The 115,343-nt window shown below is 45.9% G+C and carries 111 protein-coding genes and 3 pseudogenes (2 of these 114 cut by a window edge); 54 read left to right on the forward strand and 60 right to left on the reverse strand.

All coding sequences use genetic code 11. The features are described from left to right. Together bshA and BST85_RS05245 are read left to right on the forward strand one after the other, a co-directional pair. Window positions 1–194, forward strand: partial view of an N-acetyl-alpha-D-glucosaminyl L-malate synthase BshA gene (bshA, locus tag BST85_RS05240; protein WP_104812289.1) — the 3' end only. 937 nt of this gene lie to the left of the window's left edge; the window shows 194 of its 1,131 coding nt (coding positions 938–1,131); its start codon lies off the left edge, out of view; its stop codon occupies window positions 192–194. Then, window positions 184–651, forward strand: coding sequence for a protease complex subunit PrcB family protein (locus BST85_RS05245; RefSeq protein WP_181039962.1), 468 nt, complete (start codon window positions 184–186; stop codon window positions 649–651). The genes bshA and BST85_RS05245 overlap by 11 nt, the downstream gene beginning before the upstream one ends. A 92-nt stretch (window positions 652–743) precedes the next feature. Here the strand turns inward: BST85_RS05245 and BST85_RS05250 are convergent, their stop codons facing one another. Both BST85_RS05250 and BST85_RS05255 read right to left on the reverse strand, forming a co-directional pair. Next, entirely contained in the window at window positions 744–2,093 is a 1,350-nt protein-coding gene (locus tag BST85_RS05250) for a membrane dipeptidase (protein ID WP_104812291.1), read from the reverse strand. Window positions 2,094–2,097: 4 nt separating this feature from the next. Continuing rightward, entirely contained in the window at window positions 2,098–2,580 is a 483-nt protein-coding gene (locus BST85_RS05255) for a hypothetical protein (RefSeq protein WP_104812292.1), read from the reverse strand. Window positions 2,581–2,677: 97 nt separating this feature from the next. Between BST85_RS05255 and BST85_RS05260 the strand changes: the two genes are divergently transcribed. Next, window positions 2,678–5,584, forward strand: coding sequence for an FAD-binding and (Fe-S)-binding domain-containing protein (locus tag BST85_RS05260; RefSeq protein ID WP_104812293.1), 2,907 nt, complete (start codon window positions 2,678–2,680; stop codon window positions 5,582–5,584). Between the two features lie 7 nt (window positions 5,585–5,591). Here the strand turns inward: BST85_RS05260 and BST85_RS05265 are convergent, their stop codons facing one another. Next, entirely contained in the window at window positions 5,592–6,419 is an 828-nt protein-coding gene (locus BST85_RS05265; RefSeq protein ID WP_104813912.1) for a UDP-2,3-diacylglucosamine diphosphatase, read from the reverse strand. Between the two features lie 170 nt (window positions 6,420–6,589). Here BST85_RS05265 and aroC point away from each other — a divergent pair, with 170 nt between their 5' ends. From aroC to BST85_RS05280, 3 genes are all read left to right on the forward strand, one after another. Continuing rightward, entirely contained in the window at window positions 6,590–7,654 is a 1,065-nt protein-coding gene (gene aroC / locus BST85_RS05270) for a chorismate synthase (protein WP_104812294.1), read from the forward strand. Between the two features lie 11 nt (window positions 7,655–7,665). Beyond that, window positions 7,666–8,991: a dicarboxylate/amino acid:cation symporter gene (locus BST85_RS05275; protein WP_104812295.1), complete on the forward strand. Its 1,326-nt coding sequence runs from the start codon at window positions 7,666–7,668 to the stop codon at window positions 8,989–8,991. Between the two features lie 121 nt (window positions 8,992–9,112). Next, window positions 9,113–9,910 (forward strand): hypothetical protein, encoded by a 798-nt coding sequence (locus BST85_RS05280; protein WP_146090659.1) that lies wholly within the window; start codon window positions 9,113–9,115, stop codon window positions 9,908–9,910. Window positions 9,911–9,912: 2 nt separating this feature from the next. Here the strand turns inward: BST85_RS05280 and BST85_RS05285 are convergent, their stop codons facing one another. Further along, window positions 9,913–10,764 carry a mechanosensitive ion channel family protein gene (locus BST85_RS05285; RefSeq protein ID WP_104812297.1) on the reverse strand — a complete coding sequence of 284 codons (852 nt, stop codon included), beginning with the start codon at window positions 10,762–10,764 and terminating at the stop codon, window positions 9,913–9,915. Between the two features lie 162 nt (window positions 10,765–10,926). Here BST85_RS05285 and gshB point away from each other — a divergent pair, with 162 nt between their 5' ends. The 3 genes from gshB to BST85_RS05300 are packed head-to-tail and all read left to right on the forward strand — an operon-like array spanning window position 10,927 to window position 13,948. After that, entirely contained in the window at window positions 10,927–11,955 is a 1,029-nt protein-coding gene (gene gshB, locus BST85_RS05290; protein ID WP_104812298.1) for a glutathione synthase, read from the forward strand. Continuing rightward, the gene (locus BST85_RS05295; protein ID WP_104812299.1) at window positions 11,955–12,788 is read left to right on the forward strand and encodes an N-formylglutamate amidohydrolase; all 834 of its coding nucleotides are present in this window, start codon (window positions 11,955–11,957) and stop codon (window positions 12,786–12,788) included. The genes gshB and BST85_RS05295 overlap by 1 nt, the downstream gene beginning before the upstream one ends. Further along, the gene (locus BST85_RS05300) at window positions 12,785–13,948 is read left to right on the forward strand and encodes a peptidase MATCAP family protein (RefSeq protein WP_104812300.1); all 1,164 of its coding nucleotides are present in this window, start codon (window positions 12,785–12,787) and stop codon (window positions 13,946–13,948) included. Before BST85_RS05295 ends, BST85_RS05300 begins: the two co-directional genes overlap by 4 nt. Here BST85_RS05300 and BST85_RS05305 read toward each other — a convergent pair whose 3' ends face one another. Further along, window positions 13,949–14,350: a thiol-disulfide oxidoreductase DCC family protein gene (locus tag BST85_RS05305; protein WP_104812301.1), complete on the reverse strand. Its 402-nt coding sequence runs from the start codon at window positions 14,348–14,350 to the stop codon at window positions 13,949–13,951. Between the two features lie 88 nt (window positions 14,351–14,438). Further along, window positions 14,439–16,598, reverse strand: coding sequence for an endonuclease MutS2 (locus BST85_RS05310; protein ID WP_104812302.1), 2,160 nt, complete (start codon window positions 16,596–16,598; stop codon window positions 14,439–14,441). 50 nt (window positions 16,599–16,648) lie between these two features. On the opposite strand from BST85_RS05310, the gene ung reads away from it, so the two are divergent. After that, entirely contained in the window at window positions 16,649–17,314 is a 666-nt protein-coding gene (gene ung, locus BST85_RS05315) for a uracil-DNA glycosylase (RefSeq protein WP_104812303.1), read from the forward strand. Window positions 17,315–17,489: 175 nt separating this feature from the next. Here the strand turns inward: ung and BST85_RS05320 are convergent, their stop codons facing one another. From BST85_RS05320 to BST85_RS05335, 4 genes are read right to left on the reverse strand one after another with little or no spacing between them, the layout of a single operon-like run. Next, the gene (locus BST85_RS05320) at window positions 17,490–18,341 is read right to left on the reverse strand and encodes a substrate-binding domain-containing protein (protein WP_104813913.1); all 852 of its coding nucleotides are present in this window, start codon (window positions 18,339–18,341) and stop codon (window positions 17,490–17,492) included. A gap of 4 nt (window positions 18,342–18,345) precedes the next feature. Next, window positions 18,346–19,227 carry a nucleoside phosphorylase gene (locus tag BST85_RS05325; protein WP_104813914.1) on the reverse strand — a complete coding sequence of 294 codons (882 nt, stop codon included), beginning with the start codon at window positions 19,225–19,227 and terminating at the stop codon, window positions 18,346–18,348. A 10-nt stretch (window positions 19,228–19,237) separates the two neighbouring features. Next, window positions 19,238–19,567 carry a translation initiation factor gene (locus BST85_RS05330; RefSeq protein WP_104812304.1) on the reverse strand — a complete coding sequence of 110 codons (330 nt, stop codon included), beginning with the start codon at window positions 19,565–19,567 and terminating at the stop codon, window positions 19,238–19,240. A 4-nt stretch (window positions 19,568–19,571) separates the two neighbouring features. After that, window positions 19,572–20,519 (reverse strand): isopenicillin N synthase family dioxygenase, encoded by a 948-nt coding sequence (locus BST85_RS05335; RefSeq protein ID WP_104812305.1) that lies wholly within the window; start codon window positions 20,517–20,519, stop codon window positions 19,572–19,574. Window positions 20,520–20,639: 120 nt separating this feature from the next. Between BST85_RS05335 and BST85_RS05340 the strand changes: the two genes are divergently transcribed. The 9 genes and pseudogenes from BST85_RS05340 (at window position 20,640) to BST85_RS05380 (ending at window position 29,551) form a co-directional block, all read left to right on the forward strand. Next, window positions 20,640–22,646: an alpha-ketoacid dehydrogenase subunit alpha/beta gene (locus tag BST85_RS05340; protein WP_104812306.1), complete on the forward strand. Its 2,007-nt coding sequence runs from the start codon at window positions 20,640–20,642 to the stop codon at window positions 22,644–22,646. 54 nt (window positions 22,647–22,700) lie between these two features. Further along, window positions 22,701–23,816: an NAD(P)/FAD-dependent oxidoreductase gene (locus BST85_RS05345; protein ID WP_104812307.1), complete on the forward strand. Its 1,116-nt coding sequence runs from the start codon at window positions 22,701–22,703 to the stop codon at window positions 23,814–23,816. Further along, window positions 23,813–24,541 (forward strand): methyltransferase domain-containing protein, encoded by a 729-nt coding sequence (locus BST85_RS05350; RefSeq protein WP_104812308.1) that lies wholly within the window; start codon window positions 23,813–23,815, stop codon window positions 24,539–24,541. Before BST85_RS05345 ends, BST85_RS05350 begins: the two co-directional genes overlap by 4 nt. After that, entirely contained in the window at window positions 24,541–25,593 is a 1,053-nt protein-coding gene (locus BST85_RS05355; RefSeq protein WP_104812309.1) for a type III polyketide synthase, read from the forward strand. The genes BST85_RS05350 and BST85_RS05355 overlap by 1 nt, the downstream gene beginning before the upstream one ends. Continuing rightward, the gene (locus tag BST85_RS05360; RefSeq protein ID WP_104812310.1) at window positions 25,593–26,369 is read left to right on the forward strand and encodes an SDR family oxidoreductase; all 777 of its coding nucleotides are present in this window, start codon (window positions 25,593–25,595) and stop codon (window positions 26,367–26,369) included. The genes BST85_RS05355 and BST85_RS05360 overlap by 1 nt, the downstream gene beginning before the upstream one ends. Beyond that, window positions 26,369–26,818 carry a 3-hydroxyacyl-ACP dehydratase FabZ family protein gene (locus BST85_RS05365; protein ID WP_104812311.1) on the forward strand — a complete coding sequence of 150 codons (450 nt, stop codon included), beginning with the start codon at window positions 26,369–26,371 and terminating at the stop codon, window positions 26,816–26,818. The genes BST85_RS05360 and BST85_RS05365 overlap by 1 nt, the downstream gene beginning before the upstream one ends. After that, a pseudogene (locus tag BST85_RS05370) lies at window positions 26,811–28,090 on the forward strand (beta-ketoacyl-[acyl-carrier-protein] synthase family protein). Before BST85_RS05365 ends, BST85_RS05370 begins: the two are co-directional and overlap by 8 nt. Further along, window positions 28,087–28,335, forward strand: a complete 249-nt coding sequence (locus BST85_RS05375) for an acyl carrier protein (RefSeq protein ID WP_104812312.1) — start codon at window positions 28,087–28,089, stop codon at window positions 28,333–28,335. Before BST85_RS05370 ends, BST85_RS05375 begins: the two are co-directional and overlap by 4 nt. Before the next feature lie 4 nt (window positions 28,336–28,339). Further along, window positions 28,340–29,551 carry a class I SAM-dependent rRNA methyltransferase gene (locus tag BST85_RS05380; protein ID WP_104812313.1) on the forward strand — a complete coding sequence of 404 codons (1,212 nt, stop codon included), beginning with the start codon at window positions 28,340–28,342 and terminating at the stop codon, window positions 29,549–29,551. Here the strand turns inward: BST85_RS05380 and BST85_RS05385 are convergent. The 3 genes and pseudogenes from BST85_RS05385 to BST85_RS05395 all read right to left on the reverse strand — a co-directional run bounded on the left by BST85_RS05385 (window position 29,548) and on the right by BST85_RS05395 (window position 33,729). Next, window positions 29,548–30,950: pseudogene (locus tag BST85_RS05385) on the reverse strand (GntP family permease). The gene BST85_RS05380 and the pseudogene BST85_RS05385 sit on opposite strands and share 4 nt — an antisense overlap. Next, entirely contained in the window at window positions 30,880–32,757 is a 1,878-nt protein-coding gene (gndA, locus tag BST85_RS05390; RefSeq protein WP_104812314.1) for an NADP-dependent phosphogluconate dehydrogenase, read from the reverse strand. Before gndA ends, BST85_RS05385 begins: the two are co-directional and overlap by 71 nt. Window positions 32,758–32,796: 39 nt before the next feature. After that, window positions 32,797–33,729 carry an SMP-30/gluconolactonase/LRE family protein gene (locus tag BST85_RS05395; RefSeq protein WP_104812315.1) on the reverse strand — a complete coding sequence of 311 codons (933 nt, stop codon included), beginning with the start codon at window positions 33,727–33,729 and terminating at the stop codon, window positions 32,797–32,799. A gap of 253 nt (window positions 33,730–33,982) precedes the next feature. On the opposite strand from BST85_RS05395, the gene BST85_RS14305 reads away from it, so the two are divergent. Further along, window positions 33,983–34,150: a hypothetical protein gene (locus BST85_RS14305; RefSeq protein WP_181039963.1), complete on the forward strand. Its 168-nt coding sequence runs from the start codon at window positions 33,983–33,985 to the stop codon at window positions 34,148–34,150. A gap of 3 nt (window positions 34,151–34,153) precedes the next feature. Next, window positions 34,154–34,402: a hypothetical protein gene (locus BST85_RS05400; RefSeq protein WP_146090661.1), complete on the forward strand. Its 249-nt coding sequence runs from the start codon at window positions 34,154–34,156 to the stop codon at window positions 34,400–34,402. A 2-nt stretch (window positions 34,403–34,404) separates the two neighbouring features. Here the strand turns inward: BST85_RS05400 and BST85_RS05405 are convergent, their stop codons facing one another. Next, the gene (locus BST85_RS05405) at window positions 34,405–34,920 is read right to left on the reverse strand and encodes a YceI family protein (RefSeq protein WP_104812317.1); all 516 of its coding nucleotides are present in this window, start codon (window positions 34,918–34,920) and stop codon (window positions 34,405–34,407) included. Between the two features lie 580 nt (window positions 34,921–35,500). Between BST85_RS05405 and BST85_RS05415 the strand changes: the two genes are divergently transcribed. From BST85_RS05415 to BST85_RS05430, 4 genes are all read left to right on the forward strand, one after another. Further along, window positions 35,501–37,621, forward strand: a complete 2,121-nt coding sequence (locus BST85_RS05415; protein WP_104812319.1) for an elongation factor G — start codon at window positions 35,501–35,503, stop codon at window positions 37,619–37,621. A gap of 11 nt (window positions 37,622–37,632) precedes the next feature. After that, window positions 37,633–38,019, forward strand: a complete 387-nt coding sequence (locus tag BST85_RS05420) for a hypothetical protein (RefSeq protein WP_104812320.1) — start codon at window positions 37,633–37,635, stop codon at window positions 38,017–38,019. 72 nt (window positions 38,020–38,091) lie between these two features. Continuing rightward, window positions 38,092–38,625: a toll/interleukin-1 receptor domain-containing protein gene (locus BST85_RS05425; protein ID WP_104812321.1), complete on the forward strand. Its 534-nt coding sequence runs from the start codon at window positions 38,092–38,094 to the stop codon at window positions 38,623–38,625. 6 nt (window positions 38,626–38,631) lie between these two features. Then, entirely contained in the window at window positions 38,632–39,063 is a 432-nt protein-coding gene (locus BST85_RS05430; RefSeq protein ID WP_104812322.1) for a hypothetical protein, read from the forward strand. A 434-nt stretch (window positions 39,064–39,497) separates the two neighbouring features. Here the strand turns inward: BST85_RS05430 and BST85_RS05435 are convergent, their stop codons facing one another. Beyond that, window positions 39,498–40,562 carry an alpha/beta hydrolase gene (locus tag BST85_RS05435; protein WP_245917641.1) on the reverse strand — a complete coding sequence of 355 codons (1,065 nt, stop codon included), beginning with the start codon at window positions 40,560–40,562 and terminating at the stop codon, window positions 39,498–39,500. Between the two features lie 183 nt (window positions 40,563–40,745). Between BST85_RS05435 and BST85_RS05440 the strand changes: the two genes are divergently transcribed. From BST85_RS05440 to BST85_RS05450, 3 genes are all read left to right on the forward strand, one after another. Beyond that, on the forward strand, window positions 40,746–41,657 hold the full coding sequence (locus BST85_RS05440; protein ID WP_104812323.1) for a LamG-like jellyroll fold domain-containing protein: 912 nt from the start codon (window positions 40,746–40,748) through the stop codon (window positions 41,655–41,657). Between the two features lie 37 nt (window positions 41,658–41,694). Then, window positions 41,695–44,832, forward strand: coding sequence for a WD40/YVTN/BNR-like repeat-containing protein (locus BST85_RS05445; protein ID WP_104812324.1), 3,138 nt, complete (start codon window positions 41,695–41,697; stop codon window positions 44,830–44,832). A 351-nt stretch (window positions 44,833–45,183) separates the two neighbouring features. Further along, entirely contained in the window at window positions 45,184–47,562 is a 2,379-nt protein-coding gene (locus BST85_RS05450; protein ID WP_104812325.1) for a hypothetical protein, read from the forward strand. Here BST85_RS05450 and BST85_RS05455 read toward each other — a convergent pair. After that, entirely contained in the window at window positions 47,559–48,836 is a 1,278-nt protein-coding gene (locus BST85_RS05455; protein WP_104812326.1) for an aminotransferase class V-fold PLP-dependent enzyme, read from the reverse strand. The genes BST85_RS05450 and BST85_RS05455 overlap by 4 nt on opposite strands. Window positions 48,837–49,896: 1,060 nt before the next feature. On the opposite strand from BST85_RS05455, the gene BST85_RS05460 reads away from it, so the two are divergent. From BST85_RS05460 to BST85_RS05470, 3 genes are read left to right on the forward strand one after another with little or no spacing between them, the layout of a single operon-like run. Then, window positions 49,897–50,421, forward strand: a complete 525-nt coding sequence (locus tag BST85_RS05460; RefSeq protein WP_104812327.1) for a 5' nucleotidase, NT5C type — start codon at window positions 49,897–49,899, stop codon at window positions 50,419–50,421. 58 nt (window positions 50,422–50,479) lie between these two features. After that, window positions 50,480–52,672 (forward strand): amino acid permease, encoded by a 2,193-nt coding sequence (locus tag BST85_RS05465; protein WP_104812328.1) that lies wholly within the window; start codon window positions 50,480–50,482, stop codon window positions 52,670–52,672. A gap of 17 nt (window positions 52,673–52,689) precedes the next feature. After that, window positions 52,690–52,872, forward strand: coding sequence for a hypothetical protein (locus BST85_RS05470; protein WP_104812329.1), 183 nt, complete (start codon window positions 52,690–52,692; stop codon window positions 52,870–52,872). Between the two features lie 74 nt (window positions 52,873–52,946). On the opposite strand, the gene BST85_RS05475 is transcribed toward BST85_RS05470, so the two are convergent. The 8 genes from BST85_RS05475 to BST85_RS05500 all read right to left on the reverse strand — a co-directional run bounded on the left by BST85_RS05475 (window position 52,947) and on the right by BST85_RS05500 (window position 58,794). Next, window positions 52,947–53,318, reverse strand: a complete 372-nt coding sequence (locus BST85_RS05475; RefSeq protein ID WP_104812330.1) for a GerW family sporulation protein — start codon at window positions 53,316–53,318, stop codon at window positions 52,947–52,949. 10 nt (window positions 53,319–53,328) lie between these two features. Then, complete coding sequence (locus BST85_RS05480) at window positions 53,329–53,880, reverse strand: hypothetical protein (protein ID WP_146090662.1); 552 nt, start codon at window positions 53,878–53,880, stop codon at window positions 53,329–53,331. A gap of 448 nt (window positions 53,881–54,328) precedes the next feature. Beyond that, complete coding sequence (locus BST85_RS14310) at window positions 54,329–54,478, reverse strand: hypothetical protein (RefSeq protein WP_181039964.1); 150 nt, start codon at window positions 54,476–54,478, stop codon at window positions 54,329–54,331. Between the two features lie 10 nt (window positions 54,479–54,488). Then, window positions 54,489–55,376: a T9SS type A sorting domain-containing protein gene (locus BST85_RS14685; protein ID WP_342750438.1), complete on the reverse strand. Its 888-nt coding sequence runs from the start codon at window positions 55,374–55,376 to the stop codon at window positions 54,489–54,491. A gap of 20 nt (window positions 55,377–55,396) precedes the next feature. Then, window positions 55,397–56,146 carry a hypothetical protein gene (locus BST85_RS14465; RefSeq protein WP_245917642.1) on the reverse strand — a complete coding sequence of 250 codons (750 nt, stop codon included), beginning with the start codon at window positions 56,144–56,146 and terminating at the stop codon, window positions 55,397–55,399. 77 nt (window positions 56,147–56,223) lie between these two features. Further along, window positions 56,224–56,991, reverse strand: a complete 768-nt coding sequence (locus BST85_RS05490; RefSeq protein ID WP_104812333.1) for an SDR family NAD(P)-dependent oxidoreductase — start codon at window positions 56,989–56,991, stop codon at window positions 56,224–56,226. Then, window positions 56,988–58,097 (reverse strand): D-TA family PLP-dependent enzyme, encoded by a 1,110-nt coding sequence (locus BST85_RS05495; RefSeq protein WP_104812334.1) that lies wholly within the window; start codon window positions 58,095–58,097, stop codon window positions 56,988–56,990. The genes BST85_RS05490 and BST85_RS05495 overlap by 4 nt, the downstream gene beginning before the upstream one ends. Before the next feature lie 55 nt (window positions 58,098–58,152). Continuing rightward, window positions 58,153–58,794, reverse strand: coding sequence for a class I SAM-dependent methyltransferase (locus tag BST85_RS05500; RefSeq protein WP_104812335.1), 642 nt, complete (start codon window positions 58,792–58,794; stop codon window positions 58,153–58,155). Window positions 58,795–59,219: 425 nt separating this feature from the next. Between BST85_RS05500 and BST85_RS14570 the strand changes: the two genes are divergently transcribed. Then, window positions 59,220–59,354 (forward strand): hypothetical protein, encoded by a 135-nt coding sequence (locus BST85_RS14570; RefSeq protein ID WP_281259688.1) that lies wholly within the window; start codon window positions 59,220–59,222, stop codon window positions 59,352–59,354. A gap of 179 nt (window positions 59,355–59,533) precedes the next feature. After that, window positions 59,534–59,809, forward strand: coding sequence for a SemiSWEET transporter (locus BST85_RS05505; RefSeq protein WP_104812336.1), 276 nt, complete (start codon window positions 59,534–59,536; stop codon window positions 59,807–59,809). A gap of 6 nt (window positions 59,810–59,815) precedes the next feature. Here the strand turns inward: BST85_RS05505 and BST85_RS05510 are convergent, their stop codons facing one another. Then, a complete protein-coding gene (locus BST85_RS05510; protein WP_104812337.1) occupies window positions 59,816–61,465 on the reverse strand; it encodes a tetratricopeptide repeat protein in 1,650 nt (549 codons plus the stop codon). A 150-nt stretch (window positions 61,466–61,615) separates the two neighbouring features. On the opposite strand from BST85_RS05510, the gene BST85_RS05515 reads away from it, so the two are divergent. Beyond that, window positions 61,616–63,010: a DUF1800 family protein gene (locus BST85_RS05515; protein ID WP_104812338.1), complete on the forward strand. Its 1,395-nt coding sequence runs from the start codon at window positions 61,616–61,618 to the stop codon at window positions 63,008–63,010. Window positions 63,011–63,012: 2 nt separating this feature from the next. Next, window positions 63,013–64,179: a DUF1501 domain-containing protein gene (locus tag BST85_RS05520; protein ID WP_104812339.1), complete on the forward strand. Its 1,167-nt coding sequence runs from the start codon at window positions 63,013–63,015 to the stop codon at window positions 64,177–64,179. Here the strand turns inward: BST85_RS05520 and BST85_RS05525 are convergent. After that, window positions 64,176–64,715: a DUF4251 domain-containing protein gene (locus BST85_RS05525; RefSeq protein WP_104812340.1), complete on the reverse strand. Its 540-nt coding sequence runs from the start codon at window positions 64,713–64,715 to the stop codon at window positions 64,176–64,178. The genes BST85_RS05520 and BST85_RS05525 overlap by 4 nt on opposite strands. Window positions 64,716–64,926: 211 nt before the next feature. Between BST85_RS05525 and BST85_RS05530 the strand changes: the two genes are divergently transcribed. Then, on the forward strand, window positions 64,927–65,292 hold the full coding sequence (locus BST85_RS05530) for a nuclear transport factor 2 family protein (protein ID WP_181039966.1): 366 nt from the start codon (window positions 64,927–64,929) through the stop codon (window positions 65,290–65,292). A 103-nt stretch (window positions 65,293–65,395) separates the two neighbouring features. Next, window positions 65,396–66,706: a dipeptidase gene (locus tag BST85_RS05535; RefSeq protein ID WP_104812342.1), complete on the forward strand. Its 1,311-nt coding sequence runs from the start codon at window positions 65,396–65,398 to the stop codon at window positions 66,704–66,706. Between the two features lie 169 nt (window positions 66,707–66,875). Here the strand turns inward: BST85_RS05535 and BST85_RS05540 are convergent, their stop codons facing one another. The 6 genes from BST85_RS05540 to BST85_RS05565 all read right to left on the reverse strand — a co-directional run bounded on the left by BST85_RS05540 (window position 66,876) and on the right by BST85_RS05565 (window position 69,769). Next, a complete protein-coding gene (locus tag BST85_RS05540) occupies window positions 66,876–67,235 on the reverse strand; it encodes a hypothetical protein (protein WP_181039967.1) in 360 nt (119 codons plus the stop codon). A 54-nt stretch (window positions 67,236–67,289) separates the two neighbouring features. Next, window positions 67,290–67,550, reverse strand: coding sequence for a hypothetical protein (locus BST85_RS05545; RefSeq protein WP_104812344.1), 261 nt, complete (start codon window positions 67,548–67,550; stop codon window positions 67,290–67,292). 82 nt (window positions 67,551–67,632) lie between these two features. Continuing rightward, the gene (locus BST85_RS05550; RefSeq protein WP_104812345.1) at window positions 67,633–67,839 is read right to left on the reverse strand and encodes a helix-turn-helix transcriptional regulator; all 207 of its coding nucleotides are present in this window, start codon (window positions 67,837–67,839) and stop codon (window positions 67,633–67,635) included. Continuing rightward, window positions 67,836–68,273, reverse strand: a complete 438-nt coding sequence (locus BST85_RS05555; RefSeq protein WP_104812346.1) for a hypothetical protein — start codon at window positions 68,271–68,273, stop codon at window positions 67,836–67,838. Before BST85_RS05555 ends, BST85_RS05550 begins: the two co-directional genes overlap by 4 nt. A gap of 85 nt (window positions 68,274–68,358) precedes the next feature. After that, the gene (locus BST85_RS05560) at window positions 68,359–69,009 is read right to left on the reverse strand and encodes a hypothetical protein (protein ID WP_146090664.1); all 651 of its coding nucleotides are present in this window, start codon (window positions 69,007–69,009) and stop codon (window positions 68,359–68,361) included. A gap of 31 nt (window positions 69,010–69,040) precedes the next feature. Next, window positions 69,041–69,769, reverse strand: coding sequence for an SDR family oxidoreductase (locus tag BST85_RS05565; protein ID WP_181039968.1), 729 nt, complete (start codon window positions 69,767–69,769; stop codon window positions 69,041–69,043). 70 nt (window positions 69,770–69,839) lie between these two features. Between BST85_RS05565 and BST85_RS05570 the strand changes: the two genes are divergently transcribed. Beyond that, window positions 69,840–70,454: a M15 family metallopeptidase gene (locus BST85_RS05570; RefSeq protein ID WP_104812348.1), complete on the forward strand. Its 615-nt coding sequence runs from the start codon at window positions 69,840–69,842 to the stop codon at window positions 70,452–70,454. A gap of 7 nt (window positions 70,455–70,461) precedes the next feature. Here BST85_RS05570 and BST85_RS05575 read toward each other — a convergent pair whose 3' ends face one another. Beyond that, window positions 70,462–73,296, reverse strand: coding sequence for a M16 family metallopeptidase (locus tag BST85_RS05575; RefSeq protein WP_104813917.1), 2,835 nt, complete (start codon window positions 73,294–73,296; stop codon window positions 70,462–70,464). 118 nt (window positions 73,297–73,414) lie between these two features. Here BST85_RS05575 and BST85_RS05580 point away from each other — a divergent pair, with 118 nt between their 5' ends. Next, window positions 73,415–73,690: a DUF3817 domain-containing protein gene (locus tag BST85_RS05580; RefSeq protein ID WP_104812349.1), complete on the forward strand. Its 276-nt coding sequence runs from the start codon at window positions 73,415–73,417 to the stop codon at window positions 73,688–73,690. Continuing rightward, window positions 73,687–74,961 carry a mechanosensitive ion channel family protein gene (locus BST85_RS05585; RefSeq protein WP_104812350.1) on the forward strand — a complete coding sequence of 425 codons (1,275 nt, stop codon included), beginning with the start codon at window positions 73,687–73,689 and terminating at the stop codon, window positions 74,959–74,961. Before BST85_RS05580 ends, BST85_RS05585 begins: the two co-directional genes overlap by 4 nt. Here the strand turns inward: BST85_RS05585 and BST85_RS05590 are convergent. Continuing rightward, on the reverse strand, window positions 74,958–75,350 hold the full coding sequence (locus tag BST85_RS05590; RefSeq protein ID WP_104812351.1) for an acyl-CoA thioesterase: 393 nt from the start codon (window positions 75,348–75,350) through the stop codon (window positions 74,958–74,960). The two genes, BST85_RS05585 and BST85_RS05590, sit on opposite strands and share 4 nt — an antisense overlap. A gap of 143 nt (window positions 75,351–75,493) precedes the next feature. Between BST85_RS05590 and BST85_RS05595 the strand changes: the two genes are divergently transcribed. From BST85_RS05595 to BST85_RS05605, 3 genes are all read left to right on the forward strand, one after another. Further along, window positions 75,494–76,252, forward strand: coding sequence for a LolA family protein (locus BST85_RS05595; protein ID WP_104812352.1), 759 nt, complete (start codon window positions 75,494–75,496; stop codon window positions 76,250–76,252). Window positions 76,253–76,374: 122 nt separating this feature from the next. Continuing rightward, complete coding sequence (locus BST85_RS05600; RefSeq protein ID WP_104812353.1) at window positions 76,375–79,470, forward strand: WD40/YVTN/BNR-like repeat-containing protein; 3,096 nt, start codon at window positions 76,375–76,377, stop codon at window positions 79,468–79,470. A gap of 140 nt (window positions 79,471–79,610) precedes the next feature. Beyond that, window positions 79,611–80,018 (forward strand): glyoxalase, encoded by a 408-nt coding sequence (locus BST85_RS05605; protein ID WP_104812354.1) that lies wholly within the window; start codon window positions 79,611–79,613, stop codon window positions 80,016–80,018. Here BST85_RS05605 and BST85_RS05610 read toward each other — a convergent pair. Both BST85_RS05610 and BST85_RS05615 read right to left on the reverse strand, forming a co-directional pair. Then, complete coding sequence (locus BST85_RS05610; protein WP_104812355.1) at window positions 80,015–80,686, reverse strand: DUF2461 domain-containing protein; 672 nt, start codon at window positions 80,684–80,686, stop codon at window positions 80,015–80,017. The two genes, BST85_RS05605 and BST85_RS05610, sit on opposite strands and share 4 nt — an antisense overlap. A gap of 33 nt (window positions 80,687–80,719) precedes the next feature. After that, window positions 80,720–81,505 carry a tRNA pseudouridine synthase A gene (locus BST85_RS05615; protein WP_104812356.1) on the reverse strand — a complete coding sequence of 262 codons (786 nt, stop codon included), beginning with the start codon at window positions 81,503–81,505 and terminating at the stop codon, window positions 80,720–80,722. 51 nt (window positions 81,506–81,556) lie between these two features. On the opposite strand from BST85_RS05615, the gene BST85_RS05620 reads away from it, so the two are divergent. Further along, window positions 81,557–81,991, forward strand: coding sequence for a hypothetical protein (locus tag BST85_RS05620; protein ID WP_104812357.1), 435 nt, complete (start codon window positions 81,557–81,559; stop codon window positions 81,989–81,991). A 43-nt stretch (window positions 81,992–82,034) separates the two neighbouring features. On the opposite strand, the gene hisIE is transcribed toward BST85_RS05620, so the two are convergent. Genes hisIE through hisG form a run of 9 tightly spaced genes read right to left on the reverse strand, consistent with a single transcriptional unit; the run spans window position 82,035 to window position 89,532 of the window. Next, window positions 82,035–82,631 (reverse strand): bifunctional phosphoribosyl-AMP cyclohydrolase/phosphoribosyl-ATP diphosphatase HisIE, encoded by a 597-nt coding sequence (gene hisIE, locus BST85_RS05625; RefSeq protein ID WP_104812358.1) that lies wholly within the window; start codon window positions 82,629–82,631, stop codon window positions 82,035–82,037. After that, a complete protein-coding gene (gene hisF / locus BST85_RS05630) occupies window positions 82,615–83,394 on the reverse strand; it encodes an imidazole glycerol phosphate synthase subunit HisF (protein ID WP_104812359.1) in 780 nt (259 codons plus the stop codon). The genes hisIE and hisF overlap by 17 nt, the downstream gene beginning before the upstream one ends. Further along, window positions 83,384–83,899: a DinB family protein gene (locus BST85_RS05635; protein WP_104812360.1), complete on the reverse strand. Its 516-nt coding sequence runs from the start codon at window positions 83,897–83,899 to the stop codon at window positions 83,384–83,386. The genes hisF and BST85_RS05635 overlap by 11 nt, the downstream gene beginning before the upstream one ends. Beyond that, window positions 83,896–84,627 carry a 1-(5-phosphoribosyl)-5-[(5-phosphoribosylamino)methylideneamino]imidazole-4-carboxamide isomerase gene (hisA, locus tag BST85_RS05640; RefSeq protein ID WP_104812361.1) on the reverse strand — a complete coding sequence of 244 codons (732 nt, stop codon included), beginning with the start codon at window positions 84,625–84,627 and terminating at the stop codon, window positions 83,896–83,898. Before hisA ends, BST85_RS05635 begins: the two co-directional genes overlap by 4 nt. Continuing rightward, window positions 84,618–85,205: an imidazole glycerol phosphate synthase subunit HisH gene (gene hisH, locus BST85_RS05645; protein ID WP_104812362.1), complete on the reverse strand. Its 588-nt coding sequence runs from the start codon at window positions 85,203–85,205 to the stop codon at window positions 84,618–84,620. The genes hisA and hisH overlap by 10 nt, the downstream gene beginning before the upstream one ends. Beyond that, window positions 85,205–86,341 (reverse strand): bifunctional histidinol-phosphatase/imidazoleglycerol-phosphate dehydratase HisB, encoded by a 1,137-nt coding sequence (gene hisB, locus BST85_RS05650; protein ID WP_104812363.1) that lies wholly within the window; start codon window positions 86,339–86,341, stop codon window positions 85,205–85,207. Before hisB ends, hisH begins: the two co-directional genes overlap by 1 nt. After that, on the reverse strand, window positions 86,338–87,369 hold the full coding sequence (gene hisC / locus BST85_RS05655) for a histidinol-phosphate transaminase (protein WP_104812364.1): 1,032 nt from the start codon (window positions 87,367–87,369) through the stop codon (window positions 86,338–86,340). The genes hisB and hisC overlap by 4 nt, the downstream gene beginning before the upstream one ends. Further along, window positions 87,366–88,661 carry a histidinol dehydrogenase gene (gene hisD / locus BST85_RS05660; protein WP_104812365.1) on the reverse strand — a complete coding sequence of 432 codons (1,296 nt, stop codon included), beginning with the start codon at window positions 88,659–88,661 and terminating at the stop codon, window positions 87,366–87,368. Before hisD ends, hisC begins: the two co-directional genes overlap by 4 nt. Window positions 88,662–88,674: 13 nt before the next feature. Then, window positions 88,675–89,532 carry an ATP phosphoribosyltransferase gene (gene hisG, locus BST85_RS05665; RefSeq protein WP_104812366.1) on the reverse strand — a complete coding sequence of 286 codons (858 nt, stop codon included), beginning with the start codon at window positions 89,530–89,532 and terminating at the stop codon, window positions 88,675–88,677. Between the two features lie 286 nt (window positions 89,533–89,818). On the opposite strand from hisG, the gene BST85_RS05670 reads away from it, so the two are divergent. Genes BST85_RS05670 through BST85_RS05680 form a run of 3 tightly spaced genes read left to right on the forward strand, consistent with a single transcriptional unit; the run spans window position 89,819 to window position 93,275 of the window. Then, entirely contained in the window at window positions 89,819–90,781 is a 963-nt protein-coding gene (locus tag BST85_RS05670) for an OmpA family protein (protein WP_104812367.1), read from the forward strand. Window positions 90,782–90,787: 6 nt separating this feature from the next. Continuing rightward, on the forward strand, window positions 90,788–91,522 hold the full coding sequence (locus BST85_RS05675; protein WP_104812368.1) for a hypothetical protein: 735 nt from the start codon (window positions 90,788–90,790) through the stop codon (window positions 91,520–91,522). Between the two features lies 1 nt (window position 91,523). Beyond that, the gene (locus BST85_RS05680) at window positions 91,524–93,275 is read left to right on the forward strand and encodes a sodium:solute symporter family protein (protein WP_104812369.1); all 1,752 of its coding nucleotides are present in this window, start codon (window positions 91,524–91,526) and stop codon (window positions 93,273–93,275) included. Window positions 93,276–93,280: 5 nt separating this feature from the next. On the opposite strand, the gene BST85_RS05685 is transcribed toward BST85_RS05680, so the two are convergent. The 11 genes from BST85_RS05685 to BST85_RS05735 all read right to left on the reverse strand — a co-directional run bounded on the left by BST85_RS05685 (window position 93,281) and on the right by BST85_RS05735 (window position 104,444). Beyond that, entirely contained in the window at window positions 93,281–94,096 is an 816-nt protein-coding gene (locus BST85_RS05685) for a prohibitin family protein (RefSeq protein ID WP_104812370.1), read from the reverse strand. 22 nt (window positions 94,097–94,118) lie between these two features. Then, window positions 94,119–96,152 (reverse strand): hypothetical protein, encoded by a 2,034-nt coding sequence (locus BST85_RS05690; RefSeq protein WP_104812371.1) that lies wholly within the window; start codon window positions 96,150–96,152, stop codon window positions 94,119–94,121. 3 nt (window positions 96,153–96,155) lie between these two features. Further along, window positions 96,156–96,902: a 3-oxoacyl-[acyl-carrier-protein] reductase gene (gene fabG, locus BST85_RS05695; RefSeq protein ID WP_104812372.1), complete on the reverse strand. Its 747-nt coding sequence runs from the start codon at window positions 96,900–96,902 to the stop codon at window positions 96,156–96,158. 103 nt (window positions 96,903–97,005) lie between these two features. Then, on the reverse strand, window positions 97,006–97,878 hold the full coding sequence (gene sucD, locus BST85_RS05700) for a succinate--CoA ligase subunit alpha (RefSeq protein WP_104812373.1): 873 nt from the start codon (window positions 97,876–97,878) through the stop codon (window positions 97,006–97,008). A 95-nt stretch (window positions 97,879–97,973) separates the two neighbouring features. Beyond that, complete coding sequence (locus BST85_RS05705; RefSeq protein ID WP_104812374.1) at window positions 97,974–98,387, reverse strand: nuclear transport factor 2 family protein; 414 nt, start codon at window positions 98,385–98,387, stop codon at window positions 97,974–97,976. Next, window positions 98,380–99,330: a UDP-3-O-(3-hydroxymyristoyl)glucosamine N-acyltransferase gene (locus BST85_RS05710; protein WP_104812375.1), complete on the reverse strand. Its 951-nt coding sequence runs from the start codon at window positions 99,328–99,330 to the stop codon at window positions 98,380–98,382. The genes BST85_RS05705 and BST85_RS05710 overlap by 8 nt, the downstream gene beginning before the upstream one ends. Window positions 99,331–99,336: 6 nt before the next feature. After that, a complete protein-coding gene (gene efp, locus BST85_RS05715) occupies window positions 99,337–99,903 on the reverse strand; it encodes an elongation factor P (RefSeq protein WP_104812376.1) in 567 nt (188 codons plus the stop codon). A gap of 13 nt (window positions 99,904–99,916) precedes the next feature. Next, window positions 99,917–100,702, reverse strand: coding sequence for an acyl-ACP--UDP-N-acetylglucosamine O-acyltransferase (gene lpxA / locus BST85_RS05720; RefSeq protein ID WP_104812377.1), 786 nt, complete (start codon window positions 100,700–100,702; stop codon window positions 99,917–99,919). Beyond that, window positions 100,699–102,108, reverse strand: coding sequence for a bifunctional UDP-3-O-[3-hydroxymyristoyl] N-acetylglucosamine deacetylase/3-hydroxyacyl-ACP dehydratase (locus BST85_RS05725; protein WP_104812378.1), 1,410 nt, complete (start codon window positions 102,106–102,108; stop codon window positions 100,699–100,701). Before BST85_RS05725 ends, lpxA begins: the two co-directional genes overlap by 4 nt. Further along, window positions 102,101–103,126 (reverse strand): UDP-3-O-(3-hydroxymyristoyl)glucosamine N-acyltransferase, encoded by a 1,026-nt coding sequence (gene lpxD, locus BST85_RS05730; RefSeq protein WP_104812379.1) that lies wholly within the window; start codon window positions 103,124–103,126, stop codon window positions 102,101–102,103. The genes BST85_RS05725 and lpxD overlap by 8 nt, the downstream gene beginning before the upstream one ends. A gap of 91 nt (window positions 103,127–103,217) precedes the next feature. Then, window positions 103,218–104,444, reverse strand: a complete 1,227-nt coding sequence (locus tag BST85_RS05735) for an HD domain-containing protein (protein ID WP_104812380.1) — start codon at window positions 104,442–104,444, stop codon at window positions 103,218–103,220. Window positions 104,445–104,542: 98 nt separating this feature from the next. On the opposite strand from BST85_RS05735, the gene porX reads away from it, so the two are divergent. The 4 genes and pseudogenes from porX to BST85_RS05760 all read left to right on the forward strand — a co-directional run bounded on the left by porX (window position 104,543) and on the right by BST85_RS05760 (window position 109,022). Further along, complete coding sequence (gene porX, locus BST85_RS05740) at window positions 104,543–106,093, forward strand: T9SS response regulator signal transducer PorX (RefSeq protein ID WP_104812381.1); 1,551 nt, start codon at window positions 104,543–104,545, stop codon at window positions 106,091–106,093. Between the two features lie 93 nt (window positions 106,094–106,186). After that, window positions 106,187–106,600, forward strand: a complete 414-nt coding sequence (tsaE, locus tag BST85_RS05745) for a tRNA (adenosine(37)-N6)-threonylcarbamoyltransferase complex ATPase subunit type 1 TsaE (protein WP_104812382.1) — start codon at window positions 106,187–106,189, stop codon at window positions 106,598–106,600. Window positions 106,601–107,441: 841 nt separating this feature from the next. Then, a pseudogene (locus BST85_RS05755) lies at window positions 107,442–108,640 on the forward strand (alanine dehydrogenase). Window position 108,641: 1 nt separating this feature from the next. Then, entirely contained in the window at window positions 108,642–109,022 is a 381-nt protein-coding gene (locus BST85_RS05760; RefSeq protein WP_104812383.1) for a hypothetical protein, read from the forward strand. Here the strand turns inward: BST85_RS05760 and BST85_RS05765 are convergent. Then, on the reverse strand, window positions 108,994–110,757 hold the full coding sequence (locus BST85_RS05765; RefSeq protein ID WP_104812384.1) for a helix-turn-helix domain-containing protein: 1,764 nt from the start codon (window positions 110,755–110,757) through the stop codon (window positions 108,994–108,996). The genes BST85_RS05760 and BST85_RS05765 overlap by 29 nt on opposite strands. 306 nt (window positions 110,758–111,063) lie before the next feature. Next, a complete protein-coding gene (locus BST85_RS05770; protein WP_104812385.1) occupies window positions 111,064–112,236 on the reverse strand; it encodes a proline dehydrogenase family protein in 1,173 nt (390 codons plus the stop codon). A 68-nt stretch (window positions 112,237–112,304) separates the two neighbouring features. On the opposite strand from BST85_RS05770, the gene BST85_RS05775 reads away from it, so the two are divergent. The 3 genes from BST85_RS05775 (at window position 112,305) to BST85_RS05780 (ending at window position 113,746) form a co-directional block, all read left to right on the forward strand. Then, window positions 112,305–113,099, forward strand: coding sequence for a 3-dehydroquinate synthase (locus tag BST85_RS05775; protein WP_281259691.1), 795 nt, complete (start codon window positions 112,305–112,307; stop codon window positions 113,097–113,099). A gap of 8 nt (window positions 113,100–113,107) precedes the next feature. Beyond that, window positions 113,108–113,386 carry a dehydroquinate synthase/iron-containing alcohol dehydrogenase family protein gene (locus tag BST85_RS14575; protein WP_281259692.1) on the forward strand — a complete coding sequence of 93 codons (279 nt, stop codon included), beginning with the start codon at window positions 113,108–113,110 and terminating at the stop codon, window positions 113,384–113,386. A gap of 63 nt (window positions 113,387–113,449) precedes the next feature. Further along, entirely contained in the window at window positions 113,450–113,746 is a 297-nt protein-coding gene (locus tag BST85_RS05780; RefSeq protein ID WP_104812386.1) for a hypothetical protein, read from the forward strand. A 6-nt stretch (window positions 113,747–113,752) separates the two neighbouring features. Here BST85_RS05780 and BST85_RS05785 read toward each other — a convergent pair whose 3' ends face one another. Continuing rightward, entirely contained in the window at window positions 113,753–114,232 is a 480-nt protein-coding gene (locus tag BST85_RS05785; protein ID WP_104812387.1) for an Lrp/AsnC family transcriptional regulator, read from the reverse strand. A 45-nt stretch (window positions 114,233–114,277) separates the two neighbouring features. Next, a protein-coding gene (locus BST85_RS05790; protein ID WP_104812388.1) for a M14 family zinc carboxypeptidase crosses the window boundary here: on the reverse strand, window positions 114,278–115,343 show its 3' portion. The gene runs 95 nt beyond the window's last position; the window shows 1,066 of its 1,161 coding nt (coding positions 96–1,161); its start codon lies off the right edge, out of view — the gene reads right to left on this strand; its stop codon occupies window positions 114,278–114,280.

Consider the following 115,343-nt stretch of genomic DNA (forward strand, 5'->3'; position numbering starts at 1 on the left):
GTATAAGCGGATACCTTAGCAATGTGGGCGATATTGAGGATATGGCGTCCAAAGCTGTTCATATTCTTCAGGAAGACGAGACTTTGGCACGATTTAAGCAGCAGGCCAGGGCAATAGCAACAAAATTTGAAACCAAAAACATCGTACCTTTGTACGAAGCTGTTTATGACAAAGCACTTTCTTATGTTTCGTAACCTAACCTTATTATTCCTGGGATTGACCCTGTCTGTTCAGGCCCAGCAAATGTCCAACATGAAAAAAGGTGACCCGGTGGAATTCGAGGTCATTATGCAGGACGCTCAAAGTAACAACAAAAGGCAGGATTTTAGCCTGATCTCTTCCAGCAGTGACCTTTTAAAAGTGGTTGGAATGGCCAATATGGGCCGTGCCAAATCCTATAAACTACCACAGGTCGATTTTGCAAAGTATTCCATGGTTTTCATCAACCTGGGAGAGCAGAATTCCGGTGGTATAGAAGTTCATGTGAAAAAAGTGGTAGACACAGGATCCGAATGGATCGTCTATTACCAGATCGACAAACCGGGCGCTGACGAAATGGCCACCACGGTCATGACCACTCCCTTCACTTTGGTACGTATTCCAAGACCTGGTAGCAAGGTGAGTTTCGAAGAGATTACTGCTCAGCGGTAGTACATCCTGATAAATTCTTCGGCATTTAGATTACATACCCGGGAAACGATCTCCTGGGATGATATCCTATTGTAGTCCTTTAATCCATTGGATTACCGGGCTAGATAATCGTTGGCATGGTTCAGTAACTCCTCTTCCAGGTCCTTGATGTTGGTGGCGGTCCACAATCCGTTGATGGGATCGACTATGCCGTCAAAATCACTGCCAATACACTGTATACCCCAGGCGAATAGGTCGTTATGATCTAGTACCTCAGCCATATGCTCGATCTGCCTCCATACCAAGAGGGCTTTCCGGTTGAGCTGTTTCCGCTTATTGGGCCAAAAACGTTTGGATGCCTTGACCGCCTTTTTATTCCCTATTCTCCGCTCATCTAACTGAATGCCAAGTAATCCATTGGATCGGGCTATACGGACCACTTCCCGGTCAGAAAAGTTGATGCTCACCGGATTGAACCATTGCGTTCTGTTCGGATAGTCTGAACGTTGATCGGTCAGGCTTCGCCAACCATTCACAGCACCATGACTCGCTACAATGGGGATGTCCTCATTGGGATACTCTTGATCCAAAAGTTGATAATAGGTTTGCCTAGAGGCAATACTCATATGCTTGACATCGATCAGGATGCGTGCGCCAGACTGCTCGTTCAACATCTCTTTTAACACCTTCAGGCCAAGTGGGGTGAAATCCGCATCCAGGCCTCGGATCTGATTTTCCTTGATCAGGGAAAGGCTAATACTTGGAGCGTGCCCGCAGAGTTCGTTGTAAAAGTGATGGGCAAAAGTCATGAATAATGGCCGGTGCTCCCAGGACTTGATGGCAGCGAGGTTTTCCATGACCTCATCTGGATCTGCTGTGTCCTGATCCATTTCCAATCCCGTATTCAACACATGAGCTCCCTCAATGCTTGTAACCAGGTTTATGATACGCTTATTGCCAACAGATAATCCTCTGTTGGTTTCTATCTCAGCAAAAGAACTCACCAGTCTGTAGGTATAAAAGATTCCATCGATCTTCACCACCTGGTTGTCCAATTGCTTATAATAATTCAGCTCATCCAGAAGGTCCTGGAAATAATCGCGATGTCTCAGTACATGATCGATCCGCTTTTGACTGATACCTGCTGCCAGGTTGACCAAGAGGTCGGTTAGTCCTTTCCAACCCAATATCCGGCGGCTGAGGAAATGTTTTTCAAAAGGGTAGAGGCTGATCACAACCAGATCCACATCTGCCTTGGCCAGGGTAGTCATATCGGTCTGGGTGAACTTAGTTAGGGTAACTAATCGGTTGACTAGTTTTTGGCCCACATTGGGTTTCTTTTGACGCCAGATGGAATTGCGCTTGGATGGATCCAAGGGGTTTTGCCCGGTTGGAACATACTTAAAGCTTTTACCAAAACCCTTCATCGCAGGATGGCAATGGATATCGACATATCTGCCCATGATCTCAGAACTGATAGCGCAACCCGATTCCCAGATCCAGTTCCAGATCGTCCCGGTACTGTCCAAATCCGATCTCGGGGCGCATACTCAAAGATACGAGTAATGGGAAATCAAAATCGTACTCGATCCCTATGACTCCGGCTAAGAAGAAATAGACCTCATCGTCAAAGCTAACCATGGCTCCTTCGTCAATATCGACCACACCTACACCCAGTCCGGGTCCGGCATACCAATTGAACCGGCCATCAACATGCCATACCCATTGATGAAACCCGCTTAACTTGTAAAGGTCCGCCTGTGAATTCCCTGACCAACCCAAACCGACCTCCAACCGATTAGGTGCTCTCAGTGCGTGCTGATAATTGAGTTCAGTACCAAAGCCGTCACTATCTCCAAGGCGTACACCCAGGGCATTACGGGATTCTGTTTGCGCATAAAGCGGGAAAGTGACAAGGAACATCACTATGAGAACAAGAATACGATGCATAAACGTATTTTAGTTAAAAACGGCCGAGGTCAATAGCCTATTGTTTGAAGTTCAATTTGTACTTGTCTCCGATGGGCATTAGTAATACCTTTAACCAATGCAAGATGCCTTAATTGCACTAAAAGATTCCCTGACCGGCGAACTTCACTGGGACGAATTACATCAAATGATGTATGCCACAGATGCATCGGTCTACAGGAAGATACCCTTGGCGGTAGCCTATCCCAAAAACGCCCTAGACTTAAAGCTTTTGGTTGCTTTTGCATTAGATCACAAAACATCACTGACGCCAAGAACAGCTGGGACATCCCTAGCTGGTCAGTGCGTTGGCGAAGGGATAATTGTGGACACCTCCAGATACATGAATAAGATTCTGGAATTGGACCTCAAAGAACGAAGGGTGCGCGTGCAACCCGGGGTTATCCGAGACGAACTCAATGATTACTTGAGGCCTCATGGCTTGTTCTTCGGTCCGAATACCTCCACCTCGAGTCGCTGTATGATAGGCGGAATGGTGGGGAATAACTCCAGTGGCACCACCTCCATTCGTTACGGGGTTACAAGGGATAAAGTGATTGCCCTGAAGACTGTCCTCAGTGATGGTGGGGAATACGTCTTCCAGGAACTTGGACCGGAGGAAGTGGCAATCAAAATGAATACGGACGGACTTGAAGGTCGATTGTATAGCGGGATTCATCAATTGCTTAGCCCGGTTCAGGTCCGTGAGGAGATTAGACAGGAGTTTCCCAATCCCCAAATTCACCGAAGGAATACAGGCTATGCCATCGATAAACTCATCGATAGTAACCTATTCGAAACACAGGGCCGGAACCTCAATTTATGTGAGCTTTTGTGTGGGAGTGAAGGAACCCTTAGCCTGACCACAGAGATCACTTTGCAACTCGATCCATTAGCACCAGATCGGGTTCGTATGATCGCCGCTCATTACAATTCCTTGGAATTGGCCTTGAAGGACGTCCAATTAGCCATGAACCATCCTTTGCACACCTGTGAGTTAATGGATGATGTGATCCTGGATTGCACCAAGGGAAATACGCTCTACCAAGGGATGCGTGCCTTTGTTCAGGGAAATCCCAAGGCCATCCTTATGTTAGAGCTCAAGGCCGATACGGACAAGGAGGCTGACCGACTAGCTGGGGCTCTTGAAAAAGATCTGATCCAATCTGCCAGTGCCTATCATCTTGCTACTTTGAAGGATGAGACCATAGATCACGCCCTGGAATTGCGAAAAGCTGGTCTGGGTCTCTTGGGTAATTTGATCGGGGATAAAAAGGCAGTGGCCTGTATTGAAGACACCGCTGTTACCTTGGAAGATCTTCCCGCTTTTATCGGTGAATTTACTCAGCTCATGGACCATTACGGCCAAAAGGCGGTTTACTACGCCCATGCCGGCGCGGGCGAACTGCACCTTAGGCCTATACTGAACCTGAAAAAACAAAAGGATGTAGGCTTATTCAGTGAGATCACTTTGGAAGTGGCAAAACTGACCAAGAAATACAGGGGATCCTTCTCTGGTGAACACGGAGACGGGATCGTGAGGAGTTCGATGATCCCGCTCATGATAGGGGACAAGAACTACGAAGTCCTTAGACAGATCAAACAATTATTTGATCCAAATGGCATCTTCAACCCAGGCAAGATCATAGACCCTTGGCCTATGGACCTGGCCCTTCGTTACACACCGGAAAGGAAGGAACCTCAGATCAAAACCCTGATGAACTTTGATCCTGAGGGTGGGCTCTTGCGTCTTGCCGAAAAGTGTAACGGAAGTGGGGATTGCCGAAAGACAGCTCAGGCATCTGGGATGATGTGTCCCAGTTACAGGGCCACCCTGGACGAAAAAGATACCACACGGGCCAGGGCTAACGTGCTGAGGGAAGTTCTTACGGGCCTGGAAGAAGACAAACTACTTGCCTCGAACGAACTCCATGAGGCCATGCAACTTTGCTTGGGTTGTAAGGCCTGTCTTACAGAATGCCCCAGCACGGTCGATGTTGCCAGCGCACGCTCAGAATTCCTCTATCAATACCAGCAGGAGAAGGGCTACCGTCTAAAGGATAGGCTCATTGCGTATAGTAGTCGGGTTAACCGCATCGGTAGCAAGTGGCCCTCGTTAGTCAATTTCCTCTACGGCAATGAACTGTTTTCCGGGATGATCAAACGAGTTGCTGGCATGGCTCCGGAAAGGACTCTTCCATTTCTTTCAAAGCCTTCCTTTGACCAATGGTATAAAAGATCGTCTAATAATCACCAAGGTGAAGGGCAATTGGTCATTTTGATTGTGGATGAGTTTTCCAATTACCTGGATGCTCATGTGGCCAAAGATGCGCTTAAACTGTTGGTTGGATTGGGTTATTGTGTCCAGGTCATGTATATGGATAGCGCCAGGGCTTTGATCTCCAAAGGTTTCCTGGAACAGGCAAAGATCCAGGTAGATATGAACATAGCAGAATTATCACCACACCTTCAGGAAGAAACACCAATTTTGGGCCTGGAACCCTCTGCCATTTTAGGATTTCGGGATGAATATAAACGCCTTGCAACCGACAGAGGACAAGCCTTGAGACTGGCAGACCAGGTTTTTTTAATAGAGGAATTCCTGGTGGATCAATTCCAAAAAGGTAAAATAAAATCGGATCAATTTACCCAAACACCGCAGTTGGTAAAAATCCACGTGCACTGTCATCAGAAATCCTTAAGCAACCAAAAGGTAACCTTCGATCTGTTGAATATCCCGATCAATTATAAGCCAACACTAATTCCCTCCGGATGCTGTGGTATGGCGGGTAGTTTTGGGTTTGAAAAGGAGAACTATGCAATTTCCATGACGATCGCGGAACATAAATTATTACCATCCGTCCGCAAGCTGGAACCTAACACCCTCATTGCTGCCAATGGGACCAGTTGCCGCCATCAGATCAAGGATGGAGCAGGAGTGGAGGCTCTGCATCCAGTAAGCATATTGGTTAACGCCCTTATTTAGTGATGGATTAGATTGGTCTTTGGAAGGCCGAGATCAAATTACCCAGATCATCTGGCAGAACAAGTGGATCTTCTTCTAGATGATTCAAGCGATGTCTTTCTGGGTTAAAGTGATATAAGCGCCATTGTTCGTTATTGTATTCCAGGGCTGTCAGATTCTCCACCCAATCGCCGCTGTTTAAATACAGGCAAGAGCCTTTTTCGTTCGTGACCTTACGGATCACAGGTTGATGGATGTGCCCGCAGATCACATAATCGAACTCATTGTCAATGGCGAGATCGCTAGCGGTCTTCTCGAAATTGCTGATAAATTTCACCGCCGATTTGACACTATTCTTGATCCGTTTTGAAAGCGAATAACGTTCTTTACCCAGTTTGCTCAGTCCTGCGTTGATAAATCGGTTGAATAGGATGAGTAGGTCATAACCCCACCCGCCTAATTTGGCGATCCACTTGGCGTGTTGGATGGATGCATCAAAAACATCTCCATGAAAGAACCAGGCTTTCTTACCGTCCAGGTTCAGGACCAGCTTATCCATGATGCTGATATTCCCCATTTTGGTCCCTCCAAATCGCCTGAGTTTTTCGTCATGGTTACCGGTGATGTAATAAACCTTGGTGCCCTTGGTGGCCAGAGAAATAATCTTTTTGATGACCAAAAGATGAGCCTTTGGAAAATACCGTTTCCGAAACTGCCAGATATCGAAAATATCTCCGTTTAAGACCAATTTCTTGGGCCTAACCGAGTTCAGATAATGCAGTACTTCCTTGGCATGGCACCCATAGGTCCCTAAGTGAATATCTGATAACACGACAAGTTCAACCTTGCGTTTCACAGGCAATGATTTCACGCAAAGAACTTAAAATAAGACTGCTATGATTTTAACCCAGCGTTACGAATTGAACCTTTTAAGGTTACCAATTACTTGGAATATTTCGAAATCTTTAAGCCTGGGTATATTTTTTATATTCGGTCGGAAAAATTACATTTGTTCAAAACCTGTCTATGGCCGGGAATAGCTTTGGCAAAATCTTTAAATTGACCACATTTGGCGAATCCCACGGACCGGCCATCGGAGGCATCATCGAGGGTTGTCCTGCCGGCCTGGACCTGGATATCGAGGCCATAGCGCATGAGATGGCACGCCGGAAACCAGGACAATCGGCCATAGTAACCCAACGAAAAGAAGCGGATGCAGTAGAATTCCTCTCTGGGATATTTGAGGGGAAGACCACAGGGACTCCTATTGGTTTTGTGATCCACAATCAGGATCAAAAATCCAGGGATTATTCGCACATCAAGGATAGCTACAGACCTTCGCACGCGGATTACACCTACGACAAGAAATACGGCATACGGGACTATAGGGGCGGTGGACGTTCCTCAGCACGTGAAACTGCGTCCAGGGTGGTTGCAGGGGCAATAGCCAAGCAGATACTGAAGGATGTTCGGATCACAGCTTATGTCTCGGCTGTTGGTGAGTTAGAACTGGATCAAAACAGCATGCCCTTAGATTTTTCTGAGATCGAGAGGAACCCAGTTCGCACGGCCAATGCGGAAGCAGCCGCCAAAATGGAGGACTATATTAGAAGTATCAGAAAACAAGGTGATACCGTTGGTGGGGTTATCAGTTGCTACATTGACGGGGTTCCCGTAGGACTCGGTGAGCCCGTTTTTGACAAGTTACACGCCCAATTAGGCAAGGCCATGTTATCCATCAATGCCGTCAAAGGATTTGAATACGGCAGTGGTTTTGCAGGAACCCGTTTAAAAGGAAGTCAGCACAATGATCTGTTCAACCCGGATGGCAGTACCCAGACCAATCTCAGTGGAGGGGTTCAAGGTGGTATATCCAACGGAGAACCCATTTACTTTAAGGTGGCCTTTAAACCCGTGGCGACGATCATGCAATCCCAACAAACCATCGATAAAGACGGAAATACTGTGGAGATGAAAGGAAAGGGGAGGCACGATCCCTGTGTGGTGCCCAGAGCTGTCCCCATCGTTGAGGCCATGGCTGCTTTGACCCTTGTCGATTTCTGGTTAGAGGATCGCAGCGCTAAACTATAATTCAACTTCAGATGAGAAAAATAGCATTACACTGGCAAATACTCATAGGCATGCTCCTAGGGCTGATCTTTGGTTTTGTCATGACCAATATTTCCGGAGGTAGAGACTTTGTGGTCAACTGGATAAATCCATTTGGAACCATCTTCGTCAAAATGTTGAAACTGATCGCCATTCCTCTGATCCTGGCTTCCCTGATCAAAGGGATCTCGGATCTGAAGGACATTTCCAAATTCAGGGATATCGGCTTGAGAACCATCGCTATCTATGTGGTGACCACGGTCTGTGCCATTACCATCGGATTACTTTTGGTCAATGTGGTGCAACCTGGAGATGGAATCTCCGAAGAGACCATCGCTAAACTGACGGACACTTATGCCGGAGATACGGGCGTACAGTCCAAGATAGCGGAAGCCGGAAGGCAGAAGGAGAGCGGGCCATTACAGTTCCTGGTAGACATGGTCCCGGATAACGCCTTCAACGCCCTGAGCAACAATAGCCTGATGTTACAAGTGATCTTCTTTACCATCTTATTTGGGATCGCTATGTTGCTGATCGGAGAGAAGAATGCCAAACCGCTGAAAGATTTCTTCGATTCGCTGAACGATGTAGTGCTCAAAATGGTCGACCTTATCATGCTCACCGCTCCTGTGGCGGTATTTGCTCTTTTGGCCAACGTCGTGGTTACCTCAGGTGATCCTGATCTCCTGGTAGCCCTTCTCAAATACTCCCTGACCGTTATAGTTGGTTTGATGCTAATGATCGTGTTCTACCTGATCGTAGTAGGGGTATACACCCGTAAAAACCCATTTTGGTTCCTTACTCAGATTTCCCCGGCCCAGTTATTGGCCTTTTCAACCAGTTCCAGCGCAGCAACGCTCCCCGTGACCATGGAGCGGGTAGAAGAGCATATCGGTGTAGACAAAGAGGTTAGTAGTTTTGTACTTCCGGTTGGAGCCACCATCAATATGGACGGAACAAGCCTTTATCAAGGTGTCGCAGCCGTTTTCATCGCACAGGCCCTGGCTTTTGATTTAACCCTGGCTGATCAGTTGACCATTGTTCTTACCGCTTTATTAGCGTCAATTGGGTCTGCAGCTGTACCTGGAGCAGGTATGGTTATGCTGGTCATTGTCCTGGAGTCTATCGGATTCCCTGCGGACAGACTAGCCATCGGATTGGCGTTGATCTTCGCAGTAGACAGGCCGTTAGACATGTGTAGAACTGTAGTTAATGTGACCGGTGACGCCACGGTATCGATGATCGTTGCCAAATCAGTTGGCAAACTGGGCAAACCGCATGTCAAAGACTGGGACGAGCACTACCAGGAGGTAAAATAGTCATCGATATACTCAAATTGTAAGTCGATATTCCTTTTCGGTCAGTAGGATTTCCCAGAATTGGCCGGATTTGATATAACTTGTAACCACTTTCAATATACTCCCGCTAAATCGAAAAGCTATGCGGAGTATCGTCCTCATTATTTTTCTCGCTGTAAATCTGATTTCAAACCTCGCTTCAGCCCAGGTGGGAATAGGAACAACGACATTGTCCGGTGCTGCTATGTTGGAGATCTCATCGACTACTGGAGGCAATAGGTATCTTGGCTTATTACCACCTCGGGTGGAAAATTACGCACAACGGGATCTGATTCTGGCCAATTCACTGGATATCGGCCTAATTGTGTTCGTTGTGGACACTGGGGAACTCCAGATCTGGAATGGCATTTACTGGGAGAGCATCCATACTCTTGAAGTTCATATCCAAACCCTGGCTCGACAGGACTTTGACAGCGAGGTCAGTTGGAACTATACCATAAATCCCATATTTTATTCCGTGCCTCCGGATCACTGGAACGCCCTTAGCGACTTGGGAAGTGGGACAGAAGAAATTGATAGAGTATATAACAATTTTTTGGGCTGTAGGGACCTAAATAATACCAATGGCGGTGGCAACTTCTTTCATGAGATCGTTTTTGATCCGGTTGATGTCTCTTCCCTGACCAATGTGCGGATTGCTTTCGATTACGACATATTCGAATTTGACAACGGAGATGATGTCCGTTACGAAGTATTCCACGATGAGGTGGGTCAGGGACATATCCTATTGGTCGATGGAAGTGCTAATCTGACTACCGAAGGTACAGCGATCATTTCCATACCACCGGGTGTCACAACAGTTGGTTTAATAATAGGAATCCGGCAAAACGGAGATTCCGATTATGCCGGATTCGATAATTTTCGCGTTTATGGCGAATGAGATTAGCCTTCTTTGTGGATCTCGACCTGGTGTGGAAATGGAATTTCTATACCAGCCTCGTCCAAGGCGATTTTTGATTTTTCAAGTATCGCAAAATAGGTGGGCCAATAGTCATCCAATGGTACCATGGCACGAACGGCAAAATTCACCGAACTGTCTGCAAGCTCAGAAACCTCTACCATCGGCTCCGGATCACTCATGACGGCATCCAAGCTGTTCAATACGCCCATCAGCACCTCTTTGGTCTGCTTGATATCGGAGTCGTAAGAAACTCCAATGGTATGGAAGATCTTCAACATACCTTCAGCGGAATAGTTGGTGATGTTGCCATTGGAAAGTGCACCATTGGGTAAAATTACCAATCGGTTTTGCGGAGTAAGTATTTTAGTAGTGAAGATCTCGATCTCTTTGACACTGCCGAGTTCACCCTGTGCCTCAATCAAATCTCCAATCTTGAAAGGCTTAAAGATCATGATCAAAACACCACCGGCAAAATTGGAAAGTGACCCCTGTAATGCCAGACCCACAGCCAAACCAGCGGCGGCCAAGATGGCCGCAAACGAGGTAGTCTCGATTCCTAAAACCCCAAGGATTACAATAATCAGAAGGATCTTCAGACCCCATTTCACCAAGTTACCGAGGAACTTTCTGAGGCTCGCCTCGTAATGCATTTTGCCCATCATCTTATCGGCCAGTTTGTAAATGCGCTTAAAGATCCATCCTCCAATGACCCAGATGGCCAAGGCGGCTATTATCTTGAGCCCGTATTCCGTGGCCAGTTCGATCCCTTTGTCTATCCAAAGGTCCCAGTCTATTGATTTTACGTCATCTGCGACGTCTTGTACTTCTTCCATTTTAGTTAGTGATTTTAAGACGGTTAAATTAAAGAAACCTCATTCAATATTCAATTATGTCCACATGAATTATTGACATTTTCAGCATAAATTTCATTTTGTCATCTGACTTGGTCAAAACAGTAGAATGCCTATCTTTAAAACCGACTAAATCAAGACGATATGAACGTTTGTTTTATCATGTATCCCTGGGATCAGATGGATGCCGAAAACGATTCCACTTTGGCCATGATCCATGAATTTACCAAGCGAGGACATGGAATGGCCATTACCACACCTGCCAATCTAACTATACGGGACAGTGTGGCTTTCGCCTTTTGCAGTTGTCTGAAGCGTAAAGAGAAGATCTCTAGTTCCCTCAAGAGTTTCCACAAGCATGCCGAGTTCTATGACGAAATGCTGCCCCTTGCGGGTTTTGATGTGATCATTCTAAGGAGTAATCCTCCTTTGGATATGATCATGCTGAACTTCCTGGACTCTGTAAAGGACGATGTATTCATTATGAACGACCTGGATGGTATCCGCAGGGCCAACAATAAGCTTTATACTGCTGTATTTGAAGATGAGCACAACGAGATCATCCCGCGCACTCACGTGACCAAGAATAAAAAATATTTAAGGAAGATCATCAAGGAAGGACCGGACCGTATGATCCTCAAACCGCTCAATGGTTTTGGAGGTAGTGGGGTCATACTGATCGAAAAGACAGCCATGAAGAGTATCAACTCCTTACTGGACTTCTACATAGATAACAAGGACGGAACCACCAACTATGTGATCTTGCAGGATTATATTGAAGGTGCGGATCAGGGTGATGTCCGTATATTATTGCTGAATGGCCAGCCTATAGGTGCCATGAGACGGGTACCCGGAGAGGAAGACCACCGGTCTAACGTAACCGCTGGAGGAAGAGTAACTAAACACTCCCTGACGAAACAAGAAAAAGAGCTCTGCCGCAAGATCGGACCCAAATTGGTCAAGGACGGCTTGTATTTTGTCGGTATTGACGTGATCAATGGTCAACTGGTAGAGGTCAATGTGATGTCTCCAGGAGGTATCACCTATATGAACAAGGTATACAAGACCCGTGTACAGGAGAAAGTTGTCGACTTTGTAGAAGATAAAGTTCTGGAGCGGGTGACCGCCTTCGAACGTCGTCAAAAACTTCGTAAACACGTTAACGAAGCCTGATGGAACGCCTCTCGGTACAGGAAATGATTTCCCGTATAGAGCGGGAGGAGCCATTTGATGCGGTCGCACTGGATTATTCCTTCACTCTAAAAATTGACCGCTACGTACATTATGTCTGTGGTGCGGTCCACGATGGTGGGCAGTTCCGAAAAGAGCTCTGGGACAACTGTTTGCACTCGGCCTATGATCGCTGGTATGAGGAAGATCCATGTACCAAGGCCATGATCCATACACATCCCATTGTTATTGCCGGTTGTGACAGCCGATTCGAATACGATCTGAACCGGGGCCCAGATGATGCAGTTTTTGAAACAGCTTGGGGCAAACAGCTATGGAAACAGCCCCTGCCCAGGGATCAGCATGACCGCAGTATGGCCAAGCACAACTCATTCTACGAAATTGTTCATGTATTGATCAGTAAATTGGAAAGCCTTTTTGGTATGGTGGTGGTCTACGATATCCATTCCTATAACTGGAAAAGATGGGATAGGGAAGTGCCGGTGATAAACATAGGAACAGTGAACCTGGACAATGACCGTTTTGGACGCTCCATCGAGCAATGGAGAAATTCCCTGGAAGGCCTTAACCTTCCTGGTGTTCAATATTGTGATTCCAAGATCAACGATACCTTCTTCGGTAATGGATATTTCCTAAAATATATTACTTCTTCCTTTCAAAATACCTTAGTTTTAGCCACCGAATTCAAAAAGATCTACTGCGACGAACTCCGGCAAGTGATCTACCCGGAGGTAGTGCGGGCCATTAATCATCAATTGGTCCATAAATTACCGCATCACGCCCAGGCGTTTTACGCAGATCACAAAGTTGTATGACATTCCCGGAAACCATAATCACTGAGCATCCCAATCTATTTAAGATCGATGCACGTTTGAACAAACTGGTTAAAAAGATCGAATTGCTCAACTATGTCAATCCGATCAACATAGAGCAGGAAAAACGAACCTTTTTTGCTAATCGGTACAACGAATCTCCCAATTTCAAATACAGGCGCATCGATTTTGATGCGCACAAACTACAGCAGGAGTTGTTCTCTCAGGAGATCGATAAGATCGAAGACCAGCAGAGCAGGGAACTTTACCGAGAGGTCATTTATGATTATTCCGGGCTGATCCAATGTATAGAGAGTATCGGTCAGGGAAAGAAGTTCTATTACAACGTACTGAAATCCTTTGGAACTCCTACCGAACGGGACGTGGAGAACGCTCGTTTCATCTTGCATTTTGAGGACCCTGAATACAACCAGGAAATGTATCCGGTCTTTAATGTAGAGGAGGCTATCAGTTATTTTGAGGAGTTTGCCAAGCAATATGATTTCGAGCTGAAGATCCGTAAGTCTACCAAGCTTTCTGCCGCAGCCATGGTGAAGAACAGCAGCCAGGAAATGCTATTGAAAAAGAATTTCCGCTACAGCGCTAATCAACTAAAGGTCTTGGCTAATCACGAGATCGGCATCCATTTGGTGACTACCTACAACGGTATGGATCAGCCACTAAAGATCTTTCACAACGGTTTTCCCAGGAATGTGGAGACCCAAGAGGGATTGGCTGTTTTTAGCGAATACATGAGCGGCTGTTTAACACTTTATAGACTTAAAGAGCTATCTTACCGAGTATTAGCTACGGACGGGATCCACAAAGGCTTTGACTTCTGCGACACCTTCGATATGCTTTATAGCCAATTCAAGCTGAACCGCGAGGAAGCATTTAATATTGCACTTCGTGCGCACAGAGGTGGCGGATTCACCAAGGACTATAAATATCTTTCCGGCCTAAAAAAGGTCTACGATTATTACCATCAGGGTAAAGAGATGGATCTGCTGCTTGCCGGTAAGGTCTCGTTGGAATATTTGCCCATTATACAGCGGTGGCAGGAATTGGGAATGGCCAAGCCCATTAAATATCCCAACTTCGCCTTCGAAGAGAATGAGAACACCGACCAGACTCTGAATTTTATCCTAAAGAATCTGAAGTAGTCAGAGGAATTTTGCCTTGAGCTCCGGGGTAGGGATCATACACTGATCCTTACGTCCAAACCACTTATAGCGGTTTTTGGCAATCCAATTGTAGATAGGATCCCGCAAGAATCTAGGGAGAATTATAAATCCGTACAGCAGAGGGTATGCACCATTCATACCTCTGGCAATTCGAAGAGCAGCATCAGATCGCACAAAGGCCTTTTTATCCTCGATCAGGACAATGGAGTCTACTTCTTCGGTATCAATACCGTAAGCCCGGGTCAATTCCGCTCCCATCTCACTTTGTAAGGCAGCGAAGCGAAACCGATCATGACGGTCACGACGGATCAGGAAGGTAACCGCTCCATTACAGAGGTTGCACACTCCATCAAACAAGACGACACTCTGATTTTTAGACATATGATGCTCCATCTAATATCATTACAAAGGTACGACTCAGATAATTAGCGATGCTGCAAAGGCTATGTTAAAATGGAGGGATTGATGTTCAGGCCTTCTCTAACTCGGAAAGATTGACAGAGGTCATAAAGACACCGTAATTAACGGCGGCCTTATTCCTTTCTATGGTCTCTATGGTGCCCACTGCACGACCATCGATCATTCTGACCTGATCTCCTACTTTCAATTTGACCTTCGGCTTGGGAGGAGGAGGGGCTTTGGTAGCCTCTTTCTCTTTCTTTTTGCGTTGACGGATCTTCTCGACCTTTTTATCAACTTCCTGTTTGAGCTGCTGCTGTTGTTGCTTTTGGACTTTTTTACGCTTGGGGGAGACCTTTTTTCGTTTTGAGTTCTCTACCATGGTCAATTTGACCAATTCGTCTATGAGTTCCCGCTTCTTTTTGTTGTTGTGGTAGCGCTCTGCCAGCTGATCGAACTTCTTTCCCAATGATATCAGGCGCTGGTTAGCATCAAACAATTCCTGATAGCGTTCCAGTTTGTTTTGTATCCTCTTGTTGGTCTTTTCCATTTGAAGGCTTTCCTCCCTGGCCTTTTCTTCCACATCCTTAAGGGATGCTGAAGTTTTACGCAGGGCAGATCGCTCTTTTTGAAGATTTGCAATGGTACGGTCAAAACGAACCTTGCCACGCTCGATCTTCTTCTTTGCTTTGTTGATCAGGGAATAGGGAATACCGTTCTTTTGAGCTACTTCGAATGTAAATGAACTTCCTGCCTCTCCCAACTGCAACTGGAACATAGGCTCCAGACTGCGGCGATCAAATTGCATATTGGCGTTGGTCGCATGGGGCAATTCTGAGGCAAGCAGTTTTAGATTGGCGTAATGCGTAGTGATCACTCCGTAGGCCTCTTTTTCATAGAAAACCTCCAGGAAGGTTTCTGCTAGGGCTCCTCCTAGTTCCGGATCCGATCCTGTACCAAACTCATCGATCAGCAGCAGGGTCTTACTGTTGCATTTTTTCAGAAACTGATTCATCCGCTTAAGCCGATAACTGTAAGTACTCAGATGATTTTCAATCGATTGGTTGTCGCCTATGTCAGTGAGAACACGCTCAAAGATGCAGAACTCACTCAAGGGGTCGCAGGGAACCGGGATCCCACTCTGCCACATAAGTTGCAAAAGTCCTATGGTTTTTAGGGTAATACTTTTACCTCCTGCATTGGGTCCGGATATAACAATGATCCTGTTCTCAGGATGTAGTTCGATGGATTGTGGCCATGTTTTTTTCCCTTCCAATTTATTTGCCGCATACAACAGTGGATGGAAGGCATCGATCAGCTTTAATCTTCTCTCTTTACCGGCTATGGGAATAATTCCGCCTATCGCTTCTGCATATCGTGCACGACCATATAATGTGTCTAAATGGGTTAAATAGGCCTGATATTGCGTCAGCAATGGCTCATAGGGTCGAATAAATTCCGTCAGTTCTTTCAGTATACGCTTGATCTCTTCTGACTCCTCATACAACAGATTGGCCAGTTCGTCAGCATAGGCTTGGGTTTCCCGAGGCTGCATATAGACGATACTCCCCGTTTTGGAAGTCCCTAGCGGAATACCGGCCACCTTCTTTCTATGCATGGCCTTGACGGCCAATACGCGCCTGTTATCCACCACGGATTCCCGTATCTCATCCAGCAGATCCTTCTGATGATATCGGTTCAACGCCTGGTCAAAAGAAGAGTTGATCCTGGATTTGACCTGGATCAGGGACCTTCTTATCCGCTTTAGCTCATCGCTGGCATCATCGCGGATGAACCCATAACGGTCGATCACCCGGCCTATTTCGTCTGTTATCAGGGAGGTGTAAGTAACTTCTTCGGAATAATCCCATAAAGCGACAAAGAATTCCCTGTTCTTCTTAAAGTATTTGATCAGTTCTCCGGTTGTTAGCCCAACGGCCTGAATTCTGCGGAAGGAGGGAAGCTGCAGCGTACTGTTCTCTATCCCCAAGAGTTCGATCTCTTTTTGGATACTTTCAAAACCGTGATTAGGAATCGGACTGTCAGAGTTAATAGATGCCTGGAATTCCCGTACCTGCTTCAATTGCAGCAGTACGGACTCTAATGCTGTAAAAGGCAGATGATCTATGATCTGAGCCTTCCCGATATCGGTAATGCAGCGCTGAGATATTTGATGAAGAACCTGGTCAAATTCGAGGTCTTGCAGCGATTTTGGGTCCAGTTTCCTCATGGAAGAAATCGGTATAATTTTAATACTTTCACCAGACAAAAATAAGAATAATGGGGGTGAATATCCATCCGAGCTGGCTTGCTCAAATGAGCGATGAATTTGATAAAGCCTACTTCCGAGAGCTCACCGAATTTGTAAGGAGTGAATATCAGAAGTATCGCTGCTTTCCACCGGGAAAAGAGATCTTCTCGGCTTTTGATCATACACCCTTCGACCAGGTGAAGGTGGTCATACTTGGACAGGATCCTTACCACGGCCCCGGTCAGGCACACGGTCTGTGCTTTTCCGTTAGGGAAGGAGTTGTGCCGCCACCGTCCTTGGTCAACATTTACAAAGAGATCAAAGCCGACCTGGGTAAACTTCATTCCGACAATGGAGACCTCACCAATTGGGCGGACCAGGGGGTGTTGCTGCTTAATGCAACTCTTACTGTCAGGGCACATCAGGCGGGCAGTCATCAGAATAGAGGATGGGAACAGTTCACGGACCGGGTCATCTCCGAGCTATCGGCTAAGCGAGAGGGTCTGATCTTCATGCTCTGGGGTGGATATGCCAAAAGAAAAGGAAGGCATATAGATACTAATCGGCACCTGGTCCTTAGCAGTGGACATCCTTCACCGCTCAGTGCCAACAGGGGATACTGGTTCGGAAACCGGCATTTTAGTACGGCCAATAATTATTTGGAAAAAAGAAAAGAAGCACCAATTATCTGGTGATCGGTATTATTCGTCCTCAGGAGCTTCCGGCTCCGAGGTGTCGTTGCAACTAAATTGTAACAAGAGGAAGTTGGTTACAAGTAAAGCCCCAAGTATAATTAAAAAAGTGCTCATTAATTGGTAGTTAACACCTAATAGACTCCATAGTTTGGAAAAGGTTGCGCTCAGGTGGCAATTATTTTGACAAAAAATGCTCGGCAGCTAATCTTCGGTCTATCAATCCAGCTTGCAGGAGAACTTCCTGGACCTTTACTACCATTTCCAAAGAAAGTTGAGAGGACGACCATGCTGTTTCATCCAACCATCTTCGCACATCCTCCACTTGCTGTTGGTACCGTATGGATATCATCTGATCTATTCCCGGCATCGCTTTGAAACCTTCCGTGCAACTATTAATGACCTTAAGTATTCCCTCCACTTCAGAGCGCTGATCCTGCCATACCTCTTTTCGAACGGCTATTACAAAACAGGGCCAGGGTGTTGGGCAAACCCCGATCCGCTTAAAGATTCCCTGATCAACAAATGGTTGAGTAGTATACTTCTCCCACATGAAATAATCAGCGGTTCCTCCGGGCAACGCCTGCAATGCCCCATCCAGACTGTTGATCAGTTCGAATTGAAGGTCGGTGTTTAAGTCCCAATTCAATTCCATGGCGTTCACATAGGCCATAAGGTGCGAACCGGAACCGTAGCGGCTGATAGCCGCCCTGCTGCCTTTTAGCGATATCAGATCGGTGAAAGGAGCGTCTTTGGCTGTGTGTATTCCCCATTGCAGGGAAGAACCGACATATTGTTGTACGATCACACTTGGGTTGCCATGAATGATATCCCGAATGATACCTTCGGTAAGGATCACGGCCATATCGATCTCTTTATTTCTCAGAGCCTCGCACATGGCGCCTGTTCCACCCGGGAAATCCTTCCACCTCAGATTGATCGACAAGGGAGCATAAGCCTTATCGCGAAGGGTAATATACCAGGGTAAGTTGAAATGTTCCGGCACTCCACCTATGTACATGGTCTTCATCTGGTCAATTTTCAATATTGGATAATCGGTCCAGGGTAAATCGGATCATTTTGTCGATTGCCGCGGGTGCATCCTTACTAAAGGCTCCAGAAGAACGGTTGGCCAGAACTACACTTATGGAAACGGCCCTATGACCCAAAAGCCCCGCCATGGCATAAATGGCCGCAGTTTCCATCTCCAGGTTTAGGATCTTCTGTCCATTAAAACTGAAACCCTTAAGTCGATCCAGATACCTATCATCTGTGGGCCTAAGCCTTAGAGATCGACCTTGAGGTGCATAAAATCCGACATTGGTAGCTGTGATCCCCGCCTGTATGGAGGATAGTCCCAGCTGTGTTGCCAATTCGATGTTACTCCCCACGGCATATGGAAGAGGTATGCCGGATTGACCCCAAGCGGTTTGCTGCTCAAAATCCTTTAATAGTTCAGCAAGCATGACCTCCGTCTTATCCCGGTAATAATGCAACAGATTATCGAAGCCCAAGGCGGCAGAACTGTATGCCAGGCTATCTAACTCCAACTCCGGTTGCAAGCCCCCGCAGGTACCAATTCGGATCAGGTCCAACGACATTGGCTTTTCTTTCTCAACACGCTTCTGAAAGTCTATATTCACAAGGGCGTCCAGTTCGTTGATGACAATATCGATATTGTCTGGACCGATCCCGGTAGAGATCACACTAATGCGTTTACCTTTGTATACACCGGTATGGGTACGAAACTCCCTGTTTTCCTTCTTCAACTCGATCCGGTCAAAATGGCGGCTTACCTGATCCACCCGATCCGGATCTCCAACAGTAATAACCGTTTCTGCAAGATCCTGAGGCAATAGACCTAGATGATAAATACTGCCATCCGGATTGAGTATGAGTTCAGATTCCCTGATCATTAGACTGCCATTATCCGCCAACGCGTTTCACTTTAAAACCCAGATCCTTTAAAAAATCCATGATACGATCCCTATAATCACCTTGTATGATGATCTCTTCTTGCTTATGGGATCCCCCAACACCAAGTAATTGTTGGATCTGTCGGGTCAGGTCTTTGAAGTCCTGTTTATTACCATCGTAACCCGAAATAATAGTGATGGGTTTCCCTTTACGCTTCTCGTAACGGCATATCAAAGGTTCGTCAGAGATCCAGAGGCCGGTAGCCTCGGTTGGTTTTTGGTCGGGTTCTTCAGATTGATGATCTGGAAAAAGTTTCTTGAGTTGATCTCCCAGGTCCATATGCTTATTTCTTTAGACCGATCTCGGCCAGTCGTTGGGACAAGAATTCGCCTGCTGTGATATCTTCGTAGGCCTTGGGATGATCGGCATCCACGCATTCCTGCAGGCAGTTGAGCGGCATATCAGACCGAGGATGCATAAAGAATGGGATGGAATAACGCGGCGTACCCCATTGCTCTTTGGGAGGATTGACCACACGATGCACCGTAGAACGCAGCCGGTTATTCGTCAACCGTTCCAACATATCGCCTACATTGATCACCAATTCGTCAGCTTCCGGAATGGCATCGATCCACTCTCCATCATTTCGCAACACCTGGAGTCCCCCGGTAGATGCTCCCATCAGGAGGGTGATCAGGTTAATGTCTCCATGAGCGCCAGCACGCACAGCACCATCAGGTTCGGTAATGATCGGAGGATAATGGATGGGTCGTAGTATGCTATTTCCACCGCTGACCCAGGAATCAAAATAAGTTTCCTCCAGCCCGATGTGCAAGGCCAGGGCGCGCAGCACATAAATAGCTGTTTTTTCCAGCATGCGATAAGCCTGCATTCCGGTATCGTTAAATTGAGGTAGTTCCTTGACCAGCAAATTATTGGGATAAGTCTCAGATAAGCTAGCGTCTTCAGCGGCTTCTTGACCAAAATGCCAGAACTCCTTCAGGTCTCCCTGTGTCTTGCCCTTGGCGTGTTCTTTCCCAAAGGAGACATACCCACGCTGACCGGCAATTTCCGGATCTTCGTATTGCCGCTTTCGGTCTAATGGTAGATCAAAAAATGCCTTCACCTCGCGGTAAAGGTCCTCTACCAGCTCGTCGTCCAAAAAATGATTCTTCAGAGAGACGAAGCCAATGTCTTCGTATGCCCGACCGATATGATTCACAAAGCTTTGCTTTCGTCCTTGGTCCTCACTGAGGAAATCGGAAAGGTCGACGCTGGGAATATTATTCATGAAAATCTGCTTTACAGCAAAGATAAATTATTTCACAGGTCGGTAGTATAGAAAAACTCCGATATACTGATAGTTCGGTCATTTCCTTTTTCCTACTTTTGAATGGACTAATTTGATTGCATGAGAACCGACACCATACCCCATCTTCAATATGATTACGATAGGGGAGATCTGACCGACGAAACCTTGCTGATGCTCTATGAACGGATGCTCAAGCCCCGAATGATCGAGGAAAAGATGCTGATCCTGCTGAGACAAGGAAAGATATCTAAATGGTTTAGTGGAATGGGACAGGAAGCGATTGCTGTAGGCGTTAGTTCGGTGATGCAAGAAGAAGAATATATCCTTCCTATGCACCGTAATTTGGGTGTGTTCACCACGCGCAAGGTTCCGTTGAACCGATTGTTTTCACAATGGCAGGGAAAAGCCAACGGATTTACAAAAGGAAGAGATCGAAGTTTTCATTTCGGTACCCAGGAGTATAAAATCGTTGGAATGATCTCTCACCTGGGTCCACAATTCGGAGTTGCAGACGGAATTGGACTTGGAAATCTTTTAAAAGATAATGGTCAGATTTGTGCAGTCTTTACCGGGGAAGGAGGAACCAGTGAAGGAGATATCCATGAGGCACTGAACGTTGCCTCCGTTTGGAATCTGCCCGTGCTGTTTTGTATTGAGAATAACGGATATGGCCTCTCAACTCCTACATATGAGCAATTCCGTTGTGAGGACCTCGCAGACCGAGGTGCCGGTTATGGTATGGAGGCCCACATCATTGAAGGAAATCATATTCTGCAGGTCTACACTCAACTCAAGGAAATAACAGAAAGCATGCGAGCCAATCCCAGGCCGGTCATGGTCGAGTTTAAAACCTTCCGCATGCGAGGTCACGAGGAAGCCAGTGGGACCAAATACGTTCCTCAGGAACTGATGGACCAATGGGCCCTTAAGGATCCCATTGAAAATTATGCGGGCTATCTGCGAAAAGAAGGGATTTTAACGGAGGAATTAGAGGTTCAACTGAAAGAGGCTATCATTCACGAGATCAGCGAGAACCTGGAAATCGCTTTTAACGAACCCCCCATAGAATCCTCCCCACAGCAAGAGATTTCCGATGTCTATGCACCGGTAGCCGAGATACAGGTCGAACCGGGAAATCAGACGGAAGAGATCAGGCTGATCGACGCTATCTCCCAAGGACTGCGTCAGTCTATGGAGCGTCATGACAAGCTGGTGATCATGGGGCAGGACATTGCCGAATATGGTGGAGTTTTCAAGATAACCCAAGGATTTCTGGAGCAGTTCGGCCGGGAACGGATACGCAATACGCCTATCTGCGAATCGGCCATTGTTGAAGCTGCAATGGGACTGTCCATCAATGGGTTCAAGGCCGTCATGGAAATGCAATTTGCTGATTTTGTGACCTCAGGGTTCAATCCCATTGTGAATTACCTAGCCAAAACCCATTACCGCTGGGGACAAAAGGCCGATGTCGTCATCCGAATGCCATGTGGGGCTGGGGTAGGAGCAGGACCATTCCACAGCCAGACCAACGAGGCCTGGTTTACCCATACTCCGGGGTTGAAAGTAGTTTACCCGGCCTTTCCATACGATGCCACTGGATTGCTGAATGCCGCTATCAACGACCCCAATCCGGTTATGTTCTTTGAGCATAAAGCGCTGTACCGCAGCATCCGTCAGGAGGTACCTTCAGATTATTACACCTTGCCAATTGGCAAGGCTAGCTTGCTAAGGGAAGGAAATGAGATTTCCATTATAACCTATGGAGCCGGCGTGCACTGGGCGCTGGACTACCTGGACAGAAATCTGGAAATATCTGCCGACCTCCTGGATCTTCGCACCTTATCACCTCTGGATGAAGAGGCTGTATTCCAATCTGTCCGTAAAACCGGGAAGGTAGTGCTGTTACAGGAAGATAGTTTGTTTGGGGGTATGGCCTCTGATCTTTCTGCCCTGATCGCCGAGCATTGTTTCGAGTCGCTGGATGGACCCATCAAACGGGTGGCCAGCCTTGAGACACCGGTGCCCTTTGCCGGTAAACTGGAGGAGGACTACCTGCCTCATGCCAGATTTGAGCAGGCAGTAAAGGAATTGCTGGCCTACTGATTTTAATTAGGTCGATTTCCTTTGCAAACCAACATTAAGTTGGTACTTTAAGGGATGCTTTCTTCCCGCCATTACGATATCGTGATCATTGGAGGTGGTCTTGCCGGTCTGACCTGTGCGCTCAATCTGAGTAAAGGAGGGAAGCGGATCGCTCTATTGGAGAAGTATCCTTACCCCAGGCACAAGGTATGTGGCGAATATGTGTCCAATGAGATTTTGCCTTACCTGAGATCACTTGGTACAGATCCTTTTGCCATAGGTGCTGTCCCTATCGATCAATTCAGAATGACATCTCCCGGTTCTCAGGCAATTCAGACCCGATTACCTTTGGGCGGGTTTGGTATCTCTCGATTTCGGTTGGACAATTATCTGTACGAGTTGCTCCAATCCAGGATCGACTTCTTTTTTGGAACCATCAATTCGATAGAAAAGGAAGATACTCGATACCTGATCCGGTCATCTGGTGGTTTAATCTGGGAAACCGAACTATTGATCGGGGCTTATGGTAAGCGCTCCAATCTGGATAAAGAATTAAAGCGAAACTTCATTGGTCAACATTCCCCATGGTTGGGAGTGAAGGGGCACTACCTATTTGATCATCCATCGAACCGTGTGGATCTGCATCATTTTAAAGGTGGTTATTGTGGTATATCCAAAGTGGAAGAGGGGATTGTCAATGCCTGTTATTTGGTCAATTACTCAGTCTTTAAGGCCTTCGGCAGTACTGATCATTTCCAGAATGAGATAATGGGACAAAATGAGGAACTTAAACGGTTCTTAGACGAAGCCAAGCCCGTATTTGATAAACCCATGACCATAGCCCAGATCAGTTTTCAAGCCAAAGAACCTGTGGTGAAGGGAATACCAATGATAGGAGACAGCGCTGGTCTTATTCATCCGCTCTGTGGCAACGGCATGGCCATGGCCATACATAGCAGTAAGATACTGGCAGACCTTGTACATGAAGGTCTGGCTGGTACGGATCTTCATCGGGCCTATGGGGTTTCCTGGAAGAGAGCCTTTGGCAATCGTCTGAGAGCAGGTAGATACCTGCAACGCCTTCTTCTCAATCCTCAAACAAATCAATTAGCGATCAAATTGGCCCGAAAAATTCCGGGTCTTGTGCCTGCCGTGGTCCGAAAAACACATGGGGAGGTGATAGTAGCATGATCGAATTCCACCCAGACAAGCGTTCCAGCCAATCTGAGATCATGGATGATTTTCAGCTACAAGGCAACGAACTCTTCACTCTTTTAGATGACCTGGCCAGGGTGAATCAATACCTAGGCGGAAACAGGACCGTCATCTCCGGAATAAAAGAATTGATAGGAAGCCGGAAACTATCCGATCCGCTCATGGTGGTCGATCTTGGGTGCGGTGATGGCGAATTATTAAGACACTGTAGTAAATGGGCTAAACAACGAAAAATACCTTTTCAGGGTATTGGTCTGGATGCCAATCCCCATATCCTGCAGTTGGCTAAAGAACGCTCAGCTAGCTTCGACAATTTGGAATTCCGTTCATTGGATGTCTTCAATGAAACCCTGGAATGGCCCTCAATGGATATTGCAGTATGCAGCCTCTTCTTGCATCACTTTCCTACTGAAGATATCATTCGTCTACTGGGAATAATAATGCAGCATTGTCAAATGGGAATAGTTATCAGTGACCTGGAGCGAAACAAAATGGCCCTTAATCTCTTCAAACTAATTTCCCCCATCATGCTGCGATCAAAAATTGCCAGACATGACGGACAAGTTTCTGTTGCCAGGGCATTTACCCGAAACGAATTGGATCAAATCTCGACTAAAGTAATCGGTAACCATTCCATCTCCCGTAAATGGGCATACAGATGGCAATGGACCATTCAACCCTCAAATCAAAACAATAGATAATGGCGGTTAAGATCATTTCAGTAGCCAAGCAATTGCCGAAATTCACAAGAAGTACCGCAGAGATACTACCCTGGGTGGAGCTTTGGTTAAAGGATCAGCCGGATCGGTTCAGGCGGAAGATCCTGAAGATATTCGAGGGAGCTGGTGTAGATCGGCGCTATTCCATTATGGATGCCCACCAGGTATTCCATCCTTATACCCTGGAAGAGCGCAACGATTTCTATGTAGCCGGCATGAAGCAATTGGGAGGTGGTGCGGTTAAAAAGGCCTTAGAACAATCCAATTGGCAGGCCACAGATCTGGACTATATCATTACGGTCAGTTGTACTGGGATTATGATCCCTTCCATCGATGCCTACCTGATTAACGAATTTGAGATGAGACAGGACATAGTCCGGCTACCGGTAACAGAAATGGGGTGTGCCGCTGGAATATCCGGAATGATCTACGCCAAAGAGTTCTTGGAGGCCAATCCCGGAAAGCGGGCTATAGTCCTTGCACTGGAGTCGCCCACAGCTACCTTTCAATTGGAGGATTTCTCTATGGTGAATATGGTCAGTGCGGCCATATTTGGTGATGGTGCCGCTGCTGTGCTGATGTCTTCCCGAGAAGAAGATCAGGGTCCACAAATAAAGGACCAGGCCATGTATCATTTTTACAACGCGGCCCATATGATGGGTTTTAAACTGGTCAATACGGGGCTACAAATGATCTTGGACAAGACAGTGCCCGAGCAGATCGCCAGTCATTTCCCCAAGATCATTCATCCGTTTTTGGAGGATAATGGTCTGCAGATGGAGCAGGTGGATCATTTGATCTTCCATCCAGGTGGGCGCAAGATCGTACAGACGGTGGAGGAGCTATTTGGAGCTATGGGAAAAGAGATCAATGATACTCGGGAAGTTCTTAAATTGTATGGTAATATGAGCAGCGTAACTGTACTGTACGTGTTGGAACGATTCCTGAATAAAGATATAGCCGCTGGAGAGTACGGGTTGATGCTGAGTTTCGGACCGGGCTTCTCGGCCCAGCGCATACTAATTGAATTTTAATGAGTCGCGAATTTGAAAATAAATGGGCTGTCATTCTTGGAGGGAGTAGTGGCCTTGGATTAGCATCTGCAATAAAACTGGCCTCCCATGGAATGAACATTTGTGTTGTTCATCGGGACCGGCGTTCAGATCTGGCCCAAATTGAAAAAAATTGGGAGTTAATCCGATCACAACACGTTGAATTTAAAACTATTAATACGGACGCTTTAAAGTTAGACTCGAGGCAAAAGGTGCTCGATGAAATTGGTTCGAACCAAGTGTACTTACTTCTTCACAGCCTGGCTAAAGGTAATCTTAAACCCTTAAAGGGAGATCGGGACCAACGACTTAGTAGCCAGGACCTGTCCTTGACCACTAATGCCATGGGTGGAAGTTTGCTGGATTGGGCCCAGGAGTTGATTTCATCCGACAAATTTTCCAATCCTGCCCGAATTATTGCCTTTACCAGTGAAGGAAATCAACGAACCTGGCCTGCTTATGGCGCGGTTTCTGCCGCTAAAGGCGTATTGGAAGCCCTGATCAGGCAAATGGCCGTAGAATATGCAGGTCTGGGGATATCAACCAATGCCATTCAAGCAGGTGTTACCCTGACACCTTCTTTTCAGATGATCCCGAATAACGAGAAGATGGCCTATATGGCCGAAAAACGGAACCCCTTTGGGAGGCTGACCACTCCTCAGGACATTGCCAAGGTAGTTTACCTCTTGAGCAGGCCAGAGGCCGATTGGATCAATGGAGCCATCATAAAAGCAGATGGAGGTGAATCCTTGAGGTAATGAATCTAGAAGAAAAAATCGTCCGAGAATTGCCCTATGGCCGGGGTTTCTGTTTTGTAGACCAAATTCTGGAGGTCGATGAGCATTCCATCAGGGCTCAATATCATTTCGATCCTCACTTGAGCTTTTACCGGGACCACTTTCCTGATAATCCCGTAACGCCGGGAGTGATACTGACTGAATGTATGGCCCAGGTCACATTGGTCTGCCAAGGCATGTACTTATTGAACAGCTCGGATAATACTGCAGGAACGGCTTTTGCTTTGAGTGAGAGTGACGTACAGTTCCTTTTACCTGTTGCCCCAGGAACGCAAGTCGAAGTGACCGGCGAGGTTGAATATTTCAGGTTCAATAAACTCAAGACCAAAGCCAGGATGTACAATGAATCCGGAGAACTGCTGTGTAAGGCAACCCTGAGTGGAATGATCGTAAATAAGATAGGTGAGTAAACGGGTGGTCATAACAGGAATGGGCATTGTAGCTCCCAATGCCGTGGGAATTGAGGACTTCCTTTTGGCCTTGAAAAAAGGAAAATCTGGTATCGCACATTGGCCCGAGTTGGATGAGCTTAATTTCTCTTGTCAGTTAGGCGGAATACCCCTGTAACCGAAGAAATGAGATCCGAATACCTGAGTAAGGCAGAGCAAAAGCACATGAATAGCAGCGGAATTCTCTACGGGCTAATAGCTGGTTTAGAAGCGGTAGAGGATGCCGGGATCAAACTGCCGGATAATCAATCCTCTCCCAATTACGACTTGGGTATTGTATTTGGAACAGGAACTTCGGGCGTGGAGAAGTTTAGAGAAGCGATCTACAAATTGGACGAAGGAAAGGTGCGAAGATTGGGGAGTAGCACCGTTTCACAAACCATGGCCAGCGGGATCAGTGCCTTCTTAAGTGGACGCACTGCGGCAGCCAACTGGATCACCACCAACAGCTCAGCCTGTGCTACTGGGACCGAAGCGGTCTGGATGGGCTTTGAACGTATCCGGTCGGGAAAAGCAAAACAGATGCTATGTGGAAGTTGCTCAGATCACGGACCCTATGTCTGGGGTGGTTTCGACGCCATGCGAGTAACCACCTATAAACACAATCATGAACCGGAACAAGCATCCAGGCCCATGAGCGAAACGGCCAGCGGTTTTGTGCCATCCAGTGGGGCTGGAGCCCTCTTGTTGGAAAGCCTGGATTCTGCCCTGGAGCGGGGAGCGACTATCTATGCGGAGGTCCTGGGAGGATCAGTAAACAGTGGAGGCCAGCGCCAAGGTGGTAGTATGACTGCTCCCAATTCCGAAGCCATACAACGTTGCATTTCAGAAGCGATCCAGGTAGCTGGTATATCTCCCGATGAGATCGACCTGATCAATGGGCATCTCACCGCGACGATCAAGGATCCGGACGAAATTGCAAATTGGTCCTCCGCCCTTGGAAGAAGAGGTAAAGATTTTCCCTGGATCAATTCCCTGAAAAGTATGGTCGGGCATGGCCTGGCAGCCAGCGGGAGTATGGAAATCGTTGCATCCATTTTACAATTAAAACACGATTTTATCGCCCCAAACCTGAACTGCGAAGATCTCCACCCCCAGATCGCTCAACTAATACATCGGGACCGAGTGCCATTACAAGCAGTGGATGCGCCTATAAATACGGTCATTAAGGCCAGTTTTGGTTTTGGTGATGTCAACGCTGTGGTTATCTTTAGGAAAATTTCCGATCAATGACCCCAGACTCCATCTATAAAACACTCAAGCCCATCATAGAACAATACTTGCCAGAAGATGTCAGCGTTGATGAAATAAGCCCAGAGGCCGACCTAACCGGCGAGCTGAACATCAATTCTGCCCATTTGGTCGACATCGTCCTGGATGTGGAGGATGCCTTTGACATCGAACTGACTAACGATGATATGGAGAACTTGAGAACGGTTCAGGACGCTGTGGATATCATCTGGAAAAAAGCCGATTGAACAGATGGGGAATCTTTCTGAGGGAACTCCTACCAAACGGCTGGCGGTAAAACTGAAACCTGCCGCACAAACACAACTCATTAAAGGGCACCCCTGGATATTCGATCAAGGGATCGCTAAGATCAGCGAAGCGGGAAAAGCAGGAGATCTCTGCGTGATCTTTGATAATCGCACCAATAAACTGATAGGTATCGGTTTATTCGACCCTGATTCGGTGATCAGGATCAAGATCATCCATCGAGGGGGTCCGATACAGATCAACCCAGACTTCTTTCAAGAGAAATTACTCCGTGCAATGGCTGTCAGAAGACCATTGACGGAACTGGATGTGACGGCTTACCGGGTGATCTTTGGAGAGAATGATGGTTTTCCAGCCATCATCCTGGATCGTTACAATGATGTACTGGTTGTGAAAATATATTCCGAGATCTGGGTCCCATACCTGGAAATGCTTATCCAGGTGCTTGCGGAGCAGTTATCACCCAGAGCCATAGTGGGACGTCTTGGTCGCAAGGTAGCAGAAGGCAACGGCTTTAATTTTAAGGATGGGGATCTTCTTTACGGTGAACTAGAAAACCCTGAGGTGCTTTTCAGGGAACACGGCGTAAAATTCCAGGCTAACTTGATCAAAGGACATAAAACAGGCTTCTTCCTAGACCATCGGCAAAATAGGAAGCGAGTTGGGGATTTGAGCCGGGATAAACGTGTTCTGGATGTTTTTAGCTATGCCGGTGGATTTTCCATTCATGCTCTACACGGCGGAGCTGCAGAGGTTCACAGCCTGGATGTGAGTGCACAGGCTCTTCAGTTAGCCCAAGACAATGCTGGATTGAATGATCACAAAGGCACTCATTTTATACATCAGGGAGATGCTTTCCAGTTACTCTCGGACATGGTCCAAAAGGGAGAACAATTTGACCTGGTGGTCATCGATCCACCCAGTTTTGCCGGCCAGGCTTCACAAGTGAAGCTTGCATTAAAGCAATATGGTCGTCTGGCAAGATTAGGCGAGCAATTGACAAAAGATGGTGGTATGCTTGTCCTGGCCAGTTGTTCTTCTCGAGTCACTGCACAGTCTTTTTTTGACCGCTGTGAACATTCGTTTCGCGAAATGGATCGAAAATTTAAGGTTCTGGAAACGACCTATCACGACCAGGACCATCCCATAGGTTTTCCTGAAGGAGCCTATCTCAAATGCCGCTACTACCGCCTCTAAACGAACATGAAAATTAGACCAGCTACGGTAAAACCGGTAAGGGCCAAAAGGGTGGTCATCACCGTCCACGAACGGAAAGTCTGAGTCTCCGACAGCCCCAAATACTTGGAAACCAGCCAGAATCCACTATCGTTAACATGCGACAAAATAGAGGCTCCGGAAGCAATGGAGATCACGGTTAAAGCAAGCTGGATAGGGGAGTAGGAATCGCCAAGCAGTGGTGCGGTCATACCGGCGGCCGTGATCATGGCAACCGTGGCCGAACCTTGTAAGATCCTGACCAGGGCGGCAACAATGAATCCGAATACCAGAGGTCCTAAGCCCATTTCAGTGAAATACTCAGCCAACATGGCACCGGCTCCTGTATTGGTCAGTACTTGTTTAAAAGCACCTCCTGCTCCAGTCAGGAGAATGATCACTCCTGCAGGAGCAAGCGATTTGGTGGTTATATCCAAAAGTTGAACCCGGCTAAATCCCTTCCTGATACCCAGAAAATACCAGGCAACCAGGTTAGCCAGTATTAAAGCTGTGAACGGATGGCCTACTAATTTCATCCACTCTCCCATAAGGGCTAGCCAAGCGGAATCTGGAACCAGGTCACTGTTCAGAACAGTATTTAGCACGATCAATACAATGGGCAAGCCGATGATCAGGAAGATTGAAGTAACAGACGGTGGCGCAACTTGAGACTGATCAGTATCCTCATCCAAGGCAGGTGCCTCTACGAAGATGCGTTTGGCAATATATTTTCCAAAAAGTGGTCCTGCAACCACTGCGGTCGGTATCCCTACCAGGAAACCCATCAGTATGACCCAACCCAGATCGGCATTTATGATATCTGCTACGGCTACTGGACCGGGAGTGGGAGGAATAAAAGCGTGAGTTATGGCCAATCCCGACAATAGCGGTATTCCATAAAGCAACAAGGACTTACCGGTGCTGCGTTGTAGGGAGTATATGATAGGAACCAGGATAATAAAACCCACATCAAAAAAGACCGGTATAGCCACCAGGAATCCAGTGAAAACCAATGCCCAGGACGTTTTACCCTTCCCAGATTTTGCCAGCAAGTGTCTTGCCAGTGCCTGGGCTCCACCGGAGTGTTCCAGGATGGCGCCAAACATGGCACCCAAACCAACAACTACGGCTACAAACCCTAAGGTATTGCCCATTCCTTCTTGAATGGTTTGTATGATTTCGACCGGGGCATTCCCGCGAGTATCCCCACCACTATACATGATATCAGTAATGCGATAAAGGCCTGAAGCCTAAATACAAGTATCAGCGCCAGCAATACCGCGATACCAGCACCTATGGCAAAAAGTAAATTAATGTCCATTAGTTCGTTCCCATTTAAAGCTGACCTTCCGCTGTGGATCATCGGTACGGAAATATCCATGTTGGCCGAAATAATCTCGTTGCGCCTGTATCAATTTAGCCGGGGAATCAGCTTGATTCATAGCCAGCCACCAGTTAAATGCACCGTTGATGACAGAAAGAGGGGTTCGCTGTTGTAGCCCCCATTGACAGCATTGGGCCACATCAGGCTCCCAATTGCTCAGTTCTTGTCTTATTCTCGGGTTGCTCACAAGTTCTGAGGTCTCCGCTAACCAGCCTTGGCATGCTTCCATCAACTTAGACTTAATGATGCAGCCCTCTGTCCATATTCTGGCGATCTCGGATAAGTCCGCCGTCCATTGGAACTGCTCGCAAGCTTCATTAATAAGCTGAAAACCTTGAATATGATTGATCAACCTAACAAAACTATAAGCGCTATGCAGCTGTTCCAGGGTTTCTTCATCCCATTTGACCAGATCTTGCTTGCTGACCTCTGCAGACCTTCTGCTGTCCTGAAAGGTGGAAATAGCCCGGGCATAAACCGCGGAAGATAATAAGGTGGCGGGTATACCTAATTCCAAAGCTGCAGCTGCAGACCAGGTCCCGGTTCCTTTCGAACCTGCAACATCCACTATTCGGTCCAATTCGTAGCCATTTCCAGAGTTAGTCCGGAGTATGTCTGACGTAATACCCAACAAATAGCTTTGACTATCCCCAGAATTCCATTTGGTGAATAAGGCTTCGATCTCCACATAAGACAATGAAGGCCGTAACAGATCGAACACTTCGGCTAAGAGTTGCATTTCGGCATATTCCATCCCATTGTGTACCATCTTTACAAAGTGACCCGCTCCACCTTCGCCCAGAAAGCTGATACAGGGCGCGCCCGCTTTATCTATAGCCGCTATTTGAGCTAATATTTTTAATATACCAGGAGCACTTCCTGCATCCCCTCCCAACATCAAGGAGGGTCCCTTACGGGCTCCCTCACGTCCTCCGGATACGCCACAACCCATCCAGGCAATGGACTTGCCCTGCATTAGTTGAGCTCTTCTGCTGGTTTCTTTATAGTGTGCATTCCCACCATCGATCAAGGCATCTCCTGGCTGGAGCAGAGGGGTGATGGCTTCTAACACAGAATCTATCGCCTTTCCAGCAGGCACCATGATCAATATTTTCCTGGGAGTTCGAAGGGAGCGAACAAAAGATTCAAGCTGATTAAAACCTAAGACTTGGCTCAGGGATTGATCTTTTAAAAAGTTGGGAACCACCATAGCTTCATCGGTACTGAAGCGATTATAAACCGAAAGCTGTATTCCCTGATCGATCAGGTTTAGGGCGAGATTGCTACCCATAACACCCAAGCCAATTAGTCCAAAATCTGAAATTCCCATGTGATTACAAGCTGCTGCAACCTGAGAGGCCAGTATCTTGGGATCTTGGCTCGCATCGAGTTGTAGACCGTAATCTGGGGATTCCAGGGTATCGAATTGAGATTGCAACAAAGACGGATCAAAAAAATGATCCTGACGTATGTTTAGTCGCTCAGCAATGACCTCAAATTCTGTATGAAGTATGATCCAGTTCAAGGTTATTCCCGCTGACAAAATTTGGCGGTAATCCTCTTTGAGTGCGGAACAGGCCAGGACCATTCCACCTTTATTCTTGGCCAGTAGATCAGAAAGATCTTCTAACCAAGGGGCTCGATCCTGGTCATTCAGCGGTGTTCCAGAAGCCATTTTTTGCTTATTGGCTTCTGGATGAAAATCGTCTGCATCGAAAAATGGGATGGAGAGAATTCGTGAAACCAGTTGTCCCACTGTGGTCTTACCACAGCCACTCACACCCATTATGACGATCGGATGCATTGGACTACTGTTCTCCAAAATAACTGCTTTTAACACCTTTTACTCCAGGTTCAGCAACAAAGATGGATCCGGCCAGGGAAAAGCTTCCAACTCTTCGGGGCTCATGTCCACGCGCGCAGTTGTGATATACAATTTATCCAATTCAGGACCTCCAAAAGCGCAGGCAGTAACGTTGTGGGCAGGCACATTGATCTTACCGATCACTTCTCCTGATTCCGGATCAAACCTGAGCACCGCATTGCCATTCCACATCCCGACCCACAATTTGTCTTCAGAATCTATGGTCATACCATCTGGGTAACCCAGGGTCTGCGGTACTTTAACAGCCACCCGTTCGTTGGAAATGCTCGCCGTCTCCAGGTCAAAATCAAAAGCGCGGATGCTCGCAGAAGGAGTATCTATATAGTACATGGTGCCACCATCCGAAGACCAAACAATGCCATTGGAAATAGTCACCGGGGAGAACATAATCTCTGTCTTGCCGCCGGGACTAACTTTGTAGAGCTTTCCAGTTGCCTCGGTTTCGGCCAGGTTCATGGATCCAACCCAGAGATTACCCATGGGGTCACACTTACCGTCATTGAACCTGTTCTCGTCCATTTCAGTTTCCAGGGAAGTGAAAAGTTTTACCTGTTTATTGTAAAGATCGAGCCGATACATACCATCCTCCAATGCGATTACCGCTGTGGAGTCCGTTTCTGGCACCACAGTTCCCACCCGGGAAGGAGTAGGGAAGGAGCTGAGTTCCTTAGATTCTGGATCTAGGACATGGACTTCTCTTTTCAGGATGTCTACCCAAAACAAACGGCCGTTCTTATGATCCCATATTGCACCCTCGCCCAGTTCAGCCTTCCATTGAAACTTCAGGCTGGCTTCCGTCACTGCAATGCCTTTGTCTTCTTCTTCAATAACTTCTGAGCTTTGGTCGCTTTTAGTTTGGTTTTGACAAGAGAATAAAAGGCATACAAGCATGACGCTCAGGCAAAGTTGTAGTGTTCTATTGTATGATTTTCTCTTGCGATCAGCGCAATCAGGGATAGGTTGGTTGGGTGTCAAAATGATAGTCTTGGATTAGTGAAGAGGCCAATTTACAAATATTTCGCTGAGCATAAATCGGTGTGAAAATTGGCTCGAAGCTGTTAAATAAGTACCTAATTATCAAATATTTTATAACTTCGATATCCCCTTTTCTGAAATTTAGGTTCTCATTTTTTAGTCAATTACTATGTCAGAATCCAAGTCTCCGCAAAAAAAACATGCCGATTTTCAAGATCGGTATAGGCGCTCTTCCAACTTTAGAAGTGTCATCAAAAAGGACAAATATCGCATAGGCGACGATGGTTCACTGGTGATCAATCCTAAAGACGGAAAGCCAGCTAAATCAGAGAAATAACCCATGTCTGGAAATCGAAATATGTCCACCCGGACCAAGTGGTGGATCAATGGCGCCATTGGCGCCTTTTTGTTTGGTTCCGGTTTGGCCCTGGCCATAGAAGCCGGTCACTGGAAGCATCAGCAAGTGGATTGGCCTCAGTGGGTATTTGGTGGAACGGCAGGTATTGGGTCAGCCTTAAGTGGGGTTGTACTTTTGGTGCGAGCCGGAATTCTGAGGGCGAAAATGAAAAAGGAAGAAGAGCCCCAGTAGGGTTAGTTTCCTGTAAGAGGCAAGACAACCGTAAATTTTACTCGGTTCCTATCTACTTCATCGTGGATATCAATATCGAAATCCTGGGTATTGATCATACCAGAAACGGTCAGCTCATCTACCTCTTGTCTGAGGTCCAGAGAGACCTCATTTGTTATTCCTTTGATAGTCAACTGTCCGGTGAGTGTATAACCGTGTATTCCCCTTTCTATCGATTCACCGACAAATTGCAGACGTGGATAATCCTTAACTGCAAAATATTTCTTGGAACGCAGGTGTCTGCTCCTAAGCCAATTATTCGTGTCTAGGGATTTGGTCTCTACGGAACCTTTGATCTCGGAAAGGGTAAGGTCATTTGTATCGATCCGTCCATTGAAGACAAATCCGGAAATACTTCCTTCTACATCTCCATCTAAAAAGACAAAGGACACCTTGGCCCTGTCATTATCGACCTGGGTCGATTGGGCCTTAGCGGCTGATAAACAGAGAAATGAAGCAATAAGAGTGATTCGGAGCATAGCTGTGGTTTTAGGTCTTACTGGTGCGCGCTACTGCAGTAAATCAACCATTACCTCCTCTGGGATCGATTGTTCCACCGGTTTTGGATAGAGGATCATCTATCCCCATTCTTGGGTCGAATTCCTCTTCCTGACCTTCAAATTCTTCGTTGCTTTCAAATTCTTCCGGCCATCGAACTCGTCGTTCGGATCTAAATAAAACATGATGTTTGCTTATTGGTTTATCATAAATATAGTCAATTTCAGGGGTATAGCTGGAATTCGACCCTTCACAGAGACCTCTGTTATAGTTATGTCGAGGACAAAAAATCCCACGGCCACGAACTGCGACTCTTTTAAAATTCAAAGATTTTTACAGAAGATTTTTCAATAGATTAAGAAATTATTAAACAATTTCTTAACTTTAAAACAGTATTACCGAACCTATCGCGGTTCCCTGAACAAAACGCCCCCATTTAGTTTGATCACAACTGGTGAATACTCACCGGAAGTACATCAGCATCTACCGATTACAGTCCTGCCAAAGGCATCTGATCACTGGTATGAATGTGAGTTAAACCCTTGAATCTAATACAGATTTATGAAGATATACGATGATAAGCACATAAAGAATGTCGTTTTCGTCGGGGCACACAATAGCGGAAAAACAACCCTGGCCGAAACCATGCTGTTCGAAGCTGGTCTGATCAACAGACGTGGAACAGTTGAGAATAAGAATACCGTCTCCGACTATCACGAAGTGGAGCACGACAGAGAAGCTTCCGTCTTCGCAACCCCTTTGCATACCGAGTGGAGAAATTATAAGATCAACATCATAGACACCCCAGGGCTGGACGACTTTATTGGGGAGATCATTTCTTCCATACGGGTGGCCGATTCCGTGGTGATGGTTTTGAACAACCAACACGGTGGAGTAGAGGTGGGCACGGAGATCGTCTGGAACTACATCGATAAATACCGCAAGCCCACACTATTTGTGATCAATCAGATCGATCATCCCGCCGGGAATTTCGAGCAAAGCCTGGCCAGTATAAAGGAATTGGTAGGTAATAGTGCTGTTCAGATCCAGTATCCGCTCATCATTGATGGCGCACAATGTATACTGGATGTACTCAAAATGAAGGTCTATAAGTTTGGACCGGAAGGAGGGAAGCCGGAAAAACTGGAGATCCCTGAAGACCAAAAGGATATGGCGGACATGCTGCATAACGAGTTGGTTGAAAAAGCCGCCGAGAACGACGAAGAGCTGATGGAGCTGTACTTCGACAAAGGCACCCTGAACGAGGACGAGATGAGACAGGGAATTAAAGCCGGAATGCTCAATCATGAGTTGTTTCCGGTTTTTTGTTTGTCTGCACTCAACGACATGGGAAGCGGTCGCCTGATGGGCTTTATCGACAATGTTGCTCCTTCCGCTGCGGATCTAAAACCGGAACAGACCGTGGACGGACAAAACCTGGAACGAATCCCTGGTGCGCCTACCGCTTTATTCGTGTTCAAAACGGTATACGAACCCAATGTAGGACAGATCACTTTCTTTAAGGTGAAATCCGGAGAAGTTAATGCCAATGATAAACTGGAGAATTCCAGAACGGGTAAGATGGAGACCCTCAACCAACTCTTTATCATGGATGGGAAGAACAGAACGCCTGTCAATAAATTGACCGTTGGGGATATTGGTGCGACCATTAAGCTGAAGTTCACAGAAACCAACGATACACTGCATATCCCGCATAAACCAATCGTGATCAAGCCCATACAATATCCTGCACCCAGGATTATGAAAGCCGTATTTGCAGAGAATAAGAATGACGAGGAAAAACTAAGTGATGCCTTGAAAAAGATCCACAGCCAGGATCCAACGGTGGTCGTTAAATATTCGTCTGAATTAAAGCAAATGCTGGTAGGCTGCCAGGGTGAATTGCACCTGGCCACCATCAACTGGGCATTAAAGAACATTTATGGTGTCGAGGCCCGATTTGAGCGGCCTAAGATCGCCTACAGGGAGACCATACAGCGTTCTTCTTCGTCCAGCTACAGGCATAAGAAACAATCCGGGGGTGCTGGTCAGTTTGGTGAGGTCCACCTAAAGATCGAGCCGTGGTACGAGGGCATGCCAGAGCCAGAAGGCTTTAACGTCAGAGGGAAAGAGGAAGTAGAACTTTCCTGGGGAGGAAAGCTGATCTTCTACAACTGCATCGTCGGTGGTGTAATTGACCAGCGATATTTGCCCAGTATCATGAAAGGGATTTTGGAGGTTATGGAAGATGGACCGTTGACCCACAGCTACGTAAGAGATGTACGGGTAATGGTATACGATGGCAAGATGCATTCCGTTGACTCTAATGACATTTCCTTTAAAATAGCGGGGGCACATGCTTTTAAGGAAGCCTTTATGAATGCCCGACCAAAACTATTGGAGCCTGTTCAGGAATTGGTGGTTCGGGTTCCAGAAGAAATGGTAGGTAATGTGATGACCGATCTGCAGGGAAGGAGGTCTATCATTCAAGGAATAGAAAGCAATAAGCATTTCCAAATTTTGAAATGCACCACACCACTGGCCGAGTTGTATGGGTATTCTACCCAATTACGCTCATTGACCCAGGGAAGGGCCACCTTTAGTTCTGAGTTCAACAGCTTCGAACTGGTGCCGGACAGTGTGCAAGAAAAACTAATTAAAGATCACGCAACTACAAATTAATCGAGTTTACTATGCAGACAAAAGTGCGCTATTTGAGCGATTTAAAGTTCAACCTAGAAACCTGGAGGAGAGAACTCCGGTTTCATTTTGACGAGATGGATACCTTCCAGGAGAAACTGGAAGAGGTGGCCAGCCGAGAGTTCGGACAAGGGGCCCGAAAATCACTGGAAAACTTTCAAAACCGTATCATGATCGAGAAATCGGCGATCGCCAAATTAAAACACCGCTGCAAGGCTAAACTCAGAAACATACACCTGGCCGATTATAACGAATCCATTGATGGTCGGTTAAGGAATGAACAGACTTCATTAAAGGACGATATGCGTCAGTACATCAAAATGCATTACGACCTGAAAGAGGAGATGATGGATTACTTTTCAGAATATCTCCAAAACTGATCCCACAACTAGCAACCAAACCAAGAGGCCACATTCGGAGACGGATGTGGCTTCTTTTGTAAAAGCAGCCCATTGGAAAACAAGAAAGTCTTTATCAGCTATTCCCGCGACGACCAGGAAACGGTGATCAGGGTAGTGGAGGCCCTTCGAAATAAAGGGCTGGATGTATGGTTTGATGCTCAGATCAATACAGGAACGGACTGGGATGAAGTCCTTGAAAAACAGATCATTGAAGCCGATAATATGGTCATGTTCCTTTCCAAGACCTCGGTGGCCTCGGACTATGTAAAGAACGAGCTGTTCTTTGCTCAGCAGAACGGAACCATCGTGAACCCGGTATTGATAGAATCCTGCCAGCTGCCATTGGCCATGGCCCGAATGCATTATATCGACCTGACACTGGATTTTGACAAGGGTGTGAGCAGGTTGTACCAGGATATCACCAATAGTCATGATGCAAATTCCACAATCGGAGCTGTCGAGAGAAATCAAGGCATAGCATCTTTAACTAAGAAATTAGTTTTATTGACAGTAATAATCCTAATTACCATGTTAGCCTGGCAACTCTGGCCAATTCAGGAAGGAAGGACAGACGATACATCCTAAGAATTTGTGGACGATAGTGTATGGCGTAAACTGGACGACAAGAGCACAGTTGATGATTATGTGAGCTACATTGCCAATTATAAGAATGAGGAATTACACCTGGACGATGCCGTTCAGCAGGTTCAAAATAATTTGAAGGAACCAGGCCTGGTGATCATAAACAAGGAAGAGCTGCAGGGAAACTTCTACAAGCTCGCATTTTATTTCGAAGACCGATATATCGTCAACAAACAAGACGGCGAGAATATCGAATGGCCATCCAAAGGAGATCTGCTTATCGCCAGGAAACAAATAACGGTTCTGAATCCTCAAGATTATGATGTTGTCTCTGGAGAATTCATTTACCCAGGGCAGGTTATTCAATACGATATAACTGTAGAAGGGGATGGCCAATCAGCAGCAATACTGTATTACTATCAACCCCAAACAGGGGATTAGCTACATTCCCTAGAATACTTTCTATTTTACATAATATAAATTATGGGGCAAATATAGCAATTCCCGTATACCGAAGGTATTGTACATAATATCAGATATAGCTTCGCGTAAGCGAACTATATCGGCACCGAAATTATGTACAAGGGAATTGCGGAATAAAAAAAGCTATAACTCAGATCTAGCCCAAACGACTTTATGGGGCAAACGATACCGTAATTATGTAAAAGGGATTTACCGCAATATTACAGACCACCACTAGGCACCGATATTATGTACAAGGAATTGCGAAGACAAAACTCTATCACTTCGATGATTCCTGAACCTACCTTATGGGCATTTCCAGCAATTCCCGTACATGTGATTATTTTTCGAGGAACTCGTTCTGTTCGGTGTATGATCATCAAAAGATTTCAACCGACTTCTAATCTATAGTTTTATTCTAGGTTTAATTTTTGCCTGTCAATTAGAAAATCTAACGTTAATTCCGAAAGGCCTTTGCCGTCGACTATTGCATTCCAAGCGCCATGTCCTGCAGGGTCCCCATTTGGCTTCAATAAGGTGACTAGTTTACTGTAAATACCCAAGGAGTCGTAAATGCCCTTTAACTCAAGGGCTTCTTCATAAGGCGTAACAGGGTCCTCTGCCGTACCATGTCCCATGAATAATTCAGGATCATTACGGTCATATCTGTCATATTGATTCAATTCATAAACTAATTCGAAAACATCTAATTTTATGTTTGACCCCCAGAAATAAACCATACTTCTCACCACATAAGATTCGTTTAGGTTTGTAGTAGAGAGTGTTGGGTCATCGCTAATGGTAATTTCGTCTCTAAAATCTTTTTGATTTGAAATTCCTAACGCGATTGTAGTTATTGCTCCTGCCGAGGCTCCACCCACCGTAATAAAATCTGTATTTATGTTATAAGTCTTCGAGTTCGCCACAATCCAGCGAAGCGCGGCTTTTGCATCTCTTTGTGCGAGATACATGGCTGTAGCTTGCCCAACCTGATCTGAGTTCTCAGCTCCCTGAAGGGCAGTAACAATCCATTCTCGAGGCGCAATTCCTCGATAATACGCCAATACTTCTTCTTGAGTCATTCCTTGTATTGTCCCTAATTCCTCGGTTGTTCTATAATCGATAGAAACAAACACCCACCCTCTTGATGCATAGAAATTTGCCATCTCTACAATTTCAGGTTTAGTTTTTGTTCCACCCGTAAATCCACCACCGTGGATAAACATAAAAATGGGTCTATTGACAGAATTGTTATCAGGATAGTAAAGGTCTAATTTTAATGGTATTGCAAAAGCGGAAGTACTTGTCATATCGTGACTCAATCCTTCAGCATATGTGATATTTTCCTCTTTTAAAACAGTGTAATATGATTCAGCCTGAATGACCGGTATTCCGTCGTCCGGTATAAATGGTTCATCTTTACTACATGCAACAAACAAAAATACCGCGGTAACGATTAAGTATGATTTTATCTTCATAACAAGGCAACATTAATATTTCTTTCATATAGATTATTTTTTCATGAAAAGGTTTAATCATGTTGGCAACCGTGCTTGGATATGAGCGATTTCCATAAGTCCCAGACGTGATATTCGCGCTGGCAATTTGAATCTCTTTTATCCGTATATTCAAATTCTTTTGTCCAACTACAATCAAACAATATGCGAACTACTGTTTTCATCTTTCTCACAATTTCCTGTTTATACTCCTGCAAACAAAAAGCCCACCAAGAAAAAACCACAACTGATGTAACCGAAGAAGTTTCTGAAACCAACCCAACCCTCACCACTCTAAAAGAAGCCCTTACCCTCCACGCCTCTTTTGACAGTTCGGTAGATGCCGATTTTGCCTTAGGTGACGGACGAATGTACACGGTTCCCAACCGGCAAGCCAGGGATTCTGCCGAGGTGGGATTGCACAAACCAGATATCCGCAGAGAAGACGGAAAAGGAAAATACGGAGCCGGCCTGGTCTTTACTGAGCGCAGCCCAGGTTATATCTACTATCCCAGCGAAAACAACATCACCTACAATACCGAAAATTGGAGTGCAGCCATCTCTTTTTGGCTGAGCCTGGACCCGGCCACCGACCTGGAACCCGGTTATTGTGATCCCATACAGATCACCGATTCCGGCTATAACGATGCCGGCATCTGGGTAGATTTTACCAAGGAGAACCCGCGGGATTTCAGACTGGGAGCCATCGGGGATCGAGACGTCTGGAACCCCAACCCGGAAGGCCCGGATAACGAGAACCCCATCTTTAATGCACGCCTAACGCCAGTTTCAAACCCACCCTTTGCCAAAGGCGTTTGGACCCATGTCCTGATCAACTTTTCAGGGCTCAACACAGAAAATGGTGAGGCTTCTCTCTACCTGAACGGAGAACTCCAAGGTACACGTACCAATATTGATACTCCCTTTACCTGGGACTATCCCCTATCCAATATCTACTTGGGATTGGGATATATCGGGCTGATGGATGACCTCTCCATTTACAACCGAAATCTAAGCGAGGATGAGATCGGTACCTTATACCAGCTGGAGAACGGGGTGCAGACGCTCTTGGATTAGATTATTGACTTCATTGAACACCACATAAACCAACAATATGAGATTTAAATTTTCCTTTCTTTTCCTGCTTCTACCGGCAGTGATGATGGCCCAGGAGGCCGATAAATACTTTTCTTCTGTCAAATACAGGAACATTGGCCCATACCGCGGTGGACGCTCGGTTAGTGCAACCGGAGTTGTGGACAACCCCCTGACCTATTATATGGGAACCACCGGCGGTGGATTATGGAAAACAGAGGATGCTGGTCAGCATTGGAACAACATCAGTGATGGTTTCTTTAAGACTGGAACTGTTGGTGCTGTAGCTACTTCAGAAAGCAATCCCAACATCGTCTATGTCGGGATGGGAGAACACGCCATCCGTGGGGTGATGACCTCTTATGGGGATGGTGTGTACAAATCCACAGATGCCGGAAAGTCCTGGGAATATATGGGCTTGAAGGAGACCGAACAGATCTCCAGAATAGTGATCCATCCAACCAATCCTGATATTGTTTATGTAGCAGCTCAAGGAAAATACACCGCCCGAAGCTCTGATCGGGGAGTTTATAAGTCTGTGGACGGCGGAAAGACCTGGAAAAAGACCTTGTATGAGAATGATATGTCTGGAGCTTCAGAGCTCTCTATGGACATGAACAACCCACAAATTTTATACGCAGCCTTGTGGCATCATCAAAGAACCCCCTGGAAGGTGATCAGTGGTGGTGAAGGCAGCGGATTGTTCAAATCAATGGATGCCGGGGAGACATGGACCAGATTGGAAACCGGATTACCGAAAGAATTGGGCAAACTGGCCATTTCGGTTTGTCGAAGCAATAGTAATAAGGTATATGCGCTTATTGAAAGTGATAGCCAAACTGACCAAAGCGGATTGTATGTGTCCAACAATGCCGGTAAAAGCTGGTCCCAGGTTAGTGGGGATAACAGACTTACTCAGCGTGCCTGGTACTATACAGAGGTATTTACAGACCCTCAAAATGAACAAGTGGTCTATGTGCTCAGTGCCCCTGCCCTACGATCGGAAGACGGTGGCAAAAGCTGGGAAAGACTATCTGGAACTCATGGGGATTACCACGACCTGTGGATCAACCCAAGCAACTCCAAGAACATGGTCATAGCCAATGACGGAGGCGCGGCCATCACTTACAATTACGGTAAGAGTTGGTCTACCCAGGACATTATGCCAACGGCTCAGTTCTATCGTATCAATGTAGATAACTTGACGCCCTATAACATCTACGGCGGTCAACAAGACAATTCCTCTGTACGCATTGCTAGTGCCAACCTCCAAGGATGGTCCATTTCTCAAAGTGACTGGACCTGGTCTGCAGGTGGCGAAAGTGCTTTTTTAGCCTTTGATAAGGACGACCCCAAGGTCGTTGTTGGAGGAAGTTATCTAGGCACCATAGAGGCCCTGGATATGGAGAATAAAGTGAGCACCAAGATCATGGCAGCACCCATACAGTATTTGGGTAAGGCCGCCAGGGACATGAAGTACCTCTTCAACTGGAATGCTCCTATTATCTGGTCTCAACACGAGCCAAGCACCATCTATCATGGGGCACAGCTGGTATTGAAATCTACGGATCTCGGAAAGACCTGGAGTCATTTCTCCCCTGACCTGACAAGGGATATCGATTCCAAACAAGGCAAAGGTGGAGGACCGTACACGGTGGAGGCGGTTGGTGCCGAGAATTATGGTACCCTGAGCTATTTGGTAGAATCCCCTCATGAACAAGGAGTTTTCTATTCCGGTAGTGACGATGGTTTGGTACATGTGACCCGGGACAATGGAGAAAACTGGCAGAATATCACTCCCAAGAACCTGGGAGAGACTTTGATCAACGCCATCGAAGTATCACCCCATGATCCTGCTGTGGTCTATATCGCAACCACCAAGTACAAATTTGGAGACTACACCCCTGCCCTCTTTAAAAGCTCCAATTACGGGCAGTCCTGGACTGCCATTAACAAAGGAATTCCCAACGGAGCATATACCCGAGTGGTACGAGAAGATCAAAACCAAAAGGGATTGCTCTATGCAGGAACGGAGTTGGGAATCTATATTTCTTTTGACGATGGTGCGAATTGGGAACCTTTCCAAAGAAATTTGCCGGTAACGCCCATTTTAGATTTGATGGTTCACAGAAATGACCTCGTGGTCGCAACTTCTGGTCGCTCATTCTGGATCCTCGATAATTTGTCCTTGTTGTCTCAGTATGATCCAGCTAATGAGGGTGTTAAACTCTACAAGCCCGAGCCACTACTTTACGGCAGCTGGGGTAGCCGCATGAATGGCAATGTGGATTCCTTTGACGGGACCCAAAACTTTGAAGGGGTCAATCCTGCCAACGGTATCGTGCTGTATTACGACCTCCCGGAAATTGATGAGGCTAAAGCGGTTGAACTAACGGTTAATGACAGCAACGGGAAATTGATCAATACTTATACCTCCGAGAAGGATGAGAGTTATATCCCTCACAACGGCGGTGGTGCACCGCCAGCCCCAAGGTTGTCTAAGAAGAAAGGGCTGAACCGATTTGTCTGGAATATGCAGCATCCCATCGTGCCCGGCGTTCCCAATGTCTACATAGAAGCTAGTTTTAGCGGTCACCGGGTTAGCCCAGGCACCTATACGATGACGCTCAAATACGACGGAAATTCCTATTCCACCAAGGCTATCATTAAACAGAACCCGGATCACGACATCACTATGGCCGAATATCAAGCCTTTGACCAGATCATGGGTCAGATGGAAACCAATATCACGGATATGCACAACAAGGTCAATATGTTGAGTACCGCTACCAAGGACATTAAAAAAGTCATCAAGCAATTGAAGGCGGATGATAGAAATCCCGCTCTGGTCAGCGAGGGAGAAGCCTTAATCAAAGAGATCAAGGAATGGGACGAGCAAATGGTGCAGCGCAGATCCCAGGCCTATGACGATGTGGAGAATTTTGAGAATAAGTTCACCGCAGAGTATTTGTTCCTGCTCAATCAGACCAACAGCAGCTTGCCCAAGGTAACCCAGGCGTCCATAGACCGGAAAGCGGAATTGGATGCTCAGTGGACTCCACTAAGAGCAACAGCCGAAAATTTGATAAACTCCAAGGTCCCTGCTTATAACAAAAAGCTATGGGAGGCCGGTATTGGGGCTATTAATATAAAGTAGTACGGTCTAAACCTCAGCCCTGAGAATAATTAATAACCCGCCAATTTAGGTGGGTTTTTTTGTTGTATTTGGTTTTGGGGTCCCCCACCCTAGTGCAATCTAAGCCTAATCAATTCTCGCTCCTAGCCAATCTCATGCTAGAGCACGTTATTTAAGAATAAGTAATGTCCATTCAAGAAAAGAGCATCAATCTCCCTTCTTCGCAGCTTCACTCATAGTCTCTAAATCCTTCCACTAGGATTCATTGTCGATTGGTTCACCATAATTCAATGGCTACTTATACTAAAGTTTATTTAAAAGCCAATCTAATATTCTGATTTCTAGTTAAATTTAATGAACCATTGATTAGCTATGAATCGAATGGAAAAAAAGAAATTGCTCACTCTCTCTCCTATTCTGGTGGCCCTGTTTCTGGTGGTCACCAATGGCTTGGCCCAGTATGGGCGAGGTGAAGATCGCTATAAGGACTATCAGCTCTATTTCGAACATCCCAGGGAGGAAATCTACCTGGACCTCCCTAAAGGAGTTTTTTACCCAAATGAGCCCATTCAATTTGCCGGTTATGTTTTTGATAAGCTGAACAGTCTTCCGGCCGTCTTGACTACCAATGTTTATTGCGCAGTCTATGATGAATTTGGCTCTTTAATCGTCCAAAAACTCTTCTATGCCCGGGAAGGTAAGTTTGAGGGGGTCTTGGAAATCCCGGCAGAACAAGGTTCGGGTAAATACTACATCAAGGCATTTACCAATTGGATGAAGAATTTCTCAAGCAATGCCATGTACCTCAGGGACATTTATGTGGTTGACGAAAACTTCCAATCGACCGCAAGGTCAAACATCGATACCCCGGCTCGGATCGAGATAAACCCGGAAAGCAGCGAACTTATCGCTGGGGTAAGAAACTCTGTGGGCTTTGCATTTTTTCCAGGTCAGGGAGGTGGGAGTCAGGTGAGCAAATGTCAATTGACCGATATACAAGGCCAAGTACTGATCCAGGAAATCGAGATCAGCCCCCAAGGTTATGGGCGATTCTTCCTCTCGCCTCTTCCCGGAGAAGAATACCTGCTAAAGATAGAGACCCAAGAAGGGGTTGTGATTCAAGAAAAGCTCCCTCAGCCGGTTGAAAAGGGTGTTTCGATTTCGGTGAATTCCCTGCATGCCAATCATATTGCCATAGAGGTCAGGCGACCGGAAACCGATCTCAGGTCCAACAGTGTGATGCCTCTAGACCTGGCTTTGCATAGAGATGGAAAGATCAAGCTGATGCAGTTTGATCTCAAACCGGGTGAGTCCAACATCTTTATCCCTAAAAAAGAGGCGTTTTCCGGACTTAACAAAATGTCCATTTTCGATGCCCAACAAAGCCTGTTAGCAGATCGCATCATCTTTAACGACTATGGGATAGACAACTACAGTCAGGCTGATATCCGTGCTAAAGGCAACAGGCCGGATTCGGTGGAAATCGAACTCAGCATCAATGGTGTTTCTAAAAAAGCCGAGACAAGATTGAGTTTATCCGTATTGCCCGAAGAGTCATTGGCCGATGACAATGACCGGTCCATCCGTTCCTGGTTCATGCTACAATCCTTTTTCTCCAAGGGTATTGGTTCTGAATTGACAACCGCTGGTATGAGTCGTTTGTCCATGCATCATCTGGACTTATTCTTGCTAAATAACTCATGGAACAGGTACAGCTGGGAAGATGTACTGCAAAACAAACCCCGGATTGACCGCAGTTTTGATAATGGTATCTCAATTAGCGGGCAGATTAAGGGCGATAAGAGCGTGCAGAACAAGCGGCTGATCATGTATCAGAAATCAGTTGGTGAATTCTTCTATTCGCGTGTCGGACCTGATCTGAGTTTTGCCTATGACAACGTTTATGTGATTGAGAACGAACCCTTGCTGTTTTTCGTGGAAGATCACGAATTGAAAAAATCAACCCGTGTTGAGGTCAGCCTCAACCCCAGCTATTCTTCAGAGAGCCTCATGGCAGAGGATCTCAAGGCGATATCGTCAGCAAAGGGGCCCAATGTACAAACCGATTTTGACCGCCCGGTCTTGATGTTCCCAAGTGATGAAGAACTGGACGAGGTATTGATAGTAGCGAAAGTTGAACCCAAACTCACTCGTAATCAGCGTTTGGCATCAGGGGTTTTTGAAGGGAACAAGATTGACCAGGACGACTTGAAGCGCAACACTTATTTGTCTGAATACATCCGGAAACTTGGATTTAAAGTCAGACCGGGGCCAATAGCGGGAGAAGTGATCGTCTCCGGGAAATTTCCCATGAGTAAGCCGCCTGTGGTTTACATCAACGGCTTCAGGATTGACTGTATAAACGGCTGTCAAATCAATGATCTGCTGCTAACCAGTGTAGATGAAGTCTATTATGAGCATGTGGGTATAGAAGGTAGCGATGGTGGAACCCTTTACATTTACGAACTCTTTGGCTCCAGGAACAGTAAAAACAAAATACTACAGCATATTGCCGAGGTCGGTTTCAGTACGCAGGAGTTGAACCAGCGATTTAAATACAGTGAATTTGCCAAGAACACCTTCTTGGCCTATGGAAACATACATTGGGAAAGTGACATCACCATCCCTGAAGGTGAAAGTACCACGGTTAAATTTCCCAGCTTTGGCCTATCCCATTTCAAGATCATCATCAATGGGTTTAGCGATAAAGGGGATTTGATTTCTACGGTGAACTATCTTTTACTGGATTAAGCCAAATCCCTGATCACTCCCAAGGCCCGATCAATTTCTTCCTTCGAATTATAGATGTGTACCGAGTGTCGCATCAGCTCCTTCCCTACCGACCTGGGCTGTAACCGTTCTCTTTCCCATAAGGTCTTTTGAAGTTCAGGGCCTGTTAAACCATCGACAGCGTAAGTAGTTATTCCAGCCGCCATAGCTTCGTTAGTAGAGGACGAAATGGTGACATGAGGCAATTCCTTCAGCCCATCCCTTAAATAGGCTCCTAATTCCTTGATTCGACTAAGCCAACGATCCTTACCAATACTTTGGAAGAACTCCACTGAAGCATTATAACCCGTGATCAATGCTGGGTTCCCAGTTCCGTTCTGCATCAAGCGGAAACCGTGATCATCTTGATTGTCCCAATTGTAACTGGCCACGGTCGTCCAAATATCTCCAACCACATCTTTATTCACATAAAGCAATCCGCTTCCTGGAGGGGCCAGAAACCACTTGTGCAGACTGCTGTAATAGGCATCACAACCAATGGCTTTGACATCCACATCGATATGCCCTACGCACTGCGCTCCATCCAGGATGGTGAAAATTCCCTGTTGACGTGCCCGTTCGCAAATGGCCTCTACTGGCATGATCGTACCGTATACGGAAACAATATGCGGTATGGCAATCACCTTGGTTTTGGGTGTTACCTCTTTAAAAATCGCATCAATAATTTCTTGAGGATCATTGGCTGGTATCGGTATGGTAGCCTGCTTGTAAACGCAACCTCTGCGCTTTGCGAGGGTTTGCCAGGCACCGAAACCTCCCCCGTGTTCCTGGTTGGTGTTTAATAACTCATCTCCTTCCTTGAGGTCCAACCCCATCCCTACGTAATTCATGCCGAAGGTGGCATTTTGTATCAAGGAGAGCTCCTTATAATCACAGTTGATCAATTCCGCCAGTTTTTCCCGCAATTCAATGTAAGGAAAGTAACCACTGAGCAATTCAGGGCCAGATCCATCTTTGTAGTCAATAGACGCCGCTTCCCTATTGTAATGCAACATATGATCGATCATGGCGTCGAGGACATAGCCTGGGGTTGGCCCCATGGTTCCGTTGTTGAAATAGGTCTGACCTTCCTTTAGCGGGAACTGTTTCCTAACCATACGCCAGTAGTCCTCCGGATCAGTGAAGGTGCGGCTGAGAGGATCAAGTGACCAATTGGAATGGGTTTGAAAGGAAGCCAATGGCAAAGCAGCAGCAGCCAAGGCTGCCGACTTTAAAAAAGCACGTCGTTTAGTCAAAATGGTCGGTTATTAAAGTTGTTGTGAGGTAAAAAGTACTAAACTTTTGTGAAGCAAATGCTTTGGCGATATAAAAGGGGTCACTCAAAAACTCATGCAAGTCTGTAACATCGAGGAGGAAATGTTTGAAATCCTCAGTCTACGGATATATATCGAGAGCGTTATTATCAGTCGGAAGTTTGATAGTGTGCAAAAATGCATTCAGTTTTTTGCAGCCAGCATAATTGTCGTTGTTCTGCCCGTTCTTGTTTGGTTGGTAATTGGATGAGTGAGCAGTGAAGAGTTAAAGGTAAAGTGCTTCTAGATCTGGAGATCTCTAATGAAAAATCTTAGCCGCAGGTTGATCAGTTAAACTGTATTGCTAAATACCCGAAAAATTGTCTCTTTAACGATTAAATAAATCGATTAATTTGAAATTTCTTACATTTACATTCCCTTTCCATGATAGCGTCATCCCCTGACGCCGTTTTACTTAACCTATTTTCCTTGATCTGCTTATCAATTGGTGAACAATTGTAATGGCCGTTAGTGTCTTTCATCTGCTCCTCGGGTGATCTGCGCTTCCTGGCAGGAAAAGAGTATAACCTTACAAGTAAAGCGTATGAAGAAATTATTACTTAAACTCAACTTCTTACGTCAGATCCCGACTGAAACACGGGAACGGTGGAACCGTAAGCTCGAGGAATATGCTCGCGCAAGCAGTTATGCGATACACCGCTGACAAGATCGTTATTGAAAGACTGCTGAACCTTGGCCCAAAGCCAGGGTTCGCTTTTTAATCTATTTTTAAAAACTTCCAATAAGCTGAGCCTTTATCGTTCAGAATGAATGTCTCAGTTTGCTTTCTTATTCTAGAAGTCTTCCGACCTTCAGTAATTAAAGAAGTAAATCGAACAATTAAACCTTAACTAAAAGTTGCTGATGCTTCAATTTCATGTAGATGCGAGGGTAAATAATGAGGCTAGAACTGCGTTGAATTAAGTTTATCAAACCTTTAACTCTCGACATTGTGTTTTGGATTCGACCATAAATTCCAAATTTCAACCAAAAATTCAAAGGCATGATCATATTTGTGGACATGGACGAAGTAATAGCCGATAGCTATGGTCACTTCATCCGTTTATACAACCAGGAGTTCAATGCCAGTCTTCAAATGAAGAATATTCACTTTGGTGAAGCCTGGCAAAATGTACCGGAAGAACATCAGTCTCGTGTAAAAGAATATCACTGGGAGCCTGGATTTTTCTCAGACCTTGACCCCCTGCCCGGGAGTCAAGAAGTTCTTGAGGAAATTGCAACCATTCACGATGTCTATATCGCGACAGCAGCCACCCAATTTCCCAATTCACTTCGGGAAAAAAGTGATTGGCTGGACCACTATTTTCCCTTTATCCACTGGAGAAATAGGATCCTATGTGGAGATAAAAGTATCTTGAAGGGAGATGTGTTGATAGACGACAGGTCGTACAATCTGGAGAGTTTTGAAGGCAGATCGATTATGTTCGCCTCTCCTCATAACAATGGCAGTAACAGTTATGAAAAGGTCAGTTCTTGGTATCAGCTAAAGGATCTATTTCTAAAATAGTGCGTCTTCTGTCTGCTTAGCAGATTTTCTTAACTTGCAGTAAGCGGCTAACTAATCAATGCAATCTACCTCTACTGCAGCTAAAAAATTTGGAACCTTCGGTGGGGTGTTCACCCCTACCTTGTTGACCATCTTGGGTGTGATCATGTACCTGCGGATGGGTTGGGTGGTAGGTAATGCCGGCCTTCTGGGGGCATGGCTGATCATAGGGATTTCCTTTCTGATAACCCTATGTACGGCTTTATCTATGTCTGCCATTACCACCAATATCCGTATTGGTGCTGGTGGTGCCTATGCGATCATATCCCAGTCTTTGGGATTGGAAGTGGGCGGTAGTCTAGGGATTCCGCGCTACATTTCACAGGGACTGGCCTCGACGCTATACATCTTTGGTTTCAGGGAAGGTTGGCTCAGTATTTTTCCCTTGCATTCCCCTTTTTTGGTAGATCTGGTGGTGTTTGCGGTCCTGATTACCATTGCCTATATCAGTGCTAACCTGGCCATCAAGACTCAATTCGTTATTATGGGGGTCATTGTTCTTTCCCTGGTCTCCGTAGTCATGGCAGCCTATCACGGCTCTATGATTAACCCTTTAGAGGAATCACTTCGCTGGGGTAGTTTTAAAGGTTCGCCGGAGAACGGATTCAGTGGCAGTGGCTTTTGGGTGGTCTTTGCCGTATTCTTCCCCGCTGCAACTGGTATTATGGCCGGTGCAAACATGTCAGGGGAATTGAAAGACCCAAGAAGAAGTATACCCGTCGGTACGCTCTGGGCCATAGGCGTGAGCTTTGTGATCTATGTCCTTTTGGCTTATTGGCTGTCCCGGTCTGCTTCAGAACAGGAATTGATCAGCAATTACAATGTTGTGGTAGACAAGGCCTATTTTGGGCCCCTGATCATAGCCGGAATATTGGGAGCTACCTTTTCCTCAGCTCTGGCCTCTATAGTAGGTTCTTCGCGTATTCTATACGCTATGGGAGAACACCGGGTTCTTCCGTTCAGTAAATTCCTGTCGGGTACCAGCTATAATGGCCAACCCAGGAATGCCATGTTAGTTACGGGAATCTTGATCTTTGTGACCATGCTACTTCGGGATCTGAATGCCATCGCTCCCCTGGTTACTCTCTTTTTCCTGGTTACCTATGCCATGATCAACTCGGTTGTTATAATTGAACAGCGCCTGGGACTGATCAGTTATCGGCCCCTGTTCAAGGTAAGAAAGTGGATACCCTGGTTGGGTCTCTTTTCTTCCCTTCTAGCCATGTTCATCATCAATTCCACGATTAGCCTGATCACATTTGCGATCGTGTTGTCGGTCTATTGGTACTTGTCCAGACAAAACCTCGAAACGCCATTTGAAGATGTCCGTTCGGGTCTCTTTGTTTCTTTCGCGGAATGGGCTGCCAAGCACACCTGGGGCATGAAATCCATGCAGCAAAGGGCGTGGAAACCGAATCTAATGGTGCCAATTCGCGACATAGTCGGCGCAAGGGGCAACTTCAACTTTCTTAGGAATATTGCCCTCCCCAAAGGCTCGATCAACCTCCTGGGAATAGAAGCTGATCCTAAATCAAATCGGCTGGCATCCGAACTGGAAGATCTTTCCCTAGCATTTAGGGATTCTGGGGTGTTCTCATCCTGGACCGTAATCCATGCGGCCGATTTTGCGCGGGGAGTAAACTACTCTAACCAGGCATTGAGGTCGGCCTTTTTCCGACCCAATATCGTATTTCTCAATATGCAGGAACACGATGATTACGAACTGGAATTAAGACCGGTTATGAAGGAATGCATCCGGCTGGAAATTGGCGTTCTTCTGTTTCGATCGCATCCAACTGCCAATTTGGGCAAGCGGAAGATGATCAATGTTTGGGTCAGTGACAGACAGGGTTCATGGACCTTGGGCTGGGATATTGGTAACCTGGATCTAAGCACTCTGATTGCTTATAAGCTTAAGAAAAATTGGGAGGCGTCCATCCGTTTGATAACAGTTATTGGTAACGAGAAAGAAATGGAGGAAGCAAGAGCTTTCCTAGAAGACCTGGTCAACCTGGCTCGGCTTCCCAATACCCTGATCGAAGTGCATCACGGGCGGTTTAGAGATTATGTCCCTGATGCCCCTCAGGCCGACCTGAACATCTTTGGAATGGATCAGGACCTACCCTTTCAATTTGTGGAAGAGATCACCCTGCTTACCCAAAGCAGTTGCCTGTTCGTTAAAGACTCAGGTCACGAAAGTATTTTGGCTTAACACTAAAACCCACTGATATGTCACGCATCATGCAATTAAACCTGATCATTATCCTGTTGATCCTGACGGCAGTCTCCATGATCTATCTGGGATACAAGGCAGATATCTACCCTCCAAAACTAACTGGGGTCGGCTTCTTGTTCGTTGCCTGGGCGATACAGGTGATCAAGAATAAACTGGAAAGTGGTTTGAATAAATAGGACGGAGACGCACCTTGGATATGGCAAATTAAGATGCGCCTCCTACAGATTTGTTTGTTCAAATAGCACGGGCACTAAGCCGGTGCAAATTCTTCACGGTTACGGTTTTCGTAGATCCGTTCGATCATGCCGGGTAATTTTTCCACGGCAGCAGACAATCCATGGGCCTGACCGGCTTCCAAAAATTGGATCTCATCACCTTTGGTAACTAGGAATCCTATGGGTTCAATACCCATTTCGGCTCCGGCTCCCATGCCTTGTCCCTTATTGTCTTTGGCCTCAGCTCCTTCGCCTCCTCCAGAGCCAAATCCCATTCCGACCTTGATCACGGGAACACACTTAAAAGCACCCAATTCGAAGGGTTCTCCCATCACGGTTTCCGTCTTGGCCTCGGTCTTCATGAAGTCAGTGATCTGTTTGATCATTTCGTCAAATGGAAGGTTCATGACATCGTTTTTAAGGGTTAAACATCGCTTTTATCAATCGGTAGGGTTGAGTGCGGAGGCGCAATCTTATGGCATTGTGATGCTCGAAGTTGACCTGCCACTCCCCTTTTATTCTATTCATCCACCAAAAAACCGGGTATAATTTGGCATTGGTAACCCAATTTCCTGTGTCCAGGTCGATCCTCAATTCTTTCAAAGTGATCGCCTTCAAAAGGGCATTGATCTGGTTCCGACTCGGTTTCCAACCAAATCCTTTCTTTTTTCTTTTGTTTTTCTCTCTATGCTGATCCTTTGGCTTTCTTTTTCCCAGTTGACGCAAGGGATAAAAATTAAAGAGCCAGCCTAAAACGCTTAACCGGCAGATTATAAGCTCTTGTTTGTCTTCTACTAGTTCTGCTTTAAGCAGCCCCGGTATCGCAAAAAGTATTGGTTTCGGTCTGAGTTGATATACAACTCCAGTGGGGCCAGGAGCAGCCAACTGATCAGTAATGCAAGAATTCCGAGCAGTATCCACCAGATCATAGTCCAACTTTTTCGCGAAGTAAGCAAAGCCCTGTATCACAGGCAATGACTGTGGTCATGAACACAAAGTTTTTATCAACAATTCCAATTTAACTCAAGATGAAGAAGTTGGATATAAACGTTTTAGCGAACCAAAAGTCATACTTGTATAACCTTTAAACTTTAGATTATGAGAAAGCCTGTGAAAACATGGGCCGAGCGCTTGAAAGCATGGAATGAGGTATTGATAGAACTGGCCAAAGCGAGTAGTTATGCCATTCATCATTAACGCAATAAGTCAGGACCCCACATATCTCCTATGACCATTGTTGCGAGATTTTTCTTAAAACAAAACATTTAATAAAAACCTATCCCGGACAGATGGTGGCTCCTTGTTTAACAATGCTGATCCCTTCTGCAATGAAGAAGTCGCCATTTGCCAATTTATAAAAGGGTACAAACTGCTGTTTGCCCAAGGTAGAGCGATAATAAAGTCGAACCTGCCCCTGTTAGGTCTGAACTTGCCATTGGCCGTATTCCTTCCATCCTCCCTTCTGTTCATTACCCATGACTGTTCTCTTGGTGGTCATGCTATCTGGGGAATGTGCTATTCTTTCCGAGGTAGAACCCTTTAATAATGTGATCTTCTTTAAGATCAAGTATTAGTCATTATTGCAACAGGACCTTACGAACTTCCTTAATACCGTTAATACTGATCTCAACCAAGTAGAGTCCTGCCACCTGATCCCCTGCATTCCATACGAGTTTTTGAATACCGGATAACTCAGCGTCTATTATACTTGTAACTTCTTGCCCAAGAAGATTATAAACTTTGATCGAGGTAGTTGATGGTTCATCCAGGTCCAGATCGACATGTAGGCGGTCGGAAAACGGATTGGGATAGATATCCAGTCTGGTCAAGCCTGGTAATACTCTAGGGCTAGACAGAATCTGAGGGCTTATACGCGAATAATAAACATCCTGACCACCGTTAATCGTGTTCACCCAGGCCAGGTGGGCCGCCTCATCGTCAGAAACCATATCGAAATAATCTCCCATTTTATTTTGTTGCGGATAGCCTATACTGGGGTCGAAAGATGGAGAGATAGCCTCTTCAGTTTCCCAACTTAGTCCGCCATCCTCGGAATAGGAGTAATAGAGTACGGAGTCAATCTGATTGTCCGCGTCTCTTGTATCCAGCCAAACTGCATCAATGCGACCATTCGGGGCAACAGACATCGTGCCAAACCATTGATAAGCCTCAGTTCCTGGGTCGGTATTGACACGGACAGGTGGACTAAAACTTGCTCCACCGTCTGAAGATCGTGCGAACATCACATCGGATGGATCACCACTTTCATCGTTACGGGTCACCGACGCCAACACGTAGATATCTCCGGTATTCTGGTCTACATCCACCCAAGCCTGTCCCATTAGTCCTTGCGGATTGACCGGAGGTGTTACGTTTAGAACGCCACCAAGGTCTATGGTGGTTACCTGATCCCAAACGATCTCACTTCCCGGTTGTTGGGCATTGGAAGAAGAGATTAGCTTCATTTCACCATTGGAAACACCTACTATGTGCAAAACACCATCAGGTCCGACGGCCAACGTACCCCAGCGAGGACTGTCTGCAACAAATTCACAATCCTCAAAGGATTGGGCGCCATCGATAGATCTGGTAAAATCTCCATCACAGGTAGTAAAGGATACATTCCAGTAGGAGTAGTTGTTTCCGTCACCAACTCCCCCACTTCTATCAATACGCATCCATTGCTTGTCTCCTCCATTGGCGGGAACAGGTTCCGACCACTCGGTTCCGCCATCGGTGATCCTAAAGACATCACAGGTAAAATCTCCTTGAAGACTGTTGTAGAAGAAGTTCCCTTGAGAATCAAAATCCAGTACAGGATCTGATCGGAAGAGCCCGGGATCCAAAACTCCGGGAAAAATAAAGGTTTGCCCCCGTCCTCAGAATAACCATAACCGGCCTGCCTGAAATTACTCTCGGTAGTATCGAATTGTCTCCAGCCGATCACAATCCGATCGGGATTCGTCGGGTCTATCGCAATAGATGGTTCATTGGCTGCGTCACCTAAAATATCATTTCCGTTCTGGTCAACATTCACTTGGGTTGTGAGCAGATCGGAAGTGCGTTGTCTCCAAGCTGGCCCCTTTTGCATCAAGGCGCGATCGATCACTATTCTCGCATCGTCCAGTATCTCCCTTGGAAGTTCAGCTTGTGCAAAAACCTGACCTCCGTAAACAAATAACATCAATAAGATAGCAAAGCTACGTACCCTGTTGATGGTGTAATTCTTTTTCATAGATAAACATGTTGTAAGCGTGCTCAAGTTAACTACAAAGTGGGAAAAGGGCGTAAAAACCGAACAAATCTTCCTCCTTAGTGTATATAACTTCCGGCATTAACGTCTATTGTGGTACCGGTGGCGTGATCCATCAAACCACTACAAAGTAGAAGAAAAAGAGGGGCAAGATCTTCTGGTCTGGTCAGTTCGGTCAGGGAAATTTCGGACAGTACCCGTTCTTCCCCGTGGGACTCAATAAAGGACTCGGCCATTTGTGTTCTTGTGAACCCAGGGGCGATCACAAATGCTTTAATGCCTTCTTTTCCAAAAGAGCGAGCCACGGTCCGCGCCAGAGAGGTAAGTCCTCCCTTGGAGGCTGCATAAGCCAAATATTCCCGTGTTTCTCCCCTAAAAGCGGCCCTGCTGCCAACATAGATAATCCTCCCACCACCCTGGGTCCGGAAATGTTCTATGGCCAATTTGGTCAATAGACCTGCCGCATTCAAATTAACATCCAAGGTCTTTTGCCAAACCTCCAACCACTGATCTGTATTCATACTTACCGCATGCGGCTCAAATATCCCGGCATTAATAACCAAGGTATCCAATCGTTCAAAATTCTCAATAACGGCTTCAAACAACTGCCGTGTTTCTTCTAGTGAGGAAAGATCGGCCTGAAATGTCTTGGAGCCGTTGCGATCAAACTGATCGATCAATCTAAAAGCTTCTTTGCTGCCGGATCGATAATGAACTCCCGTGCGCGCGCCAGCCTGCATCAGATGTTGCACCAGGCTGGCTCCTATGCCTTTGGAAGCACCGGTAACCAGGATGTTTTGTTCAGAGAGGTCGGTCTTCAAATTCATACATTCAATTTTCGTTGTGAACCCAGCACTTCCCAGGTATCCGAAATGGATCCATTTCTGACTACTTGCAATTCCCGATAAAGGTTGATGGTAGGGCAGATATGATAAGGAATACCATACCACAGGTCACCGAGATGTACTTCTGAATCAGGACTCACAGAGACTATGCCGTGCTCTTCGCTTTGTGCAATTAATTCCCCCTTTCGGTTTAGCCAAAGTATCCGTTTATCGATCGGATTTTCTGGTGCCACAGCCTTATGTCCCATGTCCAGGGTCACCAATCCAGGGGCGGGTTGAGAGATCACTCGGCTTACCAGTACTACACCAAATTGGAAAGCTTGCTCAGGGAGTTTCTCGCTATACCCCCAATCCCAGAATACACAGGTTCCGGGAGAGCAGATCCTATCCGGGAATTGCGCATGAACACAGAAGGATGGGGTCCCTCCTGCAACCAAAAGCAACTTGGGATGTTTTGCTTTAAGTTCATTGAACTGATCCAGCACATGTTCAAATTCATCAACCACCTGCCTTTTGCGCTGCTCGAAATCGGACTGTCTTAAATGACCGTCGTACACATGTAACCCAATAAGTCTTAAGGAAGTTTGATCTGCCAGAAAATGAGCGAGGTCCAACAGTTCGTATGAGGGAGAAATACCGGAACGATTCATCCCGGAATTCACATCGATCCAGACTCCCAAGTCTTCTCCATGATGCTCGGCCCCTTTATTCAAGTTTTGAACGGCATCATGTTGATCGACCAAGGCGTGGAATTCCGTTTCCGGATAACGCTCTATCAGGCGAAACAATCGGTCGATCTTAGGCCCCACCAGTTGATGGGCCAGTAAAATGGTCTGGGCACCGCAGATTGCGGCCAACTCCGCCTCGGCAATGGTCGAAACCTTGAATTGTCTTATTCCGGCATTGAGCAGGAGGTTGATCACTGCGGAACATTTATTGGTCTTTAGATGAGGCATAAGCCGCTGTGGACTACCGGTCATCTCCAACATGGACCGAATATTATGAGCGACCCTATCCGGGTAGATCAATAGCCCGGGAGTATCCAGTTCGCTCTCATTATTTACCTGATACCAGGTGGAAGTTTCCATGAAACCACAAGTTGAGAAAATCCGATGAATCTAGAAACCATTCTGATGAAAATTCTCATCGGACCTCTGCCACCACCGTCCAGATGATCTTCTCCTCATTTCGCTCCCAATGGCCCATATCATGACGCCGATCTACTATTTTATAGCCTGCCTCCTGAAGCTCCGCTACTACGTACTCCATGGCCAAGGTATGCCCAAAGGCTTGTTGTTGCCTGGGTTTACCAACATGTTCCGTTTTGAGCTTTTCCAAGATGACTAGTCTGCCCCCTGGCTTCAGATAGTCTTTTAAATTGGTCAGATAGATTACGTAGTCACCGATCTCGTGATAGGTATCAACGATAAAAATGATATCCAATACTCCCTCGGTCAACTGAGGGCTGGAATAGGTTCCCAGTATCGTATTGATGTTGTCTACTCCATCCTTGTCGGCTTTCTGCTGCAAGGTTTTGAGCCGATCTGCTCTTACATCAACGGCATAAACGGTGCCTTGATCTCCCAGCAGGTTGGCCAAATGAAAACTGAGGTAACCTTCGTGACAGCCGATATCGGCCACATCCATACCTTCTTGCAGTTTTGCCATTTCAAACAAAGCCTCCAAAGGCATCCACTGATCCCGATCCTCCCAATCTCTTTGGGCATACTGGGCATGGGATATATTGTAAACGAGTAAAACAATTAGAGGATTAAGGTATTTCATCCGGTTAAATTAGCCAATCCGCATGCTTGTTATATGGCTATGCTCTTAAAAATTTAATAAGACTGCCCCCTAACCCCTTGTTTTCTGTTAAAATACGTTAATTATGTACTTTGTTATACATAGTACTGTAACAAGAAGAAAATCCAGTCGTCTATATAACAAATACATCAATCAAAATGAAAAAATCAATTCAAATCATCGACAAGCCACGGGCAAGCAGAGCCTACAATTGGAACGCCAAACGTCGCTTTAGATAAGTCAAATCAATCAATCAACGAACAGTTAATCTTTTAATTCAAACAATCATGAGAACATTAGACCGAAACACCTTGACAGAACGACCTAAAGAAAGTAAAGGTTATGCGTGGAACACCAAGCGACGGTTTAGATAGACCGTAACAGATGAACCGATAAATTTCAGTGTCATGAAAAGCATACGGAGTATCCACCAGCAGATGAAAAGAGAGGCCCAGAGGCGAGTATCGTTCTTGCCCAATGAAGGAGAAAGAGGGTTGCAGTTTGGAACCTTCGACCCGGTAAACAGACCGTATGTGTGTTAACCTGGAATCCTAATCACAGACCGGCGAGCCCAAGGGAAGGTTTGCCCCATATACAACCCGCCATTGGCGGGTTGCCTTTTTTATAAGCGGTTAAAATAGCATAACAATCTGTCGACCAGCTATATCAATTCACAACGTAAGCATCCGAATTTTGCATTGTAAATCGTTAATTCCGGCTTATGCAATTGACAAGCATCATTGGCAACGCGGCAGCCTTTCTGACAACGATCAGCTTTCTGCCCCAAGCCCTGAAAATAATCCGTAGCGGACAGACCAGACAATTGTCCCTACCCATGTACCTGCTCTTTGTTAGCGGTGTAACCCTATGGGTGATCTATGGGATACAGGAGAAGCAATTGCCCATAATTCTGGGTAACGCAGTGACCCTCGTCCTTTCTGGAACGATACTGATATATAAACTCAGAGAGGTCCTAAAGGGTTCATCCGGTCTTTAAAAGACTTTAATTCTCTAGTTCTGAAGCCTTCTTCAGGGATTCTGCTGCAAGATCAGTTCCTGGTTCCATGGCCGCAGATTTCTGATAAGCTTCTTTAGCCTGGGCCTTGTCGCCCATGGCTCTTAGGCCATCGCCTAGACTATACCAGGCATTTGCTGAATTTGGATAAGACTCTAGAACGAGTTGAAAAACAAATACTGCCTCTTGGGTCTGACCCTGCGATAATAGCCGATAACCGGTCTTGTTGAATTCACCCTCGAAATCAAAGAAACGATAGCGGTCATCCTTGGTCATGGCTTTGGCATCCGATCTAAGTTTATCGATCTGACCTGTCATGAACAAATTGGTGAAGTGCTCCATGGGGTCCAAGATCAGATCGTCCATTGAGAAATTGAGCGCAGCATCCAAAGCTGGGTCCTCTCCTGCCATGAACTGTGCAAAGCTCTGGTCTGTCGCCACATGTGGAGCGATCCAGGGACCATTCTCCCATTGAGGTTTATCCTGCCACCAGGCAAACGACAAAAAGACCGGGATCTCGCTTTCAGGGAGTACTACCCTGTTTGTATCCCCGTAAAAATTGATGTTTTCTGCTGTTGGTTCGCCCACAAAAACAACGTAGGTATAATTGTCCAATTCGTTGACTAAATTCTGGCAGGCTGAAAAAGTTCTACGGCCTGTGATCACCATAAAGTGTCCTTCTTTATTGATCTTTTCACTGCGGATTATTCCCGTCACTACCGGTTTATTCTTGTAATTGTTCCCTCCTCCGTTTAACCGGACATCCAGAACCAATTTATCCACGTCGTTCTTCGCAATGAAGTCAAAAACCTCGTTATAAAAAGTAGGTATGTCGGCTATTGAATCGTCTTGTACCTGACTTTGTCTGACATACAAGGCCTTCTTCTCGGGCAGATATTTATAGGTGTAAATCCGATCCAGGTCGCTCAAATAAAGAGGAGCCTCTTCTCCTGTTCCCAGGCCGATCCAATCTCCTTCGGTATACATCATTCCATATCGGAGCGGGACATCAGTCAATTTGGACAAGGCCATGGCCCCTACACTTCGCCTCAGCTCTTTTCCGTCTTTTTCTACGGTCAGTTCGATTTCATTTTTGAGTTCTTTAGTTATCCCTTGAGCGTGCAAGACTTCAGCTATATTCATATAGCCCAAACCATAGGCCTTAAAGAATTGATCATTCTCTACAGGCACCACCGGCTTAATGGCATTTAGTACATTGTCTACTGGCATACCTTCTATCGCAACCAGTCGTGTGCCGACAATATCCTCATAGTCTTTGTGCGCGCCCTGAATGTAGATACCATCGCTGAACCAATAATAGTTTAATGGCAGTCTGTGATTCTCTGTTGGCCATTCCCTTGAACTCATGGCTGTATGACCATACTGAATGGAGGAAACGATTCGCATCATTCCAACGATGATCTGATGCGATTCTAATTGTGGGATTTCCTGGTCCAATTTGTCCACAGCAGCGTCAAATGCTTCTTTACTTGTTTTCCGCAGCAGAAAAGGATAATCGGTGTGTATCGTTTGTCTTAGAAATTGAAGGTCTGAACGCCACTGTTCAGCATTGATGTCTTGTTGAGCTGTTGCCAGTAGGGAAACCGACAAGAGCAAAAGGGTGAGAAATGCTTTCATTTTGTTGGTTGTTTCCTTATTGGATGACCTGAAGTCTAATTTGTTACAATCTAAATGGATCAGAATGTCGTATATGCCTATATTTAAAGCACAGGATGTCCCAATTAAACCCTCGGCCTCCTAAACTGTCCTAAAGTCAAGTAAGTAAACATGATGGATCGCTCCTCTTTATGGTCATTACGTCTCGGATATTCCAGAAAACAGGCTGAACAAATTAATTCAATGGGACTTTCAGGTTTTTTGAATCGATCCTTTGTTTCAAATTCTGGGCTTGAAAGACCGTCATTTCTAGACAATGAACCGAATAGCCTTAGCAGCCTCCAGAGTTTAAGGAAAGAGATGAGGAAACTGTCTACCGAGGATAAAAAAGCACGTTTTAGAGAAACTGGTCGAAGATCGCAACAATTGAGAGCCTGGTGGGTCGATCGAATGAGGTCCTCTGAATTTCCTTTACAGGATAAGATGTGCTGTTTCTTGCATAATCATTTTGTTTCAACTTTTAGCAAGATTAGAGTCAATGAATGGATTTTTAGGCATCATCAATTACTCTACAACCAAGCTTTTGGAAACTTTAGAGAACTCACTAAACAAGTGATCCGGACCAATGCTATGGTACAGTACTTGGATAACATTGATAACAAAAAAGACCAACTCAATGAGAATCTCAGCCGTGAGCTACTTGAGCTGTTTACTCTGGGAATTGGTAATTACACGGAGGAAGACATCCGGGAGGGCGCTAAAGCCTTGGCTGGACTTGGCCTTGGGGAGTTTCATGCTGTTTATAAAGAACGTCATAAATACGATGGATTTGTTCATTTCCTTGGGAGTACAGGTAAGTATGATTCGGATGATTTGGTCGATATTATCTTTGAGCAAGATCCGGCACCTTTTCTCTTTGTTCGAAAGTTGATGCAGTGGTTTTTATATGATGAGCCTAAAGAGGAATGGGTTTCGTATTACGGAAATTATTTCAGAGAGGTCGACTTCGAGATCAAACCACTGTTAAACAAGTTGTTCCTAGAGGAGTATGACCGAGACCTTCGAGCGCGAAAAATTAAGGACCCCCTGCATTTCATGATGCATTTGACTGAAGAATTATCCGCTTCCGAAACACCAGCTTTAAGCATAGTTGATTTTATTCGAACTCAGGGAATGGATTTATTCAATCAACCTAATGTAAAAGGTTGGCCGGGAGGGCAGTCGTGGCTGAGCACACAGTATTATTTACAACGAAACAAAATTGCGAATATGCTTTGTAAGGGAGTTATTTTGGATCGGTCTGAATTGATTATGGGTAATGCTAAAATGGGTAACAGTATGCAAAGACAGATCGAAATAAGTAATGGTTGGAATGGTACAGATAATGCAAAAGAAACCATTGAAAATTTCTCTAATCGTCTGATATCTGAAAGTAATGCCCAGATAGAAGCAGATATAAACCAAATTTTGCGTTATGATTTTGATCCTTCACTTCCAAAAGCATCAAAAGCCGTTATGCGATTGTTTAATTTTATGGTGAATTCACCAGAGTTTCAATTGATCTGATTTTGAAAAGACGTCAATTTTTAACACTAACAGGTACCTTAACTGGTGGTTATTTACTTGTTCCTCAGTTTTTACATGCGCTTGGAGGAAGAACTGGATTATCTCGCTCAAATGGGATTGTAGTATTTCTTCAGCTCGATGGAGGGAATGACGGACTAAATACATTAATTCCGTTCAGTGATTCTCTCTATTACACGTTTCGGCCCAATATTTCTATTTCTCGAGAGCAGGTAATTAGGATAAATCGTGACCTTGGATGGCATCCCAGACTAGAAGGAATAGCATCGATTCAACAAGCTGGCCATCTCACCGTAATTCAAAACGTCGGTTATCCTAATCCTAATAGATCACACTTTCGCAGCCAGGAGATTTGGGAAACCGCAAGTGACTCGAACATTTATATGGACAAAGGTTGGCTGGGAAGATACCTCGATATCCAATGCGAAGATATTGAACCGGTTGCCGGGGTGACAATTAATTCTGCCGATAATCTTGCCCTTACAGGCTCACGACCAAATAGTATTACGGTAAATAACCCCAACCAATTCAAACCACTTTTTAACGGTAAGGCAAATACGACTGCCAGCGATAACCCACAATTGGATTTTGTACGAAGGATTGCCTTCAGCACCAAACAAGGCGCAGATTTGATACGTGATGCCATGAACAAGAGTTCAGACACGGGCTATTATCCTTCAACTAAACTTGGTCGAAATTTACAGTGGATCGCCAGACTGATCAAAGGTGATCTAAGCACGAGGGTTTTTTACACCTCTCAAAAAGGTTATGACACTCATCACAATCAGTTGAATGAGCACGCCAAGCAGCTGAAACAATTGGACCAGGCGATATACGCCTTCTACCGAGACCTTAAGTCAAGTGATTTGCTCAATGACGTCACTCTAGTCATTTTCTCCGAATTTGGCAGACGAGTTAAAGATAATGGGGGTGGCACTGATCACGGTAAGGCTGCACCGATGATGATAATCGGAGGAAAAACAAAAGGAAACATCATTGGGACGAATCCGGATCTATTTCATTTGGACAAAGGAGATCTAATCCACAAAATTGATTTTCGATCCGTCTATGCCAGCATATTGAACGACAAACTTGCCTTTGACCCGAGCAAGATAAATATTAAGCAAAAAGCCTTGAGTGGATTGTTCTAACCCGGATTGTCAGCTGCCTTCAAGGGTTCAATATAACCATCAAAGCTCATAAAATCCCGGGCACTACTGGAGACGGTTACGGAAGCACCTCCGCCGGCACCAATTCGCATGATCAATTCGTAGGTCTCAGGACCGGTCTTGTGGGTAAAACGGTAGTTGATCTTCCTTTTCTTTTCGTCATATCGAACCTCCCAGTTCTCCATATCCCCCTTAAACAAAATGCCGCCGTTATTACTGTTGGCTATTCGTCCATTGTAAACACGACCAAAATACTGTAGGAAGGTATCAACACGGTTTTCCTCTATCCGTACATAATTGTTATTCCCATTCAGGTCTAGGCGACCGCCTGTTTGCGGTTGACCCCAAACAGCAACAAACTGGAAATTCCCAGATTCTACCAGATCCTTTATCTGATTGTACACTTGATCTTTTTGGAAATTGCGAAGTTGACGGCCACTTAAGGAATCAACCTGCCCTATGGCCACGGGAGTGGTCATCAGAAGAAGTAATATCGCGATCAGAGCCGGCCGCATCATGAGCGAATCGTTTTTGTTTAAGCATCAAAATTGATGCCAACCTATAAAAAAGACGAGGTCCAAAGGTGTTTTGTTACATGTTAAGGCCATTTATTCGAAAAATTTATCCAATTGGTGATGAATTGAAGCGAAAATTGATATTTTCAGTTTCAAATTATTGCTTGAAAACATGAAACATTCCTTTCTTACAATTTTACTTGTGTTACTGCCCATGATTTCATTTACTTCTTACGGTCAGAACAGCCCCGAAGCAGTGGTTCAGGCCCAATTAGAATCCTATAACCGAGGCGACCTGGATGCCTTTATGGCGACCTTCGATCCGCAGGTGATATTTACCGATGCTTCTGGCGAGATCACCATGCAAGGAGCCGAAGCTGTTCGTGAAAGGTATAAGTCCTATTTTGAAGCATCGCCCAATCTTCATTCAGAAATACAAACCAGAATAGTGCAAGGAGATTTCGTTATTGATCATGAGCATATTACAGGTCGGTATGGAAATCCTGAGATTTACGAATTGGTCCTGGTGTTCCGAGTTAAACTAGGAAAGATCGTGCGGGTGACCGTCTACGGGAAATGATGCGTCATCCCATGTGGTTATACACCAGTAAGTTGTAGCCGGTCGAACTGAATAGGCTATTATTTTGTACTTTTCAAATTCATAGAATTCAAACACCAAACCGATGCGCGCTAAACTATTTTCCCTCTCTATCATCCTTATACTGATGAATGCATTTCAAAGCTGTAAGCAAGAAAACAACTCCTCTGAAGATCCGACTATGGCTATGGCCAAAGAGATTCACGACCGGGTAATTACACTAGATACCCACTGTGATATTAATGTTGACAATTTCACAACAGATAAGAATTATACCCAAGAACTTTCGACTCAGGTCGATCTGCCCAAAATGAAGGAAGGCGGATTGGATGTTGCCTGGTTTATCGTTTATACTGGCCAGGATTCGTTAAATGATGCTGGTTACGCTAAGGCATACGAGAACGCTATGGCCAAATTTGAGGCCATTCATCGTTTGGTAGATGAATATGCCCCGGATGAAATCGGTCTGGCCTTAAGCTCGGATGATGTCCGGCGTCTTCAGTCCGAGGACAAGCTAGTTGCCATGATTGGAATCGAGAATGGTTATCCGGTGGGTACAGACATTGGTAATGTGAAGAAATTCGCCGAAATGGGTGCCCGCTATATGTCCCTTTCTCATAACGGCCACAGTCAACTTTGCGATAGCAATACCGGGGAGGCAGATGACGTTTGGCTCCATAATGGCCTCAGCGATCTGGGAAAAGAGGTCGTCGCAGAGATGAACAAATGGGGCATTATGATCGATGTCTCTCACCCTTCCAAGGAATCCATGCGCCAAATGATCGAGCTAACCAAAGCACCGATAATTGCATCACATTCTTCGGCCAGAGCCCTGTGTGATCACAGTCGCAACCTGGATGACGAGCAATTGATGTGGCTAAAGGAAAACGGCGGTGTTGTTCAAACAGTTGCGTTCAAGTCTTACCTCAATACCGAGAAAAGTGAGAAAAGGGCTGAAGCCGAAACAGAGATCATGAAAGAGATCGCCGACTCCATGGGAATCGAATGGCTAGAGCGTGCCCAGGTCATGGCGCTGCCGGCAGACGAACGCAATGCCTATATTCAAACCTATTACAGGATGTTACCGGTTCAAAAGAAAAAGATCGCAGAACGTGATGACCTTCCACCCGGTGTTAATGTATCAGATTTTGTAGATCACATTGACTACTTGGTCGAGAAGATCGGAATTGATCATGTTGGGATATCCAGTGACTTTGACGGCGGTGGAGGAATCGTTGGCTGGAGTGATGCATCGGAAACCTTCAATGTAACCTTGGAATTGGTCAAACGTGGGTATACTGAGGAACAGATCGAGAAACTATGGAGCGGAAACTTGTTAAGAGTTTTGGACGAGGTGCAACAAGTTGCTCAGGAGTTACAGGCAGTTCGTGGATAATCCTTAAAGAACAGTTCGATTCAGAATCAAGCGAGTCTGACATCTTAGGATCTTTTTTGTTTTGGGGTCCCCCCACCCATTGCAAACTACTAGTTTTTCTGTACCTAACCATTGAAAAATATAGCGCCTTCCTACAATTCAAGAATAAGAGAGCGCTTTTTGCAGGTTATTATCCTTTTGAATCGATCTCCTGATCGATCAATTCAAGAATGGCATCTATTTCCTCCAATGCCCTTTGATAAACCTGGTCCTTCTCGTTCATGACGTGCAAGGCCAGAATGAACATATTTTGAGACTCAAAACTGTAAAGTAAATCGGGGTTCTCTACCTTGCTATTTGAGAATCGGATGGTCTTATTCAAGTGAGGAATAAGGCTCATCACCGCATCAAAATGAATGGTCTGCATGCGGTTCAGATAGAAATAAGTCTCCTCCAATCGGCGAATTCTCTCAATGATCCCGTCATTTTGAAGCAGTTTAATATCTCCACTTTTGATAAGGGCCTCATAGATATTGCCCTTTCGATCCATATCCGAATAATTGATCAGACCTATCATGATATTGCCCAAGGAATCCAGTTGGCTTTAATCTTGACGTTCGATCAGGTCTACACCATACCTAAACGAAGGAATAAATGAAGCGTTATAGTCCACTACAGATTCTATGCTCCTGGCGTACTCATTGAGTAGCTGTTTTGTTTTGCGGTAGTAGGCTTGCTCGGCTTTGCGATCGGCCATCTCATCACTTTTGTTATTGATGCTCAAAGCGATGAGGATTCCAATCACTACCAAGATAATTTCACCAATGGCATATTGAAGGTATTTGACCGTTTTACCCCGGTTCAAGAGATCCTGTCTAATTTTGCGAAAAAATTTGATTATCGATCAGAATAGAAAGGGGGCGCCCTAGCGCTTACTAGGCCTGTTTTTAGTTTGAGTCACTTTTTTCTAGGAAGAATAGTTCATTGACCGGTTTTCCAAACTCCGCAGATAACTTCAGCGCTAATACGGTCGAGGGTACATAACGCCCCTTCTCTATGGAGTTAATGGTCTGACGAGAGACTCCGATCCGCTCGGCCAGAGCCTCTTGGGTCAGGTCCTGTATGGCCCGTTCTATTTTAAGTCGATTGGTCATAAACAGGCCCGCTTGAATTGTTTGAAGAACAGTAACTGCACGATCAGCATGAAAACGAGCACCTGGAAATAGCTCATATCCGTATTGGGATTTTCCGAACCCAATAACCAGGCCACTCCGAAGTTTACATAAGGCTGCACAATGGCATAGATCACACCAGAAACAAAGGCTATCCCATAAGATTGAGCCCGAATGGAAGCCATCATCTCATCCTCCACTTTTTCCTTGGATATGGAAATGATCAGCAGGCCGATCAGCATGATATTTGCCAACAAAGGTTTCACCCACTCTGGTTCGTCTACAAATCGTTTTACGAGCATCAAGACAAAGGCCGCTATGGCGATAGTCAGACCAACCTTTTTCCAGCTGTGTGGAAGATGGAACTTACGTAGTCGTCTAAACAATCGCCTGTCATATTCTATGATCTTCTTCATACACTATATGTAAAGTACATTATATCTTTTGACAAATATACATATCTTTTTGTAAAATATACTTTACATTATGAAATAAAATTTTTTACTCCTTCAACACTTGTATAGTTGCCTTATAGCCGGTCAGCAAATTCCATTCCTTGGCCGAGATGATCTCCCCATCGTCATTATAGACATGTAATTCTGCGGTATTAGGTCCCGAATCACCCTGATTCAAGGCCTGGAATTCGATGGTATTCACTCCCTCATCCAAGGCTACAGATATGCCCTTGAATCCACTTCCCAGGTACACCTGCGATTGCACGATATCCCCATTGACGAAGACGCGAATCATGTCCCCATCCACGTATTCGTGATCCCTGTACATAACCTTGACAAAATCCGAACCTGTAGAGAACTGTCCCAGGTTTTGATCCCTGGCATATTCCTCTGTCGCCTGTTTATCCTTGGTAAAATACTTGGGGGTAAGGTCTACGTTGTTATTCTCCATCAAGCCATCGTCCTTGGTCATATCCAATGGTTCTTCCTTTTCTTCCAGGTTGACATTGCGAGGGTCGAAGTTATCCCGGGTGATGGACAATGAAGGTTTTTCTTTAGCTGGCAACCTAAGGCCTTCCTGACTGCGAAAATTATCCTCTGTCTGTTCAAATTGGACCGACTTATTGGACTGATCCAATTGAGCATGTAGCGGTAAGCAGATTACCGCTAGTAGTAGGAAGATCAATAGATTTTTCACAACTATCATTTTATCAAGAATCGGGCCATGGTTATTTCCTGGCAGAGGGTGGCACTGTTGGTCTCACCTCTATTTTGCTAGGCAAGGTACGGGGGTGGATCTTCAACAGATCGACCACAATCTGACCCAGATCCTCGATCTGGATCTTCCAGGCGTCCTCCTCATTGGGCACATGATTATTAAAGTAAGTGGCTACAGAGCCAGGCATAATGGTGGTCGACTTGATCTCGTGTTTTCTAAGGTCGATCATGGCCGCCTGGGTAAATCCAGTCAAGCCGAATTTACTGGCATTGTAGGCGGCACCTGCACCAAAGAAGTTTGTTCCTGCCAGGCTGGAGATGGTAATATAATAGCCTTTATTAGCGATCAGCTGGTCCAGTGTTGCTTTAAGTGTATAGAATGGGCCACTCAAGTTGGTGTCGATGGTTTCCTTCCACTGCTCGATGGTCAGATCTTCAACCGAGGCAAAATGTCCCAATCCGGCATTGGCGATCACAAAATCGATGCGCCCAAATTCGGATACTGCAAGTGTAACCGCTTGCTGTTGGCTCTCAAAACTCCTTACGTCCGATGAGATTCCGATCGCTTTGGCAGTGCCGCTATAGGTACTGTTCAGTTCGCTAGCCACTTCCTGAGCGCTGGCAGCATTCCGACCAGTTATGGCCACATGAATGCCCTCCTGCATCATGGCTTGGGCTATCCCAAGGCCAATTCCTTTGGTCCCACCGGTAATAAAAGCAACTTTTCCAGTCAATTCCATTTCGACGATTTAGACCTCAAAGGTACAACCCCCAAGATAATGGCCTCTTATAATTATGCTAAATTTGAAGATGGTGAAATTCCTAGCTCGCTATTTACCTCTGTTGCTCCTGACGGTGAATTGCCTCGCACAGCAGGAGCTCCCCGACGGTTTGGTTGATATCTCAGATCAGATCAGCCTGGATGTTCGATATGCTACCACAGCCAACTTTACGGGTGAGGTATTATATCCTTGCCAGAAATGTGTTCTGAAGAAAGTAGCGGCAGATGCTCTGCTGGAAGTCAACACTTACTTTGAAGAACAAGGATTTCAATTAAGGATATTTGATTGCTACAGACCCCTGGACATTCAACGGTTGATGTGGAAGGTCTATCCAGACCCCAACTATGTGGCCAATCCAGACAAGATTGGATCTGTACACAACCGAGGTTATGCGGTCGACCTTACTTTGGAAACTTTAGATGGACAAGCCTTGGACATGGGGACTGACTACGATCACTTTGGTCCAGAAGCCCACTGGGACTATGCCGGTCTTAGTGAAAGTCAGCAGAGGAATCGGGGGATCTTACTGGAGGGAATGAAGCGGTTCGGTTTTAATCCGATCCGGACCGAATGGTGGCACTTTAGCTATAAAAAGAACAGCGGAGATGCTTTAAACACTCCGCTGCCCTGCAAATTAGATTAATCAAGTCTTACTCTATTGGCTGGCCAAAAATATCCAATTCAGTGACCGGAAGCCCAAGTTTGGCTACTTCTTCCCACTGAGTGGCCTTATCACCCACCACCAGGTAGGTCATTTCGGCCTCGTTGATATATTGTGCGATAACGGATTTGAACTCCTCCAGGTTCATAGACATCAATGCATCTTGTTCCTGGTTGATATAATCCAAGGACTTGCCGTATTTGTCAATATTGGTCAATATGCCCAGTTTGGCGTTCAGGGATTCATAGGCTCGTGTATTTTGTTTCACCACCTTATTCTTGGTCAGCTCTACTTCATTGTCGGTAAAGCCGGGGCCGTAATCCTGCAACATCTCCCGGATAATATCCAGGGAAGCCTGGGTGGCATTTGCCCGAACGCTGGTCACTACTCGGAACGGAGCAACAGTTTGCCTGGACGGCACGCCAGAACTGGCCCCATAGGTATACCCCTTTTGGATACGTAATGTCTGGAACAATCGGCCACTGGATCCGCCGCCAAGAACTTCGTTGGCAAAACGCAGTTTAGGAGCCATTGGGTCCGAAGCGGCCAAGGCCATACTGCCTATGTAGATCACGGATTGCTTGGCTCCAGGGACGTCGATGAAATAAAGCTGTTGTTTGGTCGAATTTTCCGGAATGGCATAACTGTTCATTTGAGCAGCATCCACAGTCCAATTGGAATTCAAACTGGATAGGGCGGCTTCTACCTCTGCCTGGTCAATGTCGCCCACCACCTTCATTGCCGCACCCTGTGGGCTCAGTTTAGAGTAGAGCGCTTTGATATCCTCCAGGCCAATCCCCTCTACGGTCTCCAGGGTTCCCGATGTCGGAACGCTCATAATGTGCTGATCGCCGTACAGTAGTTTGGTGAAATTCAAGGAAGCAATTGCAGTAGGGTTGGCTTCCCGGCCTTTTAAAGAGGTCTTTAGTTCCTGCTTCAATCGATCAAAATCGGCCGGATCCCAACGGGGTTGCAACAACATTTCCTCCACCAATGCGAGGGTCGCTTCAAAATTTCGGGAAAGACAACTTCCAGAAATTGTGATCTCCTCTGCCCCGGCCGAAACGAAAATTCCAGAGCCTAATAGGCCTATTGCCTCTTCTAGTTCTGCGGCTGTCCGGTTGGCAGTACCTTCGTTCATCAGATCGGCCATCAGGTAGGCCATACCGGATTTCTCCATGGAATCCAGCATATGACCTCCGGGTATGCTAAGTGAGAAACTGACCAAGGGTAGCTCCTGATTCACAATCCCCAGGGTATTCATACCATTGGACATGGAACCGGTCCAGACGGCTGGCATGCGGAACAAGGGTGGTTCTCCAAAATCGGGTTCAGAACGGTCGTATTTGGAAGGAGTTTTCTCATATTCGGCTTCCTCGCCCTGGCCCACCTGCTCATTGGCCTTCATGGCAGTAACCTCTTCCTGCCAAACGGTAGCTTCCTCGGCTCCGCTGATGGCCAGTTCTGGGGTATTCTGAGGGATAACCGAGGTCATCACATAGTTCTTCCCTTTGATATACTGCTGGTAAACCCGCATCACATCTTCTCGTGTAATACTCTGATAGATCTTGGATCGCTCGGTAATAAAACCGGGATCCTTACCAAACTCATTATCCTGCACCAATTGAAAAGCTTTGTTCAAGACAGTCGCCACTCCATAATACAATTGAGTTTCCAATTCGGCCTTGATACGCTGTAATTGGGTGTCGGTGAATCCGTTGGTCTCAAAGTCGGCCAAACCACTTTCTATTGCTGCCTTCACATCGTCCAGGGCAACACCTTCATTGGCCCTGACCCGGAAGACGAATTCACCAGCTAATTCATTGGAACTGTTGTAAGAACTCACATTCGGAGCCAATTTCCCTTCCTCTACTACAGATCGGTACAGTGGAGATTTCTTACTGCCACTGAGCAACTGCCCCAGCACTTCAAGAACGAACTCGTCCTTATTGTAGGCCTCTACCGTGGGATAGACCATTCTTAGTTCAGGCAATTTTGCGAAGTTATCTTTAAAGTACAGTGATTTGGTCTCTTCCAGGGTAACCGGCATAGGTGACATTGGCGCCACTTCCGGTCCGGAAGGTATCTCACCGAACCAACGCTCTACCAGGGCTTTTGTTTCCTCGATATCAATATCACCGGCAATTACCAAGGAGGCATTGGATGCTCCGTAGTATTCGTTGTAAAATTCCTTCACGTCCTCGAGGGTTGCAGCCTGCAGATCAGGCAGTGAACCGATCACCGTCCAGCTATAAGGGTGTCCCTCAGGATAGAGATTCTTTCGAATGATCTCGTCTGTATACCCATAAGGAGCATTGTCCACACGCTGGCGCTTCTCATTTTTCACAACCTGCTTTTCTCTTTCCAGGGCGGCCTCGGTTACGGTGTTGATCATGTATCCAAACCGATCGCTGTCAATCCAAAGGATCTTCTCGAAGGCATCCTTGGGTACCACTTCATAATAGACAGTGCCATCACTCCAGGTTCCCCCATTTCGACTCCCTCCCCATTCCGGGATCATCTTTCGGTTAGCACCAACAGGGACATTTTCGGAGTCGTTAAATGACATATGCTCGAAAAAGTGTGCAAATCCGGTCCTTCCCGGTTTCTCGCGGTTGGACCCAACATGCATCATGGTAGCTACTGCAACAATGGGATCACTCTTATCTACATGCAAGATGACCTCGAGTCCATTATCCAGCACAAATTTTTCATAGTCGAGAGTGAATTCGGTAGACGCGACCTCCCTCTCTTTTGTTTGTTCACAAGCCATAGTCAGACATATTACAGCCAGCAAAGGCATTACTTTAAAGTTGATTTTCATGTATTTCTGATTTTGCACCCGAAAGTTAATTAAGTATGAGACTTCCTGTCTTAAAAATTGAATAAAATTGACATCCATATCCCTGTGGCTTAACTTTGCACGAAATTCTTTGGACCTGATGACGATCGATACCTTTAGAAAAATTGGAATTTTAGAAGCTATTTCCTTCTTGCTTTTGTTAGGAGTAGCCATGCCATTGAAATACATGATGGATATACCCCAGGCAGTATCCGTGATCGGGATGGCCCATGGAATACTATTTGTTGTCTATGTGTTGGGAGCCTTCCTCATGAAATCAAAGTTAAATTGGTCTTACGGAATCCTGGCCATCGTTCTTTTGTGTTCGGTGGTTCCCTTTGGGCCATTTTATGCCGAACGAAAATACCTGGTATGACAGAAAAGGAACTAAAAGGACTATTTAACTGGTTCGAAAATTGGTTCAAGGATCAGGGTATAGGGGCCTATTGGGCTGAAATTCTTGGCTTTATCATCAATTTAGTCCTGGTCTTGTTTTTGACCTATTTATTGGATCGAATTCTCCGGGTTATCATCGTCTGGTTGTTCAAGCGATTTAGTAAGTCTACAGCGATCACCTATGACGATTACCTGGTCAAGAGTAACTTTCCGCGATATGTCAGTCACTACGGCCCTGTTCTATTATTCTGGTATTTAGAGCCCTTTCTTTTTGATGGCTACGATTTACTTTCTGATATAGTCCTGAAGTTGGTGGACATATATATAGTTGTCCTGACCGTATTGGTGGTAAGAAGTACATTGCGTTCCACCGTGTGGTATCTCAGGACCAAGGACCAGTATAAGGACAAACCCCTGGAAAGCTATCTACAGGTCCTGATGATCTTTGCCTGGGCTATCGGCATAATTCTTGGTATAAGCATACTAACTGGCTACGAATTGAAAAGCTTAGTTACCTTGGGCGCAGCATCGGCGGCAGCCATGTTGATCTTCCGGGATACCATTTTAGGCTTTGTGGCCAGCATCCAGATCACGGTCAACGATATTGTCCGTATCGGAGATTGGATCTCTATGCCCAAATACGGCGCTGATGGAGAGGTCAGTGAGATCAACTTGGCAACAGTAATTGTCAGGAACTGGGACATGACCTTTACCACGGTTCCCACCTATAGTCTTATTTCAGACTCCTTCCAGAACTGGAGAGGGATGCAGGAAAGCGGCGGCAGGCGGATCAAGCGGGCCTTGATGATCAAGCAAAATACGGTGAGATTCCTCAAGGCTGAAGATCTTCAAAGGCTAAGTAAAGTTCAATTGATTGGCGATCTGATCAAACACCGTCAAGATACCATAGACAAGCACAATTTGCGGGTGAATGCAGACAAAGACCTCTCTGTGAACGGTCGCAATCAGACGAATTTAGGTCTGTTTCGGGCTTATATTGACCGCTATTTACAGAACACCTCAGGTATCAATAAACAGATGACTTTGATGGTCCGACCACTTGCCCCAACTGCCGAAGGTGTGCCCATAGAGATTTATTGCTTCTCTTCTGATAAGGTTTGGAAGAATTACGAGTATATCATGGCCGATATCATGGACCACATAATGGCCTCTGTTTCCTATTTTGACCTGGAGATCTTTGAACTGCCATCTGGTTCCGATCTGGGTAAGCTTCAAAAACTAAACGGCTAGTCCTCGTTCAGGCGATCGCGGACAAATTCCACTTCGGTCTTTCCATGAGGACTGGGTGAACCATTGGGATCTAAGTTGACCATGATGATCTTGTCTATAGTGATGATGGTTTCCCGGGTCATCTTGTTTCTGACCTCACATGCCAAAGTCAGGCTGCTCTTTCCAAAATGCTTCACCTCCAAGCCTATTTCGACGATGTCCCCTTTTCGCGCAGAACTTTTGAAGTTGATCTCAGAGATGAACTTGGTTACGATCTTGGTGTTCTCCAACTGAATGATAGTGTAGAGTGCAGCTTCTTCGTCTATCCACTCCAATAATCGGCCTCCAAACAGGGTGCCGTTGGGGTTGAGGTCTTCTGGTTTGACCCATTTTCGGGTATGAAATCGCATAGGTATAGTTGAGTTGTAAGACTATTCTTGCTACAAACAAATTTACGGGATTTAAAGTGTTAAATTCACCTATTTTATAAAGATACTGTAACACTTCAACCCCATTAAAGACATACCTTTACGTAAATCCAAATAATCATCACATGAAAAAGTTTAAAATCGCATTCATTGGTCTGTTTTTGTTGGTCTTTATTCCTGCCCAGGCCCAAACTGCCGATGAGATAATCAACAATTATTTTGAAAACACAGGTGGCGCCGATGCCTGGAATTCACTAGAGGGTACCAAGACCATCGCGAGCGTTACTGCCCAGGGAATGGATATCCCGGTAGAGATCTACCAAACTAAGGATGGAAAGCAACTGGTCAAGATCACCTTTCAAGGTCAGGAAATCACCCAAGTGGCCTTCGACGGCGAGACCATGTGGTCTACCAACTTCATGACCATGCAAGCCGAGAAAAGCGATACGGAGACCACAGAGAACATGAAAAAAACGGTAAAAGACTTCCCTTCTCCATTCCTTAATTACAAAGAGAAAGGATTTACTGTGGAGCTGATGGGAGACGAAACCATCGAAGGAACAGAGACCTTTAAGATCAAATTGACCCAGGACCCTGTTATGGTAGATGGAAACGAAGAGCCCAATGTGTCCTACCATTACTTCGAGAAAGAGAACTTTGTGCCTATCGTAGTCGAAGCTGAGATTCGTCAGGGACCAGCTAAAGGTCAGATGAGCAAGTCTACCATGAGCGACTACGAAGAAGTAAATGGCTTGTACTTCCCATTCTCCATGAGCCAAGGCGGGCAGCCGATCACCATTAAGGAGATCGTCCTGAATCCTGAGATCGACATGGCCCTTTTCAAATTCCCTGAGGCCGCCGCTTCTACCGAAGACAAAAACTAAAATGAAATAATCCCCTGCTTCTTACAGGGGATTGTTTTTCTTGTAACATACTGTCATAGCCCCTATCGGAATATTCATTCCGACGGGCTATATGCAATTCAATTCTAACTAAAACCAAAGTAATGAAACGAGTCTTATTGACCTTTTTGGCCCTTGCTTTGATCCCAGTTGGGACCATGAGCGGCCAGGAAATAGCCCTGAAAGGGAAAGAACTTTTCGGGGATATGCGCGCAAGACACATTGGCCCTGCCCTGATGAGCGGACGGATCAATGACCTGGAAAATCACCCCTCCAATGCCCGGATCATTTATGCCGGAACCGCTGGAGGTGGAGTATGGAAGTCTAGTGATGGTGGAGCCACCTTCGTACCCATATTCGATGATTATGTACAATCCATAGGTGTGGTAAAACTGGACCCCAATGACCCGGATCAAAGCATCTGGGTTGGTACCGGAGAGACCTGGACCCGTAATTCGGTTTCCGTAGGAGACGGTCTGTATCACTCTACCGATGGTGGAAATAACTGGAAGGAGATCGCTGGCTTCGAGAAATCCGAGCGAATTGCTTCCATTGCAATCAATCCCGATAACAGCAAGGAGATCTATGTCGGTGTGCTTGGAGCCTTATGGAGTGACTCAGAAGACCGTGGGGTTTACAAATCCACTGACGGTGGTGAGACCTGGAACAAGATCTTATACATCGGGCCCAAAACTGGTGCCGCTGATGTGATCATGGATCCAAACAACCCGAGCATCCTTTATGCCTCCATGTGGGAGTTCAGACGTTCCGGATGGGGATTTGCCTCGGGAGGAGCCACTTCTGCTCTCTATAAATCGACAGACGGAGGAGCAAACTGGAACAAGATCCACAACGGGTTTCCGGAAGGAGACCTTGGGCGGATAGCCGTTGCCGTTGCACCCAGTGACTCCAATATTCTTTACGCCGTTTTGGAAACAGAGGAAAAATCACTGAATGGTCTTTGGAAATCGACCGATGCCGGTAGCAATTGGGAACACCTGAACAACGACTTCGGTCTGACGGTCCGTCCATTCTATTTCTCCCGTATCACCATCGATCCCAGGGATCCTGATGTTGTCGTTAAAGGAGGTTTAAGTGGATCTATCAGCCGGGATGGCGGGAAGACCTTTAAGTCCCTGGGGAATATGCACAGTGATATTCACGACATCATCTTCGACATCAACAACAGCGACATCATGTACTCCGGTACGGATGGTGGAGTATACCGCTCCTGGAACGGAGGAACAACTTTTGAGATCGTCGAGAACCTTCCGTTATCTCAGTTCTATCATATTTCCGTGGACGACGCCCAACCTTATAATGTATACGGTGGACTGCAGGATAATGGTTCCTGGTGGGGACCATCTTCCTCACCTGGAGGGGTCAATGCCCGCGATTGGAACAGTGTTGGCGCCGGAGACGGATTCCGCGTATTGAAACACCCGACCAAGAACATCGTTTACTCCGAAATGCAAGGTGCTGAAAATGTTTGGCGCTATGACGTAGATCGAAACCGAACCAAGACCATCCAACCATTACCGGCTAAAGGTGATCCTGAATTCCGTTTTAACTGGAATGCCCCCATGGCGGTCAGTGCTCATGTGCCGGACCGATTCTATATGGGAAGTCAATTTGTGCATCGATCTGATGATATGGGAGACAGTTGGGAGGTCATCTCCCCTGACCTGACCACCAACGATCCGGCCAAACAAAACCAAGCCGAATCTGGAGGGCTTTCTGTAGACAACAGTGGTGCAGAAAATCATACGACCATCTTTACCATCGCTGAATCACCCTTGAACAAGGACGTTCTTTGGGTAGGAACTGACGACGGTAATGTTCAGGTTACAAGAAATGGTGGAAAAAGCTGGACCAATGTGACGGCCAACTTAAATGGTATCCCAGCCAACACCTGGGTATACCATATTGAGGCCAGTGTACACGGCGAAGGTACAGCCTATGCGGTATTTGACGGTCACACTACAGGAGATATGAAGCCTTATGCTATGAAGACCACAGATTATGGTCAGAGCTGGAGCACGATTATTTCCGACGATATAGACGATAGAGCCTTTGTAAGAAACATCCAAGAGGATTATGAAAACGAAGACCTCTTGTTCCTCGGAACTGAGTTCGGTCTTTATGTGACCATCAATGGTGGCTCTACCTGGTCTCATTTCACTAATAATATGCCGCCGGTTGCGGTTCACTTCATCGACCTGCAGAAACAGACCAACGATCTTGTCATGGGAACTCACGGTCGCGGTGTGATCATTATTGATGATATCAGTCCCTTACGCGAACTGAGTCAGGAGACACTTGCCAAGGACGTTCACTTCTTCTCTACCCGACCCTTCACTATGGTGGAAGAAAGTGGCTTCTCTGGTTCCTTTGGAGGAGAGACACAGTTTGTCGGGGCGAATAAATCGACGGCTGCGCGTATAGTTTATTACTTGAAGAAACGCCACACCTTTGGCAAAATGTCCATGGAGGTTCAGGATATGGAAGGAAATAAGGTTACTACTTTGAACCCGAGTAAGTCGAAAGGCATCAATGTGGTCAACTGGAATTTCTCGACCCGTATCCCGAAGATGGCCGAAGGAAAAACGCTCTCATTTGGCGGATTTACTTCGCCTCGCGTTCCTGCAGGAACCTATAAGGTGGTGATGACCAAAGGCAAGAATACCTATGAAACAACCGTCGAGTTAAAGTACGATGAAAAGTCGCTGACCACCCTGAAAGAGCGCAAGCGACAAGAGGAAATTACTCAGCAGTTGTTCGATATGGTAGAAGATCTGGCATTCATGGTTTACGAATTGGGTGAAACCCAAAAGATCGCCCAGGATGTGATAGACAACAACCCTAAGGGTGCTAAGACCGCCCAGAAACTGTATGATGCCCTTGAGGGTCTTCGTAAGGACCTGGTGATCACAACTGGAGATAACTACGTTGCCTCTGCTGAGCCTGAACTCAGGGAGAGAATGGCTGACCTCTATTCGAATGTAGCCAGTAGTTATGACAAGGTTTCAGGATCACAAATGCAAAACCTGGAACTGATCACTACAGAATTCGAAGAAGCAAAAGTCCGTTATCAGGCAATCATGGATAAGGAAGGAGCCAAATTCATGAGCTTTATGGAGAAAAATGAAATGGAAATGCCGAAAATGAAGACTCGAGAAGATTTTCTCGGAGCCAAGTAATTCCATGGAACTATTTAAGAACCCCTGATTTTCAGGGGTTTTTTTATGGAAACATCTGTTTAAAACCCGGTTAACAACTATCCGAGATTTCTGACAAGCCTGGCAATTGGTTTCTTTAATTTTAGTCAAACCCAAACAAGATGGAAGCCCGCGACCAAGTTCTACTCCAACTTAGACCTACTATAGAAAGTGCCCGCATAATGTCTGGCATGAGCCAGGAGGAGATCTTTCAGAACCAAACCCTGCGGCCTGTGGCCAAGTTACAGAACAACCTTTTATTGGAGATCTTCAGGAACTACGTTAGGAAGCATAAGAACGTCTTCTACGACCTCTCCATAGAGAAGAGACTGGACTATATTGAGAATGCCATCCACAAGGATATGAAGTTCAGGAACTCCTTGAAAGGAACGATTATTGGACAATTTACTCTGGAGGAATATCGGGTTTATACGGAAAACTCCTCTGCACTGAACAAGCGAATGATGAATATCGTTAAGGAACGACTAAAGAGCCATGTGCAATTATTGGTTCCGGCCTATGTTCACTAGTCTAGTAAGGAAACCCCATTTAGATCAGTAGTCAATACCTGGCTCATATAATCGAAAAATGGCCGGAGCAATTCGAAGTCATGCACCAGCTTGTCTTTAAAGTTTGCCGAGGTGACCTCCTTGTCCGTATAAGGATGAACCACAAAAAAACTCTTTAATCGGATCAGGTCGATATTGGGATCTTCCTTACTGAAGCCTTTTGGTGCAGTCTTGACGGCATAGGACTGCTCAAATCCCCCGAAGGCCTTATCGAACTCAGGCTCCTTCAAAATAGAACGAATGCTATCTCCATCCATCTGGAATTCCTGCCTGATACGCAGCAGGTCCGCAGGTTCAGGACCGAAAAAACCGCCGGCCATCATAGAGTTACCCGGCTCTAAACGTAAATAATAACCTCCTCTTCTATGGGCTCCGGCCCGGGAAAAACTAACGCTTCTATGCACATTGTAGGGGGTCTTGTCCTTGCTAAAGCGAACGTCCCTATTTATCCTAAAAACCTTGACTTTCTCAATCTGATCCATTGTGTTCAGACCGGACTCGACAGCGGCGTAAAAAGCTTTTAATTGTTTCTCATTCTGCTGATAGGTCTTCTTGTGCTCCTGCATCCAATCCCGGTTATTATTGGCCTTGAGTTCAGTTAGGAAATCGAGTATGGATTGATCGATCATAGATGACAGTTTATATCCTTAAAGTTAGCAAATTTAAGGGGCTTGATAACGGATGGATTGCAGTATTAGTCCGGATGCAGGGGCAATTCGGTCCAAATGAACCCGATTGGATCTACCAATGCTGGTTTTGATGAATTCCAGGTCATACTTGCCCATACCCAGATCGAACAGCGCACCCATCATCAGACGGATCTGCTGTCGCTTAAATCCTTTACCGATCACCTGCAGGGCAAAGGACTCTTCCGGAAAGAAACTGGCCTGGTAGTACTCATTGGGAAGTATGCTGCAGCTTTCGATCTCCACTACCGTTCTGGTCTCCGGATTGGGCTTATATACATAATTGACCAAGTCGTGTTTTCCCTGAAAAAGTAAGGCTGCCTGTTGCATCAATTCTATATTCAGTCGATCCGTTAACCCTGTCATTAGTGGTGCCGCAAAAGGATGGATTTTTTGACCATGAGCAAAGAGATAGATATAGGTTTTGGAATAAGGTGCGTCAATGACGTTGAAAGAAGCATCTACCGGATGCAGGTCTAAAAGACGAATGTCTGTCGGAAGGTTATGATTCATATTCTCCAGGAAGTCTGCAGTAAGGGGAAGATCATCCAGGAAAAGCTCTACCAGTCCGTGCGCGGAGGAGACCATGGCATCTGTTCTTCCTGAAGCCAGGATCTTAAAATTGGAATGTCCCAAAACAAAGGAAACAGTCCGACTAAGCATAAGCTCGACGGTCTTGAGTCCGGGCTGTTTTTGCCATCCGTGATAGCGAAAACCCAGGTATTGTATCTCCAACAAGTAACAATGGCGTTCTGATCGCATAATTCAAAAATATGTACATTTAATAGGTATAACCATAACACAACCAATAAAATGACTGATTCTAACAAACCGAACACGGCCTTTTGGATCATAGCCGTTGTTGCCCTGATCTGGAACATCATGGGCGTCATGGCTTATCTCGGTTCCGTCTACATGGACGATGCCACACGGGATCTGATGACCCCAGAACAGATCGAACTGATGGAAGCAACTCCGGCCTGGGTTACAGGTATTTTCGCCATTGCCACCTTTGCAGGCGTTCTTGGTGCCTTGCTGATGGTGCTCAAAAGGAAATTAGCAGTCCCTCTCTTCGCTATTTCTTTAATCGCGGTTCTTATTCAGAATGTATATGCCTGGTTTGCTACCAACGCGGCTGAAGTGTATGGTACCGTGCAGGGCTACGTCATGCCTTTACTGGTAATCACCATCTCTATCTTTCTGTTTTGGTATAGTAAAGGAGCTACTCAAAAGGGATGGCTCAAATAAGAAAATTCAATTAAACTGGAAAAGGGGATTGATTTCCCCTTTTTTAATGCCTGGATCTCAGGGTTTGAACAATGTCTTCCAACCGATAACCCTTAGTCTGTAGCAGAAGCAAATAATGGAACATCAGATCGGCACCTTCATTTAAAAATGCCTCCTGGTCGTCGTCTTTTGCCTCGATCACCAATTCCACAGCCTCTTCACCAACCTTCTGGGCAACTTTATTGATCCCCTTAGAGAACAAACGAGCGACATAGCTATTCTCCGTATCACCTTCCTCTAATCTCATGGCAATAACGTCTTCTAGTTGGGACAAAAATCCATAGTGGCTCTCATTGACTTCGCCCCAACAGGTATCTGTTCCCTGATGGCAGACAGGCCCATGTGGCCTAACTTTGAGCAACAAACTGTCCTGATCGCAGTCCACCTCCGCCGAGATCAACTCCAAAAAGTTCCCGGACTCTTCGCCCTTGGTCCATAAACGCTCCTTGGAACGGCTATAAAAGGTAACTGTTCCAGTTTGTTGTGTCTTCTGCCAGGCATCAGGATTCATAAAACCAAGCATTAAGACCTGTTGGGTCTCAGCATCCTGAATGATGGCCGGTACCAGGCCATCGGCGTATTTATCAAAGTTGATCTTCATAATGTGGTATCAAACGGACCGGTATTCCTTCCTGGTCCAAATATATTTTTAAGTCGGCTATTTCGATCTCCTGGAAATGAAAAATAGAGGCGGCTAGGGCTGCATCCGCACATCCATCTTTAAAGGTGGAAACAAAATGCTCCATATTCCCGGCACCGCCAGAGGCAATGATCGGTATGTTAACTGTTTCTGATAGCTGTTTCAAGGCTTGATCCGCAAAGCCATTCTTGGTGCCATCGTGATCCATGGAGGTAAACAAGATCTCTCCTGCTCCCCGTTCTTCTGCTTCTTTAGCCCACTCAAATAAGTCGATTTCCGTTGGCACCTTCCCTCCTACCAAGTGAACTTTCCAGCCCTGATCGGTCATACGGGCATCAATGGCTATAACCACACATTGGGTCCCATATTTCCCCGCTATCTCGTTGATCAGCTCGGGTCTTCTAACAGCAGATGAGTTTATGGAAACCTTATCGGCACCATTCCTGAGCAAGAGGCCCACATCCTCTATCGAAGAGATCCCACCACCTACGGTAAATGGAATGTCCACCCTGGAAGCCACTCGGTAAACCAGTTCGGCCAAGGTTTTGCGTTTTTCCTCTGTAGCAGATATATCCAGGAATACCAGCTCGTCCGCCCCTTCTCGGGCATATCGCTCAGCCAGCTGAACGGGGTCTCCAGCATCCCTCAGTCCGACAAAATTTACTCCTTTCACTGTCCGGCCATCCTTGATGTCCAGACAGGGTATGATCCGCTTAGCCAGCATAATCCTCGTTCTTGGTGTTTAGATTCATCCCATCGTAGAATCCGAGATCCTCATCCTTTAAGAGTTTCACCCAAAAGGCGATCTGCCCGGTATGATAGGAATAATGTTCTACAGCATGCATCACAACACCTACCCCAGAAAAATTGAAACCCTGAACAGATCTTACTCGTATATACTCTTCTTCCGTGGCTGTATTGATTACTTCCTTAGCCTCATTGACCACCTCCAACAGTCCTTGGAATAACTCATGTTTATCCAAACCACCTCGTGTATCAAACTCAAGATCGCGTTGACGCTTATCGGACTTGTTGCCCAAAGAAGCAATCACATATTGGGTGATATTCCCCTGTAAATGGAGAATTAGATTGGCGATGCTATTTAGCTGCGAATTTGGCTTCTTCCAGAGCTCATCTTCGCTTAGTTCATCGAGGGCGCGCCGGATCATCCGGCTGCTCTCATCCATGCGGTAACAAGCGTTCAATCGAAATTCTTCTATCCAACTCATGAGTCTGTCTTTGCCTTAAAGTTAACCAATTGTGACAGGCTGATCCTGCCTTCGTATATGGCCTTTCCAATGATCACTCCTTCACAGCCTATTTGAGCCAGCGCAGGGAGTTCCGATATATCCGATATCCCTCCAGAGGCGATCAACTTTAATTCAGGAATGGACTTCAGCATGTGTTCGTAGAGTTCTGTGGCAGGCCCTTGAAGCATCCCATCCCGCCCAATATCAGTACTGATCACCCTTCTGACTCCTCTATCAAAATATTCTTGAACAAACTCCAGCAAATGGCGATCCGAAGATTTCAACCATCCGTCTGTGGAAATAAAACCGTCCCGGGAATCGGCACCGAGTATGATCTTATCGGGACCGTAGGAATCCAGCCATCCCATAAAAAGATCGGGATCCTTTACTGCTATACTGCCTCCGGTTACCTGTTGAGCCCCGCAATCGAAGGCGATACGGATATCCTCGTCCGTCTTTATACCACCACCAAAATCAATGGATAAGTCTGTCCTGGTGGACAATTTTTCTAATATCTGATGATTGACGATCCGCTTACTTTTTGCCCCGTCCAGATCGACCAAATGCAAATATCGAATTCCATGATCCTGGAACTCCAGGGCGACCTCCAGTGGGTCCTCGTTATACACTTTCTTCTGCTCATAGTCTCCCTGGGTCAGGCGGACGCATTTACCGTCTATAATATCTATGGCTGGGATTATTCGCATTTGGTTAGGAAATTTAAAAGGATCTGTGCCCCTGTTTTACTACTTTTTTCCGGGTGAAACTGTACCCCGTAGAAATTGTCCTTTCGCAAGGCAGTAGTGTATGACAAACCATACTGACTACTAGAAATGGCATAAGCAGATTCAGGAATATAAAAGCTATGAACCAGGTATACATAACTATCCGGATCAATTCCATCGAATAAGGGTGAGTCCAGATCTGTGATCTGATTCCAACCGATCTGGGGAACCTTTACGCTATTTGGAAATCGAAGGACAGGCGCATCGAAAATTGAGAGTCCCTGGGTAGGACCTTCTTCATTCTCACCGCACATCAATTGCATCCCCAAGCAGATACCTAAAACCGGTTGGGTCAACCGGGGTATAACCTTATCCAGGCCAGTCGATTGCAATTTATCCATGGCCGAGCTGGCTTCGCCAACGCCGGGAAAGATCACTTTGTCGGCCTGACGTATCTCGGCTTCATCTTTGGTAAAAACGGCTCTATAGCCCAGCCTCTCCAAGGCAAATTCAATGCTCTGAATATTACCCGCGCCATAATCTATAATTGCTATTTTCATTAGAGAACCCCTTTTGTAGATGGCAATTCCATATGGTTCGGGTCCCGTTTGATAGCCATTTTAATAGATTTGGCAAAAGCCTTAAAGATGGCCTCTATCTTATGGTGTTCATTGGTTCCTTCCGCCTGCACATTGATGTTGGCTTCAGCCCCGTCGGCAAAGGACTTAAAGAAGTGCAGGAACATCTCCGTAGGCATCTTCCCGATCATTTCCCGTTTAAAATCTGCTTCCCAAACCAACCAGGAACGACCTCCAAAATCGATGGCAACCCTTGCCAGGCAATCGTCCATGGGCAGGCAATAGCCATAGCGTTCAATTCCCAATTTGTTTCCCAGCGCCTGTTTAAAGCACTGTCCCAAGGCAATTGCTGTATCTTCTATGGTATGGTGTTCATCTACCTCTAGGTCGCCTTCCACATGTATGTTCAGATCTACACCGCCGTGACGGGATAGCTGGTCCAACATATGGTCAAAAAAGGCGATACCAGTGTCGATCTTACTGCTACCATGACCATCCAAGTCTAAGTCAATGTTGATCTTGGTTTCCTTGGTATTCCTTGCGACGCTTGCCTTTCGAGCTCCGCCAACGACCAAGGCGTAGATTGCGGACCAATCTGTGGTCTCCAGGTCAATGCACTGGCGCAGTGCGGTCTCATCCTGTTCCAGTTCGGACAGACCCAAGGCCGTCTGATCGTTGATAAAGATTCCCCGGCACCCAAGGTTATGGGCCAATTCCATATCGGTCATGCGGTCGCCGATCACATAGGAAGCATCCAGGTCGTATTCCCCATTCATGTACTGGGTAAGCAATCCTGTCCCCGGCTTTCGGGTATCCAGGCCTTCCTCCGGAAAGGAGCGGTCTATCATGACCTCATCAAATGCGATCCCTTCATTTTCAAGGCTTCTCATGATGAAGTTGTGTACTGGCCAGAATGTATCTTCAGGAAATGAGCTGGTCCCTAATCCGTCCTGATTGGTGACCATGACCAATTCGTAATCCCCTTCACGGACTATGGCAGATAGCCATTGAAACATGCCCGGATAAAAGGTGATCTTCTCGAAAGCATCGATCTGCTCGTCCGCTGTTTCGCGGATCAACGTTCCGTCCCGGTCAATAAATAGTACTTTCTTTTTCATTGGAGTTGTTTCAATACGTTCAGTAAAAGTTTATTCTCTGCAGCAGTTCCCACCGTGATCCGCAAGGTATTCTCACATCCCAGCTGTTTACTGCGATCTCGTAGGACGATTCCCTTGTCCAGTATTTCACGATAACGTCCAGGTCCATCATCAACTCGTATCAAAATAAAGTTGGCTTCCGAAGGAAAGACCTCCTCCACAAATGGAAATTCATTTAATTGATCAGCCAGGTAGGCCCGTTCTTCCAAAATCTGTTCAACTTCTGTACCTAGTCCGGACTCCAGCCTGGCGATAGCTCTTTGCTGGGTGAGTTGGTTCACGTTATACGGTGGTTTTATCCTGTTCATGGCCTCGATCACAAGAGGATGAGCCATGGCCATCCCCAAACGGATTCCCGCAAGTCCATATGCTTTGGATAAGGTCTGGATCACAACGAGGTTTGGGAATTCCTTCAATCGGTTACTCCAGCTTGGTGCCGCCGCGAAGTCAATATAGGCCTCATCAACAACTACCACGGTATTGAGGCCCGTTAATAATGCCTCGATCAGCTCCGGTCTGATCAGGTTTCCTGTAGGATTGTTCGGAGAACATACAAATACCATCTTGGTCCTATCGGAGATTGCTCCTAGTATTCCTTCGACATCGATCTGAAACTTTTTATTCAGAGCCACTTCTTGATAGTCTACCCGATTGATATCAGCCAATACCTTGTACATCCCATAGGTCGGTGGCAACAGTAACACATTGTCCTGACCGGGCTCACAAAAGATCCTAAACAACAGATCGAGTATCTCATCGCTACCATTCCCCAGGATAAGCTGATCTTCCGGTACTCCTTTGTTCTTGGCCAATAAGCTTTTCAACGACCGCTGTCTGGGATCTGGGTATCGGTTCACCCCGGTTTCAAAGGGGTTCTCGTTAGCGTCCAAAAAGACCATCCCGCCAGCTTCTCCAACGAACTCATCCCGAGCCGATGAATAGGCCTGCAAACTATTGATCCATGGACGTATCAATTTCTCGACCTTCATACCGATTTCCTTTTTAGAGACTCGAGTCTAAGGCTGACAGCCTTGCTGTGCCCCCAAAGTCCTTCTGCTTGAGCCATGGTCTCCACATAAGGCCCCAAGGAACTGATACCTTCGGCAGTTAACTTTTGAAAGGTGATGCTCTTACAAAAACTGTCCAGGTTAACTCCGCTGTATTGACGGGCATAACCATTTGTTGGCAGGGTATGATTGGTTCCAGAAGCATAGTCCCCAACACTCTCCGGGGAGTAATTCCCCAGGAAAACCGAGCCCGCACTTTTTAAGCCTTGCAGAAAGAACTCCTCCTCTTCTGAAACCAGAATGAAATGTTCCGGGCCGTAGGTGTTGATCATTTCCAATGCCTGCAATTTATCTTGCAAGACTACGATACGGGAATTATCTATTGCCTTTTGCGCTATAGACTTCCTGGGTAAGTCATTTAATTGCTGACAAACAGCATCCTGGCTGGCTTTGGCTAATTCCTCCGAATCACATACTAAAATGACCTGGCTATCTGGACCGTGCTCTGCCTGGGAAAGTAGATCCGAGGCAATAAAATCGGGAACACCAGTACTATCAGCATAAACCAACAATTCACTGGGACCAGCAGGCATATCGATGGCGACCTTGAATCGGGTCGCCACTTGTTTGGCCACGGTGACGAACTGATTACCGGGCCCAAAGATCTTGTCTACTGCTCCTATCGATTCTGTGCCAAAGGTCATCGCACCAATGGCTTGGATTCCGCCCACTTTGTAAACTTCCTGAACTCCACAAAGTTTTGCTGCATACAGTACTGCCGGATGGATCTTGCCTTCCTTATCCGGTGGGCTGCAGATGATAACTCTGTCACAACCCGCAATTCGCGCGGGAATGGCCAGCATCAATACGGTAGAGAATAATGGAGCCGTACCCCCTGGTATATACAATCCAACCTGTTCGATTGGCCGTTTTTCCTGCCAGCAACTAACCCCAGGGGAGGTTTCCATGAGGACAGGATCGCTTTTTTGAGCCTGGTGGAATGCCTGAATGTTCTCCAGCGCTACTTGCATGGCCTGCTTGAGTTCTGGTTCGATGTTGGATGAGGCCTCTGCCAATTCATCTTCAGTTACCCGTAATTCCTTTGGACGAACCCCGTCGAAGAGCTGGGTATATCTCAGCAGGGCCTGATCTCCTTTTTGTTTGATCTCAGAGAAGATCTCCAGCACCGTTGGTTCTATTTCATCGTAAGATTGAGACGGTCTCCGGAGAATATCCTGCCACTTCTTACGATTGGGTTCTATATAAATTTTCATGCTTGTTCTGTTGTTAGTTGACCATTTTTTCAATAGGACAGACCAGTATACCTTCTGCGCCCGCTTCTTTCAACTGATCGATCACCTCCCAGAAGGTATCCTTATGGAGCACGGAATGCACGCTGGACCATCCTTCTTGTGCCAGAGGCAATATGGTCGGACTTTTCATACCTGGAATGATGTTCAGTATCTTATCCAAGCCACTGTCTGGGGCATTGAGCAGCACATATCTATAGTCTCGTCCTTTGAGCACTGAGCGCATTCTGAATTGCAAGCGTTCCAGATAGACCTGAATTTCGTCAGATATCTTAGGAGAGACGGCCAGAACAGCCTCACTCTTCAAGATGGTCTCTACTTCTTTCAGGTTATTCTTAAAAAGTGTACTTCCACTGCTGACAATATCACAGATAGCATCGGCTAGTCCGATATTGGGTGCGATCTCTACACTTCCGTTAATGATATGCAAATCGGCCTCTATACCTTTCTCCTCCAAATAAGCCCGAACGGTATTTGGATAGGAGGTGGCGATGCGTTTCCCTTTCAGATCCTGTATGGAGTCATACTCAAAGCTCTTGGCAACGGCCAGGGACACCCTGCACTTGGAGAATCCTAGCTTTTCGGCAATCTCGATTCCATCACCCTTTTCCACCAGGAGGTTTTCACCGATTATTGCACAATCCACTACTCCATCCTTTAAATACTGGGGTATGTCCCCATTCCTCAGATAATAGATCTCCAACGGAAAATTGTTGGAAGCAGCTTTGAGCTGATCCCGACCATTGTCAATAGATATTCCGCAGTCCCTTAATAAATCAAGGGATTGGGTGTGAAGGCGGCCGGATTTTTGAATAGCAATTTTAATTTTTTTCATCGATCTGTTCTTGTTTTCATCACTTTTGGGCACAAAAAAACCCGTTTGAAATGCTCAAACGGGTTTGATATGTTCCTAACAGGACATCATCGGTCACCTCGCCCGAGCGATCAGTGGAATATGATGATGTACTAGATAATTTTTCATGGTTGTGTGCAAATTTAAGTAAAATCAGATTTAACTGACAAGCCTTTCCGATGAAATTAGCGTTTCATTATGGGTATAAATTTGTTAGCTTTGTTATTGTAAGTGAATTCGGTCAAATAAATCAACACCTGACCCCCGCATGAAAAATTTCCTGATCGCTTTACTGATCTTCTGTGTCTGGGCTTTTTTTGCCCTATGGCTCTACAGTATGATGCGACCGGAACTCAGCGCCAGTAATTCAGGTGGTCCAGACCAGTCCACGTTGGTGGATCAGACCAATTCTTCGGATACCTCCTCCCCTGCAGATGATACCAATTCCGAATCTGAAGAGGGAACTGTAACGAACAATATCCCTGGATTGATTGCCGTCAATCAGGCAGGAGACGTCATCTTCCGATTCGAAGAAGGAATCCCGATCAAGAGAAACCAGCCAGAATTGGCTGTACCGGCCTCGGTCGTCGATTTTAAGTACAAACTGAATACTTATCTGATTGAACATCCCGACCAGCAGCTCAACGTGATCGCCATGTACAGTGCTTCGGAAAATATCGAGACCCCTAACCTAGGTATTCAACGGGCAGAGTATATCAAACGTATGCTGATCGACCTAGGTATCGCTCCGGACCGCATCAAAGTTCGCTCCGTGATCAATGGGTTGGAATTTGACCGCTATGGAAGTTTTCCCAGTGGAATCTCCTTTGAATTTACACCTTGGGACGGGGAGATCACAGAACCGGTTCGCTCCAGCAGCAGCTTACCCTGGTCACGTACAGTCTATCCTTGGTATACGGAAGAGCAGATACAGGTTAATTCTGATCTAAAGCGGCTCAGGGAAGAGATCATCGAGCTGAAGACGCTAAATCCCAATATGAAAATCACCATTACCTCCCATACCAACGATATCGGAAGTGAGACTGATAACTATCGGCTTGGCCTTAAGTACGCCAAGCAAATGCGCTTGTATTTGGTCAGAAGAGCTGGGATGGAAAGGAAAAATATCATAGTTTTGTCTGAAGGGGAAACTAAGCCCATAGCACCCAACGAGACTAAAAAAGGTCGTAGATTGAACAAAAGGATGGAAGTCCTGGTTCAGAACCAATAATTGGAAATGACAGAGTTTTTCGGAGATTTACCCAATTTGATCGGAATATTTGGCTTGATGCTATCCAGCTTCCTGATCGGATATTTCTCGGCCTGGTGGTCGCAGAAGACTCGATTTGGTCAACTCACCAAGAAACTACAAGACCAGGTCAATCTTTTGAAATCTAAACTGGCAGCTGCTCAGATGGAAAGTCGACACGAAGAACTTCTGTCTGAAGAGCCTGCTCCTGAAAGACCCCAGATAGCCCCACAACGGTCCAAACCGACACCTGCTCCTATGAGTAGGAAAGTCTACACCAAACCGGTTGAAGAGAAACCTACGCAACAAGCTGAAATTGCGGAGAAACCTGCGCAGTCTAGTATGACAACCCCTCCACCACAACCGGAGCCTGTGGTAGAGCCAGAACCGACCGTCGAAAGACCGGCAGTAGCCGTATCACCGGAAAGGGTAGCTCAAAAGGCGCGATCCAGTTATATCTCTTACTCCAAGTCCAAGCCCGAGTTGAACTTTGATAGTTTTGGCTATGCCGACCTGAACAATAAAGACGATTTGACCCGAATTAACGGAATTGGCCCTTACATTGAACAAAGACTCAATGAAATTGGCATCTTTAACTACGATCAGATCAGCAAACTTCAACTTGCCGACATCCGCGTGATCACCGAGCTGATCGATTTCTTCCCGGATCGCATAGAACGCGATAACTGGGTTGGACAAGCCAGATCCCTAATGGTTTACTAGTATGCAGCTGGCTACGCTGGACTGGATCCTGATCATTTCCTTTTTTGTCATTTTCTTACTCATCGGACTCTTTGTCGCACGCCGAGCAGGTAAGAACACCCAGGAATTCTTTTTGTCGGGAAGAAATATGCCGTGGTGGTTATTGGGCATTTCCATGGTGGCAACCACCTTTTCTGCAGATACCCCTAACCTGGTCACAGATATTGTTCGGCAAAATGGAATTTCCGGTAACTGGGTCTGGTGGGCATTCCTGATCACAGGGATGCTAACGGTATTTGTGTATGCGAAACTCTGGAGGCGATCCCAAGTATTGACAGACCTGGAATTCTACGAACTGCGCTACAGCGGAAAGGCAGCAGCCTTCCTGAGGGGTTTCAGAGCGCTTTATTTGGGGGTTTTCTTCAATGTGATGATCATGGCGGCGGTTTGCCTCGCGGCCATTAAGATCGGTGGTATCCTTTTTGGACTGGCTCCCTGGGAGTCCGTACTCTATGCATCCATTGTTACGGTGGCATATAGTTCTATTGGAGGGCTACGAGGAGTGATCTTCACCGATTTTCTTCAGTTCGTTGTGGCCATGATCGGTTCTGTACTGGCGGCTATTTACATAATCAATATGCCGGAGATCGGTGGATTGGAAAAACTGCTGACCCATGAGCAGGTAGCGGATAAACTGAACTTCTTACCAGATTTTAGCGATAATTCTGCCTTGTGGTCCCTACTGATCATCCCATTAGCTGTACAATGGTGGAGCGTCTGGTATCCAGGTGCTGAACCGGGTGGTGGTGGATATATCGCTCAAAGGATGCTTGCCGCCAAGGACGAAAAGAATGCCATTGGTGCCACACTCTTATTCAATGTGGCCCATTATGCCCTTCGACCCTGGCCTTGGATACTGATTGCCCTGGCTTCTTTGGTCCTGTACCCGGAATTGAGTGATATTGCCCAGGAATTCCCAAATGCAACCCTGGGGCACGACCTGGGATACCCGGCCATGCTAACTAATTTACCTGCAGGACTACTGGGCTTGGTCGTTGCTTCCTTGATCGCCGCCTTCATGAGCACGATTTCTACCCATTTGAATTGGGGTTCTTCCTATGTCGCCCTGGATTTTTACAAACGATTTGTAAAGCCTGAGGCCTCTGAAAAAGAATTGGTCAATATTGGCAGACTGTCTACGGTATTATTAATGGCCATTGCAGCCTTGATCGCCTTGGCCCTGAGCGATGCCTTGAGTACCTTCTCCATTCTACTGCAGATTGGAGCCGGCACCGGTCTTATCTTTATACTCCGTTGGTTCTGGTGGCGTATCAATGCCTACAGCGAGATCACCGGGATGATTGTCTCCTTTGTCGTTGCCCTGGTATTCGAATTTGGCGGTATTGACTGGTCGGATTCGACCAAGCTAGTGGCAGGAGTCGGCATAACAACGGTTTGTTGGGTAGCAGTTACCCTATTGACACGACCAACTGATATTAGCGTTTTAAGTAGTTTCTACAATAAGATCAAACCGTATGGCAACGGCTGGAATGCATTTAGGAAGCTGGCCGAGGCTAAAAATATCGAACTGGATAAAACCTCAGACAACTTCACCCGGGACCTGGCCAGTATGCTCTTGGGTATATTGTTCGTGTATACAGCCCTTTTTGCGACCGGCTACATCATTTATGGCAATGTAACCGGATCGCTTGTGCTAGGCGGTATAAGCCTGGTTTCGGCCTACCTGATCTTCTATTTCTGGAAGAAGAACTAAGTGTATTAATTGTTGTTCAGGATAAGTGGAAGACCATTGTCTCCGGATCCAACCACCACGATCTTGGCATTGGGGGACTGAGCCAGTTCCAGTGTGGCCTGGATTCCTTTTTCCTGTAGGATCTTATCGGTTAGCGATGCACTGAGGATGGTGTTGGCGGCAGCCTTACCTTCTGCCTCAATACGCTGTCGCTCGGCTTCCTTTTCAGCTTTCTCCAAACGGAATTCGTATTCCAGGGCCTCTTGTTCCTGCTTCAACTTACGCTCAATGGCATCCTTGATGGTTGGAGGTAAGGTCACATCGCGCACCAAGACCTCATTCAGCTGAATATATTGCTTGTCCAGGATCTTCTTGGTCTCAGTAAATATCTCATCTTGAATGGCGTCTCGCTTGGACGAATACAACTGTTCCGGAGTATAACGCCCAACCACACTTCTCGCTGCCGATCGAATGGCTGGCTGAATAACGCGCCCCAGGTAGTTCTCTCCTTTTTCCTGGTGTAATTTCCCCAAGTCCGCATAGATGGGTTGATACCAGGCTGATGCCTCAATTTTGATCTCTAGTCCGTTGGACGAAAGCACAGGCATGGGTTCAAAGATCTCCTGTTGCCTTACTTCGTAAATATAGACCTTGTTCCAAGGAGCAATTACGTGAAAACCTTCACCCAATGGTGGCCCATCGGTCACTACTCCTCCTCCAAAGGTCTTATACAAAACACCGGCCTCTCCGGATCCGATGGTCACGGCCGATTTGGCCAATACGATAATAGTTATAATAATGAGGGCCAATACCGGTATCCCCACTTTGGGTAATCTTTCCATGATAAATTATTTTGTTATGATATTAGATAAGTCCGTTGTACTTCCTGATGAACCACTCTGCTGCTAAGGATAGAACCAGTAAAGCGAGCAGGTATTTCCAGTCTATTAAAGGTACGATTTTTTGTTCGCTTTTTTGAATCAACTGGTAGCGTTGATCGGCAAGCAACTGAGCAAAGAGCACATCCCGGTCACTCCAAAGATAGGCCTCTGCTTCCCGATTAGTCGCCATCCTCCTAAGTTTCGTTACAGCGGTGGTCAGGTATTGTTTCTCCAGGTTGAAGTCCAGAATGGTTAAAGACCCGGATCTGGATAGCCCCTGATCTTCTGCGTTGATCTCAAAGCTGTATTCACCAGCAGCAAGATCACTCAGGTCTAGTTCAAAATAGTTGTTCTTTAGCAACATAGGCCGATTGATGACTTGGTTACTTCCCAAGTCTACCAGTCGACAATTCAACCGAACATTCGGGTCAAAAACATAGTTTTGATCGAAGTACTGAGCTCGGATAGATATGGGACCATTGTTGTAGTAGAATGTCTCGCTATCTAACGTTAGCCTGGAACGTTGGCTGTTATCTGACAAGTATTGGACCATCTGGCCCAGAAAGGAATCGTAGCTCACAAAATCTCCATCCACCAAATAGTTCCTCGAGCGCCACTTCCATATTCCTTCCCCATCCCAAATTCCGTAGCGGGCTCTACCAGAACTCCAGGTGGTCAACATGGGGCTACCACTCAGTATCCCATCGATACTTTGCCTGAGTAAGACCTTATTTGACACCAGGACTGTCAAAGTTCCAAAAGTGGTCTGTAGGGGTGGTAATCGATCAAAATCGAGATCGGGAACGGCAAAATTATCATAACTCGAATCCAAACGACCTTGAGAGTACTCGGATTGCCGGCTGTAGTCTTTCTCAAAGAAATCCTGACTCCTGTTGAGCCAATTCCATTGAGTGGCCAATCCGGTAATGAACAAGGCACTCCGTTCCTGCTCTACAGTGGTTCGTATCAACTGCTCAAAACTCCTGTCGGGTTGATAAAAAATCAGCAATTGGGCTTGATCCATCCTGTTTATCGCCTCCTGAGGGGTGACCAAGGTGACCTTACGTTGTTCATTGGTTTCAATAGAGCGTTTCAGCATCCCCAGATCCGGATGACTCATATTGCTGACCAGCATGACCTCGGAAGTCTCGTCAACTACCTCAACTGCAAAGGGACGCTGGTTATTATCCCTGTTTCGCTCTGAACTCAATCCTGAAACACGGACGGTATAGCGCTGCACGCCTATTTGTTCTGCTGGCAAGTTCAAAGATACAGTCCGGCTATTCTGTTCCTGGTTCAGATCAATAAGCTCATTGTAGACCGTTCCGGTCCCGGACAGTATCTCGAAACGAGCTTCAACTTCACCTCTTCCCTGATAATTGACCACCACCTCAACTGGAAATTCATTACCCAAAAAGGCATATCGGTTCGCATTGACCTGCGCGATCGAAAGATCTTCGAATGGAATGGTATCACCCATGATCAGGGGGTAAACCGGCATGCGGTCAGTAGTACGGGCAAATTCGTAATCCTCCCCCAGGGTTTGATTCCCGTCGGACAACAACAAGGCTACTCCCGTTTCCTCCTTGTAAAGCCCGGAAATACCTTTAAGCGCTGCCGTAATATTGGTTAGGGGTTCGTCAAAACTCAAACTATCAGCAGGTCTTAACTGTCCCCCGAATTGATATTGCCGAATATCGAATCGCTCATTTAATGCCTCATTTTCACTGATCTCAGCACCCATTGCCAATGATATACTGTCCAGACCTAATTCCTTCATAGAGGCAGAATTATCCGTGAGGACCACCAGTTGAGGCTTGACCAATTTATAGATGGTGTTACTGATGGTGGGATTGATCAAAAGGATCAACAGGGTGAAGATCACTAGGAATCGCAGTCCTCCCAATAACCATCTAAGCGGTAGGCGTTGACGAGACCGGTATCCATACATAAAAAAGGCCAGAGCAGCTGCTGCTACTCCGGCTAAGATCAAATATAGAACGGTGTTCCCGGTCATGAATTAAGTCAGCATTCCTCCATCCACATTCAACACCTGTCCGGTCACATAGGAAGAAAGGTCGCTACCCAGATAGACACAGGCATTGGCAATGTCTTCCGGAGTACCACCCCGCTTCAGTGGAATGGCATCCCTCCAACCCTGCACAACGGCTTCATCCAGTTTACCGGTCATCTCGGTCTCAATAAATCCAGGTGCAATGGCATTACACCGGATGTTGCGGCTACCCAATTCCAAGGCTACAGACTTGGTAAATCCAAGAATTCCAGCCTTTGATGCCGCATAGTTGGTTTGACCGGCATTCCCCTTAACACCGACCACAGAACTCATATTGATAATGGATCCCGCACGTTGTTTCAACATGGTACGCTGCACAGCCTTGGTCATATTAAAGACCGATTTTAGGTTGACCTCCACCACTTTGTCGAAGTCCTCCTCGGACATTCGCATCAACAGGTTATCCTTGGTAATCCCGGCATTGTTGATCACAATGTCGATCTGACCAAAATCTTCCAGTACCTGAGAGATCAGTTCCTGGGCTTGCTCGTAATCGGCCGCATTGCTCTTATAGGCCTTAACCTTAACGCCCTGGGCTGATGCTTCGCTGGCAATTTCCTCGGCGGCCTCAGCCGACGAATTATACGTAAATGCCACCTGGGCTCCATGGCGGGCATAGGCCTCTACAATTCCTTTTCCTATCCCTCGGCTTCCCCCGGTAATGATGGCTGTTTTTCCTTCGAGTAGTTTCATATGCTGCAGTTAAGTTGAACCTCAAATATAGCGAATCCTTTACGCAACAAGCGTAAAAAAACCCGGTTGATCACCGGGTTTATCGTTAATTATATGATAAATGTTATCCGAGTACTTCGGCCACTTTTTTACCGATCTCAGCCGGGGAATCTACCACGTGTATCCCACAAGCTCTCATGATCTTCTTTTTGGCCTGGGCTGTATCGTCAGATCCACCAACTATGGCTCCGGCATGTCCCATGGTCCTTCCGGCCGGTGCAGTCTCACCTGCGATGAATCCAACCACTGGTTTGTTACTTCCGGACGCTTTGTACCAATTGGCTGCTTCTGCTTCCAATTGTCCTCCGATCTCCCCGATCATGACCACAGCTTCAGTCTCGTCGTCCATGATCAGCATTTCCAGAGCAGCTTTAGTGGTTGTCCCGATGATAGGATCTCCTCCTATACCGATAGCAGTTGTAATCCCGAGTCCTTCACGAACGACCTGATCGGCGGCCTCGTAAGTAAGAGTCCCGGATTTAGAGACGATACCTACTTTTCCTTTTTTGAATACAAATCCGGGCATGATTCCCACTTTAGCCTCACCCGGCGTAATAACCCCTGGGCAATTAGGACCAACCAATTGACAATCCCTGTCCTGGATGTAAGCGTAGGCCTTGATCATATCGGCAACCGGAATACCTTCTGTGATCGTAATGATCACTTTGATGCCTGCGTCGGCGGCTTCCATGATAGCGTCTGCTGCGAAGGCCGGTGGAACAAAGATGATACTGGTATCGGCCCCTACAGCCTCTACGGCCTCAGATACCGTATTGAATACCGGTTTGTCCAAATGTGTTTGTCCTCCCTTACCTGGAGTCACACCCCCTACTACCTGGGTGCCGTATTCGATCATCTGAGAGGCGTGGAAAGTTCCTTCGCTTCCTGTAAAACCTTGTACGATGATCTTAGAATCTTTGTTGACGAGTACACTCATTGCTTTAGTCGCTGTTGTTGATTAGCGCGGTGCACAGAGGCATCCGCATATTCGATGGCAAAAATAAGGCTTTTAAGCTATTCCGGGAAGGGAATTCAGACCTTAACTTTATGATAGGATTCTGTGGTGTCGTCCTTGTCCGTTACAGGTTGGGAAACCTGGTATCCACGGAACAATTTATCGTCCTTGATCTCCCAGATCGCAATGAAATGAGCAATTCCCAGCTCTTCATCCGGATTTTCAATGGTCCGTATGTAGTATTTGTAGCGAATGGTTACATGGTTGTCGTCCTGTAGCAGATGACTGACTTCTACCCGCAGGTCGTCATAGGTTCTTCGGATCTCTGAAAAGAAACCGACTATGTCATCGTAATGCATAATGCTCAAACCATCACTACTATTCCAGATCAGGATGACATCCGGGTGAAAATAACGTTGCATCACCCTGGGATCACCCAAAATATCGGCGAGATAAAAATTTCGGACTACCTCTTTTGCACTTCTACTCATCTTTGGATTCAAATTTGTCCAACTTGTCTATTATATCAGGAATCAGCCGTATAGCGGCAATTTCCTTGTATTTTTTTCTAAACTCGTCTGCGGGAGTACCAAAATAGGACTTGTGTCCGGGCAGGGACTTGCTCACACCACTTTGGGCCGAAATAACAGCCTTCTCCCCTATGGTCACTCCACTGGTAATGCCTACTTGCCCCCATATGGTTACCATATCCTCTATGAGGACACAACCCGCGATACCAACCTGAGATGCGATCAGACATCGTTTCCCGATCACACTGTCGTGACCTACATGGACCTGATTATCCAACTTGGCTCCTTCCCGAATAATGGTTGAAGCACTGACTCCCCTATCGATGGTACAAAGCGCCCCGATATCGACATGATCCTCAATCACTACATTACCACCACTGACCAGTTTATCGAAATAATCCGGTCTGTTCTTGTAATAGAAGGCATCTGCACCGAGTACAGTACCTGAGTGGATGGTCACATTATTCCCAATGATGGTCTTATCATAGATGGTCACATTGGGATGGATCAGGCAATTCTCACCTATCACTACGTCATTGCCGATAAATACATTGGGTTGAATGATGGTATGATTCCCGATCTGGCAGCTATCCGCAATTACCGCCGTGGCCGCAACAAAAGGATTGAAGTGATTGGTCAATTTGTTGAAATCCCTAAAAGGATCATCAGAGATCAGCAGGGCCTTGCCTGGAGGGCATTGCACACTTTTATTGATAAGGACGATCGTAGCCTGGGAATTGAGCGCCTTGTCGTAATACTTAGGATGATCAACAAATACGATATCTCCGGGGCCAACCACATGGATCTCGTTCATGCCAAGCACTGGGAAATCAGCATCTCCCACATAATCGCAATTTAAAATGCGGGCAATACCTTCGAGTGTCTGTGGCTGATCAAATCGCATAGTTATTTATTCTTTGACGCGCTCCTGGTATTGGCCTTTTTCCGTATCGATCTTGATCTTATCCCCTTCGTTGATAAAGAGTGGGACATTTACACGGGCTCCGGTCTCGACCGTAGCCGGCTTGGTAGCATTGGTAGCCGTATTACCCTTTACACCAGGCTCAGTAGCCGTAACTTCCAAAACAACAGATGGAGGCATTTCCACAGAAAGAGGCATGCTATCTTCCGAATTGATAATTACGGTCACTACTTCGCCTTCCTTCATCAATTCATAAGAATCCAATGCATCGCGCTGCAATTGGATCTGTGAATAATCGTCCGTATTCATGAAATGATAGGTCTCACCTTCGTTATACAGATACTGGAATTTGTGGGTCTCTACCCGTACATCCTCGATCTTGTGACCAGCAGAAAAGGTATTGTCTACTACTTTCCCAGTTGTCACACTCTTTAGCTTGGTTCTTACGAAGGCTGGTCCCTTACCGGGCTTTACGTGCAGAAATTCAATGATCTTATAGATATCGTTGTTAAAACGAATGCATAATCCTTTACGGATGTCTGAAGTTGTTGCCATAAAATAGGTCTAGTTAATTGGTGCTGAAATACCCTTTCATGATACCGCGTTTACTGTTCTTGATAAACTGCAATATCTCATCGCGTTCCGGGGTAGCTTCCATCTCGGCCTCAATGATCTCCGAAGCCTGAGTGTTATTATAATTTCTTTGGTACAGTAATCTGTAAATATTTTGAATCTCCCTGATCTTATCCGGTGAAAATCCACGTCTCCTCAGTCCAATGGAGTTTATTCCCACATAAGAGAGTGGCTCTCGGGCCGCTTTGACAAAAGGAGGAACATCCTTTCTCACCAAAGAACCTCCGGTTACAAAAGCGTGATTGCCGATCATACAGAACTGGTGTACGGCGGTCATACCAGCCAAAACCACGTAATTGCCTACGGTGATATGTCCAGCCAGAGTACTGTTGTTGGAGAAAATACAGTTGTCTCCTACGATACAGTCGTGGGCGATATGACAGTAGGCCATGATCAGACAATTATTCCCGATGACCGTCTTGCCTCTATCTACTGTACCCCTGTTCACGGTCACATACTCTCGTATGGTCGTGTTGTCTCCAATCTCTGCTGTGGTCTCTTCGTCTTGGAATTTCAGGTCCTGAGGAATGGCCGAGATAACTGCTCCCGGAAAAATATTGCAATTCTTCCCTATTCGAGCTCCTTCCATAATGGTCACATTCGAGCCGATCCAGGTTCCCTCACCGATCACAACATTATTGTGAATGGTAGTAAAGGGTTCGATTACTACATTCTTGGCGATCTTGGCCCCTGGGTGTACATATGCTAAGGGTTGATTCATTCGAGATTTTTTGTTTTGACGATTTGTGCCATGAGTTCGGCCTCGGTAACCAACTTGTCATTGGCATAGGCATTTCCTTGCATGTGGACAATACCTCGACGGATCGGGGTGATCAGGTCCAATTTAAAGATCAGTGTATCACCCGGTTTTACCTGCTGCTTGAACTTCACGTTATTGATCTTCATGAAGTAAGTGAGGTAATTCTCCGGATCAGGCACCGTACTCAAGGCGAGTATTCCACCGGTTTGAGCCATTGCTTCCACAATCAGGACCCCAGGCATAACAGGTGCTCCCGGAAAATGCCCCACAAAGAAGGGTTCATTCATGGTTACATTCTTCAGACCTACTACGCCCGTATCAGTTAGCTCCAATATCTTATCGACCAGCAAAAATGGTGGACGGTGAGGTAACATGGCCATGATATCATTGATGTCCTTGACCGGCTCCTTCTGCACATCGAACTTAGGCACCTTATTCCGACGTTCGATCTTGATGATCTTGGACAATTTCTTGGCAAACTGAGTATTGACAAAATGCCCAGGTTTGTTGGCAATCACTTTACCTCGGATCCTAGTACCAACCAGTGCAAGGTCTCCGATCACATCCAGTAGCTTATGCCGTGCCGCCTCATTGGGGTGATGCAAGGTCAGATTATCCAATATACCATTGGGTTTAACCGAGATCGAATCTTTCTTAAAGGCTACTCGCAGTTTATCCATGGTCTGGGGAGACAGTTCCTTATCTACATAGACAATGGCGTTGTTCAAGTCTCCTCCTTTGATCAGCCCATGTTCCAATAACATCTCCAATTCGTGCAGGAAGCTAAAGGTCCGGGAATCGGCTATTTCAGATTTAAATTCCGAAAGGTGTTTGAGGGAAGCATTCTGTGTTCCAAGTACCTTGGTCCCAAAATCGACCATGGTAGTGACCTGATATTCGTCAGACGGGATCACGGTTATCTCACTTCCAGTCTCTTCGTCGGTAAAGGAAATAACTTCCTTGACAATGTATTCCTTTCGATCGGCATCTTGTACCACGATTCCAGCATCTTCCAAGGCTTCGACAAAATACTTGGAGGAGCCATCCATGATCGGTGGTTCCGAGGCATTAAGCTCGATGATGCAATTGTCCACTTCCATCCCGACCAAAGCCGCAAGGACATGCTCTGACGTCTGTATCTTCACTCCTAGTTTCTCCAGATTGGTACCTCTTTGGGTGTTGACCACATAGTTGGCATCGGCTTCAATTACCGGACTACCTTCGAGGTCTACCCGAACAAAGGTATAACCATGGTTTTCGGGAGCTGGTTTAAACGTAATAGTCACCTCTTTACCCGTGTGTAAACCTACACCGGTTAGCGAGATGTCTTTCCCGATGGTACGCTGCTTAGCAATACAATCAGTCATTTTTTGGTTGTTTTTCAAGTTGATTGATACGCTCGACTATCTTGGGAAGATTTTTAAAGTGAACGTAACTCTTATTGTAATCTCCATAATTCAGTGCTGGTGATCCTTGAATGGTTTCGTTGTCTTTTACATTTCGTCCTATGCCACTTTGCGCTTGTATGCGCACATTGTTCCCAATGGTGATATGTCCAACGATTCCGACCTGACCTCCTATCATGCAGTTGCGACCGATCTTGGTCGAACCTGCAATCCCGGTCTGGGCCGCAATTACTGTATTTTCTCCAATCTCTACATTATGGGCGATCTGAATCTGGTTATCCAGCTTCACACCCCTACGAATAACAGTAGACCCTAAGGTGGCTCGGTCTATGGTCGTCCCAGCTCCTATATCTACCTGATCCTCGATTATCACATTGCCGGTTTGAGGTACTTTTTTGTATTCTCCTCTTTCGTCCGGAGTGAATCCAAAACCATCTGCACCAACTATTGCTCCACTGTGGATCACGCAATTGTTTCCAATGATACTCTCCGAGTAGATCTTGGCTCCAGCAAATACCACAACATTATCTCCGATCTGAACATTGTCACCTATATATACGTTCGGATAGATCTTGGCATTATCTCCTAGAGAAACATTCTCTCCGATATATGTAAAAGCACCGACGTAGATTTGATCGCCATAAGTAGCGGAGTCCGAAATAAAAACAGGAGCCTCAATCCCGGTCTTGTTCATCTTCACCTGATTGTAGTACTCCAGTAACTTGGAAAATGCTTTGTAGGCATCGGGCACTCGAATCAAGGTGGTCGATATATTATTCTCTACTGTGAAGTCCTTATCTACAATTGTAATAGATGCCTCGGTAGTGTATATATAAGGTGTGTACTTTGGATTGGCCAGAAAGGTCAGACTACCTTCAGTCCCTTCTTCGATCTTCGCTAGTTTGGAAACCTCAACCTGAGCGTCTCCCTCTACCTCTCCTTCCAGTATTCCTGCAATTTGCTGTGCCGTAAATTTCATTGTTTGGCTAATTGGTCTCGGAAGTCATGACGCCTACAGTTCGTAGCTATTCTAGTTTATCACCGAGTCTTGCAAAAATAGAAAAAAAGGATTAGTAAATCTGCTTGGGAAAACAGAGGTAATACTTCTTGATAGGTGTACTTAATGTCCTTAGGTTTAGTTGATCACTGGCTTGGACCACATCCATAACGTCACCCTTTTTAGTAAGTAATAGAATGGCATCGCGATCCATATGGTAGGCCTGATTGGATATGGACCCACTAAAGACAAAAAAAGAAGCCTCGTCCAAGGGGAGCTTTAATTCTTTGGAAACCCGTTGTAAGTGATGGTCGATTTCTGCTTTTGAAAATTCTTCTTCTTGCAGGCTAATCTTGAGTAAATTCCGATTTAGAATCATAGCAGACAATCTGCTCAATACCGAATCCGGATGATCCACCCACTGCTTCATGGCCCACAGAATATCACTGTCGTCCAGACGAGCAAACCGATGGAGCACTTCCGAATCAAAGTTCTGATAATCTTCTCGTTCCATAAAGAACCTCATATCGGAACTCATGGCCAAGTTTTGGCCTACTTTTAATAAACTTCTCGCTCTTCTAAGTAATTTGATCAACAACTGTTCGGCCACGATTCCCGTCTTGTGCAAATAAACCTGCCAGTACATCAGTCTTCTGGCAATGATAAATTTCTCTACGGAGTAGATCGCTTTTTCTTCCAATACCAGCTTGTTGTCGTGTATGTTCAACATGGAGATCAGCCGTTCAGAATTGATCGCTCCCTCAGACACCCCAGTATAAAAACTATCACGCTTTAAATAGTCCAGGCGATCTACATCCAATTGTCCGGAAATCAACTGATGGAAAAAAGGACGGTCATATTCCTGAGTGAACATGGCGATGGCCATGTCGAGTTTCCCTCCCAGCTGATCGTTCAACTCTTTCATGAACAACAGAGACAGATGTTCGTGGGATACCCCATGTACGATACTGTGTTCCACTGCATGAGAAAAAGGCCCGTGGCCTATATCATGCAAGAGCACAGCCGCCAACAAGGAAGATCTTTCTTCATCGGAAAAAGTAACCCCTTTAAATTGAAGGACATCCAGTGCGCGTCCGGCCAAATGCATGGCCCCTAAGGCATGATGAAACCGGGTATGATGAGCCCCTGGGTAGACCAAGTAAGACAATCCCATCTGCGAAATACGTCGTAATCGCTGAAAATAAGGATGCTCGACAAGGGTGAAGATCAACTCGTTGGGAATGGTAATAAATCCGTATATCGGATCGTTTACTATTTTGAGTTTGTTGATGGAATGCAAACTTTAACTTTTATTTAGGCTGAGAGCCGGGTCGGGTCCAACACTTCGGAAGTATTTTTGATAGACTCACCTGCAATAGCTTCAAACAAAGATAGACAATGCGCGATATAAAAGTACTCTGGGTAGACGACGAGATCGACCTACTAAAACCCCACATCATATTTCTGGAGAACAAGAACTACCAGGTAACCACGGCCCAAAGTGGTACTGAGGCTCTGGAGGAGATAAAATCCGAACGATTTGACATTGTTTTCCTGGACGAGAATATGCCCGGGCTAACTGGTCTGGAAACCTTGTCCGAGATCAAGGAGCAAGAAGCATCCCTACCGGTGGTTATGATCACCAAAAGTGAAGAGGAATACATCATGGAAGAGGCCATTGGCGCCAAGATCGCAGATTACCTGATCAAGCCCGTCAACCCCAACCAGATCCTGCTCAGCTTAAAGAAGAACCTGGACCACTCCAGGCTGGTCTCTGAAAAGACCACCTCTTCTTATCAACAGGAATTCAGAAAGATCGCCATGGAATTATCCATGGTAAGCAGTTTTGAGGAATGGGCTGAGCTTTACCAGAAATTGGTCTATTGGGAATTACAATTAGAGGATATCGAGGACAGCGGTATGTTCGAGATCCTGGAATCTCAGAAGACCGAGGCCAATATTCAATTCTGCAAATTCATTGATAAGCATTATCCAGATTGGTTTGGTTCCAATGCCGATGCACCTGTGATGTCCCATACCTTATTTAAGGAATGGATCGTACCCCAGCTTCAAAAGGGAAGTCCAACGTTGTTGATCGTGGTGGACAATTTAAGGTATGACCAGTGGAAGGCCTTTGAGCCCTTTTTGACCAATGCCTATCAAAAGCGGGAAGAAGAAATGTTCTGCAGTATTCTCCCTACCGCCACTCAATATGCCCGAAATGCCATTTTTTCTGGATTGATGCCCAGTGAAATGGAACGACTGCACCCGAAGTTATGGCTCAATGATACAGATGGAGGAGGCAAGAATATGTATGAAGCCCAATTCCTGGAAGCGCAGCTAAACCGATTGGGTCTCAATTTAAATTGGTCCTATCACAAAATATCCAGTTTAAGACAAGGTAAAAAACTAGCAGAGAGCTTTAAGTCTCATAAACAAGAGGATCTGACGGTAGTGGTGTATAACTTTGTGGATATGCTGTCTCACTCCAAAACCGAAATGGAGGTGATCAAAGAACTGGCCTCTACCGACAAGTCATATCGATCCTTAACTCAAAGTTGGTTCAAGAACTCTCCGTTGATGGACATCATCATGCAGGCGGCTCAGCTCGGATTCCGGTTGATCCTGACTACAGATCACGGTACCATCAATGTCAAACAACCATCCAAGGTGATCGGCGACAAGAACACCAGTCTCAATCTGCGCTACAAGACAGGTAAGAGTCTTACCTATGAGGGTAAGGATGTTCTCGCGGCTAAAAATCCAAAATCCATCCATCTTCCTTCCATTAACATGAGTAGCTCCTATATTTTTGCCAAGGGAGATCTCTTCTTCGCCTATCCAAATAACTACAATCATTATGTCAGTTATTACCGCAATACCTACCAACACGGTGGTGTTTCTTTGGAAGAAATGATCATTCCATTCGCTGTATTGGATCCTAGATAGTTTTTTTGTAAGTATTTACGCATCCTAATGCTTTTTGTCGATTTTTTCGACTTCTAATCGATTTTTTTATATATTTGTTCAGAGGCCTAGCATATGAAGTACACCTATACGCTGAAAGACCTTCCAGATTTGGCCAGGAAAATACTTTCAGAAATTACCTACAAGAACCTGCTTTTTTACGGGGAAATGGGTACGGGTAAAACCACACTGATCAAAGAATTGGCCAGGAAGCTAGGAGTCGAAGAAGAGTTAAGCAGTCCGACGTTCGCCATCGTAAATGAGCATAAAACTGACGACGGACCACTTTATCACTTCGACTTTTATCGTATAGGTGACGTAAGTGAAGCCTTAGACATAGGAATGGAAGAGTACTTGGAATCAGGCGATTGGAACATGATCGAATGGCCGGAGCGGATAGAAAGCCTGATAGAACCTCCTTATGTTAGAATGGAAATAACAACCAACGATAACGGAAGTAGAACATTAAAGATGTTGTCAGTGAACTAGAATTGTAATGAGATTCCCCAATAGGATCCGCATTTTGTAAGCCCCCTTATCTATCGGAAATTTGGTCGGATAGTTTGAGTATAGGGTAAACTATACAAAATACGGCTAACAATTTTGATATACTTGTTTTTTTTCGTAATAGGTTTGTAATAATAACCTCACAAACAAACAAGTATTATGAAACTATCAAAGTACCTATTTATCGTTGCGATTCTTGGAGCGACCTTCTGCATGTCTTGCACACCGGAGAGTATCGAAGATGAACAAACCGAACAACAAGTCGACAAAGACAAAGTCAAACCACCAGTTTACGGCTAGTAAATCGTTAGCATTAGGGGGATAATCGTATTAATGATAGCGATATCACCCTTTTTGTTCTATTCATACAAGAGTTTCCCGGAAACACAAATCTGGGAGACTCCTTTTTTTACTCTATCTACGAGCTTTGCTGATTGGTTTACCTATGCTTGGTTTCTGGTGGGTAAATTGGTTCCCTTATATCTTCTTTTCATTTGGTTCTTTACGTGCAAGCACTGGTGGCACTGGATCATTCTTGCTCCTATTACAATGTATAGTTTCCAACTTTGGGGATTAATACGAGAAAGTGGAGGCCACTATGACGTGGATGAAATTTTTTATTTGATCCCTTTGATGGCCATCCTAATCCCCGCTGTTTATCTTATCAGAGCAAAACTGTTCTCCAAAATTAGAGGAAATGATTTACAAAGTTTCGAAGAAGAATTGGGTACTCAAAAAAACATGTGGGGACAACTTAAAGACCTCTTCCAGTAATAGTTCTTTTGCTTTTATTCCTTAACTTGTAGTTGTCAAGCCCAGGCCAGTGGAACAACAACGCTCTCCTTTTACCAAAGCTCAGCTCTTACCCCAGGAGGAAACCCTGGAGATCAGCCGTCAGAAAGGCCGTTTGCTGATCGGGCTGCCCAAAGAAAATCACTTCCAGGAAAAACGGATCTGCCTAACCCCAGACGCCGTAGCTGCTATTGTAGCGAATGGTCACGGTGTACTGATAGAAAGCGGAGCCGGAGCCAATGCGGGTTTTAGCGACCAAGAGTATAGCGAGAACGGGGCCGAGGTTACCCAAGACACCCAAAAGGTCTTTGACTGCCCCATGCTGCTGAAAGTAGAACCCCCTACCCTGGAGGAACTGGAGCGTATTCAGCCCAACACCGTCCTTATTTCGGCACTGCAACTAAAAACGCAGAACAGGGACTATTTCGAAACCCTGGCCGACAAAAAAATTACAGCACTGGGCTTTGAGTTCATACAAGATGAAGATGGGAGTTTTCCCGCAGTAAAAGCCCTCAGCGAATTGGCCGGAACGGCATCTGTGCTGATCGCCGCCGAGCTTATGGCCAACGACCCGGCCGGTAACGGTCTCCTGTTTGGAAATATCGGTGGCGTTCCCCCGTAGAGGTAGTTGTTATTGGCGCTGGCACCGTCGGTGAATTTGCTGTACGCTCCGCCTTAGGACTTGGGGCTAATGTCAGGGTATTCGACAGCTCCATCACCAAATTGAGGAAGTTGCAAACCAAGGTTGGCTTCCCCTTATACACTTCGACCATTCAGCCCAAGAATCTTTTTAAAGCACTACGGCGATGTGATGTGGCCATTGGGGCCGTGAGAGGAAAGAACAGATCACCTATTATTGTCACGGAAGAAATGGTGATGTCCATGAAAAAGGGCGCCATAGTCATTGATGTAAGTGTGGATATGGGAGGTTGCTTTGAAACCACCGTCATCACCACTCACGACCAACCAACCATGGTCAACCACGAGGTCATCCATTATGGGGTTCCCAACATTCCTGCTCGCTATCCCCGGTCAGCCTCGGTCTCCTTGAGCAACATCTTCACCCCCTATCTATTGGATATCGGGGAGTGCGGAGGGCTGGAAGAGGCTATTCGTTTCGAACCTGGCCTAAAGAATGGACTCTATATGTACCGCGGAATATTGACCCACAAGGCTGTAGCCGAGTGGTTCGATCTGCCCTATCGGGACATCAACCTGCTTATATTTTGAGATGAAACTGATCCATAGACTGGCCTATTTTGGCGGGGGTTTTCTCATTGGTATGATCCTGCTTCTCTTTTTCCTGGGAGGCAAGCGCGCTTCTTGCGATTACGGCCCAACAGCACGTACCTTAAAGAATATCCGGACTAAGAAATTGGTGGTAGATTCTGCCAGCTTATTGACTCTGAGGCAAATGCATATGGATACCTCGGACGTAGGCCATGTTCTCAAAACTGGAGATGTAGATTTCTCCAAAAGCCAGACTAGCCTGGACAGCTGCAGGATCTATTGGGTCAGTGGCAACTCCCGCGAACAGTTGATACAATTTAAAGTAGAGAATTGCAGTGAAGAGGCCCGGGTCTTTAATCTGCAAGCGGTTCTGCAGGATTAGGAGTCGTCTTAAGTTCGTCCTTTTCCAATTTCTTGATGTAATACGAGGGATAGATTCCGAAATTTCGGTAAAAGGCTTTAGAAAAGGATTCTGCCCGATTAAAGCCGGACTCGCCAGCGACCGCTCGAATGGTATATCTCTGGAACATCCTATCCTCACGCAGCCTGTCAAAGGCGTACTGTGTTCTAAGTGAGTTGATATACTGTGAAAAGTTCTTTCCCTTATTCAGGTTAATCACCGAAGACAAATACTTGGCATTGGTGCCGAAGGAACGGGCTATACTGTTTAAGGAGATGTCCGCGGACAAATAGGCTTTCTTGCGTTCAAACTGTTCCAATCGGTCCAGAATTTCCCGTATCACCTCATCGGATATTTCCTGCCTTCTCATCTTTGATTTTCTGGCTGTAGGGCCCGAATTACTCTTCAAGCTCTCGTATCGTTTGCGATAAAGGACATGTTTGCGATAGTAATATACGAGGGCCCAGCAACTCAGCAAGACGAAGCCAAACAAAACCCCGATCTTGATCCCATTGACGCGCTTGTTCCGATTTAAACGAGCCAATAATTCCTGTTTTTGAGCAATCAATTCGTTCGTTTCCAGCTCCTTGATCAACTCAGGCTCAAAATACTGATAGTTAACCCTCATAATACTGTCGAAAGTGATCAGTCTACTCAAATATTTCATCTGGCTCTTATCATCATCAATTGATCTGTAATACCCAAGAAGTGTATCAAACAACTCCCGTTTATACGGTTGAATTCTAATTTTTTCGGTCGAGAAGATTGAATCGGCCTTAAGCATCATCGTTAATCCAGATTCGTAATTATTAAGCATTTTGGTTCTAGATAATCCGGCAATCATATATGCGTTAAATAAACTTGAGGACATATAAATACCCGTCCCACCACTTATTATGCTATCACCAATTCGTATTGATTCCTTATAATTCTCTGCTATATACTCTAATTCCATTTGAAACTCGATTACCCAATTTCGATGATAATCAAGGTGTTCACCTTTATAATTTTCCAATAACTTTAATGCTTCTTTTAAATAGACGCGAGCAGAGTCTAACCTCCTCATATTGTAATAGATGAATGCATAATTTTCGGAACTTACTATAAAATCGTTCAAGAGTATTTCTTCTACATCAAATTCAACTCCGATTCGATTCGCAGACCTAAGTTTCTCGATATAGTTTTTGTCCTGAACTAATTCATCACGACGTTTCTGGAGCTTCAAAGCCTCTATTCTATTGCCCCAAATAGCTTTCTTATAGATTAGTTTATCAAGTAAATACACCTGTTGAAGACTATTTTCATTCTGAATGGAAAGTTTATAAGCTTCCAAATAATTCCTAGTACAATTGACTAAGTCATCACCCAATTGAAAATTATAACCACGCAAAATATAACCAAGTGCCGGATAGGTGATATGGTTTAGATCAGCTGTAAGGGTAATGACGCTATCAGCAAATTGAATATTCCGCTCCAGCGAGAATATACGTGCCAATCGATCATAGCCCCTGGCCATCTTAATGGTGTCTTTCTCTTTCCTGGCCCTATCCAGGTAGATGCGGGCAACACGCTCGGCAGCCAGGCTGTCCTGTATAACCTCATCGAACATGGTCAGGAGTTGTTCGTCAGATAATTGATCAAGGGATTCCGCTTGTTGCGCATAGGAAAGTTGACACAAACCGGCCAACATCCATAATGATAGGAGGATGGTTCTCATCTTTTACGATTTAGAAAGCAGGTCAGTGTGGTGTGAAGACAGAATAAAACTACGAAGAAACTCTACCGTTTAAACCAAATTCTAGGTGTATGATAATCCACAGAAACTCAACTACCTGTTTATTAGGTAGTTATAACAAAAGTGCCAATCGATATTCAAGAAGTGTCATTTACCTTTCTTGAATACACAGAGCATGACCTTGATTTTCAATCGTATAAGGCTAAGATTTGTGGAGTGAAACCGCCCGGGATCTAATTGAAGTTTAACTGGGGAGTTATTACCATTGGAAGTGTTCCGGGTGGTTTTCTAAATACCCCTCCTCTGCTTTTCCCGTTTTAGCAGATCCAACTCCCGGTTGGTCTGGCCAGCAACAGAAGTATTCTCCTCCGCTCTTCGGATCAAATAAGGCATGACATCCTTAACCGGGCCAAAAGGAATGTATTTGGCCACATTATAGCCCGCTTTGGCCAAATTATAACTGATGTGGTCACTCATCCCAAATAACTGCCCAAACCACACCTGTTTGTCGTTCTCATTCAGTCCCATTTCCTTCATTCTCTCCATGGCCAGATAAGTACTGAGCTCATTGTGTGTACCCAAAAATAGACCGATCTCGGATAGATTGTCCAGTATATAGCGCATCACCTGGTTAAAGTGCTCGTCTGTCTCGGATTTACTGCCACAAATTGGAGTAGGATATCCCTTGGCTTCGGCCCTGTCGTTCTCTTTCTCCATATAAGCCCCTCTGACGATCTTAAAGCCCAGATGATAGTTGTTCTCCCGCGCTCGCTGATGTATCTCCTTCAGATAGGCTAAACGGTCCCAGCGGTAGCACTGAAGCGTATTGTATACAATGGGCTTTTCCTTGTTGTACTTCTGCATCATGGCCTCGCATAGATCGTCGGCTGCCTGTTGCATCCAGGACTCTTCTCCGTCTATCAGCAGGACGACATCACATCGTACAGCCTCCGCACATATGGTATCGTAGCGGGCTACTATCCGCTCCCATTCTGCCTTTTCTTCGGAACTCAGCTCCCCTCCTTCCGAAACCTTCTGCCAAATGGCAAACCGGCCAAAACCGGTTGGTTTAAAGACGGCAAAAGGCATGTTGGGGTTGTCTTTGGCGTGCCTGGTGAGTTCCATGACCTTATCCAAGGTGCGGTCAAACTGCTGCTCTTCCTCCTTGCCTTCTACCGAATAATCCAATACCGAATACACATCCACTCCGGCTAGTTTTTCTACGGTCGATGCACAGTCGTCTTCACTCACCCCTCCGCAGAAATGATCAAATACAGTAGATCGGATTAGCCCTTCAACAGGCAGATTGACGTTAAGGGCAAACTTGGTCACAGAGGTTCCTATACGAACCAGGGGCTCCTTAGAGATCATTTTGAAGAGAAAATAGGCTCTTTCCAATTCTGAGTCACTTTTCAATGAGAAAGCGGTCTCTGTATCTTCGAATAAGGTTTTTGGGATCATGTGTGCTTGTCTTCCTCACAAAAATATTAGTTTTGAACGTAATTCTAAGGCCAAATTTCTCCTTCCATATGAAGCCCGAAACAAGTCAAGTTAAAAATGTCCATTTCCGGTCCGAAGGTTGGGATCGATTGGTGGGGCTCCTGAACTCCGATAAGGTGGGTCGCTGCTTTCTGCTTACCGACACCAATACCCAAAGAGACTGCCTGGACCTTTTCTACAAGCTGTCCCGATTAGACAGTTCTCGCTTGGAGATCCTGACTGTACCAGCAGGAGAAAAACATAAAAACCTAGATACCTGCCTAGAGTTGTGGAACTCCCTCTCGGATCTAGGTGCCGACCGATCCAGTGTGTTGGTCAATCTAGGAGGCGGTGTAGTGACAGATATGGGAGGCTTCGTAGCCAGCACTTACCAGCGAGGAATTCGGTTTGTGAACATTCCTACTTCTCTACTCGCTATGGTCGATGCTTCCATAGGAGGCAAGAATGGAGTGGATCTGGGTAATCTAAAGAACCAGGTCGGAATCATCAGAGAACCAGAATTTGTATTGATCGATCCCGGCTTTCTAAGCACTCTAGATCAGGATCAATTACTGTCCGGACAGGCCGAAATGTTTAAGCATGGTTTGATCCATTCTGCCGATTATTGGAATGCGGTCAAAGAATTTGACGTCAATGATCTTGGCCTTAGTGAGAAACTGATCCTGGAATCTGTTGTGATCAAGGATCAGATCGTCACGGAAGATCCAACAGAAAAAGGCATTAGAAAGGCGTTGAATTTTGGCCATACACTAGGTCATGCCATAGAGACCCATTGCCTGGAAAGCGAGGACAACCGGGGCCACTGCTTCACGGTGAAGCCATAGCAATTGGAATGATACTGGAGGTTTATATCTCCATGAAGTTGAAATGCTTTCCGAATGCGGCTGCAATGGAGATCATTGAGTACCTGTCCAGTCATTATCCCATGCGCCCTTTCAACCTTGATGAGCAAGCCCTGATCACGGAATACATGAAACACGACAAGAAAAACAGGAATGGTCAGATCAACTTTGTGCTCCTATCCAACTTCGGAGAAATAGCCCTAGACCAGCAGGTTCCTCAAGAACTACTCTCCCAGGCCTTCGAATACTATAACAGCAACTTAACTTAAATCTAAAGTTCTAAGCGCATTTTTTCTTAGCTTTAAGGTACTAACCAATTAGTCTGCAGTGCCATGAAGCGAATTATTGTCGACTATAAGAAGTTAACCCCCGAAATCCTAACCCTATTGGTAAGTCGCTATCCCGACGGATACGACGACAAACATATCATTGTCTTTAAGAATTCCAGGAATGATACAATCGAAGCCGTCGAGGTACGAACTGAAGACACCATTTATCTGGTCAAAGTGAGCTCTAGACTAGCTTCCTCCATGGCCGCTTTTGACCTGGAAGATCAAGACAACAGTGCAGTAGCGGAACCTCCTAAAGAGAATGTCGATTCCAACACTCTAAAAGAGGAAAGTAATTAGTATCGTTTAGATTTCCTGGAAAATGGAGTGCATCAGACGTTTTTTGTCATTGATGCTCTCTTCAAGCGAGATCATGGTCTCCGTCCTGGTAACCCCGTCTATATCGTCTATCATATAGATGATCTCCTTGGCGTGGCTCGTATCTCTTGCCCTGACCTTACAGAAAATATTGAATTTACCCGTGGTTACATGGGCAACAGTAATAAAGGGGATCGCGTTGATCCGCTCCAGTACGAACTGGGTTTGGGATGTCTTTTGTAGAAATATCCCAACATAGGCGATAAAGGAATAGCCCAATTTTTTATAATCCAGCATTAAAGAGGACCCGGTAATGATCCCTGCCTCTTCCATCTTCTTCACCCTGACGTGTACTGTTCCGGCAGAAATGCCAAGTCTTTTAGCAATATCCGTAAAAGGGGTTCTGGTATTCTCGATCAACATGTCCAGAATGTGATGATCGGTCTCGTCTAATTTAAACTTGGCCATGGGCTTTAATTTAGCCTCAAAAATACTAGGTTTCCATTTAAGAAACTAAGGTATTTGTAAAAAAATCATCAATTTATTGTCAGATTGACGGTGAATTGTTAACACTTTATCACCTACGAAAACGTTTTCGTGAGAATTTATCAAAATAGACTCGCCCTTCAAATCCACCTCAAAATGACCAAATAACCCACTTAACTCACCCATCTGATCGAGCTGTTTGACAAAGCGAATACGGCCATCCACCAGTTCTTCCTCTAATTGTAATGCCATATCAACAAGTCCACCACTTTTACTACCTACATTTCTAAGGATGAGATCTCGAAAATTCTGACTATGCCTTGGAAGATCATCATAGTTGACTACTGAAGAGGGAAATGTTGATGGCAAGAGACCGAACAGCTGCATCAAAGCGAGAAAGATGAGCTCTCTGCTCCCATCCCGGTTGTAATCCCCGGGAAAGTGCCCGGCTTCAAATAGTATAGTTGGTATTCCTATGGCCTGGAAGGTATCTCCAACACAGTTAGGATTGAAACCATCATCATAGAGCCCAATGCATCCAGGATGTAACCTATTCAGGACGCCCGCCATCTGCCCGATCTTATCCATGGCCTGCAGCCTGGCAGCTGTCCTACTCTTGTTTTGATCCGCAGCAGGGGCCAAAAACGATATGATAGAAGGGTTTCCGTCATCCATGCCGTAAATACTCCTTTGCCCGTGTAAATTCAGGCAGAGCTCAGGCTCTAACTCATCAAACCAACTCCTTAACACCTGACTTTCCGGTTGACTCAAGTCTACGGCATCCCTGTTTAGATCGACGGAATTGTAATTCTCACGGGTATATGCCTCTGCCCCATCCGGATTGAGCACTGGAATAAGGCAAAAAGTAAACTCTGAGAGGAAATGACTAACCAGTACATCCTCATCCCGGAAGCGTTTTAGATAAGCAAGCAGATCGAAACAAGCCCGTGTTGTGGTCGATTCATTTCCGTGCATCTGGGACCAACCCAAAATAACACGCTTTCCTCTCCCGATCTTCATGCCATGGATGGAGCGACCTGACACCGAGGTTCCGAGCTGCTGGATGTCAACCCAATCCTTGTGTTTTTCGAGG

Source organism: Aureitalea marina (genome assembly GCF_002943755.1).
Classification (GTDB): domain Bacteria; phylum Bacteroidota; class Bacteroidia; order Flavobacteriales; family Flavobacteriaceae; genus Aureitalea; species Aureitalea marina.

Excerpts from the sequence above, each read along its gene's own strand:
- BST85_RS05245 (WP_181039962.1), top strand. The coding sequence starts at position 184 with ATGTTTCGTAACCTAACCTTATTATTCCTGGGATTGACCCTGTCTGTT.
- BST85_RS05250 (WP_104812291.1), bottom strand. The coding sequence starts at position 2,093 with ATGGGCAGATATGTCGATATCCATTGCCATCCTGCGATGAAGGGTTTT.
- BST85_RS05255 (WP_104812292.1), bottom strand. The coding sequence starts at position 2,580 with ATGCATCGTATTCTTGTTCTCATAGTGATGTTCCTTGTCACTTTCCCG.
- BST85_RS05260 (WP_104812293.1), top strand. The coding sequence starts at position 2,678 with ATGCAAGATGCCTTAATTGCACTAAAAGATTCCCTGACCGGCGAACTT.
- aroC (WP_104812294.1), top strand. The coding sequence starts at position 6,590 with ATGGCCGGGAATAGCTTTGGCAAAATCTTTAAATTGACCACATTTGGC.
- BST85_RS05275 (WP_104812295.1), top strand. The coding sequence starts at position 7,666 with ATGAGAAAAATAGCATTACACTGGCAAATACTCATAGGCATGCTCCTA.
- BST85_RS05280 (WP_146090659.1), top strand. The coding sequence starts at position 9,113 with ATGCGGAGTATCGTCCTCATTATTTTTCTCGCTGTAAATCTGATTTCA.
- BST85_RS05285 (WP_104812297.1), bottom strand. The coding sequence starts at position 10,764 with ATGGAAGAAGTACAAGACGTCGCAGATGACGTAAAATCAATAGACTGG.
- gshB (WP_104812298.1), top strand. The coding sequence starts at position 10,927 with ATGAACGTTTGTTTTATCATGTATCCCTGGGATCAGATGGATGCCGAA.
- BST85_RS05295 (WP_104812299.1), top strand. The coding sequence starts at position 11,955 with ATGGAACGCCTCTCGGTACAGGAAATGATTTCCCGTATAGAGCGGGAG.
- BST85_RS05300 (WP_104812300.1), top strand. The coding sequence starts at position 12,785 with ATGACATTCCCGGAAACCATAATCACTGAGCATCCCAATCTATTTAAG.
- BST85_RS05305 (WP_104812301.1), bottom strand. The coding sequence starts at position 14,350 with ATGTCTAAAAATCAGAGTGTCGTCTTGTTTGATGGAGTGTGCAACCTC.
- BST85_RS05310 (WP_104812302.1), bottom strand. The coding sequence starts at position 16,598 with ATGAGGAAACTGGACCCAAAATCGCTGCAAGACCTCGAATTTGACCAG.
- ung (WP_104812303.1), top strand. The coding sequence starts at position 16,649 with ATGGGGGTGAATATCCATCCGAGCTGGCTTGCTCAAATGAGCGATGAA.
- BST85_RS05320 (WP_104813913.1), bottom strand. The coding sequence starts at position 18,341 with ATGAAGACCATGTACATAGGTGGAGTGCCGGAACATTTCAACTTACCC.
- BST85_RS05325 (WP_104813914.1), bottom strand. The coding sequence starts at position 19,227 with ATGATCAGGGAATCTGAACTCATACTCAATCCGGATGGCAGTATTTAT.
- BST85_RS05330 (WP_104812304.1), bottom strand. The coding sequence starts at position 19,567 with ATGGACCTGGGAGATCAACTCAAGAAACTTTTTCCAGATCATCAATCT.
- BST85_RS05335 (WP_104812305.1), bottom strand. The coding sequence starts at position 20,519 with ATGAATAATATTCCCAGCGTCGACCTTTCCGATTTCCTCAGTGAGGAC.
- BST85_RS05340 (WP_104812306.1), top strand. The coding sequence starts at position 20,640 with ATGAGAACCGACACCATACCCCATCTTCAATATGATTACGATAGGGGA.
- BST85_RS05345 (WP_104812307.1), top strand. The coding sequence starts at position 22,701 with ATGCTTTCTTCCCGCCATTACGATATCGTGATCATTGGAGGTGGTCTT.
- BST85_RS05350 (WP_104812308.1), top strand. The coding sequence starts at position 23,813 with ATGATCGAATTCCACCCAGACAAGCGTTCCAGCCAATCTGAGATCATG.
- BST85_RS05355 (WP_104812309.1), top strand. The coding sequence starts at position 24,541 with ATGGCGGTTAAGATCATTTCAGTAGCCAAGCAATTGCCGAAATTCACA.
- BST85_RS05360 (WP_104812310.1), top strand. The coding sequence starts at position 25,593 with ATGAGTCGCGAATTTGAAAATAAATGGGCTGTCATTCTTGGAGGGAGT.
- BST85_RS05365 (WP_104812311.1), top strand. The coding sequence starts at position 26,369 with ATGAATCTAGAAGAAAAAATCGTCCGAGAATTGCCCTATGGCCGGGGT.
- BST85_RS05375 (WP_104812312.1), top strand. The coding sequence starts at position 28,087 with ATGACCCCAGACTCCATCTATAAAACACTCAAGCCCATCATAGAACAA.
- BST85_RS05380 (WP_104812313.1), top strand. The coding sequence starts at position 28,340 with ATGGGGAATCTTTCTGAGGGAACTCCTACCAAACGGCTGGCGGTAAAA.
- gndA (WP_104812314.1), bottom strand. The coding sequence starts at position 32,757 with ATGCATCCGATCGTCATAATGGGTGTGAGTGGCTGTGGTAAGACCACA.
- BST85_RS05395 (WP_104812315.1), bottom strand. The coding sequence starts at position 33,729 with ATGCTTGTATGCCTTTTATTCTCTTGTCAAAACCAAACTAAAAGCGAC.
- BST85_RS14305 (WP_181039963.1), top strand. The coding sequence starts at position 33,983 with ATGTCAGAATCCAAGTCTCCGCAAAAAAAACATGCCGATTTTCAAGAT.
- BST85_RS05400 (WP_146090661.1), top strand. The coding sequence starts at position 34,154 with ATGTCTGGAAATCGAAATATGTCCACCCGGACCAAGTGGTGGATCAAT.
- BST85_RS05405 (WP_104812317.1), bottom strand. The coding sequence starts at position 34,920 with ATGCTCCGAATCACTCTTATTGCTTCATTTCTCTGTTTATCAGCCGCT.
- BST85_RS05415 (WP_104812319.1), top strand. The coding sequence starts at position 35,501 with ATGAAGATATACGATGATAAGCACATAAAGAATGTCGTTTTCGTCGGG.
- BST85_RS05420 (WP_104812320.1), top strand. The coding sequence starts at position 37,633 with ATGCAGACAAAAGTGCGCTATTTGAGCGATTTAAAGTTCAACCTAGAA.
- BST85_RS05435 (WP_245917641.1), bottom strand. The coding sequence starts at position 40,562 with ATGAAGATAAAATCATACTTAATCGTTACCGCGGTATTTTTGTTTGTT.
- BST85_RS05440 (WP_104812323.1), top strand. The coding sequence starts at position 40,746 with ATGCGAACTACTGTTTTCATCTTTCTCACAATTTCCTGTTTATACTCC.
- BST85_RS05445 (WP_104812324.1), top strand. The coding sequence starts at position 41,695 with ATGAGATTTAAATTTTCCTTTCTTTTCCTGCTTCTACCGGCAGTGATG.
- BST85_RS05450 (WP_104812325.1), top strand. The coding sequence starts at position 45,184 with ATGAATCGAATGGAAAAAAAGAAATTGCTCACTCTCTCTCCTATTCTG.
- BST85_RS05460 (WP_104812327.1), top strand. The coding sequence starts at position 49,897 with ATGATCATATTTGTGGACATGGACGAAGTAATAGCCGATAGCTATGGT.
- BST85_RS05465 (WP_104812328.1), top strand. The coding sequence starts at position 50,480 with ATGCAATCTACCTCTACTGCAGCTAAAAAATTTGGAACCTTCGGTGGG.
- BST85_RS05470 (WP_104812329.1), top strand. The coding sequence starts at position 52,690 with ATGTCACGCATCATGCAATTAAACCTGATCATTATCCTGTTGATCCTG.
- BST85_RS05475 (WP_104812330.1), bottom strand. The coding sequence starts at position 53,318 with ATGAACCTTCCATTTGACGAAATGATCAAACAGATCACTGACTTCATG.
- BST85_RS14685 (WP_342750438.1), bottom strand. The coding sequence starts at position 55,376 with ATGAAGCTAATCTCTTCTTCCAATGCCCAACAACCGGGAAGTGAGATC.
- BST85_RS14465 (WP_245917642.1), bottom strand. The coding sequence starts at position 56,146 with ATGAAAAAGAATTACACCATCAACAGGGTACGTAGCTTTGCTATCTTA.
- BST85_RS05490 (WP_104812333.1), bottom strand. The coding sequence starts at position 56,991 with ATGAATTTGAAGACCGACCTCTCTGAACAAAACATCCTGGTTACCGGT.
- BST85_RS05495 (WP_104812334.1), bottom strand. The coding sequence starts at position 58,097 with ATGGAAACTTCCACCTGGTATCAGGTAAATAATGAGAGCGAACTGGAT.
- BST85_RS05500 (WP_104812335.1), bottom strand. The coding sequence starts at position 58,794 with ATGAAATACCTTAATCCTCTAATTGTTTTACTCGTTTACAATATATCC.
- BST85_RS14570 (WP_281259688.1), top strand. The coding sequence starts at position 59,220 with ATGAAAAGCATACGGAGTATCCACCAGCAGATGAAAAGAGAGGCCCAG.
- BST85_RS05505 (WP_104812336.1), top strand. The coding sequence starts at position 59,534 with ATGCAATTGACAAGCATCATTGGCAACGCGGCAGCCTTTCTGACAACG.
- BST85_RS05510 (WP_104812337.1), bottom strand. The coding sequence starts at position 61,465 with ATGAAAGCATTTCTCACCCTTTTGCTCTTGTCGGTTTCCCTACTGGCA.
- BST85_RS05515 (WP_104812338.1), top strand. The coding sequence starts at position 61,616 with ATGATGGATCGCTCCTCTTTATGGTCATTACGTCTCGGATATTCCAGA.
- BST85_RS05525 (WP_104812340.1), bottom strand. The coding sequence starts at position 64,715 with ATGATGCGGCCGGCTCTGATCGCGATATTACTTCTTCTGATGACCACT.
- BST85_RS05530 (WP_181039966.1), top strand. The coding sequence starts at position 64,927 with ATGATTTCATTTACTTCTTACGGTCAGAACAGCCCCGAAGCAGTGGTT.
- BST85_RS05535 (WP_104812342.1), top strand. The coding sequence starts at position 65,396 with ATGCGCGCTAAACTATTTTCCCTCTCTATCATCCTTATACTGATGAAT.
- BST85_RS05540 (WP_181039967.1), bottom strand. The coding sequence starts at position 67,235 with ATGGATCGAAAGGGCAATATCTATGAGGCCCTTATCAAAAGTGGAGAT.
- BST85_RS05550 (WP_104812345.1), bottom strand. The coding sequence starts at position 67,839 with ATGACCAATCGACTTAAAATAGAACGGGCCATACAGGACCTGACCCAA.
- BST85_RS05555 (WP_104812346.1), bottom strand. The coding sequence starts at position 68,273 with ATGAAGAAGATCATAGAATATGACAGGCGATTGTTTAGACGACTACGT.
- BST85_RS05565 (WP_181039968.1), bottom strand. The coding sequence starts at position 69,769 with ATGGAATTGACTGGAAAAGTTGCTTTTATTACCGGTGGGACCAAAGGA.
- BST85_RS05570 (WP_104812348.1), top strand. The coding sequence starts at position 69,840 with ATGGTGAAATTCCTAGCTCGCTATTTACCTCTGTTGCTCCTGACGGTG.
- BST85_RS05575 (WP_104813917.1), bottom strand. The coding sequence starts at position 73,296 with ATGAAAATCAACTTTAAAGTAATGCCTTTGCTGGCTGTAATATGTCTG.
- BST85_RS05580 (WP_104812349.1), top strand. The coding sequence starts at position 73,415 with ATGACGATCGATACCTTTAGAAAAATTGGAATTTTAGAAGCTATTTCC.
- BST85_RS05585 (WP_104812350.1), top strand. The coding sequence starts at position 73,687 with ATGACAGAAAAGGAACTAAAAGGACTATTTAACTGGTTCGAAAATTGG.
- BST85_RS05590 (WP_104812351.1), bottom strand. The coding sequence starts at position 75,350 with ATGCGATTTCATACCCGAAAATGGGTCAAACCAGAAGACCTCAACCCC.
- BST85_RS05595 (WP_104812352.1), top strand. The coding sequence starts at position 75,494 with ATGAAAAAGTTTAAAATCGCATTCATTGGTCTGTTTTTGTTGGTCTTT.
- BST85_RS05600 (WP_104812353.1), top strand. The coding sequence starts at position 76,375 with ATGAAACGAGTCTTATTGACCTTTTTGGCCCTTGCTTTGATCCCAGTT.
- BST85_RS05605 (WP_104812354.1), top strand. The coding sequence starts at position 79,611 with ATGGAAGCCCGCGACCAAGTTCTACTCCAACTTAGACCTACTATAGAA.
- BST85_RS05610 (WP_104812355.1), bottom strand. The coding sequence starts at position 80,686 with ATGATCGATCAATCCATACTCGATTTCCTAACTGAACTCAAGGCCAAT.
- BST85_RS05615 (WP_104812356.1), bottom strand. The coding sequence starts at position 81,505 with ATGCGATCAGAACGCCATTGTTACTTGTTGGAGATACAATACCTGGGT.
- BST85_RS05620 (WP_104812357.1), top strand. The coding sequence starts at position 81,557 with ATGACTGATTCTAACAAACCGAACACGGCCTTTTGGATCATAGCCGTT.
- hisIE (WP_104812358.1), bottom strand. The coding sequence starts at position 82,631 with ATGAAGATCAACTTTGATAAATACGCCGATGGCCTGGTACCGGCCATC.
- hisF (WP_104812359.1), bottom strand. The coding sequence starts at position 83,394 with ATGCTGGCTAAGCGGATCATACCCTGTCTGGACATCAAGGATGGCCGG.
- BST85_RS05635 (WP_104812360.1), bottom strand. The coding sequence starts at position 83,899 with ATGAGTTGGATAGAAGAATTTCGATTGAACGCTTGTTACCGCATGGAT.
- hisA (WP_104812361.1), bottom strand. The coding sequence starts at position 84,627 with ATGCGAATAATCCCAGCCATAGATATTATAGACGGTAAATGCGTCCGC.
- hisH (WP_104812362.1), bottom strand. The coding sequence starts at position 85,205 with ATGAAAATAGCAATTATAGATTATGGCGCGGGTAATATTCAGAGCATT.
- hisB (WP_104812363.1), bottom strand. The coding sequence starts at position 86,341 with ATGAAAAAGAAAGTACTATTTATTGACCGGGACGGAACGTTGATCCGC.
- hisC (WP_104812364.1), bottom strand. The coding sequence starts at position 87,369 with ATGAAGGTCGAGAAATTGATACGTCCATGGATCAATAGTTTGCAGGCC.
- hisD (WP_104812365.1), bottom strand. The coding sequence starts at position 88,661 with ATGAAAATTTATATAGAACCCAATCGTAAGAAGTGGCAGGATATTCTC.
- hisG (WP_104812366.1), bottom strand. The coding sequence starts at position 89,532 with ATGAAAAAAATTAAAATTGCTATTCAAAAATCCGGCCGCCTTCACACC.
- BST85_RS05670 (WP_104812367.1), top strand. The coding sequence starts at position 89,819 with ATGAAAAATTTCCTGATCGCTTTACTGATCTTCTGTGTCTGGGCTTTT.
- BST85_RS05675 (WP_104812368.1), top strand. The coding sequence starts at position 90,788 with ATGACAGAGTTTTTCGGAGATTTACCCAATTTGATCGGAATATTTGGC.
- BST85_RS05680 (WP_104812369.1), top strand. The coding sequence starts at position 91,524 with ATGCAGCTGGCTACGCTGGACTGGATCCTGATCATTTCCTTTTTTGTC.
- BST85_RS05685 (WP_104812370.1), bottom strand. The coding sequence starts at position 94,096 with ATGGAAAGATTACCCAAAGTGGGGATACCGGTATTGGCCCTCATTATT.
- BST85_RS05690 (WP_104812371.1), bottom strand. The coding sequence starts at position 96,152 with ATGACCGGGAACACCGTTCTATATTTGATCTTAGCCGGAGTAGCAGCA.
- fabG (WP_104812372.1), bottom strand. The coding sequence starts at position 96,902 with ATGAAACTACTCGAAGGAAAAACAGCCATCATTACCGGGGGAAGCCGA.
- sucD (WP_104812373.1), bottom strand. The coding sequence starts at position 97,878 with ATGAGTGTACTCGTCAACAAAGATTCTAAGATCATCGTACAAGGTTTT.
- BST85_RS05705 (WP_104812374.1), bottom strand. The coding sequence starts at position 98,387 with ATGAGTAGAAGTGCAAAAGAGGTAGTCCGAAATTTTTATCTCGCCGAT.
- BST85_RS05710 (WP_104812375.1), bottom strand. The coding sequence starts at position 99,330 with ATGCGATTTGATCAGCCACAGACACTCGAAGGTATTGCCCGCATTTTA.
- efp (WP_104812376.1), bottom strand. The coding sequence starts at position 99,903 with ATGGCAACAACTTCAGACATCCGTAAAGGATTATGCATTCGTTTTAAC.
- lpxA (WP_104812377.1), bottom strand. The coding sequence starts at position 100,702 with ATGAATCAACCCTTAGCATATGTACACCCAGGGGCCAAGATCGCCAAG.
- BST85_RS05725 (WP_104812378.1), bottom strand. The coding sequence starts at position 102,108 with ATGACTGATTGTATTGCTAAGCAGCGTACCATCGGGAAAGACATCTCG.
- lpxD (WP_104812379.1), bottom strand. The coding sequence starts at position 103,126 with ATGAAATTTACGGCACAGCAAATTGCAGGAATACTGGAAGGAGAGGTA.
- porX (WP_104812381.1), top strand. The coding sequence starts at position 104,543 with ATGCGCGATATAAAAGTACTCTGGGTAGACGACGAGATCGACCTACTA.
- tsaE (WP_104812382.1), top strand. The coding sequence starts at position 106,187 with ATGAAGTACACCTATACGCTGAAAGACCTTCCAGATTTGGCCAGGAAA.
- BST85_RS05760 (WP_104812383.1), top strand. The coding sequence starts at position 108,642 with ATGAAACTGATCCATAGACTGGCCTATTTTGGCGGGGGTTTTCTCATT.
- BST85_RS05765 (WP_104812384.1), bottom strand. The coding sequence starts at position 110,757 with ATGAGAACCATCCTCCTATCATTATGGATGTTGGCCGGTTTGTGTCAA.
- BST85_RS05770 (WP_104812385.1), bottom strand. The coding sequence starts at position 112,236 with ATGATCCCAAAAACCTTATTCGAAGATACAGAGACCGCTTTCTCATTG.
- BST85_RS05775 (WP_281259691.1), top strand. The coding sequence starts at position 112,305 with ATGAAGCCCGAAACAAGTCAAGTTAAAAATGTCCATTTCCGGTCCGAA.
- BST85_RS14575 (WP_281259692.1), top strand. The coding sequence starts at position 113,108 with ATGATACTGGAGGTTTATATCTCCATGAAGTTGAAATGCTTTCCGAAT.
- BST85_RS05780 (WP_104812386.1), top strand. The coding sequence starts at position 113,450 with ATGAAGCGAATTATTGTCGACTATAAGAAGTTAACCCCCGAAATCCTA.
- BST85_RS05785 (WP_104812387.1), bottom strand. The coding sequence starts at position 114,232 with ATGGCCAAGTTTAAATTAGACGAGACCGATCATCACATTCTGGACATG.